The 115,343-nt window shown below is 38.1% G+C and carries 106 protein-coding genes, 4 tRNA genes and 5 pseudogenes (1 of these 115 running past the window's edge); 57 read left to right on the top strand and 58 right to left on the bottom strand.

Annotated features, from left to right (window positions below):
• The coding region (locus tag IQ226_RS00915) for a transposase (protein WP_193890953.1) at window positions 1–281 on the top strand (281 nt) is incomplete at its 5' end.
• A gap of 32 nt (window positions 282–313) precedes the next feature.
• Here IQ226_RS00915 and IQ226_RS00920 read toward each other — a convergent pair.
• Window positions 314–844, bottom strand: coding sequence for a pentapeptide repeat-containing protein (locus IQ226_RS00920; protein ID WP_193890956.1), 531 nt, complete (start codon window positions 842–844; stop codon window positions 314–316).
• A 197-nt stretch (window positions 845–1,041) separates the two neighbouring features.
• Here IQ226_RS00920 and IQ226_RS00925 point away from each other — a divergent pair, with 197 nt between their 5' ends.
• Window positions 1,042–1,185: a hypothetical protein gene (locus IQ226_RS00925; RefSeq protein WP_193890959.1), complete on the top strand. Its 144-nt coding sequence runs from the start codon at window positions 1,042–1,044 to the stop codon at window positions 1,183–1,185.
• A 140-nt stretch (window positions 1,186–1,325) separates the two neighbouring features.
• Here IQ226_RS00925 and IQ226_RS00930 read toward each other — a convergent pair whose 3' ends face one another.
• Window positions 1,326–4,574 (bottom strand): type ISP restriction/modification enzyme, encoded by a 3,249-nt coding sequence (locus tag IQ226_RS00930; protein ID WP_193890962.1) that lies wholly within the window; start codon window positions 4,572–4,574, stop codon window positions 1,326–1,328.
• 688 nt (window positions 4,575–5,262) lie between these two features.
• Between IQ226_RS00930 and ffh the strand changes: the two genes are divergently transcribed.
• Complete coding sequence (gene ffh, locus IQ226_RS00935; RefSeq protein WP_193890965.1) at window positions 5,263–6,711, top strand: signal recognition particle protein; 1,449 nt, start codon at window positions 5,263–5,265, stop codon at window positions 6,709–6,711.
• A gap of 58 nt (window positions 6,712–6,769) precedes the next feature.
• On the opposite strand, the gene IQ226_RS00940 is transcribed toward ffh, so the two are convergent.
• The 4 genes from IQ226_RS00940 to IQ226_RS00955 all read right to left on the bottom strand — a co-directional run bounded on the left by IQ226_RS00940 (window position 6,770) and on the right by IQ226_RS00955 (window position 10,907).
• Window positions 6,770–7,699, bottom strand: coding sequence for a LamG-like jellyroll fold domain-containing protein (locus IQ226_RS00940; RefSeq protein WP_193890967.1), 930 nt, complete (start codon window positions 7,697–7,699; stop codon window positions 6,770–6,772).
• A 40-nt stretch (window positions 7,700–7,739) separates the two neighbouring features.
• Complete coding sequence (locus tag IQ226_RS00945; RefSeq protein ID WP_193890969.1) at window positions 7,740–7,952, bottom strand: cyanobactin biosynthesis system PatB/AcyB/McaB family protein; 213 nt, start codon at window positions 7,950–7,952, stop codon at window positions 7,740–7,742.
• Window positions 7,953–8,183: 231 nt separating this feature from the next.
• Complete coding sequence (locus tag IQ226_RS00950; RefSeq protein WP_193890972.1) at window positions 8,184–10,160, bottom strand: PatA/PatG family cyanobactin maturation protease; 1,977 nt, start codon at window positions 10,158–10,160, stop codon at window positions 8,184–8,186.
• Window positions 10,161–10,637: 477 nt separating this feature from the next.
• Window positions 10,638–10,907, bottom strand: coding sequence for a hypothetical protein (locus IQ226_RS00955; RefSeq protein ID WP_193891350.1), 270 nt, complete (start codon window positions 10,905–10,907; stop codon window positions 10,638–10,640).
• Here IQ226_RS00955 and IQ226_RS25805 point away from each other — a divergent pair.
• Window positions 10,852–10,995 (top strand): anacyclamide/piricyclamide family prenylated cyclic peptide, encoded by a 144-nt coding sequence (locus IQ226_RS25805; protein ID WP_193890975.1) that lies wholly within the window; start codon window positions 10,852–10,854, stop codon window positions 10,993–10,995. The genes IQ226_RS00955 and IQ226_RS25805 overlap by 56 nt on opposite strands.
• Window positions 10,996–11,312: 317 nt before the next feature.
• Here IQ226_RS25805 and IQ226_RS00965 read toward each other — a convergent pair whose 3' ends face one another.
• Window positions 11,313–11,450, bottom strand: a complete 138-nt coding sequence (locus tag IQ226_RS00965) for a hypothetical protein (protein ID WP_193890977.1) — start codon at window positions 11,448–11,450, stop codon at window positions 11,313–11,315.
• Window positions 11,451–11,526: 76 nt separating this feature from the next.
• Between IQ226_RS00965 and IQ226_RS00970 the strand changes: the two genes are divergently transcribed.
• Entirely contained in the window at window positions 11,527–11,682 is a 156-nt protein-coding gene (locus IQ226_RS00970) for an anacyclamide/piricyclamide family prenylated cyclic peptide (RefSeq protein ID WP_193890980.1), read from the top strand.
• Between the two features lie 33 nt (window positions 11,683–11,715).
• Here the strand turns inward: IQ226_RS00970 and IQ226_RS00975 are convergent, their stop codons facing one another.
• Complete coding sequence (locus IQ226_RS00975) at window positions 11,716–12,477, bottom strand: transposase (RefSeq protein WP_193890983.1); 762 nt, start codon at window positions 12,475–12,477, stop codon at window positions 11,716–11,718.
• Between the two features lie 33 nt (window positions 12,478–12,510).
• Between IQ226_RS00975 and IQ226_RS00980 the strand changes: the two genes are divergently transcribed.
• The 3 genes from IQ226_RS00980 to IQ226_RS00990 all read left to right on the top strand — a co-directional run bounded on the left by IQ226_RS00980 (window position 12,511) and on the right by IQ226_RS00990 (window position 13,780).
• A complete protein-coding gene (locus IQ226_RS00980) occupies window positions 12,511–12,777 on the top strand; it encodes a DUF5838 family protein (RefSeq protein ID WP_228039181.1) in 267 nt (88 codons plus the stop codon).
• Window positions 12,778–12,921: 144 nt separating this feature from the next.
• Entirely contained in the window at window positions 12,922–13,131 is a 210-nt protein-coding gene (locus tag IQ226_RS00985) for a type II toxin-antitoxin system HicB family antitoxin (protein ID WP_168465420.1), read from the top strand.
• A 253-nt stretch (window positions 13,132–13,384) separates the two neighbouring features.
• The gene (locus tag IQ226_RS00990) at window positions 13,385–13,780 is read left to right on the top strand and encodes a hypothetical protein (RefSeq protein ID WP_039200150.1); all 396 of its coding nucleotides are present in this window, start codon (window positions 13,385–13,387) and stop codon (window positions 13,778–13,780) included.
• A gap of 248 nt (window positions 13,781–14,028) precedes the next feature.
• Here IQ226_RS00990 and IQ226_RS00995 read toward each other — a convergent pair whose 3' ends face one another.
• Entirely contained in the window at window positions 14,029–14,364 is a 336-nt protein-coding gene (locus tag IQ226_RS00995; RefSeq protein WP_193890986.1) for a XisI protein, read from the bottom strand.
• Window positions 14,352–14,768 carry a XisH family protein gene (locus IQ226_RS01000; protein ID WP_168465422.1) on the bottom strand — a complete coding sequence of 139 codons (417 nt, stop codon included), beginning with the start codon at window positions 14,766–14,768 and terminating at the stop codon, window positions 14,352–14,354. The genes IQ226_RS00995 and IQ226_RS01000 overlap by 13 nt, the downstream gene beginning before the upstream one ends.
• A 68-nt stretch (window positions 14,769–14,836) precedes the next feature.
• Between IQ226_RS01000 and IQ226_RS01005 the strand changes: the two genes are divergently transcribed.
• The 17 genes and pseudogenes from IQ226_RS01005 to IQ226_RS01090 all read left to right on the top strand — a co-directional run bounded on the left by IQ226_RS01005 (window position 14,837) and on the right by IQ226_RS01090 (window position 30,004).
• Window positions 14,837–17,923 carry a PatA/PatG family cyanobactin maturation protease gene (locus IQ226_RS01005; protein ID WP_193890989.1) on the top strand — a complete coding sequence of 1,029 codons (3,087 nt, stop codon included), beginning with the start codon at window positions 14,837–14,839 and terminating at the stop codon, window positions 17,921–17,923.
• An 18-nt stretch (window positions 17,924–17,941) separates the two neighbouring features.
• Window positions 17,942–18,232 (top strand): annotated as a pseudogene (locus IQ226_RS01010) (signal recognition particle protein); the annotation flags it as partial.
• A gap of 172 nt (window positions 18,233–18,404) precedes the next feature.
• Window positions 18,405–19,145 (top strand): annotated as a pseudogene (locus tag IQ226_RS01015) (Uma2 family endonuclease).
• Between the two features lie 467 nt (window positions 19,146–19,612).
• Window positions 19,613–19,873, top strand: coding sequence for a 30S ribosomal protein S16 (gene rpsP / locus IQ226_RS01020; protein ID WP_027403099.1), 261 nt, complete (start codon window positions 19,613–19,615; stop codon window positions 19,871–19,873).
• Between the two features lie 7 nt (window positions 19,874–19,880).
• On the top strand, window positions 19,881–20,267 hold the full coding sequence (locus IQ226_RS01025; RefSeq protein ID WP_053541388.1) for a KH domain-containing protein: 387 nt from the start codon (window positions 19,881–19,883) through the stop codon (window positions 20,265–20,267).
• 367 nt (window positions 20,268–20,634) lie between these two features.
• Window positions 20,635–21,588, top strand: coding sequence for a PhoH family protein (locus tag IQ226_RS01030; protein WP_053540860.1), 954 nt, complete (start codon window positions 20,635–20,637; stop codon window positions 21,586–21,588).
• 100 nt (window positions 21,589–21,688) lie between these two features.
• Complete coding sequence (locus IQ226_RS01035; RefSeq protein WP_193890992.1) at window positions 21,689–22,096, top strand: ChuX/HutX family heme-like substrate-binding protein; 408 nt, start codon at window positions 21,689–21,691, stop codon at window positions 22,094–22,096.
• Window positions 22,097–22,172: 76 nt separating this feature from the next.
• The gene (locus IQ226_RS01040) at window positions 22,173–22,973 is read left to right on the top strand and encodes a DUF6816 family protein (protein WP_193890995.1); all 801 of its coding nucleotides are present in this window, start codon (window positions 22,173–22,175) and stop codon (window positions 22,971–22,973) included.
• Window positions 22,974–23,094: 121 nt separating this feature from the next.
• Window positions 23,095–23,177 (top strand) — tRNA-Tyr (locus IQ226_RS01045).
• Between the two features lie 82 nt (window positions 23,178–23,259).
• Window positions 23,260–23,331: transfer RNA gene (locus IQ226_RS01050), tRNA-Thr, on the top strand.
• A 374-nt stretch (window positions 23,332–23,705) separates the two neighbouring features.
• The gene (gene crcB, locus IQ226_RS01055) at window positions 23,706–24,113 is read left to right on the top strand and encodes a fluoride efflux transporter CrcB (RefSeq protein ID WP_193890998.1); all 408 of its coding nucleotides are present in this window, start codon (window positions 23,706–23,708) and stop codon (window positions 24,111–24,113) included.
• 29 nt (window positions 24,114–24,142) lie between these two features.
• The gene (locus IQ226_RS01060) at window positions 24,143–25,552 is read left to right on the top strand and encodes a Rieske 2Fe-2S domain-containing protein (RefSeq protein ID WP_193891002.1); all 1,410 of its coding nucleotides are present in this window, start codon (window positions 24,143–24,145) and stop codon (window positions 25,550–25,552) included.
• A 497-nt stretch (window positions 25,553–26,049) separates the two neighbouring features.
• Window positions 26,050–28,302: a GUN4 domain-containing protein gene (locus IQ226_RS25810; RefSeq protein ID WP_370567061.1), complete on the top strand. Its 2,253-nt coding sequence runs from the start codon at window positions 26,050–26,052 to the stop codon at window positions 28,300–28,302.
• 153 nt (window positions 28,303–28,455) lie between these two features.
• Complete coding sequence (locus IQ226_RS01075) at window positions 28,456–28,626, top strand: hypothetical protein (protein WP_193891005.1); 171 nt, start codon at window positions 28,456–28,458, stop codon at window positions 28,624–28,626.
• 301 nt (window positions 28,627–28,927) lie between these two features.
• Complete coding sequence (locus IQ226_RS01080; RefSeq protein WP_228039183.1) at window positions 28,928–29,266, top strand: nucleotidyltransferase domain-containing protein; 339 nt, start codon at window positions 28,928–28,930, stop codon at window positions 29,264–29,266.
• Complete coding sequence (locus IQ226_RS01085) at window positions 29,223–29,600, top strand: HEPN domain-containing protein (protein ID WP_193891010.1); 378 nt, start codon at window positions 29,223–29,225, stop codon at window positions 29,598–29,600. Before IQ226_RS01080 ends, IQ226_RS01085 begins: the two co-directional genes overlap by 44 nt.
• A 206-nt stretch (window positions 29,601–29,806) precedes the next feature.
• Window positions 29,807–30,004, top strand: a complete 198-nt coding sequence (locus IQ226_RS01090) for a DUF2283 domain-containing protein (protein WP_039202281.1) — start codon at window positions 29,807–29,809, stop codon at window positions 30,002–30,004.
• Window positions 30,005–30,597: 593 nt separating this feature from the next.
• Here the strand turns inward: IQ226_RS01090 and IQ226_RS01095 are convergent.
• The 13 genes and pseudogenes from IQ226_RS01095 to IQ226_RS01155 form a co-directional block, all read right to left on the bottom strand.
• Complete coding sequence (locus IQ226_RS01095; protein WP_193891012.1) at window positions 30,598–31,185, bottom strand: Uma2 family endonuclease; 588 nt, start codon at window positions 31,183–31,185, stop codon at window positions 30,598–30,600.
• A gap of 44 nt (window positions 31,186–31,229) precedes the next feature.
• A complete protein-coding gene (locus tag IQ226_RS01100) occupies window positions 31,230–32,117 on the bottom strand; it encodes a nucleoside triphosphate pyrophosphohydrolase family protein (protein ID WP_193891014.1) in 888 nt (295 codons plus the stop codon).
• A gap of 140 nt (window positions 32,118–32,257) precedes the next feature.
• On the bottom strand, window positions 32,258–32,752 hold the full coding sequence (locus IQ226_RS01105; RefSeq protein ID WP_193891016.1) for a DUF1643 domain-containing protein: 495 nt from the start codon (window positions 32,750–32,752) through the stop codon (window positions 32,258–32,260).
• A 51-nt stretch (window positions 32,753–32,803) separates the two neighbouring features.
• Window positions 32,804–33,979: a nucleotide kinase domain-containing protein gene (locus tag IQ226_RS01110; protein WP_193891018.1), complete on the bottom strand. Its 1,176-nt coding sequence runs from the start codon at window positions 33,977–33,979 to the stop codon at window positions 32,804–32,806.
• A gap of 495 nt (window positions 33,980–34,474) precedes the next feature.
• Window positions 34,475–35,266: an SDR family oxidoreductase gene (locus tag IQ226_RS01115; RefSeq protein ID WP_193891020.1), complete on the bottom strand. Its 792-nt coding sequence runs from the start codon at window positions 35,264–35,266 to the stop codon at window positions 34,475–34,477.
• A 905-nt stretch (window positions 35,267–36,171) separates the two neighbouring features.
• On the bottom strand, window positions 36,172–36,918 hold the full coding sequence (locus IQ226_RS01120; RefSeq protein ID WP_168465504.1) for a metallophosphatase: 747 nt from the start codon (window positions 36,916–36,918) through the stop codon (window positions 36,172–36,174).
• 240 nt (window positions 36,919–37,158) lie between these two features.
• Window positions 37,159–37,968, bottom strand: a complete 810-nt coding sequence (locus IQ226_RS01125) for a metallophosphoesterase (RefSeq protein WP_193891023.1) — start codon at window positions 37,966–37,968, stop codon at window positions 37,159–37,161.
• Window positions 37,965–38,738, bottom strand: coding sequence for a GTP-binding protein (locus tag IQ226_RS01130; protein ID WP_193891026.1), 774 nt, complete (start codon window positions 38,736–38,738; stop codon window positions 37,965–37,967). Before IQ226_RS01130 ends, IQ226_RS01125 begins: the two co-directional genes overlap by 4 nt.
• A 12-nt stretch (window positions 38,739–38,750) precedes the next feature.
• A complete protein-coding gene (hisI, locus tag IQ226_RS01135) occupies window positions 38,751–39,086 on the bottom strand; it encodes a phosphoribosyl-AMP cyclohydrolase (protein ID WP_193891029.1) in 336 nt (111 codons plus the stop codon).
• A 103-nt stretch (window positions 39,087–39,189) separates the two neighbouring features.
• Window positions 39,190–39,837 (bottom strand): GTP cyclohydrolase I FolE, encoded by a 648-nt coding sequence (gene folE / locus IQ226_RS01140; RefSeq protein ID WP_039202293.1) that lies wholly within the window; start codon window positions 39,835–39,837, stop codon window positions 39,190–39,192.
• Between the two features lie 98 nt (window positions 39,838–39,935).
• Window positions 39,936–40,958: a GTP-binding protein gene (locus IQ226_RS01145; protein ID WP_193891032.1), complete on the bottom strand. Its 1,023-nt coding sequence runs from the start codon at window positions 40,956–40,958 to the stop codon at window positions 39,936–39,938.
• Window positions 40,959–41,030: 72 nt separating this feature from the next.
• Window positions 41,031–41,612 (bottom strand): annotated as a pseudogene (locus tag IQ226_RS01150) (His/Gly/Thr/Pro-type tRNA ligase C-terminal domain-containing protein); the annotation flags it as partial.
• Between the two features lie 653 nt (window positions 41,613–42,265).
• Window positions 42,266–42,460 carry a hypothetical protein gene (locus IQ226_RS01155; protein ID WP_193891035.1) on the bottom strand — a complete coding sequence of 65 codons (195 nt, stop codon included), beginning with the start codon at window positions 42,458–42,460 and terminating at the stop codon, window positions 42,266–42,268.
• Window positions 42,461–42,631: 171 nt separating this feature from the next.
• Here IQ226_RS01155 and IQ226_RS01160 point away from each other — a divergent pair, with 171 nt between their 5' ends.
• The 5 genes from IQ226_RS01160 (at window position 42,632) to IQ226_RS01180 (ending at window position 48,814) form a co-directional block, all read left to right on the top strand.
• A complete protein-coding gene (locus tag IQ226_RS01160) occupies window positions 42,632–43,198 on the top strand; it encodes an SRPBCC family protein (RefSeq protein ID WP_193891038.1) in 567 nt (188 codons plus the stop codon).
• A 5-nt stretch (window positions 43,199–43,203) separates the two neighbouring features.
• Window positions 43,204–43,770 (top strand): DUF924 family protein, encoded by a 567-nt coding sequence (locus IQ226_RS01165; protein ID WP_193891040.1) that lies wholly within the window; start codon window positions 43,204–43,206, stop codon window positions 43,768–43,770.
• Window positions 43,771–44,211: 441 nt separating this feature from the next.
• Window positions 44,212–47,079, top strand: coding sequence for a choice-of-anchor L domain-containing protein (locus IQ226_RS01170; RefSeq protein WP_193891043.1), 2,868 nt, complete (start codon window positions 44,212–44,214; stop codon window positions 47,077–47,079).
• A 491-nt stretch (window positions 47,080–47,570) separates the two neighbouring features.
• The gene (locus IQ226_RS01175; protein ID WP_193891352.1) at window positions 47,571–47,867 is read left to right on the top strand and encodes a hypothetical protein; all 297 of its coding nucleotides are present in this window, start codon (window positions 47,571–47,573) and stop codon (window positions 47,865–47,867) included.
• Between the two features lie 62 nt (window positions 47,868–47,929).
• Complete coding sequence (locus tag IQ226_RS01180) at window positions 47,930–48,814, top strand: alpha/beta fold hydrolase (RefSeq protein ID WP_193891046.1); 885 nt, start codon at window positions 47,930–47,932, stop codon at window positions 48,812–48,814.
• A gap of 14 nt (window positions 48,815–48,828) precedes the next feature.
• Here IQ226_RS01180 and IQ226_RS01185 read toward each other — a convergent pair whose 3' ends face one another.
• From IQ226_RS01185 to IQ226_RS01215, 7 genes are all read right to left on the bottom strand, one after another.
• On the bottom strand, window positions 48,829–48,999 hold the full coding sequence (locus tag IQ226_RS01185; RefSeq protein ID WP_193891049.1) for a hypothetical protein: 171 nt from the start codon (window positions 48,997–48,999) through the stop codon (window positions 48,829–48,831).
• A gap of 352 nt (window positions 49,000–49,351) precedes the next feature.
• Window positions 49,352–49,573 carry a hypothetical protein gene (locus IQ226_RS01190; RefSeq protein WP_193891052.1) on the bottom strand — a complete coding sequence of 74 codons (222 nt, stop codon included), beginning with the start codon at window positions 49,571–49,573 and terminating at the stop codon, window positions 49,352–49,354.
• Between the two features lie 462 nt (window positions 49,574–50,035).
• Window positions 50,036–50,359 (bottom strand): hypothetical protein, encoded by a 324-nt coding sequence (locus IQ226_RS01195; protein WP_193891055.1) that lies wholly within the window; start codon window positions 50,357–50,359, stop codon window positions 50,036–50,038.
• Between the two features lie 72 nt (window positions 50,360–50,431).
• Window positions 50,432–52,600 carry a peptidase domain-containing ABC transporter gene (locus IQ226_RS01200; protein ID WP_193891058.1) on the bottom strand — a complete coding sequence of 723 codons (2,169 nt, stop codon included), beginning with the start codon at window positions 52,598–52,600 and terminating at the stop codon, window positions 50,432–50,434.
• A 95-nt stretch (window positions 52,601–52,695) separates the two neighbouring features.
• Window positions 52,696–54,204, bottom strand: a complete 1,509-nt coding sequence (locus IQ226_RS01205; protein WP_193891061.1) for an HlyD family efflux transporter periplasmic adaptor subunit — start codon at window positions 54,202–54,204, stop codon at window positions 52,696–52,698.
• Between the two features lie 633 nt (window positions 54,205–54,837).
• Window positions 54,838–55,197, bottom strand: a complete 360-nt coding sequence (locus IQ226_RS01210; RefSeq protein WP_228039184.1) for a CTB family bacteriocin — start codon at window positions 55,195–55,197, stop codon at window positions 54,838–54,840.
• Between the two features lie 356 nt (window positions 55,198–55,553).
• Window positions 55,554–56,261 carry a diacylglycerol/polyprenol kinase family protein gene (locus IQ226_RS01215; protein ID WP_193891067.1) on the bottom strand — a complete coding sequence of 236 codons (708 nt, stop codon included), beginning with the start codon at window positions 56,259–56,261 and terminating at the stop codon, window positions 55,554–55,556.
• 51 nt (window positions 56,262–56,312) lie between these two features.
• On the opposite strand from IQ226_RS01215, the gene yidD reads away from it, so the two are divergent.
• From yidD to IQ226_RS01230, 3 genes are all read left to right on the top strand, one after another.
• Window positions 56,313–56,558: a membrane protein insertion efficiency factor YidD gene (yidD, locus tag IQ226_RS01220; protein WP_168643630.1), complete on the top strand. Its 246-nt coding sequence runs from the start codon at window positions 56,313–56,315 to the stop codon at window positions 56,556–56,558.
• 394 nt (window positions 56,559–56,952) lie between these two features.
• A complete protein-coding gene (locus IQ226_RS01225; protein ID WP_193891070.1) occupies window positions 56,953–57,672 on the top strand; it encodes a M15 family metallopeptidase in 720 nt (239 codons plus the stop codon).
• Between the two features lie 54 nt (window positions 57,673–57,726).
• A tRNA-Ser gene (locus tag IQ226_RS01230) sits at window positions 57,727–57,811 on the top strand.
• 178 nt (window positions 57,812–57,989) lie between these two features.
• Here the strand turns inward: IQ226_RS01230 and IQ226_RS01235 are convergent.
• Window positions 57,990–59,537, bottom strand: a complete 1,548-nt coding sequence (locus IQ226_RS01235; protein ID WP_193891073.1) for a protein kinase — start codon at window positions 59,535–59,537, stop codon at window positions 57,990–57,992.
• Window positions 59,538–59,900: 363 nt separating this feature from the next.
• Here IQ226_RS01235 and IQ226_RS01240 point away from each other — a divergent pair, with 363 nt between their 5' ends.
• Window positions 59,901–60,644 (top strand): ATP-binding cassette domain-containing protein, encoded by a 744-nt coding sequence (locus IQ226_RS01240; RefSeq protein ID WP_193891077.1) that lies wholly within the window; start codon window positions 59,901–59,903, stop codon window positions 60,642–60,644.
• A gap of 84 nt (window positions 60,645–60,728) precedes the next feature.
• On the opposite strand, the gene IQ226_RS01245 is transcribed toward IQ226_RS01240, so the two are convergent.
• Entirely contained in the window at window positions 60,729–61,499 is a 771-nt protein-coding gene (locus IQ226_RS01245) for a response regulator transcription factor (protein ID WP_193891080.1), read from the bottom strand.
• A gap of 924 nt (window positions 61,500–62,423) precedes the next feature.
• Between IQ226_RS01245 and IQ226_RS01250 the strand changes: the two genes are divergently transcribed.
• Window positions 62,424–62,678, top strand: coding sequence for a DUF6761 family protein (locus IQ226_RS01250; RefSeq protein WP_193891083.1), 255 nt, complete (start codon window positions 62,424–62,426; stop codon window positions 62,676–62,678).
• Window positions 62,679–62,895: 217 nt separating this feature from the next.
• Here IQ226_RS01250 and IQ226_RS01255 read toward each other — a convergent pair.
• The 3 genes and pseudogenes from IQ226_RS01255 to mrdA all read right to left on the bottom strand — a co-directional run.
• Window positions 62,896–63,051: pseudogene (locus IQ226_RS01255) on the bottom strand (3-phosphoshikimate 1-carboxyvinyltransferase); the annotation flags it as partial.
• Window positions 63,052–63,071: 20 nt separating this feature from the next.
• Entirely contained in the window at window positions 63,072–63,323 is a 252-nt protein-coding gene (locus IQ226_RS01260) for a hypothetical protein (RefSeq protein WP_193891086.1), read from the bottom strand.
• A gap of 399 nt (window positions 63,324–63,722) precedes the next feature.
• Entirely contained in the window at window positions 63,723–65,501 is a 1,779-nt protein-coding gene (mrdA, locus tag IQ226_RS01265) for a penicillin-binding protein 2 (protein WP_193891089.1), read from the bottom strand.
• Window positions 65,502–65,624: 123 nt separating this feature from the next.
• Here mrdA and IQ226_RS01270 point away from each other — a divergent pair, with 123 nt between their 5' ends.
• From IQ226_RS01270 to IQ226_RS01280, 3 genes are all read left to right on the top strand, one after another.
• Entirely contained in the window at window positions 65,625–66,761 is a 1,137-nt protein-coding gene (locus tag IQ226_RS01270; RefSeq protein WP_193891092.1) for an ABC transporter ATP-binding protein, read from the top strand.
• Complete coding sequence (locus tag IQ226_RS01275; protein WP_193891095.1) at window positions 66,762–67,844, top strand: spermidine/putrescine ABC transporter substrate-binding protein; 1,083 nt, start codon at window positions 66,762–66,764, stop codon at window positions 67,842–67,844.
• A gap of 127 nt (window positions 67,845–67,971) precedes the next feature.
• A complete protein-coding gene (locus IQ226_RS01280) occupies window positions 67,972–68,853 on the top strand; it encodes an ABC transporter permease (RefSeq protein WP_193891098.1) in 882 nt (293 codons plus the stop codon).
• A gap of 18 nt (window positions 68,854–68,871) precedes the next feature.
• Here IQ226_RS01280 and IQ226_RS01285 read toward each other — a convergent pair whose 3' ends face one another.
• The 4 genes from IQ226_RS01285 to IQ226_RS01300 all read right to left on the bottom strand — a co-directional run bounded on the left by IQ226_RS01285 (window position 68,872) and on the right by IQ226_RS01300 (window position 72,294).
• Window positions 68,872–69,501, bottom strand: coding sequence for an RloB family protein (locus IQ226_RS01285; protein WP_193891100.1), 630 nt, complete (start codon window positions 69,499–69,501; stop codon window positions 68,872–68,874).
• Complete coding sequence (locus IQ226_RS01290) at window positions 69,486–70,802, bottom strand: ATP/GTP-binding protein (RefSeq protein ID WP_193891103.1); 1,317 nt, start codon at window positions 70,800–70,802, stop codon at window positions 69,486–69,488. The genes IQ226_RS01285 and IQ226_RS01290 overlap by 16 nt, the downstream gene beginning before the upstream one ends.
• Window positions 70,803–71,033: 231 nt before the next feature.
• Window positions 71,034–71,513: a molybdenum cofactor biosynthesis protein MoaE gene (locus IQ226_RS01295; RefSeq protein ID WP_193891106.1), complete on the bottom strand. Its 480-nt coding sequence runs from the start codon at window positions 71,511–71,513 to the stop codon at window positions 71,034–71,036.
• A gap of 196 nt (window positions 71,514–71,709) precedes the next feature.
• Window positions 71,710–72,294: a metal-binding protein gene (locus IQ226_RS01300; RefSeq protein WP_193891109.1), complete on the bottom strand. Its 585-nt coding sequence runs from the start codon at window positions 72,292–72,294 to the stop codon at window positions 71,710–71,712.
• Between the two features lie 154 nt (window positions 72,295–72,448).
• On the opposite strand from IQ226_RS01300, the gene IQ226_RS01305 reads away from it, so the two are divergent.
• From IQ226_RS01305 to psb34, 3 genes and pseudogenes are all read left to right on the top strand, one after another.
• A tRNA-Val gene (locus IQ226_RS01305) sits at window positions 72,449–72,521 on the top strand.
• A 113-nt stretch (window positions 72,522–72,634) separates the two neighbouring features.
• A pseudogene (locus IQ226_RS24845) lies at window positions 72,635–72,802 on the top strand (RNA-guided endonuclease TnpB family protein); the annotation flags it as partial.
• 289 nt (window positions 72,803–73,091) lie between these two features.
• On the top strand, window positions 73,092–73,262 hold the full coding sequence (psb34, locus tag IQ226_RS01310) for a photosystem II assembly protein Psb34 (RefSeq protein ID WP_193891112.1): 171 nt from the start codon (window positions 73,092–73,094) through the stop codon (window positions 73,260–73,262).
• Window positions 73,263–73,457: 195 nt separating this feature from the next.
• On the opposite strand, the gene pgsA is transcribed toward psb34, so the two are convergent.
• From pgsA to glcD, 4 genes are all read right to left on the bottom strand, one after another.
• Window positions 73,458–73,970 carry a CDP-diacylglycerol--glycerol-3-phosphate 3-phosphatidyltransferase gene (pgsA, locus tag IQ226_RS01315; RefSeq protein WP_193891115.1) on the bottom strand — a complete coding sequence of 171 codons (513 nt, stop codon included), beginning with the start codon at window positions 73,968–73,970 and terminating at the stop codon, window positions 73,458–73,460.
• Window positions 73,971–74,076: 106 nt separating this feature from the next.
• Window positions 74,077–74,667 carry a hypothetical protein gene (locus tag IQ226_RS01320; protein WP_193891117.1) on the bottom strand — a complete coding sequence of 197 codons (591 nt, stop codon included), beginning with the start codon at window positions 74,665–74,667 and terminating at the stop codon, window positions 74,077–74,079.
• The gene (locus IQ226_RS01325; RefSeq protein ID WP_193891120.1) at window positions 74,667–75,908 is read right to left on the bottom strand and encodes a glycoside hydrolase family 10 protein; all 1,242 of its coding nucleotides are present in this window, start codon (window positions 75,906–75,908) and stop codon (window positions 74,667–74,669) included. The genes IQ226_RS01320 and IQ226_RS01325 overlap by 1 nt, the downstream gene beginning before the upstream one ends.
• Before the next feature lie 354 nt (window positions 75,909–76,262).
• A complete protein-coding gene (glcD, locus tag IQ226_RS01330; protein ID WP_193891123.1) occupies window positions 76,263–77,732 on the bottom strand; it encodes a glycolate oxidase subunit GlcD in 1,470 nt (489 codons plus the stop codon).
• 128 nt (window positions 77,733–77,860) lie between these two features.
• Here glcD and IQ226_RS01335 point away from each other — a divergent pair, with 128 nt between their 5' ends.
• A complete protein-coding gene (locus IQ226_RS01335) occupies window positions 77,861–78,106 on the top strand; it encodes a UPF0175 family protein (RefSeq protein ID WP_193891126.1) in 246 nt (81 codons plus the stop codon).
• Window positions 78,103–78,594 carry a DUF3368 domain-containing protein gene (locus tag IQ226_RS01340; RefSeq protein ID WP_193891129.1) on the top strand — a complete coding sequence of 164 codons (492 nt, stop codon included), beginning with the start codon at window positions 78,103–78,105 and terminating at the stop codon, window positions 78,592–78,594. The genes IQ226_RS01335 and IQ226_RS01340 overlap by 4 nt, the downstream gene beginning before the upstream one ends.
• Window positions 78,595–78,707: 113 nt before the next feature.
• Here the strand turns inward: IQ226_RS01340 and IQ226_RS01345 are convergent, their stop codons facing one another.
• The gene (locus IQ226_RS01345) at window positions 78,708–78,965 is read right to left on the bottom strand and encodes a hypothetical protein (protein WP_168632206.1); all 258 of its coding nucleotides are present in this window, start codon (window positions 78,963–78,965) and stop codon (window positions 78,708–78,710) included.
• 303 nt (window positions 78,966–79,268) lie between these two features.
• Here IQ226_RS01345 and IQ226_RS01350 point away from each other — a divergent pair, with 303 nt between their 5' ends.
• The gene (locus IQ226_RS01350) at window positions 79,269–80,780 is read left to right on the top strand and encodes an AAA family ATPase (protein WP_193891132.1); all 1,512 of its coding nucleotides are present in this window, start codon (window positions 79,269–79,271) and stop codon (window positions 80,778–80,780) included.
• Between the two features lie 106 nt (window positions 80,781–80,886).
• Entirely contained in the window at window positions 80,887–81,366 is a 480-nt protein-coding gene (locus tag IQ226_RS01355; protein WP_193891134.1) for an SH3 domain-containing protein, read from the top strand.
• Between the two features lie 60 nt (window positions 81,367–81,426).
• On the opposite strand, the gene hppD is transcribed toward IQ226_RS01355, so the two are convergent.
• From hppD to IQ226_RS01370, 3 genes are all read right to left on the bottom strand, one after another.
• The gene (gene hppD, locus IQ226_RS01360; protein ID WP_193891328.1) at window positions 81,427–82,518 is read right to left on the bottom strand and encodes a 4-hydroxyphenylpyruvate dioxygenase; all 1,092 of its coding nucleotides are present in this window, start codon (window positions 82,516–82,518) and stop codon (window positions 81,427–81,429) included.
• 179 nt (window positions 82,519–82,697) lie between these two features.
• On the bottom strand, window positions 82,698–83,408 hold the full coding sequence (locus IQ226_RS01365) for an SDR family oxidoreductase (protein ID WP_193891330.1): 711 nt from the start codon (window positions 83,406–83,408) through the stop codon (window positions 82,698–82,700).
• A gap of 133 nt (window positions 83,409–83,541) precedes the next feature.
• Window positions 83,542–85,026 (bottom strand): CIA30 family protein, encoded by a 1,485-nt coding sequence (locus tag IQ226_RS01370; protein WP_193891136.1) that lies wholly within the window; start codon window positions 85,024–85,026, stop codon window positions 83,542–83,544.
• 124 nt (window positions 85,027–85,150) lie between these two features.
• On the opposite strand from IQ226_RS01370, the gene IQ226_RS01375 reads away from it, so the two are divergent.
• From IQ226_RS01375 to IQ226_RS01405, 7 genes are all read left to right on the top strand, one after another.
• Window positions 85,151–85,651, top strand: coding sequence for a HugZ family protein (locus tag IQ226_RS01375; protein ID WP_193891138.1), 501 nt, complete (start codon window positions 85,151–85,153; stop codon window positions 85,649–85,651).
• 2 nt (window positions 85,652–85,653) lie between these two features.
• Window positions 85,654–86,559 (top strand): alpha/beta fold hydrolase, encoded by a 906-nt coding sequence (locus IQ226_RS01380; RefSeq protein WP_193891140.1) that lies wholly within the window; start codon window positions 85,654–85,656, stop codon window positions 86,557–86,559.
• Between the two features lie 121 nt (window positions 86,560–86,680).
• Window positions 86,681–87,958 (top strand): pitrilysin family protein, encoded by a 1,278-nt coding sequence (locus IQ226_RS01385; protein WP_193891142.1) that lies wholly within the window; start codon window positions 86,681–86,683, stop codon window positions 87,956–87,958.
• Window positions 87,959–88,469: 511 nt separating this feature from the next.
• On the top strand, window positions 88,470–90,527 hold the full coding sequence (locus IQ226_RS01390) for a VWA domain-containing protein (protein ID WP_193891144.1): 2,058 nt from the start codon (window positions 88,470–88,472) through the stop codon (window positions 90,525–90,527).
• Window positions 90,528–90,709: 182 nt separating this feature from the next.
• Window positions 90,710–91,960 carry an ABC transporter substrate-binding protein gene (locus IQ226_RS01395; RefSeq protein ID WP_193891147.1) on the top strand — a complete coding sequence of 417 codons (1,251 nt, stop codon included), beginning with the start codon at window positions 90,710–90,712 and terminating at the stop codon, window positions 91,958–91,960.
• A 72-nt stretch (window positions 91,961–92,032) separates the two neighbouring features.
• Window positions 92,033–92,935 (top strand): carbohydrate ABC transporter permease, encoded by a 903-nt coding sequence (locus tag IQ226_RS01400; protein WP_193891149.1) that lies wholly within the window; start codon window positions 92,033–92,035, stop codon window positions 92,933–92,935.
• On the top strand, window positions 92,932–93,768 hold the full coding sequence (locus IQ226_RS01405; RefSeq protein WP_193891151.1) for a carbohydrate ABC transporter permease: 837 nt from the start codon (window positions 92,932–92,934) through the stop codon (window positions 93,766–93,768). Before IQ226_RS01400 ends, IQ226_RS01405 begins: the two co-directional genes overlap by 4 nt.
• A 49-nt stretch (window positions 93,769–93,817) precedes the next feature.
• On the opposite strand, the gene IQ226_RS01410 is transcribed toward IQ226_RS01405, so the two are convergent.
• The 4 genes from IQ226_RS01410 to IQ226_RS01425 all read right to left on the bottom strand — a co-directional run bounded on the left by IQ226_RS01410 (window position 93,818) and on the right by IQ226_RS01425 (window position 97,861).
• Window positions 93,818–94,546 (bottom strand): SagB/ThcOx family dehydrogenase, encoded by a 729-nt coding sequence (locus tag IQ226_RS01410; RefSeq protein WP_193891153.1) that lies wholly within the window; start codon window positions 94,544–94,546, stop codon window positions 93,818–93,820.
• A gap of 18 nt (window positions 94,547–94,564) precedes the next feature.
• On the bottom strand, window positions 94,565–95,953 hold the full coding sequence (locus IQ226_RS01415) for a YcaO-like family protein (RefSeq protein ID WP_370567062.1): 1,389 nt from the start codon (window positions 95,951–95,953) through the stop codon (window positions 94,565–94,567).
• Between the two features lie 215 nt (window positions 95,954–96,168).
• Window positions 96,169–97,299, bottom strand: a complete 1,131-nt coding sequence (locus tag IQ226_RS01420) for a TOMM precursor leader peptide-binding protein (protein WP_193891155.1) — start codon at window positions 97,297–97,299, stop codon at window positions 96,169–96,171.
• A 190-nt stretch (window positions 97,300–97,489) separates the two neighbouring features.
• A complete protein-coding gene (locus IQ226_RS01425) occupies window positions 97,490–97,861 on the bottom strand; it encodes a hypothetical protein (RefSeq protein WP_193891157.1) in 372 nt (123 codons plus the stop codon).
• A 762-nt stretch (window positions 97,862–98,623) separates the two neighbouring features.
• Here IQ226_RS01425 and IQ226_RS01430 point away from each other — a divergent pair.
• From IQ226_RS01430 to IQ226_RS01440, 3 genes are all read left to right on the top strand, one after another.
• Complete coding sequence (locus tag IQ226_RS01430; RefSeq protein WP_193891159.1) at window positions 98,624–100,435, top strand: ABC transporter ATP-binding protein; 1,812 nt, start codon at window positions 98,624–98,626, stop codon at window positions 100,433–100,435.
• A 208-nt stretch (window positions 100,436–100,643) separates the two neighbouring features.
• Window positions 100,644–101,966 carry an efflux RND transporter periplasmic adaptor subunit gene (locus tag IQ226_RS01435; RefSeq protein ID WP_193891162.1) on the top strand — a complete coding sequence of 441 codons (1,323 nt, stop codon included), beginning with the start codon at window positions 100,644–100,646 and terminating at the stop codon, window positions 101,964–101,966.
• Window positions 101,967–102,076: 110 nt separating this feature from the next.
• A complete protein-coding gene (locus IQ226_RS01440) occupies window positions 102,077–103,282 on the top strand; it encodes an ABC transporter permease (protein WP_193891165.1) in 1,206 nt (401 codons plus the stop codon).
• 164 nt (window positions 103,283–103,446) lie between these two features.
• Here IQ226_RS01440 and IQ226_RS01445 read toward each other — a convergent pair whose 3' ends face one another.
• The 3 genes from IQ226_RS01445 to pheA all read right to left on the bottom strand — a co-directional run bounded on the left by IQ226_RS01445 (window position 103,447) and on the right by pheA (window position 105,795).
• Window positions 103,447–103,671 carry a hypothetical protein gene (locus tag IQ226_RS01445; protein WP_193891168.1) on the bottom strand — a complete coding sequence of 75 codons (225 nt, stop codon included), beginning with the start codon at window positions 103,669–103,671 and terminating at the stop codon, window positions 103,447–103,449.
• A 249-nt stretch (window positions 103,672–103,920) separates the two neighbouring features.
• Window positions 103,921–104,658 (bottom strand): GDSL-type esterase/lipase family protein, encoded by a 738-nt coding sequence (locus IQ226_RS01450; RefSeq protein WP_228039186.1) that lies wholly within the window; start codon window positions 104,656–104,658, stop codon window positions 103,921–103,923.
• 273 nt (window positions 104,659–104,931) lie between these two features.
• Window positions 104,932–105,795 (bottom strand): prephenate dehydratase, encoded by an 864-nt coding sequence (gene pheA / locus IQ226_RS01455; RefSeq protein ID WP_193891171.1) that lies wholly within the window; start codon window positions 105,793–105,795, stop codon window positions 104,932–104,934.
• A 342-nt stretch (window positions 105,796–106,137) separates the two neighbouring features.
• Between pheA and IQ226_RS01460 the strand changes: the two genes are divergently transcribed.
• Window positions 106,138–106,749: a DUF1997 domain-containing protein gene (locus IQ226_RS01460; protein WP_193891174.1), complete on the top strand. Its 612-nt coding sequence runs from the start codon at window positions 106,138–106,140 to the stop codon at window positions 106,747–106,749.
• Between the two features lie 161 nt (window positions 106,750–106,910).
• Here IQ226_RS01460 and IQ226_RS01465 read toward each other — a convergent pair whose 3' ends face one another.
• The 3 genes from IQ226_RS01465 to IQ226_RS01475 all read right to left on the bottom strand — a co-directional run bounded on the left by IQ226_RS01465 (window position 106,911) and on the right by IQ226_RS01475 (window position 113,947).
• Window positions 106,911–107,567, bottom strand: a complete 657-nt coding sequence (locus tag IQ226_RS01465; protein ID WP_193891177.1) for a ribonuclease HII — start codon at window positions 107,565–107,567, stop codon at window positions 106,911–106,913.
• Between the two features lie 185 nt (window positions 107,568–107,752).
• A complete protein-coding gene (locus IQ226_RS01470; protein ID WP_193891180.1) occupies window positions 107,753–109,921 on the bottom strand; it encodes an Rne/Rng family ribonuclease in 2,169 nt (722 codons plus the stop codon).
• A 1,422-nt stretch (window positions 109,922–111,343) separates the two neighbouring features.
• The gene (locus tag IQ226_RS01475) at window positions 111,344–113,947 is read right to left on the bottom strand and encodes a TIGR03960 family B12-binding radical SAM protein (protein ID WP_193891183.1); all 2,604 of its coding nucleotides are present in this window, start codon (window positions 113,945–113,947) and stop codon (window positions 111,344–111,346) included.
• A 1,079-nt stretch (window positions 113,948–115,026) separates the two neighbouring features.
• Here IQ226_RS01475 and IQ226_RS01480 point away from each other — a divergent pair.
• A complete protein-coding gene (locus IQ226_RS01480; protein ID WP_015078743.1) occupies window positions 115,027–115,224 on the top strand; it encodes a hypothetical protein in 198 nt (65 codons plus the stop codon).
• A 58-nt stretch (window positions 115,225–115,282) separates the two neighbouring features.
• Here IQ226_RS01480 and IQ226_RS01485 read toward each other — a convergent pair whose 3' ends face one another.
• A protein-coding gene (locus tag IQ226_RS01485) for a hypothetical protein (protein ID WP_193891186.1) crosses the window boundary here: on the bottom strand, window positions 115,283–115,343 show its final stretch. It continues 314 nt past the right edge of the window; only the last 61 of its 375 coding nucleotides appear in the window; its start codon lies off the right edge, out of view — the gene reads right to left on this strand; its stop codon occupies window positions 115,283–115,285.

Here is a 115,343-nt window from a genome sequence, read left to right on the forward strand (position 1 = left end):
AGGTTTCTCGATTGACGACTATTTGGGCTGACGGTGGGTTTGATGGTCCATCGTTTATGATGTGGGTGATGGACGTTTGCCGTTGGATTGTTCAGGTAGTGCTACGACCCCAGCAAACTAAAAGTTTCGTGGTCCTCAAAAAGCGATGGGTTGTGGAACGTACTTTTGGCTGGCTGATGGGTTGTCGTCGATTAGTCAGAGACTACGAGTTACTACCTGAAACATCAGAGACTTTTATCTATCTAGCTATGATCCGTATCATGATCAGGCGATTGGCATAAATTTTGACTCCTCAAAACTTTTCAAACATCCTCTAACTGATAAGCTTAATATTTGACCAATTTGTATTTTTCTCAATATTTCCGTTCAAGGAAGCATTTTCAAGAATTGCCCCTTCAAAAACTACATTTGTTAGATTACATTCATCAAAAGATGAACCACCCAAATTTGCATTTTTAAAGCTTGTGCCATTGAGTTGACAATCATAAAATTCAGCACTACCAAGATTGGCGTTATCAAATCTGACATCCTCATTTTTAATTCTATAAAACTCAGTTTTTCCCAGATTGGCTTGTTCAAAATCTATGTTCATAAACACAGAATCTTTGAACACAGAACCATACAAGTCGCACTGGTAAAAGCGGCATTTTATAAACACACTATTATGTGCATGAATTCCAGACAATTTACAATTACTAAAATCAAAATTTTCTATTTTTAGGTTAGACAAATCGGCAAATTCTCCTTCATCTCCGTAGGATTCTAGATAACGAACATGGTTATTAATTTTATTCTGTAGAGACTGATGATCAGGTGTTTCAGTTAATTCTATAAGTTCTAACATTATCTTATGTACCTTTATGCTAAGGACGATTTACAATCTCAACAATACGATTAAGCTCATCCGGTGTCAATTCTTGATTAAGTCGTTGCCATAATGCTTGATGGTCAGCCGGATTCATGTATGAGCTATCAAGAATAACTTTTCTGGGTACAGGCTGACCAGTATTTCCGTTTAGGAAAGTACCCGGGGGTGTTTTAGTGCCATCAGAAAGTAACTGGGTCTTATCTCGCAATTCCTTTTTAATTGCGGTAACAGCATCTTTTGAATCAAACTTCCATGACTCACCAGGAGAAGGAGAAGTTGGTGTTTTTACATCCCAAGGATTACCATCTGCATCATAAAATTCTATCCCTTTTGGTCCGCGCTTAATTGGCTTTGAAACTTGATACTAACATTTTAGTGAGTGACGTTTTATCTCCTAATTCTATCTCAGCACATTGATGACATTCCTAGTCTCTGACTGGGAACGAGATAAACCTCATCACTCTATGGGAAACCCAGGAATAATTATGTCAATTTCCTGCATTAGTTGTAAAGTTTCTGTTAAAGCAATGACAATTTTTTGATAATGGTTAATTTCCTCTGTAGATAATTCTCGCTTGGCGTTTTTTCTGTCTTTTAGCCATTTATCTAATACCTGATATCCACCAATCTTAAATTCCCAGATATGTGGGGGAATATCTGGAAAATAACTCTGTTTATTAATATAAACCCTTTGCAATTCTGAATTATAAGTAACTTCGGTAACTTGATTATCTCCTATTTGTTGATAGGTTGTAATTAAATTATTGAATATATCCGATTTCATTAAATGTAAATTAACTAATTCTTCTCCTTTAATAGCTAATTCGTTAAATAGTTTTTCGTTACTGGTTAAGGGAAGACGTGGGAAATCTATTTTCAGAAATTCAGCGTATCTAGTGCGATAAATGGGACTGTGAAATATTGCATAAGCATAGTAAAATATTTGTTCTGGAGTTGGTATTTTACCCAGTTTTTCTTCGATAGCTTCTAAGAATTTTGGGGATAAATTAGGAGTTTTTTCTATAAAAAGGTTAGTTTGTTGATTTTCTGTATTTGGATAAGTGTAGAGAGGGAAAACATAAGTTGCTTCCCTACTTTTCAATGAAATAGTACAATGTTCTGTTAAAATTTCCGAACAAAATATATGATGAAAACCTGGTTCAACTTGTTGACGACAAGAAAGTAAAGCAATATTATTACCTTTTAATAAATGTGTCATTAATTCTTTACGACTATCTCCTCTTTCAATAATCTTAGGATTATAATAAACCCAGCGATTGTCAAATGGCCGATAAGCATACAACAATATATTTGATTTAATTTCATTTTCTTTGATATTTAATTTAGCTTTTTCTAAAGTCCAATATTCTGTATCTTTGATATTGTACTTTTGTTTCAATTCTTCTAAGTTAGTATCTATTGCAATATCCTGAAAACGATTTATTAATTCTTGTCTATCATATTCAACACATACATTATCTCTTCTAGTTTTCACTCCCGCAGCATAAATTGGGAAGATATCAGTAATACTTAACTCTCTTTTATATTCATCTTCATAATCAAGATTTTTCGGTGCAAAAAAGTAATTAGGTTCAGTAGGTTTTACCTCTATCCAATCAACATTATCTAAACTTGCAGACTCTAAAAAATTATATTTATCCTCACGATTTCCCCATAAATCATAATATAACACCTTAGCCATTTCCTTAATACCATCTCTGGATTTATAAGCAGTAGAACCATAATCAGGGTTACTTTTCTCTCGCACAGCAATTAAAATAGATACACCTTGTTGAATATCAAAAACATTTTGATCGATATTTCCATCTGGAGTAGTTTCCTTTAATAAAGAATTACCATGTAAATCCATAATATATAAAGTGTCAAAATACTTTAATAATTCTTCTCTCATTCCCCGATGAACTAACCCATTAAGATAGGAATGATTAGTAATAAAACCAATAATACCCGCATTGTGACTATTATTTTCTATTTGATATTGAGCAAATCTAATAAATTTAATATAATCATCATCCAAAGGTTGAATATTTTTCTCACCTTCTAATCTTACCCTACCTTTATATAATTCTAATAGTTCCCCAATATGAGTTAATTCTGTAATAGTTTTACCTACTTTACCAGTTTTATAAATTCTATTCCACACTGAACCAGTATATTCCACATCTGCTAAATATTTTTCATCTTGATTTAAGATTCTTTTCCGTTTACTAGCATTTTGAGAACTGACAGAATAGGGAGGATTTCCTAATACCACAGTGATGGGAATTTCTGTTTTTACTTTTGCTGCTTGACTTGATTCTTCGGCAATAATTTGGGTAATACCAGAGATTAAATCACCTTGTTTTATGCCTTCTTCCAACGCATTAGTTAAATATATTTTTAATCTTTCATTTGGTGCAAATTTATATTTTAAATATCCCAGTAATACACCTATTTTTAAATGTGCTATGGTATAAGGAGTCATTAATAACTCAAAACCAAAAAGACGATTTAAAAGTTCCGTATCTCTTAATAAATTTTCCCAACTACGAACATCATATTTAGCAAAATTATCACGAATTTGTTGAATAACTGCATATAAAAATGTTCCTGTTCCTGTTGCGGGATCAAGAATTGTTACTCTTCTATTTCCTAAACCATATTCTAAATCAAAAATTGTTCTATCTACTAAAATATCATTCACAGCACGCACAATAAATTTAACCACAGGTTCAGGAGTATAATAAACTCCGCGACTTTTTCTTAATGATGCTTGATAAGCCGCTAAAAATGTTTCATAAAAGTGAATTACTGGATCTTCTGTGCGCGTTTCTCGACCAAAATTTTCTAAAATATTGGTCATATCTATTCTGTTGAATAACTCAATTAAATTCTCAATAGATTTGTGAATTTTACTAACGCTACCAGTTCCTAAAACTAAATCAAATAAACCTTTTAAAAAAGGGATTCTATCACTAATATAAATACTAGCTGTAGTGCGATTAAATGCAAATTCTTCAGGGTTTTCTGTATGACCAATTTTTGCAGTAAATAACCCATAAGCAATAGTTTGGGCGTACATATCGGCAAATTTATCATTATCTATATCTAACAATAGTAATTTCTTAAAGCTTTCTTTTAGGCAATTTAATTCTTCGGTAGAATCTTCTATGACTAAAGATAATTCAATGGCATTTCTAATAGTTTTAGTATAAGCAGCCATTTCTCTAGCCAAATCATAATAATTATTAATATCTTTGGCTTTTTGGTTCAGAAATGATTGTAATAATTCTGTAATAGGTTTTAAATCATCAACTAGAGTAATTTCTCCTTGTTCTAAAGTAGCTAATTCAGCAGTTTTTTCACATTCTCCATCTACATACCAACGGAATTGTAAGTAATTAGTTAAGATGAAGTTATAACCTATATTTGATTCTAAATAACGTTTAATTTGCTGTTCATTTTGTTTGTCTAATTTAGTAATGTTGATATTAATATCTTTAGCTTCTATATATCCCACAACGCGCTCATTTTTTCTAATAGTTAAATCGGGTATTCCTGCTTGATTGCCCTTTTCTTCTACTATGGTACTAATGCCAATTTCTAAACTTTCTATTAAACTTTGTAAACTGGAATAGTGACTGCGTTCTCCACCATGTTTAATATTTATTTGTAGGTTTTGGATGTAGTTATTAAAGTTAAACATAGTTGTTATTTTTTAGATTATTGAGCGTTCAGAATAGCATATATTTGTTCATTTCGCATTGATAAAAATAAAATTTTATTAATCTTAGTAAAAAATTACAATTATAGATTTTAGGTAAGAATGCAGCCATAGCGATCATTCATGGACAGATCCCCGACTTCTTAAAGAAGTCGGGGATCTATAATTTGGGATTTACCACTTTTATATAAACCAGAACTTAGGAAACACCAAAAAATAAATTACCCAATTTTGTGGGATGGGCATCCTGCCTGTCCTTGATGATTAGCAGGCAAGATGCCTGCACCACAAGAAATTTTTGGGTATTTTTTTAATTGGAAGTCCCTTAGGCAAAATACCTCTAAAACTCTCTTTATCTTCGTGTCCTTCGTGCCTATGCCTTCGGCACGCTTCACGAACGTGGTTCATTCTTTCGTAACTTGTGGGTAACTCCTATTTGTCAAACTTACCCAAAAATCCCTGTTAAATCTCCTTTCTCCGTTTTCTCTGTGTCCTCTGTGGTTCGTTTTTCCTTTCCTACTACGTAAGAAAAGACCTATTACCAACTAAAACACCTTCAAAATTACGGTTTACCAGATCCATCAGTTGCTAGACTCAGATAAGCTAGTAAAGAAGATCCTTAAAAACTGAGTAAATATTCCCAACAGACTAACTACGTTGTAACTGAATTATGTTTGATGCACTATCTGACCGTTTAGAGTCCGCCTGGAAAAAACTGCGAGGACAGGATAAAATCTCCCAATCCAATATACAAGACGCTTTGCGGGAAGTGCGTCGGGCTTTGTTGGAAGCAGATGTCAATCTCCAGGTGGTCAAAGATTTTATTAGCGAAGTCGAAGCCAAAGCCCAGGGGGCTGAAGTTATCGCCGGCGTGCGTCCTGACCAACAATTCATCAAAATTGTTTATGATGAATTAGTGCAGGTGATGGGGGAAGAAAATGTTCCCCTGGCGGAAGTTACAGGTAAAACCACCGTTGTGTTAATGGCTGGTTTACAAGGTACAGGGAAAACCACAGCCACCGCTAAATTAGCTTTGCATTTACGAAAACAAGACCGTAGTTGTCTGCTAGTGGCTACAGATATATATCGTCCCGCAGCTATTGACCAGTTAATTACCCTTGGTAAGCAAATTGATGTCCCAGTATTTGAACTGGGAATTGAAGCAAACCCCGTAGAAATTGCCCGTCAAGGTGTGGAACGTGCCAGAGCGGAAGGCATAAATACAGTAATTATTGATACTGCCGGACGCTTGCAAATTGACGAAGATATGATGGCGGAATTAGCCCGCATCAAAGAAACAGTCCAGCCCGATGAAACCCTGTTGGTTGTGGACGCAATGACCGGGCAAGAGGCAGCAAACCTCACTCGCACCTTCCATGATCAAATCGGTATTACTGGGGCAATCCTGACCAAAATGGATGGGGATAGCCGGGGAGGTGCGGCGTTGTCAGTGCGGCAAATTTCCGGTGCGCCGATTAAATTTGTCGGTGTGGGTGAAAAAGTCGAGGCGCTACAACCATTCTACCCAGAACGCATGGCTTCGCGGATTTTGGGCATGGGGGATGTTCTCACCCTAGTAGAAAAAGCCCAAGAAGAGATAGATTTGGCAGATGCGGAGCAAATGCAGGAGAAAATCCTGTCAGCGAAATTTGATTTTACTGACTTTCTCAAGCAAATGCGGTTGTTGAAGAATATGGGGTCATTAGGTGGTATCATCAAAATGATTCCAGGGATGAACAAACTTTCTGAGGATCAATTGAAGCATGGAGAAACCCAGTTAAAACGCTGTGAAGCCATGATCAATTCCATGACGGGTAAAGAACGCCGTGACCCAGATTTATTATCGAGTTCTCCCAGTCGCCGCCGTCGAATTGCTTCTGGTTCTGGTTACAGAGAAGCGGATGTAAGCAAACTGGTAGCAGACTTCCAAAAAATGCGATCGCTCATGCAGCAAATGGGACAAGGTGGCATTCCCGGTATGCCAGGAATGTTTGGCGGTGGTAATCCCTTAGCAGCAGGAGGAAACCGCCCTGCACAAGGCTGGCGTGGCTATCCCGGCGGCACACCACCAGCGAAGAAAAAGAAAGAGAAAAAGAAAAAAGGCTTTGGGACTCTTTAGTTTAAAAAATTAGATCCCCGACTTCTCAAAGAAGTCGGGGATCTGAGAACTGCACAAACTAACACCAAATCCGACCACGCCGGAAAGGTTCATCAGGTTCAGTTTGTTGGGCTTTTTGTCTAGCCATTTCCTGTGACCAAAAACCATAATCTTCCAAGCCAGTAGATAACAATTTACGTTCAATTTCTGCTGCTTTTTCTGGAGTTGGAGAAGTTCTTGGTTCTGTGGGACTTGAGTTAGCGGTAGGTGGATTTTTTTTAGCCATAGTATTGATAACTCCTAATTCAAAATTAGATTTTACCTGAACAATAGGAACTGGAGATTGTTCCCAATTAGCACCATTAATTATTCCATGATTGGCATTGCTGGTTTTATCATAAGCTATATTGCTATGACCTTCATTCAAAGGCCAATAACCAACCAGTCCTAACTCATTACCTACCAAAGATTGGTGCATATTCTGTTGAATTTCCGACGGGATACGGGCTACTTTCCAAAGACGAACTTCCGCAAGTTTGCCAAAAAATGGATAAGTTTCATTATTATCTTTGTAAGTCCCAATTAATAAATCATTTTCCGGTTCATAATCAATACCAGAATCAGAACATGATTTGACGGCTATTGCTACCCCATCTAAATACAATTTCATCTGTTGACCATCATAAGTAGCAGCAACATGATGCCATTGGTTTAACTTTAAAGATTCAGGTTTATTACCAAAATATTGAATGTTCTTAGATAAAGTTTTCAAAGCAAAAAACACGCCGCTTTTGCCATCTAGAAGAAGACCATATCCACTTTCACTTACTCCAGTATCAAAAACATTAGAAATAATTCCAGTCCGTCGTCGTTGTTTTTGACAATAAACCCAAGCTTCTAAAGTAATTTCTTTCTCAATCTTAAACTCCAGCTTCTTGCCTAAACTAACATAATTATCTTTGCCATTGAATGCCAGAACAGATTGCAATGAATTTAGTTGCTCTATCATACTAAGAACCAACAATAGCGTTACACAAATTTTGAGCTAACTAAAAATTATGACAACCATAGCTACAAGAAGATTTAATTTGCTGATAACTACGATTTTGAAATGCAGCGGGGTCATTATAATTAGCACCATGTAATAAGTCCATGCGAATGCTAACTAAGTCCTCGACTCTACCATGAATGACATCAACAGACCGATGAGGATAAATAATATCTGGTCTTTTTACCGGAGGGGAAAGTTTGGGTAATCTCATAATCAATTTTAGATTGTAGGTTGGGTTGACGTATGTTACCCAACATTAAAAAACTCAACATGATTTTCTCGTTCCCATACTCCGTATGGGAATGAATTCTAGAAGGCTCTGCCTTCTATTAAAGCAGAGTCAGAGCCTCTGTAGTCGCATTCCCAGTCAGAGACTGGGAACGAGATAACGAGATAAAAGACTTTATTGGGTTGCGCTGTTGCTTAACCCAACCTACCACTATTAATAAGGAGTAGACCAAGAACGGACTTCGCCCAAAGTAACAGGAATAATATCACTCACATCAATTGTAAACCGGAATAGCTTCTTCGCCCGACGACTATTTTCAGGGTCAAAGAACTTCAATTTTACATCCCAACAATCGCTATCTAAACGACAGAAAGGACTTTTCTCTACAGTAATACTATCCAACTCCATACCTGTAGCCACAGCTTCCGCAAAGGTAGAAGCCGCTTGAAAAGCATTCGTAGAGGCAAAATTCAACGCCCTATCTTGGGAAGTTGTGCCTAAATTCCGTAAATCATAATAAATACGGCTGAGGAAACTACCCAAAGTCCGACGAATAGACTCTTCTTGGGCTTCTGAAGCCTGTGCTTGCACTGTCTCAATAGCAGCCTGAACTAAAGTATTCACTTTCCAGCCATACAGTCCGCGAGTGTTGGGAACTTCAATTACTGGCACAACCTGACCAGAAAATAGTTTCACACTGCGTCCCGATAAAATACCGGGAATACTGACTCTCTCTACATAATTCTCGCTGTCTTCTGCTTGAATTTGTCCCGATAATAATTGTTGTAAAATAGCATAGACATCTCTGGCAAAAGCACCACCTGGTTCTATTGCATAGATAGGAGTTAATTCTAAATTTAAAGTCCAAATTAAAGATTTAGCTTCCGAAAGATTATCTCCTAAATAATCTACCATCTGCCGCGCATCATAGGGATTAGCGGGAATTGCTGTTCCGTCTATGGCTACCCCTGGCATTAATTGTTTAAAAGAGTCTCTTCTGGCTTCTGAACCAAAATCATAACCCAGTGTACCTAAAGCATACACTAAGTTAACTTCAGCGAGGTCGCTGGGTGCTTGACTAGCAGTAATGTAATTAGATGTACGATTTGACATGATAGTAGATTGAGAATTGGATGAATTTGTTAAAGGTGCGGAAGTTGTCACAGCAGGAACTACTGGGAAAAATTCAGGGGGTATAAATTCTTCCGGGTTGGGTTCTGGTTCAGCACTATTTGTAATCTCTGCACAACCGCAACCAGCAGCTTCAATACTGTCAACAGTTTCTACTGTATCTAATTCTTCGGACATTGTTCCTCCTGTAAAATATGCCAATGCACCAGAAATATTTAATTTACCTAATAAACAGCGACTAATATCGTCTGTATCCTTATCTGTGCAAGGTATAGCAGTTTCTAATAAAACCGCTCTCACCTTAGCGGGGTCGGGTGTTTCACCACGCTGAACTTGCAGACTTAGGAGTAAAGCAGCGACACCGGAAACAATGGGAGTAGCAAAGCTAGTACCACTGAGTTTTTGTGTCCCTCCCCCCGGTTTTGCCCCTAAAATGTGTTCTCCCGGTGCAAGAATGCCTTGGTTTTGATATTTTTCCCCCCAGTTACTAAAGTCTATGGGTTTACCTTGGTCATTCATTGCCCCTACTGCTAATACGGTGGGTAAAGAGGCGGGAACGTGCAAACATTCGCAACCATCGTTACCAGCAGCAGCCACAATTAAAACATTGTGATCTTTACATAGTTGCACAGCCCTATCTAACCAGCCTTCTGCTTCACCATTATCGGTGAGTTGTCCAGCACTGACATTGATAATATGCGCTCCAGCATTAACGGCTTGTTCTATGGCGCGAGCTAAATCTAGTTGAGAAAGTTTCCTATTATTATCACCAAAAATAGGGACGATTAACCCTCGACATTGGGGAGCAATTCCCCGTAATTCTGAGGAATTATGTTGACCAAATATGATGCTTGCTACATGAGTTCCATGTCCAGACATAGATCCATTAGCTGTCGCTTCTCCCTGAATAAGTGTTGGCAATCTTGTTAAATTTGCTGCATTAAAGCAATTATGAGATTGATCAACCAATCCGTCGAGTATAGCTACACATATTTGTGAATCACCCTGTGTCAAGTTCCATAATTCCTGTATTTCCGTTTTAATTGAGGATTTTGGCATTTAATTTGTTAATTATTTGCTTAAATAACTTTTTTCGCCATAAACATCTATTTTATGGCATTTTTATTACGATTGTGCTTCTAGAACACAAAAGTAATTGTTATATTATTCGGCTGAAATGTCAACTCAATTTACATATTTTAACGGATATAATTTTTTCTTATGTCAAAAAATTATTAATAAGGTCTTGCGTTGAATCATAATTGGCTGTACTATCAGAATCAGGGTAGCTTCACTTAGCCTACTGATTAGTAATTGCACTTTTCATCATCTCATGGTAAGTAGTTGCATTGATTATTCTGAAAAATTCACATTAGTTAATACTAAAACTCTACCTCTCCCTAACCCTCTCCTAAGAGGAGAGGGAACAGGAAGTAAAGAGTTTAAAGCCTCTCTCCTTGTAGGAGAAAGGTTTGGAGAGAGGTTTTATATAAAGCTTTCTCATCAAGATATGTGGTAATTTTAGAGCGATCGCTTTTATGAGGATATGCGGTAATTGTAGGTCGCTCTTATCAAGATATGTGGTAATTTTAGAGCGATCGCTTTGACACTTTCCACACTATCACCTAAAAAAGCTTCTGGTGAATCACAACTCGTTAAATTACCCTTCAACACCAATTTAACGCCTTCACCAAACCAGTCTTCTTCATAAGGAAGAAGTAAAACGAACAAACAAAAAGGAAAACACACCATGACTAAGAAGAACATCCGCCCCCAACAAGTTGCCCCCGTAGAACGCGAAACCATCTCTACTGCCAAGGATCAAAGCGGTCAGGTTACAGCCCAGAATCGCCCGGGTCATAGGATTCCTTTTGCGGGCGACGACGCGGAGTAAGTCACCCCATTTTACCACTCACCTCAAAAAATATCAAAAGTCTGTTTCTGTATCCCTTGGCGCACGGTTCGCCTCGATGAATTGACGTACAACCTCTGTCAGTTCAGGGGTTTCCGATACCTGGCACGGGGGAGGTGAGAAACGGCAGCGATCGCTCTTATGAGTGGTAGTTTTAGAGCGATCGCTTTTATGAGGATATGCGGTAATTGTAGGTCGCTCTTATGAGTGGTAGTTTTAGAGCGATCGCTTTTATGAGGATATGCGGTAATTGTAGGTCGCTCTTATCAAGATATGTGGTAGTTTTAGAGCGATCGCTTTTATGAGGATACGCGGTAATTATAGGTCGCTCTCATCAAGATATGTGGTAATTTTAGAGCGATCGCTTTGACACTTTCCACACTATCACCTAAAAAAGCTTCTGGTGAATCACAACTCGTTAAATTACCCTTCAACACCAATTTAACGCCTTCACCAAACCAGTCTTCTTCATCAGGAAGAAGTTAAACGAACAAACAAAAAGGAAAACACACCATGACTAAGAAAAACATCCGCCCCCAACAAGTTGCTCCCGTAGAACGCGAAATCATCTCCACTGCCAAGGATCAAAGCGGTCAAGTGGAAGCCCAGAGCTTACAGGTAGTGATATATGGTGGTTACATTCCTTTTGCGGGCGACGACGCAGAGTAAGTCACCTCATTCTACCACTCACCTCAAAAAAGGTCAAAAGTCTATTTCTACATCCCTTGGCGCACGGTTCGCAGCGATGAATTGACGGACAACCTCTGTCACTTCGGGGGTTTCGGATACCTGGCACGGGGGAGGTGGAACGGACTGAGATTTTTTAGGGTTAGTGGTTGAACCCTGATTTGTGAGATGAACCCCAGCCAACAGCTTACTACCCCAGTAGCATCTGGTCGGGGTCTTCTCCTTGGGTTTATACTTTTGGCAGAAGCCTTTATACTTTCTGGCACATTCTTCTAAGCTGTTTCCTAGCCGCAGAAAAGCCGGATGCCATTGAGTTAAACAATCATCGGTTAAGCGTTCATAACTGCCATAATTGCTGAAGTCATAGAAAAAACTCTGGCGCATTTTGGCAGCTTTAGGATTAGCGTGAATGTAGCGTAAAGTATTTAATGCTCTTTCTTTGTCTGAAGAAGGAAACCCATCACAGTAATATCGTTTCTCCCAAAAGTGTCCCGTTCTTCTTAACATCCGATTGAAACACATCGCCGTGTACCAATTCAGGAAGTGCATAATTTTGGGTAACTCTTCTGGCTGTTTAGGTGCAATCAAATAATGAACATGATTTGACATAATGCACAAAGCATAAAGCTGGAAATTGTATTTATCCAAAGCCTTTTTTATCGCATAAAGAAACACTTCCCGACATTCACGCCGTGATAGCTTAAATTCACGGTTATTGCAACGGATGGTAATGTGGTAAGAATATCCAGACTTTAAATTTCGAGATTTTCTAGGCATATCTTTTAACAACAATATAAAAACCAGCCGTTTATGATAGCTAATGTAACCCAAAAAGACAGATTTCAAGAACAAAAACTACAGTTTATTCGCAATCCTAATCCAGTTCTCTATTATAATCTTAAAAATAAGCAAGATTTAGCTAATTATTTCAAACTCAACGATGCAGCCCAACGAGTTCACAGTTTTTATCAAAATCAGGATATTTTACCTAATATGTGGGTAGGTACTGTCCAAAAAGAGTTAGAAAAAACAAGAATCGAAAATGTTAGACTTTACTATTATAAATCCTTCAACTAATCTCTCAGCAATTGGCAACCCAACAAAATCAAATCACAAAATCACCAAAATGTTGGGTAACATCCGTCAACCCAACCTACAGAATTTAAAAGATATAATAGAAAGTATCAAAGAACTTGAACAATTAGAAAAAGGAGATGAACTATGAAATATAGTATTTTAATTCAATGGTCCCAAGAAGATCAAGCTTATATTGCTTTTTTACCTGAGTGGGGAAAATATGCTAAAACCCACGGAGAAAGCTATGAAGAAGCTCTAGAAAATGCTAAGGAAGTGTTAGAAGATTTGCTGTATGGCTATAATCAAATCGGTAAGCCTATACCCCAACCCCAAATATTACAAAATATAGCTTAAAAAAGACATAATCTGACAATAATGATATCTATAGGTTAGATGTAGGTTGGGTTAAGCGACAGCGCAACCCAACAACATTAAATCACAAAATCACCAAAATGTTGGGTAACATCCGTCAACCCAACCTACAGAATTTAAATGACATCCTGTAAATCCTGAAATCCTGAACATCCTGATTCAGACAAAAAAATAACAAAGAAATTCATCCCAAACATCATCTAAACTAGAATTGTAATCAACCATCGTATTTTCTATGACAATTCCCATAACTATTAACTTACCCGAAAGTTTAGCTGCTTCTATCCAGCGTCTTGGAGAAGCAACAGCGCGAGAGATATCAGACGTTTTACTTGACACCCTAGAAATAGTATTACCTACCTTAGATAATCTCTCAGAAATGAGCATTAATTCAAGCATTCCTGATATTTCCGATGAGGAAGTTCTAGAATTAGCTAATTTAAAAATGGATGTAGTGCAAAATCAACGCTTGGGAGAACTACAAGCTAAAGGAAAAAATACCGGTTTAACAGCAGGAGAACGTTATGAATTATTAATTTTAATGTCCCTTTATCAAATGGGACAATTAAGAAAATCTGAAGGTTTAGCCGAAGCTGTCAAACGGGGAATAAAAACTCCTTTATCGCCATGAGTTCTCTATCTGAAACCATACGCCAAAAAGTGTCTGAATCAGGATATCCAGGATTAAAGGATGAACAGGATGAATACAGTAGATGTAGTTAAGCGACAGCGCAACCCAACAAAATTAAATCACAAAATCACCGAAATGTTGGGTAACATCCTGTAAATCCTGAAATCCTGGATATTATCTCGACTTCGCTCGATAACCACCTGATTCTGACAAAGAAAATTATTAATATAACATCAAAAGCGTGAAAATCAACCAACAGCAAAATCTGTATATTGTCTCACTAAAGGTTCATGAAATGCTAAAATAATATCTGATTTTGGCACTCCTAATTTAACTAACTCATCTGCTATACCAATTTCAGTTCCATCATGTTGTATCCAAATTTTCTGATCTTTAATATCCAAATGCAAAACACAACCGTAAGTACGCCTTCTGTTTTTCCACCCAACATACACCAATTGATAATGGTCATGAACCAAATCAGAAATAAATTGTTTTTCAATTTCAGAATTTGCCGAACTTGGTTGAGCATATTCCGTTAACAATTGTTGGATATAACCGCGATATTGTTCTAATTTATCCATGTTACAATCACCTCATTTACTGGATCATAAACGATAATTTTCAGTTGAGAACGTTGCAGCACCATTTGAATGAATGGTAAAGTAAAAAAACTTCGATAAGTACCTAAAGGAACAGCCAAATACAAAATTCTTTCTGGTTCTTTTGCTTCAAGAGCAATCTGATAATTGAAACATTGGCCAACTGCTGTATGAAATTGAGAAATATTGGATGATCCTACAAAACTCTTAATCTCAACTGCTATCTTATTTTCCTCTCTCTCGGCTGCCAAAATCTGATCTGCACCCAAATCAATGTACATTTCAACACCACCGATTTCAATTTCAAGAGGATCATCTGTAATCACCCAACCTTCTTTTTCTAACCCTATCCTAACAGCATCATGAAAAATATCTTTAGCTGGCATTAACTTTATAAAAAATTAGACTTTTCACCCACAATTATAACATCAATTACAACAACACAATCAAAACCATGCCTAACCTTACCGACATCCCCGGAATCTCCCAAATTTGGACACGCACAAAAGGCGACCCTCGCATTAAAATTGCTATCCTTGATGGTGCTGCTGATTTAGAACGCAGTTGTTTTCAAGGGGCAAAATTTAGTCAATTTAAACCCTACTGGTCAGAAGATATTGAACTCAACGAAGAATACTATTATTATCTCAATTTATCTTTAGATTTTAACAAAGAACAAAAAGACAAAAAAGACGACCCCGACCACGATAAAGAAGAATCAAAAAAAGAACAAGAGGCATTTTTTGCACCTTTCCCTCCAGCTATTAGACAACGCATTGAATTATCCAGTCATGCTACTCACATTTCTAGCACTATCTTAGGGCAACACGGCACACCCGCCCCTGGTATTGCCCCTTTATGTACAGCATTAAATATTCCCATTTCCTTCGCAGGTGATGATTTTATTTCCCCCGTCAACCTTACTCATGCTATTAATACGGCTTTGAAATGGGGAGCAAATCTGATTCATATTGCTGCTTGTCACCCCACCCAAACCGGAGTAGCACCAGATTTATTTGCCCGTGCGGTCAAACAATGCCAAGATAATAATATGTTAATTGTTGCCCCAGGTGGTAATGATAAAGGTGAATGTTGGTGTATTCCCTCTATTCTTCCTGGTGTGATTACAGTGGGTGCAATGCGAGATGATGGCCAACCGTTTAAATTTAGTAATTATGGCGGAGAATATCAACATAAAGGCGTAATGGCTAACGGTGAAAACATTTTAGGCGCGCAACCGGGAACAGAAGAACCTATCAAAGAAAAAGGGACTAGTTGCGCTGCACCTATTGTCACAGGTATTTCTGCCTTATTAATGAGTCTGCAATTGCAACGAGGAGAACAACCTAACGCCGAAGCAGTGCGGGAAGCGATTTTAAATAGTGCTATTCCCTGTAACCCCGAAGAAGTGGAAGAACCTGAACGCTGTTTATTAGGTAAGTTGAATATTCCTGGAGCGTTTGAGTTATTGACGGGAGAAACGTTAGAACCTCACCCCCAACCCCTCTCCTACGAGGAGAGGGGAGTAAGAATCTCTCGTATCTCTCGTTCCCAGGTTCTACCTGGGAATGCGACATTAGAGGCTCTGCCTCTCACTATATCTTCAGGCAGAGCCTTAGAGACAGCATTCCCAGCCGGAGACTGGGAACGAGAAACATATCCAGAAATAACTCCTCCAAAAAATATCAGCCCTGTCACAACAGAATTGATATTCCAAAACCGTATTCTTAATGAAAGATATGCTTTAGCATCAGAAGCATTTCATGGCTCTTTCTCTAGTGTTTATCCTGCTATTGATTTGTATAATTCTTACGATCAAGTTGCTGTAAAGCTCTTTGAGCTTCAACAAAATTGCCAAGAAATTAATCGGAATGATTTTATTTGGATAAATTTACAAAATTTGCAAGATTTTAAGAAGGTACAGACTGAATCAATCCGTCATGAAAAACAAGCTCTGAGTGAATTACAGCATCCGAGAATTATTACCTTGCTAGATAGTGGTATTGATCGGGATACAGATTATGAATTTCACGTTTTTGAATGGATGGAGAAAACTTTAGAAAAACATTTAGAAGAACTCCCTTTCATAGATTGGAATTATTTCTACAATCATATAGGATTACCTATACTTGAAGGTTTAGCTTTTTGTCATTACCATCATTATATTCACTACGATATTCACCCAAGTAATATTTTGATAAATAGTGAGGGTCAGGTTAAGATTGCTGATTTTGGCGTGGCAAAAAAGCTAAATGAAGAATTTTCCATTTCTAATCCTTTCAATCAAATTAGAAGAGTTAATTACACTCCTCCTGAAATATCTGAAGGTATATTTAGCTATAGCATAGATAACTTTAGCTTTGGTGTCCTTATTCTTGACTGTTTAACAGATATAGCAATATTAAATTATGAGGATATTATTGAAGCATTACAAAAACTAAATGCCCCTGCTACAGTTAAAAAACTGATTGCAACTACAGTTTCCCTTGACCTAGAAAAAAGACCAGCTACAGCAGGAATTTTATTATCAAAATTCCAAGCAATTCAGCAAGTAAATACAAGTACATTCCCGGTTAAGGAATCTGAAAAAATCCTTAATTCAGCAGTAAGTGCTTCTACTCCTTTAACTTTGATTTCTTCAGATTTAGTCATAGAAAATCTATCTCACACCACAAAAGGCATTACCCCTAGTGCCGCTTCTAAATTGGTATATGCTTTAGGAACAATTGGTTATGATTTTGGTAATGAAGCCAGAAGGGACACCTTTAAACAATTAATGCCAGCAGTGAATATGGACGGGGCAATTATTCCTGCTAATCCCTATGATAGCCGGCAAATGGTGAATTATCTATCAGAAAATCCCGCCGAAGCTAAACCTTTAATTTGGACTCTCAACCAAGAACTAACTCCTATTTATGCTTTAGAACCTGTGAGCGGTTTTGCCGCAGATATCTATGAAACTCTCATTTTAATGTTAGAGGGACAAATTCAACCAGAAAACAGTGATGATTTTGTGGAACGGGTAAGTATACCTGCAAGGTTAACAGATAGAACTGTGGAGTTATTTTCTGGTCAAGTTGTGCCTGTAATTAGTCTAACTAATACTAGGGGAATGTATGGCTGGAAAGTCAACAGTTTAGTAGATGCAGCTTTGCAAACTGTAATTACGGGAGAAACTGCACCAGCCCAAGAAATAGCTATGAGAAAGGCTTTGAGTAGTTTCTTAAGTCGAGTATACTATGATTTGCAAAATTTAGGACAATTGGCAAAAGATCGAGCGTTAAATTTTTCTGTAACTAATGCTTTTCAAGCCGCTTCTAGTTTTTCTCAAGCTATTTCTACAGGGATGCAGCTTGATAGTATTGAAGTAGAAAAAAGTCCTTTTTGCAGAATTAATAGTGATTGTTGGGATGTGAAATTAAAGTTTTTTGACCCAGAAAATGGAAGCAGGGCTAAAAAGGTGTTTTTGTTTACCATTGATGTTAGTGACAGAATTCCTGTGACTTTAGGTCATGTCCGCTCTTGGTCTGTGCGGAAATAAGCACGTAGTCTATACTCTGATCCAGATTTATTATCGAGTTCTCCCAGTCGCCGTCGCCGCATAGCTTCTGGTTCTGGGTACAGAGAAGCGGATGTGAGTAAACTGGTGGCAGATTTCCAGAAAATGCGATCGCTCATGCAGCAAATGGGACAAGGTGGCATCCCCGGTATGCCAGGAATGTTTGGTGGTGGTAATCCCTTAGCCGCAGGTGGTAATCGCCCCTCAGCCGGCTGGCGTGGCTACCCCGGTGGCGCACCACCAGCGAAGAAAAAGAAAGAGAAAAAGAAAAAAGGTTTTGGGACTCTTTAGAATTTAAGCACAAAATCCCGGATTTCTTCCATAAATTCGGGATTTGCCAAATGCAATAATTATGGTGTTTGTTCAGGGTCTATCGCAAATCACTATAATTGTTAATATATTCATCAGTGCCACTGCTTGTGTTCAAAACTTTATTTACCTTTGGTAAAATGGAGATTCAGATATGGTACAGCAACTTATACCACCAGAAATCAAACCAGAAATCATCTACCCTGATAGTGATGGCAACCCTATGTCTGATAATACTAAACAATATGAATGGATTGTTAAAATTAAGGAAAATTTAGAAATATTATTCGCCCCAAACAATGATGTATTTATAGCTGGTGATTTACTTTGGTATCCTGTAGAAGGAAGTGTAAAAACCCGACAAGCACCTGATGTCATGGTAGTGTTTGGAAGACCCAAAGGTGATAGAGGTTCTTATAAACAATGGCAAGAAAATAATATTCCTCCCCAAGTGGTATTTGAAATCCTATCTCCGGGAAATAGCACCAAAGAAATGACCAAAAAAATCCTCTTTTATCAGCGTTATGGGGTAGAAGAGTATTATATATACAATCCAGACACAATTGAATTAACAGGATTTATTCTTGAACAAGAATGTTTAGAGGCAATTGAGGATATTAATAATTGGGTCAGCCCGCGTTTAGACATACGTTTTAAACTCACAGCAGATAACTTAGAAATTTATTATCCTCATGGCGCTAAGTTTCTCACATCTGTGGAATTAAATCAACGTGTCGAACAAGAACAACAACGTGCCGACCAGGAACAACAACGTGCCGACTAGGAACAAAAACGTGCTGAACAAGAAAAACAACGTGCTGAACAAGAATACAAAAATTATCAAGACCTATTAGCAAAATTAGCAGCTAAAGGTATTGATATCAATAATCTGTGACATACTCCACACACTCCCTTTCAGGTGAGTGTGGGCAACGAGCGCGACTCTTCTATGAAGACATTAACTGAGCTTTAGGACCGTCTAAAAAGGTGTTTTTGTTTACTATTGATGTTAGTGACAGAATTCCTGTGATTTTAGGTCAAGTTCGCTCTTGGTCTGTGCGGAAATAAGCACGTAGTCTATGCTCTGATCAATAATTTATCAAAATTGTTTATAATGAGTTAGTGCAGGTAATGGAGGAAAGATTGAGGTACTACAACTGTTTTATCCCGAAACGACGGGAACAGGGAATGAAGAGAATATCTTTCCAACTGACAACTAAACTAATAGCCATTCACGGCTAGAAAGTGCTAAAATTAGCATTTCAGTGTTGGAAGTTGTGAAGGCGGGTATAATATCCCCATCACTTCCCTATCAATCAGTTACAAACTCACTCACTAGGAACAGGAGAAACAGTTGTCAACATGATCAAATTGCGTTTAAAAAGATTTGGCAAAAAGCGCGAAGCAAGTTACCGGATTGTTGCTATTAACAATCTTGCCCGTCGTGACGGTCGCCCCCTAGAAGAACTAGGATTTTATAACCCCAGAACTGATGAAGTAAAATTAGATATTCCTGGTATTGTTAAGCGACTGCAACAAGGCGCTCAACCTACCGATACAGTTCGTCGTATCCTCGTAAAAGCTAACGTTTTTGAACAGGTCAGTGCAACAGCCGCATCATAGTCTTGAGATTAAATCCCTAACAACCAATCCCAATTATGTGGGGCTGGTGAAGTTTCTTGTGCAACCGTTTTTAGAATCTCCAGAATCTTTAAGCGTTGATTGTGAAATGTCTCAAACCCTCAAGCGGGCTTGGGTTCGCATTGCTTTTAACAGCATAGATAAAGAAAAAGTGTTTGGTCGGGGGGGACGAAATATCCAGGCAATTCGCACTGTAATTTCCGCAGCAGCAGAACTAGCTGGGCAATCAGTATACCTGGATATTTACGGCGGCAGTTCCCACAGTCGAGATAGTATGTCTTTTGATGAAGACCAGGAAGAGCGGATACTACCACCCAAGTCGAAAGAAAGAGAGAGCAATATTCCCAAACCTGTTGTTAAACCACGTTTACGCTAGATCATAACTGGTCAGTTTAAATGGTTGATTACAGATTATTTTCTGGGAAAGATGGAGAAAGGGGACAACAAAATTGTCAAGTCTTGGCGAATATTTCCGTGTTCACTGCGGATTTACCAGCCAAGAATTAACAAATGTTGTCAGCCTATTTTCCAATATTTTAAGAGGAGTCAGGAGTCAGGAGTCAGGAGTCAGGAGGAAGAAAGAAAATAAGAAAGAAGAATGTAGAACCTGCTGATAAATTGTTCGAGTTTTAGTTTTATTTAATAAGCCTTAATTGACAGAAAATTATAGAATTTTCAATTTACATTTAATAGGAAAATATTAATTTTGTTAAAAACCACCTTTTACCCAATTCAGCAATAATATGGCAGATGATTCCATAATTCAACTGCCTAGTATGTCCAGTGCGATCGCTCTAGCTGGTTATGGTGAGGCAAATATCAAGTTTTTATCACAACAAACAGGGGCTAACTTAGTTCTACGGGGACAAGAATTATTAATTTCGGGAACACCTAAACAAGTAGAATTAGCAAAGCGATTAGTGCGATCGCTCGAAAATTTGTGGAGTAAAGGTAATAATATCTCTAGCGCCGATATTCTCACAGCCCGTCAAGCCCTCGATACAAATACAGAAGACCAACTCCAAGACCTACAACGGGATATCCTCGCCAAAACTCGCCGGGGTTTTGAAATTCGCGCCAAAACCTTTCACCAACGCCAATATATAGACGCACTTCGTAGACGTGATTTAACCTTTTGTATTGGTCCTGCGGGAACAGGGAAAACCTATCTCGCTGTAGTTATGGCAGTCCAAGCCCTACTCAGCAATCAATTTGAACGACTGATTTTAACCCGTCCCGCAGTCGAAGCAGGAGAAAAACTCGGCTTTTTACCAGGAGACCTACAGCAAAAAGTCAACCCCTATTTACGTCCCCTGTATGATGCCATAAATGAATTCATAGACCCCGAAAAAGTCCCCAACCTAATCGAACGGGAAATCATCGAAGTCGCACCACTAGCTTATATGCGAGGACGGACATTAAATAACGCCTTTATCATCGTTGACGAAGCCCAAAATACCACACCAGCGCAAATGAAAATGGTTTTAACCCGATTGGGTTTTAACTCCCGCATGGTAATCACAGGTGACATCACCCAAACCGATTTACCACCCCATCAAAAATCAGGTTTAGATGTAGCCTTACAGATTCTCAGAAATGTAGAAGGAATCGCCATTTGCGAATTTTCTCAAAAAGACGTTGTTCGTCATCCTTTAGTACAGCGGATTGTTGCTGCCTATGAAAAATACGAAACGTAGGGGCGCAGGGTCTGCGCCCTCTTGCCTTCTGGATTGTATTACATCCAAAAAAACGCTATAAATCTGAAATTGAACACTAACAACTAAAAAATCAACACATATGAGTACAACATTGAAAGAATTTTTGGAAGCTTGTGAAACCTTGGGAACTTTGCGCTTAATTGTCACCAGTAGCGCCGCTGTTTTAGAAGCTAGAGGAAAAATAGAAAAACTATTTTACGCCGAATTACCAAAAGGTAAATATGCGAATATGCACACCGAAGGCTTTGAATTTCATTTGAATATGGATATGATTCAAAAAGTGAAATTTGAAACAGGTGAAGCCAAAAGAGGAAATTTTACAACCTATGCAATTCGGTTTTTAGATGCAGAAGAAAAACCTGCATTAAGCCTCTTTTTACAATGGGGTAAACCCGGAGAATACGAACCAGGACAAGTAGAAGCTTGGCAACTTTTAAAGGGAAAATATGGCGAAATTTGGCAACCTTTAGCCCTAGAAGCCTTGTAATTTCGTAAGCTTCAGATCCCCGACTTTTCAAAGAAGTCGGGGATCTTTAAATAAATTTAAATTTTAATTATTGAATATGTTGATGAAAATAATTGTTAGTTTTTGCTTAATGCTTTTATTATTCTTAGGAAATAACGAGGCACAAGCTGGAGAATTAGCAGAACATTTAGCCAAATTCCCCCAATGGGAAAAATTAACATCGGTCAAACCAGCCAAAGGAGATTTAGTTTACCCTGACTGGATAGCTGGGACTTGGAAAGTTACCAGCACATTAGTAGATTTAGCCGTACCTTTAGCACCGGATATAGTCACACCAGGCTTTGAAGGTAATCGCAGTCAATTAAATCAACCAATTAGTTTTTTAGTGAAATTCATTAAAGTTAAACCAACTAATTCTGGGTTTAAAATTTTTGGTAACTTTTCAAAGCAACCATCAATATTAGTCGCTGACAGAGAATTTAATAGTTTAAATTTATCCAGAGCCTATTTAGGCGATGAGGCTGTATTATCATCCAAAGTAGATCCTCAATCTCCCAATCGGCAAATTACATTTTTGCGGGGTGAACGCCAATTAATATCCATTATCAGCGATCGCGCCACCGAAACAACAGCCGATAATCAATTCATCACCACAGAAGTTTTCCAACAATTATTTAAAGGCAGTTCTCGTCCATATTTGAATACTGTAGAATCAACCACAGCCTATCAAAAACTCTCCACACCCTCTCCAGCCATTACCGCAGATCAAGTAACCGCCGTCTACCTTTCACCCCAAGATCCCGATTATTTTACCGCAGGTTCTCGACCAGTGGCATTATATCGGTATCGCCTAGAATTTGTCCCCCCCAAGCTGAACCTGGTAAATGGCACGAACTAATGGCGTAAACCTCGGAAACTGGCTGGGAGTAAAGGATTTAGACGTTATCAAAAAATATTTTCTCTAACCCCTTGCTAAATCTAGAGAGTGCTGCTATTATGGTTAAGCGTGGGAAACAAACGGGTCGATGTCCGAGTGGTTAATGGAGACGGACTGTAAATCCGTTGGTTTACGCCTACGCTGGTTCAAATCCAGCTCGGCCCATATCCTACAAAGATTAAGAATTTAAATGCTGTCCGCTTGTCTGTGGTACAGCATTATAAATCTTAACTATGTTTTAGATTCCGCCCGTGTGGCTCAGTGGTAGAGCACACCCTTGGTAAGGGTGAGGTCACGAGTTCAATCCTCGTCACGGGCTTTTTGTAATGACGAAAAATCAATAATTTCTGGTAACTTGCATAGGTTGGCTCTACTCTACCAGTATTTCATTACAGATGGGAACTTGCATAATAGAAATACCTTATTTTGTTTATCATAAGCTAATAGGACTTACGCATTGACAGAATTAACCAAATATGAGGCATGGGTTTCAGGCATTTAAATGTAATTTTTCGCTGATTTTTAGGCGAACTGCTTACAGCAGCGGTTCGCTATCTCTATTTATATAAACTTCAGCCCCAAAAGCCTGAAACAACCAAATATCGTTCATACATGATGATGGTTAATTTGTACAGTGCGTAAGTCCTAAATAAGATAATTTACATCAAAACACCTGTTACAATTAATAGCATTATGATTAATCCTGTCCCTAGTCCTAATTTGCGTACTCCCATTGCTATTAGTTTGGGTGCAATAGTTGGTGCTTTAAGTCGCTATTATTTAACATTGTGGTTGACAAACCGCTTTGGTTTTGGTTTTCCCTATGGAACTTTTTTTATTAATATTAGCGGTTGTTTAGCAATGGGGTTTTTCGCAACTTTAGCTATGGAAAAAACAGTGCTGATTTCCCCAGAAATTAAGTTAATTGTCGCTACAGGATTTTTAGGTGCATATACTACTTTTTCTACTTTTGGTTTAGATACAGTTGGCTTATTACAACGTGGTAATTGGTTAGCTGCTGCTGGTTATTTTTCAGGTAGTACAATCTTGGGAATTATCAGTGTGCAATTAGGGATGATTATTGCTAGAATGTTAAATTAAAAGTTATTGAAAATAAATTAGTATAGAAAATGGTGCAAACACAATCTCTTATCAACGAAAATTCTTTAACAGAAATATTACCTGGAGGGAGTAACCCAGATGCTTTTGAATTAGCCCAAGCATGGTATCCAGTTCACTATCTTCAAGATTTAGACAAATCCAAACCCACACCTTTCACTCTTTTGGGTAAAGATATTGTGATTTGGTGGGATCAAAAAATCGCATCTTGGCAAGTATTTATAGATCAATGTCCTCACCGTCTTGCACCTCTTTCGGAAGGCAGAATTAATGAAGATGGATTGTTAGAATGTCCTTATCATGGTTGGTCATTTGCTGGAGATGGAAGTTGTCAAAAAATTCCCCAACAGGTTGCAGGTGCAAAAGCAGAAACCTCTCCCAGGGCTTGCGTACCATCTTTACCAACAACAGAAAAACAAGGATTATTATTTGTCTATGCTGGTAATCCAGAAAATGCTGCAAATACAAAAGTTCCTGTAGTTGAACCCATAGAAGTAGCACCGGAAGGATGGGTAATTATGAACACTTTTCGAGATGTTCCTTATGATGCTTTAACATTATTAGAAAATATCCTTGATCCTAGTCATATTGCCTTTACCCATCATCGTACAGTGGGAAATCGTGCCAATGCTGCACCTTTAGAATTAGAAATAGTTGAATCTGGGAAATATGGTTTTGCAGGGATTTGGAAACAAGGTTTAAAAGCGGGACAATCGGGAAAACTTTCCACAACATTTATTGCCCCTGGTTTGATGTGGCATGACATTAATGCTGAGAAAGGCAGAATTTTAACCGTTGTTTATGCTGTCCCCATTCGCAAAGGTGAATGTCGGATAATTGCCCGGTTTCCTTTTAAGTTCAAGTCTCAAATTCCAGGATTTTTTATTAAAATTCGCCCTCGTTGGTATGTCCATATTGGACAAAATGGCGTTTTGGAAGATGATCAAATTTTTCTCCATTATCAAGAACGTTATTTAGCAGATAAAGGTGGTAGTGCTAATTTTAATAAAGCTTTTTATCTGGCGACAAAAGCAGATACTTTTGTTTCCGAGTTACGTAAGTGGGTAAATCAATATCATGGGGAAACATTTCCGGGGGAATCTTTACCACCACTTTTATTAAATAAGGAAGCACTACTAGAAAGATATCATTCCCATACAGAAAAATGTGCTAGTTGTCGTCAGGCTTTAAAAAGAGTTCAACAGTTAAAATTCTGGTTTGGTGTTTTTACTATTCTGGCTTTAGCTAGTAGTCCTTTATTCGCTTTTTTGGTAGAAACAAAATCAATTCTATTTGTGATGACAGAAACATTTATTCCTCTTTTATTGGGTGCAGCATGGTGTAAATTAAGTCAGTTGGAAAGGGAGTTTTATGAGGGGAGAATGATCCCTCCTCGTAATTTACCAGAGACAAAAAGATAGATTGGCGGTTTCAAATTTCACTTAATACTATTGTCAGCGTCCAAATATGAAAGTTTGAATTCATACTCTCGGTATCAATCGGGCTTTGATATTTTAGATGCTGAGTCTATACCTGTTTATCCGTCTGAGGTATGTTTTTAGGGTTAACTGTCTGAATCAGGATATCCAGGATTTAAGGATTTACAGGATGTTTGTTTAATTTGCATTTTTAGGGTTTGAGGATTCTATACTTCTCGGTTAGACTCAAAAAACTGCAATGTAATCTAGATTAGTGCTTTTTGTTGCTTAATAGGGAATAATAGAATAAATACTCCTTGTCAGATAAAGGTGAGTTTTGACAAATGGACTGGACAACAATACTCAAAGCACAGCAAACTGATTTTATTCAAAGACTGAAATCTGGTGACTTACTCCATTGTGAGAAGGAAGGCCAGCATAGTGAGTTGACGGTTATCTCTGGAGAGAGGTTAAAGCAATTACGGGATTTTTGCTGGGATATGGCTAATAAATTCAAGCAACAATCCGATGTTAAAAACATCTTCTTCAATAATATGAAGGGAAAGCTGGGTGAGGAAGTTGTTAAAATCCGTTTAGGTGATTTTGTAACTGAAATTGATTATGAAAAACGCATTGGTGGAGATGGAAAAATTGATTTTACTTTAACTTCTGATTCATCTATTGGTATTCAGGTTAAAACCCGTTATGGATATTTTGATAAAGTTCAATGGACAATTGATAGAGAAGAAATTGAAAAAAATGCTGTTTTGGTTTGCATTTTATGTCAAGAAGAATTTAGTGAAATGGAAAAAGACTATCGTTTGATTATGGTTGGTTTTTTACCAACTAATATGATTAAATCAACTGGTGATAAAACTTTAGTGGGAATAGATGAATTACTTTATCCTGGTGGGTTACGTGGCTATTTAGAGAATTTATCATTTTATGATGCTGACAAATATATCAACTTAGGTGATGAGTATATTGTAAAAGAAGATTATCAAGGTGCGATTAATAATTATAGTCAAGCATTGCAGATAAATCCTAAAAATGCTCAAATATATTTTAAACGAGCAGAAATTCATCATCACCTGGGAAACTTCCAGAATGCTATAAATGATTATAGTCAAGCAATATACATTAATCCTAAAGACGCTTACTCTTATAATAATAGAGGAATTATTTACGAAAAATTTGGTTATATAGACTATGCTATTAATGATTATAAGAAAGCACTAAAAATTAATCCTAAAGAATCTGTAGTCTATTTGAATTTAGCAATTACTTACTATAACCTAGATGTAGATTGCAATTATTACAATTATATTATAAATAGAGATGAACTAATCATCAATTATTTGAATCAAGCGTTAAATATTAATCCTAACTTATATAAAGCATACCATGTTAGAGGAAAATTTCGTTTTCAAATAGGAGATGTAGCAGGTGCATTTGAGGATTTTAATATTGTATTAAAATTTGATCCTGACTATGCCTTAAATATTTATACATATCTTGCAGAAGTATACTACTATCGGGGAAATTACTATAGCGAAATAGGAAATAACAAAAATGCACTTGAAAATTTGAATTTGGCGGCTAATTTATATAAAAGACTAAATCATGAATTTAGTTATAGACGCACTATTAACTATATCCAATATGTTCAATCAAAATATTTTGAATATAATTTTGACGATGATGATAAATATCATCAATTTATTCTTAATTCAAACAATAAATCATTAGAAGTAAATAATGTTGATCTAAAATCAGCAGTAGGTATGAATTATACCCGTCTTCGTGACTTACTCACAGCAAGAAAATGGAAGGAAGCTGATGAAGAAACAACGCGAGTTATGTTAACGGTTGCGAAAAGGGAAAATCAAGGTTGGCTAGATTTTAACAGCATTGATAATTTCCCCTGTGAAGACCTCGCTACTATTGACCAGTTATGGGTAAATTACAGTAATGGGCGTTTTGGTTTCTCTGTTCAGAAGCGTATTTATCAAAATCTTGGTGGAACTAGACAGTACGACGACAAAATTTGGGATGTTTTTGGTGAAACTGTAGGCTGGAGAAAAGGAGGATACTGGTTATCTTACAAAGATATTACGTTTGATAAAAAAGTACCAGAATTTCATTTACCTTTGAGTCGCTTTTGGGTGGTAGGTGTGGGCGGTGGTTGGGGTATTTTAATTGGTATCTTCTCGCGTATCGAGACTTGTAATATTCCCCATAATAAAAAGGCTAAAAATCAAAATTCAACATTACCAGAATTAGATAATACTGATTTAATATCAGCAGTAGGACAAGATTACAGAAAACTGCGTAACTTACTTGCTGCGGAGAATTGGAAAGAAGCTGATATGGAAACAGCGCGGGTAATGTCAAATGTTGCGAAACTTGTAGAAATAGGTGGGTTAAAAAGAAAATACATTACTAATTTTCCCTCTAAAGACCTCCAAACCATTGATAAATTGTGGGTAAAATACAGTAATGGTAAATTTGGTTTTTCAGTTCAGAAAAAGATTTATCAAGAATTGGGTGGAGTAAGACACTACGACGATGATGTTTGGGAATCCTTTATTGACGAAGTAGGATGGATAACTTGGGGAAGGTCGAATTGGTATAGTAATGTTACTTTTAAAAAAACAGCACCACAAGGACATCTTCCTTGGCAAGTAACATCAGTTGGTAGTGGTCGATTGTGGGGCTGGGAGGGGTTTCTTCTCTCGCATCGAGACTTGTAATCTATAAAATATAAGTCTTTTTATAAGTAAACTCCTACTAGAAATGATATCCAAGTATCAAAATATAAATAAAATCTTGATATTTTGGAAAATTATCATTTTTAAAAACTAATTTGCTATAATTGTTATCGTAATTTATAAAAAAGTAAGAAAATGAAGAATTTTCATCGTGACCCTAATTATATTCACTATCTAGCTAAACAATTAGCTGGATCAGTTTTATCTCAGTCAGCATCTGGTTGTAGAAAAACGAGTCCGTCTATGGCTAGACTAGCAAGCCATGTTTTGTTAAATGAACATTTAGCTAGAGGTGGTGATAAATAACTAAGACAAATTCCTATCGGGTTAATTATTGATGCAAAATAAATTATCACGATAGGAAATTGATTTTATACTTTGATAAGCTTCGCTTTTTATATCACAAAATAATTGAGATTGATGACTTTATTAAATCCTGTAAATCCTATAATCCTGGACATCCTGATTCTGACAAATTAAAATATTAGTACACCACAAACAAAATCAACATCCCGTAAATCCTAAAATCCTGATTCTGACAAAAAATGCTATATCTCCAAGTAGAAAATATTCCTAAACGATGAGACACCCAAAACTAGAAGAAATTATGCAGGAATTGTGTAATAACTTGCTTGAAACATACCAAGATCAACTAATTGCAGTGATTCTTTTTGGTTCTCAAGCGCGTGGTGATGCTACTCCTGATTCAGATTTTGATGTAATAGTTATACTTAAGGATTTAGTGCAAGCAACCAAAGAAATTGAAAAAATTGGCTTTTTTCTTAGTCCCCTTTGTTTAAAATATAGTGTAGTAGTTTCTAACCTGTTTTACTCCCTCAGTCGTTTTGAAAAAGAACAAACAATGCTAATCCAAAATATCAAAAAAGAAGGTATTTATTTTTATGAACAAAGAACAAGAGTTTCTAGTGCAAAAAGCTCAAGATAGTCTGCGTGCAGCTAAAATTTTAGCTGGTGAAAATCTAGCTGATTTTGCGGCTTCTCGTGCTTATTATGCCATGTTTTATATAGCTGAAGCATTCCTAGTAGGTGAAAATCTCAGTTTTAGCAAACACTCTGCTGTAATTAGTAAGTTTGGCGAACTTTTTGCCAGAACTAGTAAAATTGATCCTAAATTTCACCGTTATCTAATTGATGCAGAACAGATACGTTTAAAGGGAGATTATGATCGTTCTGAACGTTTAACTGCTGAAGATGCAAAACTACTGATTGAAAGAACCGAAGAGTTCCTAGAATTAGTAAACTATCTATCATCTTGCTAATTCAAATAAATCAATGGTTAAATAAATAATGGTAATCTAACAGTAATATCAAGAATAATTGAACGCAGATAAACGCAGATAAACACAGATAAAAATGGACAATCAAAATTCAAAACATGAAACTTTCAAACAACATCCTGTTAATCCTAAAATCCTGGACATCCTGATTCAGACAAATGCAAAATTGAGAAATACTGGAGAGAATCATGAAAATCACCTACGACGCAGAAGTTGATGTTTTAAGAATTATATTCAGCAATATACCAATTGAAGAAAGTGATGAAGAAAAACCAGGAATCATTTTAGATTATGACGACGCTGGAAATATTGTAGGAATTGAAATAATAGACGCTTCTAAACGTATAGATAACCCATGTTTGTTTGAGTATTCTGTTAATAATTAGTAAGTTGAGTTGACATAAAAGCACCATTTGTATTAAATGAGAAGATTAACAACAGAAGTCGGGGATCTGAATTTTGTCAGAATCAGGATATCCAGGATTAAAGGATTTACAGGATTTTATTTTCTGATGAAAGCTTCCCCAATTCTGACATAATTAATTAGATGAACGAGAAAAATACTCCCTTCCCACACAAAGATAACTGATATTTTTTCTCTGTGTCCTCTGTGGTTCGTTTAAAAAAAATTAGTAATCTAACAGTAATATCAAGAATAATTGTAGCTTGCTTCCCGAAGGGTACGCAGATAAACGCAGATGAACACAGATAAAGATGGACAATCAAAAATCGGCGTTGCTGAATCGAGGTATGAAATTTCCAAATTGAACCTTTAAAAATCTTACCTTTGCGTCTTTGCGCCTTTGCGTGAGACTAAAATTCATACCCTTAATCAGCAACGCCCAAAAATCAAAACATGATATTTTCAAACAACATCCTGTAAATCCTTAAATCCTGGATATCCTGATTCAGACAAATTAAAATATTAGTACACCACAAATCAAATCAAAATCCTGGACATCCTGATTCAGACAAATAGTTAAGATTCTGTACTGGTAAAGTCTATTTTTTCATAAATATCAGCCAGAGAAATTTGACAAGAAACAGAAGTTAAATTTAAAGTATCATTAATATCTTCATATTCTAAAAACATCCATTTTCTATTATCAGTTTTGACATATTGTTCAACGTGAATTGTGTATTGGTCAATTAAAATATATTCTTGAAAACTAGCAATAGCCCGATAAGCTGCAAACTTTTCATCTCTATCATAACCTTTGGTAGATTTTGATAACACTTCAGCAATCATAACTGGATTAATAATAGTGTCATTTCTTCCTTCTGCAAACGCTAGGGGAGTTTGGACAACCATTACATCAGGATAAGTATGAATCCGTTGTTTAGGAATCCAAAGCCGTTGGTCAGTATAATAGACTTCGTAAGGCTGACGCTTGAGGGCAAAATGTATGGCAACATATAAATTACCAGCTATTTTATTATGATTTGGTGTTCCGCCTGTCATGGGGATAATTAATCCATCAATATATTCATGACGTAGTTCTGAATTTACCTCAAATTCTAGATATTCTTCAGGTGAGTAGTAGCGTATTTCTTGTGCAATAGTCATGATATCTAGATCCTTTTATTGCTTTACCATTTATGTTAGCTTACTTATATTTCATAGGTTATTAAACCTGCATCAAGATCAACGCCTACAGTTCCTCCCCGATTTTTCTCTACTTGTCGCCAGACATCATACCCCATTAAAATAGCCTTCTCCCAATCTCCTAAAGAACATTGAGAAACTTCTAAATGAGATGTCATATTTTTAATGGTTTTTAATAGTTGGTAATCTAATGTTGAAACACCTTCTAAAAAACCGTGATCTTTAGCATAGCTAAATACAAGTGCTGAGATACCTTCTTCAATAGCTACTGCACGACCTCCATCTTCAACTTCGTCAATAAGAGGATTACTTTTGCGCTTACGTTTAAGGATACTACGAGTAACTACAGACCAACCCAAAACTGCGGCATAGGAAAAATGAAAAATATCATGAAAGCGGTATCCATCACTTTTATAAGAATTATCTGTGAGGTCATTTCCTATTTGTTCTTTATTTATAAATGCTTTCATTTTGACTGAATTATCTTTGCTTATCTCTGTAATTTCTACTTCAAATTGTCGTGGTAAACTTTCATGCTCTGGAAATTTATTATCAAAGATATAACTTGTATTCTTATTATCTGTTTCTGTTGAATCTCTCCATCCCCAACGGTCATTGCACTTTCTTAAATTATCTTCTGCAATTTCTTGTAAATCAAGGTTAAATTTACTGGCTATATTGGAAATATACCAAAGCATATCTCCTAATTCTTCCGCAATTCCTTCTTTAAATAATTTGTGTGCATCACCATCGCGTAAATGTTTTTTATATTCTGTCATCAAAGAACCAACTTCACCCACTAAACCTAATAGCGGTATGATTAATTCACTACCTCCAACAGCAGGGATTTGATCTGTATTCAGTGCTTGTTTTTGATATTCAGAAAAATTCATAATCTAATTCCTTAAATTTCAAAGCCTGTAGGGTGTGTTAGCGAAAGCGTAATGCACCATTTTGAGTTAAGCTATAATGGTGCATTCATAACGTACCCTCCAAAATTAATTGGATAATTTATTTTTTGTAAGCCACATTTTTAGATAAAAAGCTTTCTTCCTTTAATAGGTCGAGCGCGTTGTAGTGGGTGAAATGGATGCCCATCTTTTGTTCGATCATCACCACGATTATTAACAAGACAGTAAAGCTTATAGCCAGAAATTAGACTTAGCACTTCTTCGTTCCGGTCCATAATTTTAGGAAACTTACCCCCACCCCAAGCTACAATAATTGATTCAGCACGTTTTGTTGCTGATTGAATATAAATATTATTTTCTGATCCTACAATATGATCAGTTGTTAGAAGAAGATCAGGACGTTTTGTAGCACGATACGCGAATAGATTAACTACTTCAAGAGAACCATAATCCCAAGATTTAGCCAAATTAATACATTTCGTGAGTGTTCTATCATCTTGTTGATGGTCAGCGGTACTTGGGTTAAGCATCACAAAAGTAACTTGTGGCAAATTTGCATCCCATTTACGCCCTAGTAAGTAGCGATAATTTCCGTCAATCTTGGCATACTTTTCCATTCCACCATACTTTCCTTTGAATTACTGTTGATTTATAAATACTAGAAGACATCAAAACAAACACAACTGTTGAGATTTTTCTAACTCTGTATTTTGCAAAGCTTTTGATTTTTTCTTCTGCGTTTCTTGCTTATATTGTTTATGCAATTTTAATAAAGTATCTGATATTTCAGATGTAGTTTTTACCAAAGAATCTAACTCTAAAGATAACTGCTGACCATTATCCTGCAAATTAGGAATTTCTAATGGTGGTAATCTCTGGGCTAAAGTTTCTTGAACTTTATCATTAATACACCATTTAGGTGGATAAAAATAATCAATTAGTTGGGGTGTTGCAGTGAATTTTGCTTTGATCTTTTTGCGATTACTTTTTAAATCAGGAAAAGCCGCTCGACAGTATTTGTCAGTTTCACAAAAAAGATTTTGACAGTCTATAGCTTGTAATGGACGACCCCAGAGAGATTGAAAATTTAAACCCAAACGTTGAAATTCATTTTCTTGATTTTCTGTCATCCAATAAATGACATCAGCATAACTTTTTCCCTCAGTATCAATAAAACATTTATTAATACCCCGTTCTGCTCCTGGTCCTGCTATGGTAAAACTATTTTCATCAAAATTAATAACTTCACTATAGTTAATATCTGTTGCTAATTGGTAAGCCATAAACTTACCTAACAATGGATATGATTCAATAATATGAAAAATCTCTTCTAAACTTTTAGCTTTGACTATGGGATTAATTACCTTATCTTTGACAACCATTTTATCAATTAATGCCAAGTGATTTTGGTGTTTTTTATCATAACCAAACTCTTTACTAGCACAGGACATATATGCACTAGTATAAATCACATATCCAAGATCCATAGCTTCTTGTAATATGGTTGAATATGCTTCTAAATCGAAGTTAGATACTGTAATATAATCTCCTATCTTGTTTTCTAAGTATTCCCATGTTTCTATTTTATTGAAAATTTTAAATAGCAAAATCCTAAATAAGACTTCTTCTTCATTTTGACTCCTATTCTCACTATAAATTACATTCTTGATCAAATATTGAGAAACCCGATCACTTACTCGATAAGCATTACAAAATTTATAAGTATTAAGAATAGGATCGCTTGTCCAGGGTGGTGGTACATTTTTAAGTTTGTTGAAAAATACTTCTTGACGCATAGCAGCAAATCGCCAATAAGTATCAAAAATTTCTTGTCTTACTTGCATATATTGTTCTCCTTGCTTCTCGTCATCAATATCAATCTTTCATCAAGTATGGAATAATACGGTGAGGTTAAACCCAAAATTAATATTATCAAAATTTTCCTTGGGTTGCGCTTTCCCTTAACCCAACCTGCCATTTTTTAACTTTACTTTACGCAAATGCGCTAAAAAATACTTTGTGTATTTGCGCCTAACCTGCGGGATGTCTAAATTTATGGGGTAATAAAGTTTAGTTAAGTCTAAAAATCAACATTATAGCGGTTATTGTGAGGATGCAATACAATTGAGGGCGCAAGCCCTGCGCCCCTACAGGTTTTGCGATTTGCTAACTGTATCCCACTTCACTGCATACCGCTATATCAAATTTTTGGTTGGGTTGCGCGATCGCTTAACCCAACCTACCATTTTTAAGTTTACTTGACGCAAAGACACAAAAAACACTTTGCGCCTTTGCTCCTTTGCGCCTCTGCGCGAAATAAAAGTTAACTAGATTGAACCTTATCCCGCAGCGTCAGGTAATGGTTTTTTCGGTGTTGCTAGTTGCAGGATGATATCTAGTAACCAAGGGGCGAGACGTTGGCATAATACGGCTAAGTGAGATTGCCAGCCGACTAGGATTTCTGCGGTATCGTTTTCTATGCCGATGACGAGCGCTTGGGCAACTTGTTCGGGTGTCATGGGGATCACTCCCCGAAATGATTGCAAGTCACGCACCATGTCTGTTTCGGTGAGGGAAGGGAGTAGGGCGATAACGCGGATATTGTGTTGGGCGAGTTCTTGACGTAAGGCTTGGGTAAATCCGACAATGGCAAATTTAGTGGCGGAATATGTGGCCATTGTCGGGGCGGCAACTTTCCCCATTAAGCTGGAGACATTGACAATGATTCCCTTTTTTTGACTAACCATGCGTTTGGCTATCAAGCTGGTGAGGGTGTACATTCCCAACAAATTGACGGAGAGTTCTTCTTGCAGTTGGGGAAGTTTTGATTGCAGAAACGAGTTTTGATGTGCGACTCCGGCACAATTTACGAGGAGATGAATGGGTCCATAACTGCGCCACAGTTGAGCTACGGCTATGTTAACGTTGATGGAGTGGGTTAAGTCTAACGCCATGATTGTAGTTTCTACACCTAAAGCTTCAATTTCGGCGGCTACTTCGGCTAACTTTTGGCGATCGCGTGCTACCAATATTAACCTTTTCATGCCTTGTTTGGCTAATTCTAGGGCGATCGCTTTACCAATGCCACGAGAAGCTCCGGTAATGAGTGCAACTTTTCCTTGAATCTTCATCGGGTTTCACCTCTAAATTCTTCATTCTTCGTCTTCCTGTTGCGTTCTTGGCAATCAATAGGTAAGACAATTAATGAACAGTACACAAAAATCAGATCTCCATGCAGTGACAAGATGGAAGCTACTTTTTCTGCTCATTTGCAATACCCCTTTATTGCTTCTCGAAAGTAGAAATTCCTGGTTGTCAGCATGGGAATAATCAACATAAAAGACTTTTGGCAGGATGGATAAAGCTCATTGATTTCACCTCTTTTAAATAATCCGAGCATTCACCAGTGCTGTCGTACCCACACACACTAGCAACTAAATCAAGTTATTGCAATATTTTTTAATCAGAATTCCTGATCAGTCATTTTCGTAAGATATATATATGGCAGTCGTGATTGATATAAGTTTTTATGAATAGTCAGGAATTTGTATCATGATCCCCTCACAATTCTGGGAATTTTGTGACCATGAATACATTTTTTTAACTTATTCAAGACAATTAATCTGTTGCATTTCTAGGGGATTAATTATAATTTTTGGTGAAACAACACTAATTTATCTGTGGTCAAATATTATTATTTTGTGTAAGTAGGTGAACACAATAAAACCAAACTGTGTAAAGAAACGTAAAATCGCCCAAACCCTCTTCACTCTTGCCTCTTGCCTCTTGCCTTTTGCCTTGCCATAACGACAATTTTCAACACCAACCTACTTAACTGCTGATAATATAGACAAATTTGCTAACGAATCCCCCAAAACAGCAGTTAAGTAAGTGGATGTAAAATAACCAAAATGTGTAACGATATGTAAATTCACCTCAATGCGTTATTGTGGTTGAGTTTTAGCCATTTCACAAAACGAAATATATTTTGATTCTCCCCCGCCCACCTACTTAAAATTACCTTGGTAACAGCTTATCAGGTTTTACTCTGCGGGTGTATTTGAAAACCCTTACTCTGTCCATAAAATACAGTTTTAAACTGTACCTGATTTGTACCAGGATTGTAGAGAGTATAGGTTGCTTGTCCTGGTATCCGTCCCACATTTCCGACCCCAATCACTTGACGAGGGGTAACTGTGACTGTTTGTGGGGAAAATTGATGATCAAGAGTAATGATTTCACTGGTAATAGATCCTGCTTGTAACTGATACTGAAAAGTTAACCCAGAACGACCGCAAAATAGATTATTTGCTTGCATTCTTGATAATCTATCTAACATTTGAATAGGAGGAGTATCCGGGGTCAGTTCATCATTTACCCCCATTGTCGAACCATGTATTAATAAACAATCTAATTCAAAAAAACCAAAATCGAGCGATCGCAACCATTGTACAGTCTGACGGGAAACACAATCCCACAACATCTGCACCGTATCACCCCCATATTTTGCCAGCAATTCCGGTGCGTCTCCAGTCGGACCCAAACCATGTAAAATCAAACACTGTTCTTCCCACCATCCCTTGCAAATCATTGGTTCTAATTCACCCCGACGAGGTGATTTCACCCTTGCCACTAGCTGTTCACATTCTCGCCTTGGTCCAACTAAATCACCGATGATATACAATGCCTCTACATAACGATTTTTCAGCTTAATATCAGCTATCACAGCCTCATAAGCTGCTAAATTTCCTTCAATTCCACTTAAAATTGCCCACATAATCAATTTTAGATTTTAGATTTTAGATTTTGGATTAGTTATTAGGACTTACGCATTGAGGAAGTTCACCAAATATGAAATGTGGATTTTATCTGTTGTAGGGTGCGTCAGACCCGATAATTTCACAAAAAACAGATTTTCTCTATCTGACGCACCTACTCAATCAGTTATTCCCAAAACTGAAAACGACGCAATTTCGTTTATTCATATCATGGCAGGTTTTACATTGCCTAAATCCTAGTTATTTTATCTAGTACAAACATGAGTTGGATCATCTGCGCGTTCAGCATACTCCAAACCATGCGCTAAACGCCAAGCAAAGATTTCTGGTAATCCCTTCTCTATAATTGCTGCACAGGTTTTTTGATAATCATAGGTCACTTCCCGCAAAGTCACCCCTTGAGTATCAGTTTCATAAATTACATAAGTTGCATTTGGTCGTCCATGTCGAGGTTCTCCAACAGAACCAACATTAACAATCTTCTTCAGCGCAGATGAAAAGCTAATTTTCCGTGATGCTGCTTGATTAGCAACTTGAACTTGTAACTCACCAGCATCAAGATTACGACTATAGGGAACATGAGTATGTCCACAAAACAGCACATCTGCACCTGTGGAAAGTACCCGTTCTAAGGCCACAAAAGCATCAAGTTCAGGTAACAAATATTCATGATTACTATGGGGACTACCATGAACAAAAGCTAAATTTTGCCACTGGAGACTATAGGGTAAACTGGCTAAAAATTCGCGGTTTTCTGGATGAATTTCCTTATTTGTCCATTCATGAGCTTGAAAACCTCTTTTTTCTGCTAATAATGAAGGATAACTACAATCGCAAGCATTCAATCCTTCCACAATATCTTCATCCCAACAACCAGCACAGGTAGGAATATCTAAAGAGCGAATTTGGTTAATTACCGCATTAGGATGTGGTCCATATCCTACCAAATCACCAACACAAAATATCTTCTCGGCTTTTTGTGAGTCAATATCTAATAATACAGCGTCTAAGGCTTCATAATTACCATGAATACATGACATGACAGCTATTTTCATACTTGTTGACCTTCTAATAAAATTTGTTGTACTTGCTGTTGATATTGAAAAATTAAGGATTCCGATAAACAACAATCCGATAATGTTGCTTTTAAAGCTGTTTCATCTAAATTTTTGCCTACTATTTCTATGCCACTAAACCGCTGAGGTCTACCTTGTAAATGTCGTGGTAAGTCTAATTCTAAAAAATCTATTTGGGGAACACCATTGACAAAATCACAGTAAAGAGAACGCCCATCATTAACATCGAAAATTGCCTTAGCACGAGTAACAATCCCATAAGCACCATGAGTTATTTCATGCCAAAATTCATCCAAACTATTTTCATCAATAACTTGACCTGTAGTTGCTACCCTCCATAAATTTTCTCCAATTATCATGGGTGCAGGTGCGCCATATATAATTTCATTTGCCCAACTATCATACTCCGAATTTTTTAACTCCGGAGGAATAACTGCTATAGCGTGGTAAGTGCGATGATCTAATATTTTTGATACACTGTCTAATTCCAAATAAGCACCCAATTCCACATAAACACTATCTGCTGTGGGTATTTGATAAAGAAATTCAATTTCTTGACCATCACTAAAAATTCTCAACTCAGGAAATTCAGTAGCTATTTTAGTTTGATCAATAGGAACATTCCCAGTTCCTGGACAAAAATAAATGACTTTTTTAACAGATCGAACATCTCGAATTTGTTGACAAATCCAGGTAGTTTTGCCCGCACCGGATAATCCAGCAACAACAGTAATCATGGGTAAAGACATAATCAATATAAATTATAATTTACGAGGGAAAATTTCCACAGAATTAAAAAAGCAACTTCTAACCCCAGTATGACAGGCAATACCACCAACTTGCTCAATTTTAATGAGAATTGTATCACCATCACAATCATAAAAAAGCTCTTTTACCTTTTGAATATGTGCAGATGTTGCCCCCTTATGCCATAACTGAGAACGAGAACGACTCCAATAATGAACTTCACCTGTAGCCAGAGTTTTTTGAATTGATTCTGCATTCATCCAAGCCATCATTAAAACAGTACCATCATAGTAATCTTGAGCTATAGCTGGAATTAAACCTTGCTCATTAAATTTCAAATTTCCAATCATGATAACTTATCCCTTTTCATCTGCGTTTATCGGCGTTTATCTGCGTTCAAATATCAATATAATGTAGAGATAAAAAATCTCTTATCCCTACATCACACAAAGCCTATTTAAAATTAGCACTGTGGCGAATCAAATTCATAAATTCTTCACGAGTCCGTGCGTCTTCAGAAAACACCCCACGCATGGCGCTGGTAACAGTCCAAGAACCTGGTTTTTGGACTCCTCTCATCACCATACACATATGAGTTGCTTCAATTACCACTGCAACTCCTTGAGGTTTGAGTAAACCTTGCAGTGCATTAGCAATTTGTAAAGTCAGCCTTTCTTGCACTTGTAAACGGCGAGCATACATTTCACAAATGCGGGCAATTTTTGATAAACCTATCACCTTACCATTAGGAATATAAGCAACATGAGCGCGACCAATGATTGGTAATATGTGGTGTTCGCAGGAACTAAAAATATCAATATCCCGGACTAACACCATTTCATTTGCATCTTCTGTAAATACTGCTCCATTTAGCAATTCATCTACAGATTGATCATATCCATTGGTCAGAAATTTTAAGGCTTTAACAACTCTTTTAGGAGTATCCTTTAATCCCTCGCGGTCTGGATTTTCTCCTAATCCAATCAGTAAAGTGCGTACAGCTTGCATCATCTCTGCTTCTGTTACGGTTGGTTGTTGCTGATGAGATAAAGATGAAATTACATCAGCGGCAGTTAGTTCTGGACGAATGGATAAAGTCATTATTTGAATTTAATAGAATGAGTTATGACGGAAGTTAATAGTTAAATATCTATGAATAACTACTAACTAAAGAAAGAGAATTTATCAACACTTTTAAATTATAACAAACATTTGTTAAGTTTTGTGTAAATCTCATTATTATCTAGTTTTCTGCCAACAAAAACTACCTGGTTTTTAGGTTGATTAGGCCATTCGTCAGCGTTCAATGTGTAACGAGGTCCACTCAGTTGAAAAATATGACGTAAATCACTATCACTAAACCATAAAATACCCTTAGCTCGAAATACATTCTCTGGCATTTCTTCGGTTAAGAAATTCTCAAATTTATGGACATCAAATGGTCTATCGGTTTGGAAAGAAATGGAAACAAACCCATCATTTTCTAAATGATCGGAGTGATGATGGTGATGTTCATGTGCATGATGATGTTCATGTTTATGGTGATCTTCATTATCAATGGCAATATACTGATCTTTTGGTGTTAAACCCACATCTAAAATTAGAGGTAAAGCAACTTCACCGTATTGAGTATGTAAAATTCTCGCTCCATGTTTAATATCATGGATGAAATTTTCTACTTCTTGTAGTTTGTCTGTGGTAACAAGGTCTGTTTTATTGAGGAGAATAATATCCCCATAGGTAATCTGTTTTAAAGCTGCTTCACTCTGAAAATGTTCTTCGTTAAAAGCTTCAGCATCTACTACTGTGAGAATTGAATCTATATTGGTTAAGTCTCTCAGTTCCGTGCCAAAAAAAGTTAAGATAATCGGTAAGGGATCAGCTACACCAGTGGTTTCAATGACTAGATAATCAATCCGTTCTTCTCGTTCTAAAACTCGATAAACAGCATCAACTAAACCATCATTAATTGTGCAACATATACAGCCATTACTAAGTTCTACCATATCTTTGTCTACAGAAATTAGTAATTGACTATCAATGTTAATATCACCAAACTCATTAACGAGGACAGCGACTTTTAAATCTTGCTTATTCTGAAGAATTTGATTTAAAAGTGTGGTTTTTCCACTTCCTAAAAATCCGGTAATAATAGTTACGGGCATTCCTTGTTTGGGAATTTCAGGAATGATGTTTGTTGTGTCGAGAGTGATGGTATTCATATCAAAATCTAGTGGTTTTATTTGTTGACTGTTTAAATCAGTGTTCTTAAAAGATCACTGACTTCTTTGATCTTAATGTTTTATCACTTGTAAATGATCTACAAGTTCACTTAAAGTCAAAACTCCTAAATCTCCAGCTTGTCTACTTCTGACACTCAAAGTTTTGCTTTCTACTTCTTTCTTACCAACAACGGCAACAACGGGAATTTTTTCCAATTGTGCTGTCCGAATTTGTTTCCCTAAACGTTCACCACTGCTATCTACTTCTACCCTAAATCCAACTTTTTTAAAATCTGCTGCTACTGATTTTGCATATTCTCGAAAGTCATCACTTACAGGTAACAACCGCAATTGTACAGGTGCTAACCACAAGGGGAAGTCTCCTGCATAATTCTCAATTAAAATCCCAAAAAAGCGTTCCAAAGATCCGAAAATAGCCCGGTGGATCATAATCGGTCTTTGCCGACTACCTTCAGCAGCAATATATTCCATATCAAACCTTTCTGGCAAATTAAAATCTACCTGAATAGTGGAACATTGCCACAAACGACCAATAGCATCTTTAATTTTAATGTCTATCTTTGGTCCATAAAAAGCCCCACCACCTTGATCAACAACATAATTCCAGCCCTTAGTATTTAAAGCTTGTTCTAGTGATGCTGACTGGACAATCAAAATCGTAGTAAAATCCAATTTCTGTGACGGGTCCAATTGCTACCTTAGTCCCTGGAAATAGTCTTTGTACCGCCATAGCCATGATATGGGCGCTGGTGTGCCGAATTCGTGTAAGTTTGTCGTCTTCGTGCAGGTTCAAGGTGTCTTGAGACTGGGTTATTGAACTGACCATATCAAACAAAAATGAGAATCGTTATCATAATAACGCAAAAAGGTGTGAATGTTACTAATTTTGGGGAAAATATTTTGAAGTCTAATTTATTACTTGCCTTGGCGACTAGAAGTCGCGGCTATACAGACAAAACCTACCTGTGTGGGTTTCAAACCTTTGATTTTTCATTAGTCCACGCAGGGGGTCACTGAGCTTGCCGATAGGGTAGCGTGGCGTTAGCTATAGTGTGAACTTTGTTTGTGTAGAAGCGTATCCCTGACGAGAGCCGGAAGCATCCTTGTAATCGCATAATCGCCGGAAACTGTTCAAACATCCTCTTAGTTGGCTCTGACTTCAGTGATACTATGGGAAAAATTGGGTAGTCCGAATTGCATCGTCTATGGCGTTGTATTGATGTTGTTTTCCGTTTAAAACCCTTAACTTTAGATTGGTTTTATTGTGTTCACCTACTTAATTAAATCTAAAAACGCCACCATCGCCTTGCGCAATAACTAAAGATTGCCATAACTATAGCCCCAGAAAATAGTAGAGTAATTACACCACCGGGAAGGAAAGTGATAATACCCAATCCTCTCAGTATAAACAAGGAAACACTAATCCCCATGAGCATCCCAAAACCCTGGATTAATTTGCCATTTAAAGAAGATTGACTCACAGTATTTTTCTCTTAACTCGAATTTACACTCTGGAAAATGAACTTGAGACTAATTATCTGCAAAAACTTGATGAATGGACCTGTAATTAGAATTTAGTGAGTTAAACTCAATGAAATCATTAGGGTTAATCACTGAAAAAGTTACCAAAATCACTAGATATGCATTATACTATGTCCAACTCAAATCTTAAAAATGTCGCTTACCCCACTCTACCGCTATTAGATACCCTCTGGAACCAAGATCAGCAAAGACGACTAATTCAGGGAGAAGTATTCACAGAAATTCGATCTCATACCCACTGGGGTGGTGCTGTTACTGCTTGGATGTATGTACCACTAGTTAGATCCCATGTCTGGCAACAAATTACAGATTACCCCCGTTGGATCCAATATTTTCCCGATATTACCAAAAGCGAGGTTATATCCAGGGGAGATGTTAAACGTCTGTATCAGGCAGCACAAAAAGCCTTTTTATTTTTGACAGCCCAAGTAGAAATTTATCTGAGTGTGGTGGAAGTATTAGGACAGCAAATCCACTTTCAGATGGAAAAAGGTTCATTTACAGATTTTCACGCCAAGTTAGAACTTCAAGATATGGGTAATGGTACTCTGTTAGCTTATACGGTACAAGCCACCCCCAACATCCCTATTCCCGGGATTTTTATTGAACAAGCAATGAATTTGGAGTTGCCAGCAAATCTGTGTAAAATGCGGCAGGTGCTTTGTAATCATCAATAATAGCAATGTCACAGGCAACAACTATTTTGGATTTTTGGTTTGGTCATCTAAATGACCCAAATTACGGGAAAATTCAACCGTTTTGGTTTGAAAAACAACCAGATTTCGATGCTAAAGTCCGCGACTTTTTTTTGGAAGATTACCAAAAAGCAGTAGCAGGATATTTACATGATTGGATGAATTCACCAGAAACCTGTCTAGCTTTAATTCTGTTGCTAGATCAATTTCCCCGAAATATGTTTCGCGATACCCCACAAGCCTTTGCAACGGACTGGGAAGCACTATCATTAGCGCAACACGCCACAAACAAAGGCTATGATAGACAACTATTAGCTGTGCAACGCTGGTTTATATATTTACCCTTTGAGCATAGTGAAAATATAGGAGATCAGCGTAAGTGCATCAAACTATTTCAAAGTCTTAGCCATGATCCCTACAGTGCAAAAGCGATCGCATCAGCTTTTCAACACAAGGAAATAATTGCCCGATTTGGTCGTTTTCCCCATCGTAATGCCATTTTAGGACGTATCTCTACTCCAGAAGAAGAGGAATTTTTAGCTTCTACTGTTTAAGCTAAAAAAAAATTGGCGTTGCTGATAGCCTGCGTGGCGTATCCCTGCGGGAGCCGGAGGCATTAGCCATATTGAGGTGAGGTACGAAATTCCCAAGTTGAACCTTTAAAACTCAAACCTCAGTGCGTCTTTGCGTGAGACTAAAATTCATACCCTTAATCAGCAACGCCAAAAAATTTAATCTAAGCAATCATAAGTTAACTCTTATAGTATGTATTGATAAAACCAATGGTTTATTTCAATATATTTTTGATACTTTGCAGCAAGGCTTTACTCAAGTGTGGTAGTATAACCACCAATGGTGTGTAACCTTGGTGACTTGACAAGAATATCAATATTTTACGGCAATATACTTTTCCTACTCAATAGCAAACCGTTAGTTTAACTGTGGTAATTTAACCTGTTGTTTTAGTTCAAACCTCGAAAAACATCATTTATTTTATGGACTTTTTAATTAATTCCGCGCTAACCTTAGCTTCTAATCAACTTAAATATTTTTCTCGTTTAAATAACTTCTGGCAGGTTTTTGATACTGCTTTTGGTACACAATACAACCGCAGCCTTGCGGAAATTCTGCGGTTACAGTGGGAAACTGGGGATTTTAGTCAACTTCCCCAAATAGAAGTTCTCGATAGTAGTATTCTTGGCGGTGCTAATGGCGCTTATGCTAGTAGCACAAATAAGATTTATTTATCAAATACCTTTGTTGCTGCTGCTTCTTTAGCAGCTATTAGTAGGGTATTGTTAGAGGAAATTGGGCATTTTGTAGATGCTAAAATTAACCAGACGGATAGCGCTGGAGATGAAGGGGCAATTTTTGCGGCTTTGGTACAGGGTCAAAATCTGGATGTGGAGACCTTACGAGTATTAAAGACAGAGAATGATCATAGTATAATTACTTTGAATGGGCAAAGTACCCCAGTAGAGCAGTCAGTTAACCTAAGCATTTCCCCTAGTAATGTAACTCAAACAGAGGGAAATTCAGGTACAAAAGCCTTTACCTTCACTGTCACCCGCAGTGAAGATACCAGTGGTAGCAGCAGTGCTAATTGGGCAGTAACCGGGTCTGGTACTAACCAAGCAGATGTTACGGATTTTGGTGGAACTTTTCCAACTAGCACGGTGGTTTTTGCAGCAGGTGAAACCACTAAAACTATCATAGTAGATGTGTTAGGAGACACCACTGTTGAGCCGGATGAAGGGTTTACAGTTACCCTTTCCAACCCCACCAATGCTACCATTACCACTGCAACTGCTGTAGGAACTATCGAAAACGATGATGATGTTGCTCTGGTCTTAGTTTCTCAGATTCTTGGTTCTGGTGTGACGACGGTAAAAGATGCTAAATTTACTGGGAGTAGCCAAGCTGTTGATACTTTTACTAATTCATCTGTTGGCATTGGTATTACTTCAGGAATTGTTCTGAGTTCTGGGAAAGTAGCCGATATCTACGGGAATAACGTCGATAATATTAGCACAGATTTTTCTGGAGCGGGCGATGCTGACTTGAATAAGCTGGTGAATGGATCTACCGAAGATGCTGCCGTTTTGGAGTTTGATTTCATACCAACAGATAGTTTTGTCAGTTTCGACTATGTTTTTGCATCTGAGGAGTATAAGGAATATGTTAATAGCCAGTATAACGATGTTTTTGGTTTTTTTGTAACCGATACCTCTGGAATAACAACCAATATTGCCGTTATTCCAGGAACACAAACTCCCATCACCGTCAATAACATTAACGATCAAAAAAATGCAAATCTCTATCGTGACAACCCACAATCAGGGAGTGGAAGCACCTATAATACAAAGTTTGATGGGTTTACGTCAGTTTTGACTGCTACAACTCCAGTTAAGCCGGGTGAAACTTATAAGTTTAAATTAGCTCTTGCTGATACTGCTGACTCTGCGCTTGATTCGGCAATTTTTATTGGTAAGGGTTTTAGTTCCTCATCCCTGGTTGCTAGCAACGACTCTTTCCTGGTCACATCAGCTTCACAAGCAAGTTTTGATGTTCTTAAGAATGATTTTGTCTCTTCTGGCAAACCTGTTATCTTAGACTTTAATTCTGTGAGTGATAAGGGAGGGAAGGTTTCTAGGGACAACAATCAAACGCCAACAGACCTATCCGATGACAAATTACTTTACACTCCACCCTTAGACTTTAATGGTATAGATACCTTCCAGTATACATTGGGAGATGGCCAAAATGGGACTGCTACTGGGAAAGTTTCCATTGAAGTTAAGAATATCTCGCTGGCGATCGCATCTACCAATGCCACCCAAACAGAAGGGAATTCAGGTACAAAAGCCTTTACCTTCACTGTCACCCGCAGTGAAGATACCAGTGGTAGCAGCAGTGCTAATTGGGCAGTAACAGGGTCTGGTACTGACCAAGCAGATGTTACGGATTTTGGTGGAACCCTACCAACTGGTACGGTGGGTTTTGCAGCAGGTGAAACCACTAAAACTATCATAGTAGATGTGTTAGGAGACACCACTGTTGAGCCGGATGAAGGGTTTACAGTTACCCTTTCCAACCCCACCAATGCTACCATTACCACTGCAACTGCTGTAGGAACTATTACCAATGACGATCGCACCCTCACCCCCATTACTGATTATGCACCCAACGTGAATATATCCACGGGTTTGATTTTCAGCACCAATGGCGGAGGAAATCTGTCTTTAGACACAAATAGACTATCCGCGTCTAATGAAGTTACTGGTGTCCAAAATGGAACAAAGTCCAATTTCAACCACTTATTTGGACTATATGAGGTTGTGGATGCTGAAGGAGGAATTAATACTGAGAAAGGGGTATTAAAACCGGGAGATAGCGATTATGCGTTTTACGCTCTCACCACTGCTAGAGTCAAGGACTTTATAGTGCAAGCAGGTAGTAGCGATACTCCCAGCACCGCTACACAATTAGGGTCTGGTGTGTCACTTCAAGGTAATAAGTTTTATGCTCCTTTTGTTATTGCTAACTGTGGAACTTACTTCCCCAATTTACAACAGGGAGTAGAAGATTTCGTCGCTGCTGAAAACGGAGACGTAAACCGGTTTGCCAATGCACCTCAATATGTCCGAGACCTTGTTGCTACGGAAGCAGGTAATGAGTTCAATAATGCACCTAGATTCCTACAGGAACCTGTAGCCTATTTTAGCTTTGGGTCAGCTAATCCCGATAAATCTCCCCACCTCCGTTCCTATGGTAATGGGGTCTATGGATTTGAGGATTTACCCGCTACCGCTACCCAATATTCCAACAATGATTTCAATGATGCGGTTTTTGCTCTTTCTTAAACTTGAGGTTGTTGGTTTCTCAACTTCTCCATCCGGTAATAGGGAACTCCTAACTGGGAACAGGGCCAGAGCAAAGAGAAAAAATTTTGCCATAATATTCAAAAATATCGCTTATTTCTTTTAGACAGCAAGTCTTATGAGATTTCTGGCGTTGCTGATTAAGGGTATGAATTTTAGTCTCACGCAAAGGCGCAAAGCTTAGTGATGCAGAAAAGTCCTGAACGATTGAAATATGGGTAATTTTAGAGAGACGAAGATGACAAAGAGGGGGAAGCTTAGTGGTGCAGAAAACTTTTTTGAGTTTCACAATGAAAAGCCTGAAGGGTTAAAATAGAAGCTGAAACCCAATGACCTCGTTCGATGTCTTGAGAAATCCCAAATCCATTGTTTCGGGTATAATCATTTATTTATAGGTGTTTCAGGGGTTTTCTGCACCACCAAGGAAGCTTGGAGTCAGTGTTTAGCTGAAATGATCGCAGTTCAGAGAATTAATGATGATTTTGTTAGTGATGTTTTTGGAGTTGTTTCTAAGAGACTTCCAAATAAAAAAATGTCCCAAAACTGATGCAAAAATTCTCTCTCTGTGTACTCTGTGCCTCTGTGGTTCGTTTCTTGGGATAATTTATTTCTGGGAAGTCTCTAACGGAAAAATATGGCAATTTGGAAAATTGGGTGGTGATGTGTTTACTCGAAATAAAAATCTATATATGATTCAAGATTTAGATAAATTATTTGCTGCGGTGAATTATATTTTCCAACAATGTGAATTAAAAATCCAAAAACAATAAATAATCTCATCTATTTTGAACTGCGGAAAGTTGGATTAAATTAACACAAAACTGCATTTATCATGACAGATTCTCCGAAAACTTGGACTTGGCAAAATTTCCCCATCTGTTACCAAACTCAGGGGACTACTGGCCCTGCGGTGATTTTCATTCATGGTTTTGGCGCATCATGGTTGCATTGGCGCAAAAATATCCCAGCTTTAGCTGCAAATTGCCGAGTTTATGCAATTGATTTAATTGGTTTTGGAGGTTCAGCTAAACCCAAACCAGGGGAAATTATCTATACCTTAGAAACTTGGGGACAACAAGTAGCAGATTTTTGTCGGGAAGTGGTGGGTGAACCTGCATTTTTGGTAGGTAATTCTATTGGTTGTATTGTCGCTATGCAAGCGGCGGTAATTAACCCGGATATGGCATTGGGAACTGCTTTGCTTAACTGTTCTTTGCGGTTATTACATGATCGTAAACGTTCGAGCCTACCTTGGATTAAGCGATTTGGTACACCAATTTTACAAAACTTATTGGCGATTAAATCTGTAGGTAATTTCTTTTTTAATCGTCTAGCTCAACCACCAACAGTAAAAAAGATTCTTTTACAAGCCTATGCTAACGGAGAAACGGTAACAGATGAGTTAGTAGATATTTTGATGACACCGGCAAAAGATCCCGGTGCAGCGGCTGTATTCTTGGCTTTTACTGCTTATTCTAGTGGACCTTTACCGGAAGACTTATTACCCATATTATCTTGTCCAGTAATTATTTTATGGGGAACGGCTGACCCTTGGGAACCTATTAATTTAGGTAGGGAGTTAGCCAATTTTCCCCAAGTTCAAAAGTTTATTTCTTTAGCAGGTGTGGGACATTGTCCTCAAGATGAAGCACCTGAATTAGTAAATCCAATTTTACTTGATTGGATTACTAATCAGCAGCAATCTATCTCTAAATAAATTCGGCTAACTTGTCACCAATGGCGACGGCGGGGTCTCCAACCCCAGCCTATTGGTCGGCGACCAAACCAGCCACCACGACTACCGCCCCAGTGACCACCAGATAGAAGTTGCTGTTCTTCTATAGATAGTTCTACAAATAAATCAGACAAAATATTTTGAGATGGAATAATTTGCTTCGACATAATAATTGTTAACCTCAATTAATTTTTGACTAGGTTTCTTACAACCATGCTTATTTTATAAAGATATTTCTGATTAATTTAATGCTGCTGTAGTTAGAAATATTAGTTGCTAATTTATATCGTTTGATGCAAATAAATTAACTTATTTTCTAACTAAAGATAGATGCATACAATCCTATTAGAAATGCCCTAATAAAAAAGGAAAGAGGAGAAGATTAAGCCTGAATTTCGGCATTAGCTACTGCTGATAATTGATATCAAACAATCTATCTGAAAATTTCTCCTCACCCTATAATTTGAAAATTGAAACCCCAAAACTATCAAAAATAGTCCAGTTAGATATTTTGCCTATTTAGGAAGGGTATGAATTACCACGCTGATTATTACGCTCACGATAGCTATCTTCTCTGGAATAGGGTGTAGGTTGATCATATTCTGGATAGTCTTTACGACATTTTTTAGGTTGACAACAACAGGGAGGGGGTGACTGGTAACATCCCCCAGCTAAGAGTTGTTGTTCTTCTGCTGATAATTCTACAAGCAATGTAGATTTATTAGTTTGATTTAACATCATACGCCTCACTTAGTCGAATTATTTCTGGTTTTAATTTGCTGACAACTTGACGATAAAATCTGATTTCATGTTTTTGTTTGACATGATTATTAGCCTCAATTTTAGAATAGGTAAATGTTGCCTGTATCTCTTTTATAACTATTAATAATTAGAAAAAAATGCCCCCTTAGTTATAGGTTTATATAACTTAAGTTACTCTTGAGTTATAGTTCTATTTAGACAAAATATAGCCATCTAGTTTAATTATCAAAAAAATACACAGGGTGTTTTGACGACAGGGTAACGCACCTGACAATAATTGATTTTGATTTGCAAACAAAATTATAAGTAGGTTAGCATTGAGAATCGTCGTTATGGCAAGGCAAGAGGCAATCATGCAAGAGTGAAGAAGGTTTGGGGGATTTTACTTTTCTTTACATAGATTGGTTTTATTGTGTTCACCTACTTATTTAATCTATTTCATCAAAGGAAGTTATGGAGAAAATCTGGTAATAAATTACTCAATTTATCACTGCTAGAACTAACTGTTAGCAATCCAAACGTCAAAGAAAGTGCTATGGTTATTTGGGATAATTTATATTTAGTAGTTTGTGAAGTAGAATCACCTGAAGCGAGAGTTAAATCATTTTTGCCCTCAGTTTCCAGATCGGTTTTTTGGAAGAATAATTTACCATCAGCGAATAAACCTAACATGGGTAAAATTTGCCCACCGACAAGAGATTCTTGTTCTGTATCATCAAGATATTTAAATAATTGATGGTGATTTAATTGAGTATTCTTCAGCATATTATTACTCCTTAGATAAGCAACTAGTTTAAGTTGAGTGATAGAGAGATAAAAACTTTAAAAAACATTTATTTATATAGTTAAAAACTGTAAATGCTCTCCGGGTTTTGATAAGAAAGTATCAGGAGTTCCTTGAATTTGTACTTGACCTTTTTCTATGAGAACAATCCAATCAGCCCGGTGGATAACGCTGGGACGATGGGTAATTAAAATTGTGGTTTTACCTCTGCGATATTCTAAAAGCCGATCTAAAACATGAGCTTCACTCATAGGGTCTAATCCGGCGGTAGCTTCATCTAAAATCAGTATAGGTGGATTTGTGAGAATGCCGCGAGCGATCGCTAATCTTTGTCTTTGTCCCCCAGAAAGATTTGCTCCAAACTCCCCTAATACGGTTTGATATTTACTAGGTAATTGACTAATAAAACCATCCGCATCAGCAATATCACAAGCTTGAACTATATCTTCAAAAGCAATATTAGGTGTACCTAAACGGAAATTTTCTAAAATAGAACGACTCCAAAAATGAGGTTCTTGGGGAACATAAACTACTTGTTGTCGGTAACAATCTAAAGCAATATCTTGGATATTAAAAAAGCCGATGCGGATATTACCAGAATCTGGGACATATAACCCAGCCAATAATTTAGCTAAAGTGCTTTTACCACAGCCTGATTTACCAATTAAAGCAATGACTTTTCCACCAGGAAGCTGAAGAGAAAAATCATCTAATAAGTCAACTCTACCTGCATGATGAAATTGGAGATGGGAACAATTAATATCTGCCAAACTAGAAATTTGTGCAGTTGGTTTTTGACTTCCTCCTACTACTTCTGGTGTGGCATCAATAACTTCCAATAATCGAGAAACTGCTGTTTGGGAACGAAAATATTCATCAACAAAGCCAACTAATGAGTTAATTAAAGCTAAAACATTAACTTGTAAGGCATTAAAAGCTAACATTTGTCCAATACTTAAATTGCCTTTAATTACTAACATACTCCCCATTCCTAACAAGATAACACCACCAATTGTAGATATGATTTTAGCAACAGTTCCATTGATAATTGCTATTTGCACTGTGCTAAAAGCAAGATTGGCTAAACGACCAAACCGACTTTGAAATTCATCCCAAAATTGAGGAGCAGCATTTGTAGTTTTCATTACCTGTGCCCCTTTAAATGTTTCTACTAAAACACCTTGATTTTCTGCTCCTAAGACTAAAAGACTGCGGGTTTTTTGTTGCAGAATAGGTAAAAAAGGTAAAGTAGATACAGTCATTACAGCAGCAACTAATAAAACTGCTATTGTCAATTGCCAACTATAAAATAACATTAAAGAAAAAGATATTACAGCAATAAAAAATTGACTAGGTAAAACAATCACAATCTGTGATACTAGTTGGTTAATTTCTCCAATATCTCGCAGTCGGCTAGTAATTTCCCCACTGCGACGGGATTCATAATAATTTAAGGGTAATTGGAGAAGTTTACGCCCAAATTCTAGAACTAAACCTAGTTGTAATTTTTGTCCAAAATGAGAAATCATTAAGGCTTGAAATACTTGCAATCCTCCACCAAATAAACTCATAACAACAACAGCGGAAACTACAACAGTGAGTAATTGTACATCTCCACGTACGAGAACATCATCTGTTAATAATTGAATTAAAACAGGAGTTCCTAGTGCTAGTAAACCCAGGACAATATTGATCATTAAAACCTGAGTTAGCAACCCACGATAGGGTAAAAGGCGGCGAAAAAAGCGCGTGATCCCACCTTTTGATTGTTCTTGGGGTTGTTCAAAAAAGCGGTCTGGATCTGGCTCTAATAAGAGCATGACTCCATTCCAAGCATTGGTTAATTCTTCTTTTGTCAGATAACGAAGTCCAACAGCCGGATCAGCAATAACGTATTTTTTTCCTTTTTTACCATATAAAACAACCCAATGATAGCCTTGCCAATGGATAATTGCAGGTAATGTAATTTCTGTAATTCTGTCTACAATTTCTGGAGAAGCTTTGACGGCTCTAGCATTAAAACCGAGATTTTCTGAACCTCTTTTTAACCCTAATAATGTTGTTCCTAATTGTCCAGTACCAACAGCTTCTCGACTTTTAATCATACTTAAAAACCGTCCATAGTGTTTAGTAATAGAAACTAAGCAAGCTGCTCCACAGTCTTCTTCACTTAATTGTAAAACACACTGATAACTTTGATGAGGTTTGAAGATATTAAACATAATTATTCAGAAAAATTGAGGTTGCTGCAAAAAAATCTAGCTTTATTAACGTTGTATTTGGTTGAGTTATCGCTTAATTCTGTCTCCAATTTAATTTATGAGTTGGTGATTAATTTGCTTTTTCTGAGGATGAATTGTAGTACAGTTTCTTGACGAGAAATAATATCAGCACGTCCTTCCATGCCAGATTTGAGATAACATAAATGATTACCTTTTCCTAAAAATAGACTTTGTGGTTCAATATTGATTTCATAATTAGCTACCTGGGGTGTGCTAATCATAGAGTTATTTTGTGTAGTAGCCAGAATATCAGGAGCAACTGTTTTCACAATTCCTTTGAGAGTTCCATAGTCTGGATAGGGACAAGCTGAAACTTGCATTTGAACTGCTTGACCTGTTTTTACTTTGTCAATATCTTTAGCCGAAACGTGAGCTTTAATGATTAAAGGAGCATCCACAGGAGCAATTTGAGCAAGAGACTCACTGAGTTGTACAACCTGTCCGGGGTTGCGGAGCTTGAGTTGCATGAGTGTGCCATTTGTTGGGGAGCGAATCACACTTTTATTCAACTCATTTTCTAGTTGTTGTAATTCTTGACGAGTGCGAATTTGTTGTTTTTGTAATTCTAACCGTTGTTGAAGTAATAGCTCTCTTTCTTTTTTTAAAGCAGCTAAATTACCTTCACCTTTAGACTTTTCCTGGTTAATTCTTTCCCAAGCTACTGTTACATTTGCATTACTGGGATTAACGGCAATTTTGGCTTTTTGTAAGTTGAGTTGGGCTAATTTAACGGCTTGTTCTTTTTCTTCTTGGAGATTCTTAGTAGTAGATTTGGCTTGTTCTAATTTGGCTTGAGCCGATTTAACAGCCTGTTCTTTTTCCTCAATTAAATTGCGAGATATTGCTCCTGATGTAACTATATTTTGCAAGCGATCGCGCTGTAATATAGCCAGCTTTAAACCTGCTTCTGCTTCTTGTACAGTGGCTATTAATACCTTTTCTTTTTGTAATCTCGCCAGTTGCTCTTTTGCTAAAGTTATCGCTATTTGAGCTTGCATCATTTCTGTACTAGCTTTAATTTGTTGATCTTTATAGTTGCGTTCAGTTCCAGTTAATTCAGCCTGTGCAGCAATAATGGTGCGGTTATTTAAGTTAACTTGAGAAATTATCTGAGTATTGATTTGATTAATTTGAGCATCAATCTGAATAAGTTGTAATTGATTCTGCTCGATAGTATTTTGCAGTTGTCTCTTTTGAGATTGCAATTGGGAGTCATCAATATAAGCAATGATTTCTCCTTTTTTTACTAGCTGATCTTCTTTAACGACAATTCTTTTAACAGTTCCCGTTATTGCCGATTCAACTAATCGTAATTCTCCCAAGGGTCGGATAGTTGCAGGGACTTTAACTGTGATGTTGTAATAGAGGACAGAAGTAAGACTCACAGCCACTACAAACATACTAATCATTACCCCTCCACCGATATAAATCCATTTACCGATATGGGGGAGAAACTCATTAGCTTCTAGTATATGCAAATCTTCTGTAGTTGGATTATTGAAGTTATACCAAGAATTATTATCTTGACCCTGTAAGGAGTTCACGGTATTACACCTTTTATTAGGACTAAAATAGTCTCACCTACGATAGCAACTATCATCCAGCCCAAAAGTAACTATCTTAGGTAAGAAGTTGACGGAAATAAAAACAATTAAATTTCTCTATTCACATTGTGAAAAGTAATTTGATGATCGGTTATAATTTAGTGAAGGGGGTAGAGATAGTTATGCCCTAGTTATGGAAATTGCCTTTCTCAAATCTTCGGCGCGGATTAAGCGTGGAGAAAATGGGGGGAAAAGAATCAAACTTTCTCAAAGTCCTCACTTACGTTGAGCAAGTTATTCTCATCTCCTGTAACCCCCTTTCTTGTCTAAAAAAGTTGTTTACTAGCATTGCAGAGCGGCGAAAATAACTAACTATTAAAAATCTCTAAAAAGCTGGTGTAATTTGCTTTTTTGATGTCCAGTTATTTATTTTCAATTCCACTCTGCGGTACTAGTTGAGTCCTGCTTTAAAGTTAGGAAATTTATAGCAATATCTTTGCCAAATGGAAAAAACCTTGATTTGTAGGTTGGGTCATGGAACATTGAAACCCAACAAGTGCGTTGGGTTTTGCTCGGCTCAACCCAACCTACATAGAAATGGCTAAGGTATTGTTATCGGCTTACTATCCCTACTTACGCAAGAATCCCTAGACTTCCAGTTGCATTTGCAATTGGAGGTAGAGGCAATGGGGTGGCAACTTGAGGTGTAGGTGCAGCACCACCGCCGTCGCCTGGTAGTGTTGCTGGACCTAAAGCTCCAACACCCACAGGAAGCTCTGCTCCTAAACCTAAGAAATCTTGTCCCGCAGTCAGAATGGTATTAGACTTACCTGCGGAAGTAGCACTGCTACCTTGAGGACCGGAGACGCTTGATCCCATTAAGAGCGATCCCTTGTTAGCATAGTTACTAGCAGCTAGTTCAAAGTCAGCCCCACCAGTTACTATTTCTTGCTGCTGATCAGATAAAGCAACAATCAAATCGGATGCGTCCATTTGATTTAACACAATTATTAGCCTCACTTACGAAATTAGGTGTTTCATCACCTAACAACTCAACTATAAGCATTGCTGCCTAATAATTCATAAACCTACGGGTAGAAAGTAAAGTTTGCAAATTTACCTCTAAAAGTAGAGACAAAATAGGTGGCAATTATTAAAATAGTATTATTAATAAAGATAAATTCTAGTTCAATAAACCTGGAAAATTCTGCATAATATTTATTTTTTGTTTTTCCAGAAAACTCTGAATATATAGCTTTGTCAAGGGCTACAACCAACAGAAAATTAAATATCTATATTTTTAGATATCTCTAATTTCATAAACATCATTTGGCTAGATCAGGAATTAATTAGTAACCCGAGAGTAACTGATTCAATAAATAGGCACAGGTAGCACTACCGATAGGAACTGTTAAATTATCTATTCCCAAAAAAGAAAAAGCTTCTAAAATTGTAGCGATCGCGGCAACAATTAAGGAAACTATCCAGGTTTGCCAAATGTTACCTTGGGTAACCAGTAAAAGGGTTGCACAAATAAAATAACTGATTAAAGTCACGGTTAAAGAACCTTCCCAGCTTTTTTGAGAACCGAAAACTATATATTTATGTTTACCAAACCGTTTCCCAATTAAAGCAGCTAATCCATCTCCCCAAGCCATAGTCATAATTCCTAAAACAGCATATTCGGGTTGGTGTAAATGCCAGAAAACACCCACTAAAACACCTATACTCACAGCATAGAAAAATGTTCCCAAACTATGACGCTCAATGTTATTAATACTAGGAATAATGGAGAATTTATAAGATAATAAGGTGATGATACTTGCAAAAACTGCCGCTATAATTCCCACATAAGCAGAAATATCTAACCACCAAGCAATTAAAATCACATTACCTGTGCCAATATGCACGATTTTACGAATGATTTCTGGTTCGCTATCAGTAAAATGACTAACTACCCAAGCAATGCAGATAATTAATCCTACCCAAGCCGCAGCGGTGGCAATTGGCAGCGACAATGGGGAAAGAGTTTCCAAGCTGATGAATGTATTAAACAATGATAGAATAGACCCATTTTTAACTTTAATTCTACTTTATGAGATTTGGATATGAAAATATTATTGATTTGGCTAATTAAGGGCTATCGTTTATTTATTTCTCCCCTGTTTCCCCCGACTTGTCGCTTTCAACCGACTTGTTCCATGTATGCGATTCAAGCTATTGAACGGTTTGGGGTATTTCGGGGTAGTTGGATGGCTATTATGCGGATTTTACGCTGTCATCCTTTTCATCCAGGCGGTTATGATCCTGTTCCAGAGATGGATAAAAAGTCTTGTTGTGAACATGAAGAGTGAACACGGATTTAAGGGATTATTGGATTACACGGATACTTTATTGAAACTACGCAAGTATTCAGCTATAGCAAGATCCCCGACTTCTGACATTAATTTACAATTTGCGGACACAATAAATAAAAGAAGTCGGGGATCTTAGAAAATATTCCGGTAGTTGTATAATACTTTAGGACTTACGCACTATACAAATTAACCATGATGTGAATGAGCGAAAATCCGTCGTTTCAGGCTTTAGGCGATTAACTTCTGTTCAATAGCGAACTGCTTGCAGCAGCGCTTCGCTATCGCTCAAAAATAATCAAAAAATCACGTTAAAATGCCCAAAACCCATACCTCATATTTGGTTGATCCTGTCAATGCGTAAGTCCTAAAGAGTTAAAAATTAGCAATTAAAATGCGACCTTATTACCAAATCCCCATTATTGAATGTGGTGAACCTTTAGTAAAGATTCCTCTAGAATTGTTTGCGGTGGAGTCTCCTCACCCTTACCAAAAGTTAGGTGCTAATTATGGCGGGCATTCACCTTATTATTTGCGCCAAAGTGTTGTTGAAAATTTGATTCAGGCGCAAAATAATTTACAATTATTACGTCCTAATTGGTATATTCAAATATTTGATGCTTATCGTCCTCTGGCTGTACAGCAATTTATGGTAGATTACAGCTTTGGGGAAGCGTTACGAGAACGGGGTTTGACAGAAAAGGAATTATCACCCCAGCAACGGGAAGATGTATGGAAGGCGGTTTATGAAATTTGGGCTGTACCCAGTTTGGATATGAAAACCCCTCCTCCCCACAGTACGGGGGCTGCGGTGGATATTACCCTGGTCAATGATCTTGGGGAAGTTGTGGATATGGGTTCACCTATTGATGAAATGTCCGATCGCTCCCATCCAGAATATTATACTCATAGTCATCAAGAATATGATGCTAACCGTCAACTCTTACGGGATATCATGTTAAAAGCTGGATTTCAACGCAATCCTAGAGAATGGTGGCATTTTTCCTTTGGTGATCAAATGTGGGCTTGGTTATATAATCAATCTCATCCCGAACCTCTGATGACAGCACGTTATGGAAGATTAAATTCAGACACATCCAGGAATTTTCCATAGATTGTGTTATAATGGTAGGCGCTACTAGTGAAGCAAAACTTCATAGTTGATTTTGGAGAGGTGTCCGAGTGGTTGATGGTGACGCACTCGAAATGCGTTTTGGGGAAACTCAACGGGGGTTCAAATCCCCCCCTCTCCGTTGAATTTATCGAACAGAATTCAGGAGTCAGAACTGCTGAATTCTGTTCGAGTGGAGAATAAATAACCGGGTTTAAGACCACCACTAAATCGTAGATTTTGTGGTGCAACAATTCATTTGCGAGTCCCAATCCCCGACTGATTGATTCTGACTCCTGGCTACTGACTCCTTCTTCAAGTTATAACTGCGGCTTTTCTTCCTTTTGTTGCTGAATTTCCGCCGCTGGGTTTTGGTTGGTTTCCACAGTGGGAACTACCACACCAGAAGGGTTTTCTGGTTGAGATTCCTGGGGTGGAGTCACTACGGGACGAGGTTCTGGTGCGGTATTTTCTGGAGGTGGAGAAGCTTTTTGGGATTCTTTAGAATCGCGCAGGGTATCCATTAAGGATGGTGAGGAAGTCACAACAGGTGTTGATTTCTTGGTGGTATTGTCGGGATTTGGTGTGGGTTGAGAGTTGTGGTTCTCAGATATTTTTTCTTGAGAATCGCTAGTAGGAATTGGTTCTGGAGAAACGCGAATATTTTGACGTTTTCTCCGCACACGAGGTAAGGGTACAGATTGATTGAATGAGGAATTTTGAATTTTTTGAGTTGTAGATGATGGTGATATTTCCACAACAGGTTTAGGGGGAATAGAGTCGGAAGTAGTTTGTTCCAAAGATGGTTTCGGTGCTGATTGTAAATTGGGTTTTGATAATATCCGCATCGTGCTAAAACCTGCGGTAGCTGCAACCAAAGCAATACTAATGCTAATAACTCCCTTGGGTATACCTGTTCTTTTGCCAATGTTAGCGATTTTTGATGGTGTGGACAGGGGAGGAAAAGTAGGTTTTTTAGGTGAAGATTCTGATTTTAAATCCGATAAATTAATAGTGGGGATTGCTTGAGTCGGTAAACTTGGTGATGTGACAGCCAGCCTATTTTCTGGTAAAAGTTGCAGCCATTCTGCTACTGTGGTGGGGCGAAATTGTGGTTCTACCGCCATTCCTCGGCTAACTGCTTGATTAACAGCCGCACTCAGATGAGGTTGTAATTCACGGGGAGAAGGCATTTGTTCTCGATCGCGCAATAATGCAGGTATGGGAACTTGCGCCGTCAAAAGTGCATACAAAGTTGCGGCTAAACCATAAACATCTGTAGCTGCTGTGCGTGGTGCTTGGGTTAAATACTGTTCAATGGGTGCATATCCCTCGCTGACTAAACCCGTATGTGTCTGTTTTGCCCCATTATTAAATTCTCTTGCAATGCCAAAGTCAATTAGCACTACTTCCTGAGTTCCTTGACGCAAGATAATATTATCTGGTTTAATGTCTCTGTGCAGTAACCCGTTATTATGCACCACCTGCAAGGCTGCGCCTATTTGGCGGATATAATGAATGGCTGTGGCTTCTGCTAAGGGTATTCCTGGTAAAACAAATGCTGCACCTAAAGTGTCTCCGCGAATGTATTCCATTACCATGTAAGGTAAACTGTCTTCTTCAAAAAAGTCGCTGACTCGGACAATATGAGGATGAACACAAGCGGCTAATCTCCTGGCTTCATCTTGAAACTGGCGCTGAAATTTGGGAAAATCGGGATGTTGCCGCAACCTTTCGTTGATAGTTTTCATCACCACTTCTTGATTTAAATAGTGGTGCATAGCTTTGAAGGTAACACCAAATCCGCCCCGCCCTATTTCCTGGAGGATGGTATATTTTCCATTCTGTAAAATTGTTCCTGCTAACATAGGGTTTTTTCGGTCTTAAATAAGCAGATAATTAATTGGGTTATATCATTCCCATCTATTATGACAAGGGTTTTTGATTCTGCTCAAATCTTGTGATATGGCAGGAGTCAGGAGTCAGGAGAAAACCCCTTCGGTAGCAAGAACTTGACCATTTATTGATATCCTAACCGCCTTGGTACTTGCTATATCAGTATTGGTAATTAGTTATTTTCAATAAGATGAGGATAGGTTTTAAAGTATGCAAAATTTGTATCTTTTTAATCACAAGTCGCCATGATATCAGGATAATTATTAATTTTTCCCTGCTCCCTGCCCCCTGCCTTGTCCCAACGACTATTTTTAACACCAACCTACTTATTCCCTATGCTGAGGCTAGAATCTGTTAATTTTTATCGGCGGTTACAGCATCAACACCAATACCCAATTTTACAGGATATTTCCTTGAGGATATCACCGGGCGATCGCCTAGCCATTGTCGGTACATCCGGTGCTGGGAAAACTTCTTTATTACGCCTCATTAATCGCCTAAATGAACCCACTAGCGGCAAAATTTACCTTCAAAATCAGGAATATCGGCAAATTCCCGTTATCCAACTCCGTCAACAGGTAATGCTTGTCCAACAAGAATCTCAGTTATTGGGGATGACAGTTGGGGAAGCCTTGGCTTATCCTTTAGTTCTGCGCGGTCTACCAAAGCAAAAGATTCAGGAAAAAGTCAGTTATTGGCAAGAACAACTGCAAATTCCTGAACAATGGTTAGGACGAACCGAGGTGCAACTTGCTGCTGGACAAAGACAGTTAATTGCGATCGCTCGCGCCCTAGTTACCGAACCCCGGATTTTACTCCTAGATGAGCCTACATCAGCCTTAGACACTCCCACATCCACTCACTTAATGGACATACTCACACACCTAAATCAACCACCTTCCTCGGCAATTTTGATGGTAAATCGCCAAATAGATTTAGCTCAAGCATTTTGTACCCACCTCTTACATCTTCAACAAGGTCAATTAGTAGTCAATCAACCTGCTGCTGACATAGATTGGAGTAACTTAGCCACCAGCTTAATCCAAGCCGAAACTCAAGCACTGGCAGAATGGACTTAATCAACTGCTAATTAACCCCAGTTCCTCTTGCCTCTTGCCTCTTGCCTCTGTCCGTTCCCTGTTCCCTGTTCCCCTTTCCCTGTTTCATAAACTTTGAGTAGTTAGTACAGGAATTTGATTAGTAAATCTTTCTCTTGGTAATTTTGTTTGTGTTTGCGGAACATTAACATTCAAAATTTCCATGTTAAATCTGTATCCCACATTGCGGATAGTTTGAATTAAACTGGGTTGACGTGGATCAAGTTCCACCTTCTTCCGCAACGATAAAACATGAGTATCAATGGTGCGGGGATTATCAATAGCATCAGGCCAAGCACGACGTAATAATTCCGATCTACTTAAAGGCACTCCTCCAGCTTGTGCTAAAACGTATAATAAACTGAACTCCTGGGGCGTTAAGTCAATAAACTCCCCTTGAAACCGCACCCGACGCTGAACTAAATCAATTTGCAAACTGCCATAATCTAAATAAGCTGGTGCAGTAGGTGTCCGGTTACGGCGAATAATTGCCTCAACCCTAGCCAAAAATTCTTGCATTCCAAAAGGTTTGCTTAAATAATCATCCGCCCCCGCTTTTAATCCCGTCACAATATCGGCTTCATTCGTACGGGCAGATAACATGAGAATCAAAGGCTGCTGTTGACGATGTAACCAGCGGCAAAACTCGACCCCATCACCATCTGATAAATCCGCATCTAGAATGACTAGAGTGGGTTGATGGCTGATAAACACTTCTTTTGCTTGATAAATACTGGCAGCTTGATGAACTCGGTATTCTAGTTGTTGCAAGTGCCAACCCAACAACGACCTCAGATGGGGATTCCCCTCAACAATTTCTATACAAACCGAACCCACAGTGGCAAGACCCCTTAGCGTTGATGAATCTCAAATTAACAATCCCATGATTAAGGTTTTGTAGTTTTTGTTACTTCAATAGACATATTCTTCACATTTTCCCCAAAAACCTTGCAGAAAATTTATTTTTTACTTTATTTACAGCCAAACTAGTAGCTTTATTAAATTTTTATTACGTTTACATTATATCCATTTAACAACGGCAATAGGTAAATAAAATTACTTTCCCATCGCTTATAGCGGTATGAACTAGAATCAGCTACAAAATTTACTTCAAAAAGCCATACAACCCTATTACTTTCACTCTTCTTTCTTCCGTCTTTCTGTCTTTACTTTCTTCTTCTCTTCTTCTCTTCTTCTTTTTATTCCTCCTGACTCGGTGACTCGGTGACTCGGTGACTCCCGACTTCTACCCCATATCATTAAAGTTTATTTTTAGCAATCTGTCCTACTCCTTGAGAGATATGGTAAACTCAATACAACAATCATTCACCAAAGGGAGTAGCACAAAAATCACACCCGATGACAACCGAAGGTAGAGACAGTTGGTCATTGATCCCGGAAACAGCCAACAAATTCTAAAACTTGATTTTACAGATTTATGCAATCATAGCTAGATTTGTATTCCCAGTAAACAACGTCTAAAAAATTGGACAAGAATCCATTACCCTCTGTGGTTACAAATAGATAGCTAAAGTCCAGCTATCATATTTAACTTTTGACAAAAAATCGTAAAAATACCTTACAAAATCAGCATATTTCCAACTTTTTGGCGTAGGATCTAATTAAGTTTTTAGCTGCTGGGGGGTCTCACCCAAGGTGAAAATATTAACTTGTGAGTTAATACAGGAGAGGGAAGTGATATTTCATTAAGCGTGAATCATCATCTACAATTCTCATCGCAAAGAGATTAATACAGCAGTTATGCTCCAAGACACACAAACCATCCGCTACTACCAAAGACTTACCGACGCCTTCGTCGAATTATGGAATCGCGGTTATCGTATGGATGATATGCGGATGTATTTGGATGGATACCTAGCCGCACTTCGACATAGTAACATCATCGAACCATATTGGATTCATCGCTTAGAAGAGGAAGCCAGTCGTTACTTGCATGATGTATCTAATTTTACAATAGTTCAACCAGAACCTGAAAAACAGCATGGCTACTACTAAAGGTACTATCCGATTTTGATAACTAGTACAAAACGGCGTAAATAAACCAACCATTCTAAATCCTCCAAAAGCCTATACTGTCTTCATTTTGACCTTTGACTTTTGACTTCCGCCTTGCGGTAATGGGCTAGTACCGCCGATGATCATAGCACGATTTTTGCCTTGGTCAATGGGGTATAGGGGACTAAATTTGGGAAATACTGCAATTTATACCCCTTAGTTTCATACAAATAAGGGGAATTTTTTTGTTATCTACTTCCGTACCAACTAAGGGAGTAGCGTCGGTGATTTCCATCCCGTCGGGTAATTCGCTGATTTTTGCCCCCGTTTTATTGAGTTGTTGTGCCATTACAGTTACGCGATCGCTCTCCCTATGATGCTAACATTTTCGTATTAACAACAAGTTCTCACATATTCTTGAAAAACTGGAGATAATTTAAACAGAATTTTATCTTCTTTGATTTTCGTGATTAAATACCGTTGTTGTAAGGATTGTAACCCATTATTAAAATCAACTGAGGATAAATTTAAACTTTGTCTTAATTCTTCTCTGGAAATAGGGTTGTCAAATTTACTTAGTTCTAATACTATTTGTTGTTCTTGGGGTGATAGGTGGTGAAATGTCTCTTGAAAATAAGACTGCATTTGATTGGTTATATGTAAAGTATTTTCAGCTAAACAATTAACAACTTGACCATCATAGTTTTTATAGATTAATATACTAATACTTTTAAAAAAAAGTAAATTACCTTCATATAATTTGATTAATTTTAACCAACTATATTTATTAATCCGGTAGGCATACAGCCTTAACTAACTTGTCACCAATGATGCCTTCTGATTCACCCTCAAGCCAAAATATTTCCATTAACTCTACTTTAGGTAGTAGCAATATTTCTTGAGGCTGAGTAATCTTAAACTTATTAATGCCTGAAAAACGTGTAAGTACCCTGGAGATCATTTCAGGGTCTTTTTTTTATGGCCAGCAGGAAGCAGGGGGTAGGGAGTGGGGGGAAAGAATTATTCTTACCCATTACCCATTACCTATTTTCGAGCAAAATGTTTTTCCATAATTTCTAAAATCATGGGTGCAGCAACACTACCACCACCACCACCGGAATGTTCAGCAAAGGCTACCACTAAAATTTCTGGCTTATCCGCTGGTGCATAAGCGCCAAACCAAGCGTGATTTTCTTTAACTCCTTCTCTCCAAGCTTCAGCAGTACCACTTTTGCCAGCCACTGGCGGAAGATTGGGGACATTTAATACCTTACCCGTACCTTCACTAATTACCTTCCGCAGTCCTTCACGGAGAACTTTGAGGGTGGTGGGTTTAAGATTTAATGATTCTCTCCAGCTTTTAGCTTCTTCATTATCCTTCAATAAATGGGGCTGAACTCGATAACCACCATTAGCAGGTACAGCAAACATCACAGCGGTTTGTAAAGGTGTAGCTTGTAAAGCACCTTGGCCAATGGACATATTCACAGTGTCACCGACACTCCAAGGTATCTTCCAGGCTTTCTGTTTCCAATTGTCATCAGGAACTAAACCTTTAGATTCTTCTGTTGTAAATTCAAACCCGGTTCTTTGACCGAAACCATATTTACGAGTCCATTCAATCAATGTTGGTCCACCAACTTTCTTGGCAATTTGATAAAAGAAAGTATCGCTACTCCACTGCATAGCCCCTACAAAACCCAAAGGACCAAAACCAGCGTGATTCCATTCGCCAAATCTAGTTCCACCAATAGTTAAAGAACCATAGGTTTGTAATACTGTATCAGGAGAAAATTTACCTGATTCTAGTGCAGCGGTTGTGGTGACAATTTTAAATGTACTGGCGGGAGGAAAGGCACTTATGGCCCGATTAACTAAAGGATGACCAGAACCTTGAACGGTTTCCCAGTCTTTTTGAGAAAGTTTTTGTTTAGAAAATATATTGGGGTCAAAAGTAGGATGAGACACCATTGCTAAGATAGACCCATTCTTCGGGTTAATTGCGACTATTGCGCCATTGCGTTTACCTAAAGCTTTTTCTGCGGCTATTTGCATATCTAAATCTATGGTTAAGTGCAAATCATTACCAGCTTTTGCCTGCTTGCTTCCTAATACTCGTAATGGTCTACCACTACCATCTACTTCTACCTGCTGACCACCCCATTCACCTCTTAACAATTTTTCATAAGCTTTTTCTACTCCCATTTGACCCATAACATCTCCCAATCGGTAGCCATCTGCTTTCTTTTTCTCTAACTGTTCAGCAGTAATTTCACGGGTATATCCCAGTATGTGAGCCAACTCTTGACCATGGGGGTAATAACGCACAGCTTCCGTATTTATTTTCACTCCTGGTAGTTCATTTTCATACTCTTTTAATCCTGTTACCTGTGCCTCGTTTAAATTTCGAGCAATGCGAATTAGTGATGAGGGATTGACAGCAGATTGTTCAAGTATTGTCTCAATATCTGTTTGGGGAGTATCGAGAATTTTTGCTAAACGTGGACCAACTACCGACCAGGATGGTTTGGTATGTGCCATTGGCCACAAATATACAGAGCGGGGATAACGGGTGCTGGCTAATAATTTACCATTCCTATCAAAAATATTACCTCTTTCTGGTTGTTTGGGAATAATCCGAATGCGGTTAGATTCTGCTCGGATGCGGTGTTTTTTTCCTTCGATAATTTGTAAATATATTAATCTAGCGCCGATTCCAGATAACATTAATAATGTGAATAAAATTACAAATGTGGACTGGACACCACGTCCAACTGTGCGTGTATTTTTTGTTATACTAAGTAATGATGGTAAAATAGTCATAGACCAAAATAATTTTTTGGGATAAATAGGTGACAGGTTACAGGGAACAGGTTACAGGTTACAGGTAACAACGGACAACGGACAACTGACAAGATTAAATATCAGGGTATTCTACTGAAGATTATGGCTCAAACTGCGATGCAGAATCAAAGAAGTTTAAAACCATTACAGCCACTTGATGTTGAATTGCGTAATGTATTCAAGTTTTTCAACCAAGAACCCGCAGTACACGGAGTGGATTTGGATATTAGACGGGGAGAGTTCTTTAGCATTTTAGGTCCTTCTGGTTGTGGAAAGACAACTACGCTCCGCTTGATTGCTGGATTTGAAAGGGTGGATGCTGGTAAGTTACTGATTCAAGGTCAGTTAATGACTGATGTTCCTCCTTATCGGCGACCGGTGAATACTGTATTTCAAAGTTATGCTTTATTTAATCACTTAAATGTGTGGGAAAATATTGCTTTTGGATTGCGATTAAAAAAAATATCCAAATCGGAAATTGCTAGTCGCGTCACGGATGCTTTAAAACTAGTAAAAATGGAAAGTTTGCGATCGCGTGTTCCTAGTCAACTCTCCGGTGGTCAACAACAGCGGGTAGCCTTAGCAAGAGCTTTGGTAAATCGTCCCGCAGTGATTCTCCTCGATGAACCTTTGGGAGCATTAGACTTAAAACTTCGCCAGGAGATGCAGGTTGAGTTATCCAATCTTCACAAGGATTTAGGGTTAACTTTTGTGATGGTGACACATGATCAGGAAGAAGCATTGTGTTTATCCGATCGCATTGCGGTGATGAATCAAGGCAAAATAGAACAAATTGGTACTCCTAGTCAAATTTACGAACGTCCGCAAACGCCTTTTGTGGCTGACTTTATTGGTGATACTAATCTATTTAGCGGTGAAATTGTGGAAGTGGATGTAGAATCTGTGAAAATTTCTACTAAAACCGGATTAACCATGATTGTTGGTCGTCACGAACAAACTCCTCTAGAAATAGCTCAAAGTGTTGTTGTTAGTGTCCGTCCTGAAAAAATTCAACTTTCCCTTTATCCCACTAATATACCCACAAACTGTTTTGAGGGACGGCTAATTAATGTCATGTATTTAGGGACTCATGTTAATTATGTTGTGGAATTAATCAATGGTGTGAACCTCAATGTTTTACAACCTAATACTTATGGTAGTTTACCAGATAGGAATATACCCATTTATGCTTGGTGGGAAAAATCTGACTGTTTAGCTATTAGTCAAGATGTAAATTAAATGACTAACAGACGTAATTTTCTCAAAAAAATGGCGGCATTTTCTACCTTATCTTTAGGTAGTTGTGGTTGGCGACTAGCTAATGTGGGGTCAAACTATGTTAGCTCTAATCAAAGTGACAAACTATATATTTATACCTGGACTCAATATACGGATAAAGAATTACTAACTACCTTCACGACCCAAACAGGGATGAAAGTAATAGCAGATGTATATGAATCCAACGATGTCATGTTAGCTAAGTTGCAAGCTGGAGGTGGTGGGACTTATAGCATCATTTACCCATCTGACTATATGGTACAGAAGATGGCGGAAAAGGGGTTATTAATAGAAATAGATCATAACCGTTTAATTGGCTTAGATAATTTATTTCCCCAATTTACTAATCCTATTTATGACCCAAATAATCGTTATAGTCTTCCTTTTAATTGGGGAACAACAGGTTTATTATACAACTCAGAACAATTGGTAAATGTCCCGGAAGATTGGGAGTATCTTTGGCAAAATCAAGATCAACTCAATAAACGGTTTACCTTACTCAATGATGTGCGAGAGGTAATGGGTGCAACCTTGCGGATGTTGGGTTATTCCTATAATTCCCAAAATGAAGATGAGGTTAAACAAGCATATCAGAAATTGCAGATATTAAAACCTGCGATCGCCGCTTTTGATACAGACGCTTGGCAAAATAAGATTCTGGCGGGAGATTTAGCGATCGCTATGTGTTATTCTTCAGATGCCGTCAAAATTTGCAAGGAAAATCCCAAACTCAAATTTGTAATTCCTCGCAGTGGTTCTTCATTATGGACAGATACCATCGTCATTCCCAAATCTAATCCGAATATAGCTGGTGCTTACGCCTGGATTAACTTAATTTTGCGACCAGAAGTAGCAGCAAAAATTTCCGAACGTTTATATATTTCTACTCCTAATCAGGCAGCATTTGAACAATTACCAAAAGCAATTCAAAAAAACACTAATTTATTTCCCCCTGAATCACTTTTAGCTAAGTGCGAACGGCTGAAACCTTTAGGAACATTTGAAGAAACTTATGAACGCTATTGGACTCAATTACTAACTTGAAAATTAGGAGTCAGGAGTCAGAAAAAAGAATAAGAAAGAAGGAGTAAACTATTTTGCCGTATCGCTTCTACCGTAAATATTAATATCTCATTCAAGTGCATACCGCTATATAATCACTAATTTGCAAATGGAATCTTCTAGCAACCTGAACAAAATAAATAAATCACAACCTGATTGGAAAAATTGGCTACCAACCTGGGGATTACTAGCACCATCTGGCATTTGGTTATTAATGTTGCTAGTTTTGCCAACATTAATAATTTTTGAATTAAGTTTAGTCCCAGATATTCGACCAGGTGATTTAGTAAATCCTAGTGGATTAGGTAACTATATTCGCATTTTTGAACCGCTTTATTTAAAAGTCATCATTAATTCACTTTTTCTAGCATTTAGCACTACTATTATCACCTTAATTTTAGGCTTTCCAGTTGCTTATTGGATTGCTTTGATGGCACCAAAGCGGTGGCAAAATTTGTTGTTATTAGCCTTTGTTTTGCCTTTGTGGACTTCTTCCTTATTGCGTTCTTACGCATGGATTACAATTTTACGTCCCACCGGATTATTAAATAGTATATTAGCCAGTTTTGGTTTACCCGCTATCCATATTTTGAACAGTAACTCAGCGGTATTAATTGGTATGAGTTATAGCCTGTTACCCTACATGGTATTAATTTTATATGCTTCCTTAGAAAAGTTAGATAAACAATTGTTAGAAGCTGCTGCTGATTTGGGTGCAAATCCCATGCAAACCTTTTGGAAAGTAACTGTACCTCAAGTTTTACCAGGAATCACTGCTGGTTCGCTGCTAGTTTTTATTACTGGGTTAGGGGATTTTATAGACCCAGAATTACTGGGTGGTGCGTCAAGTATGACTGCTGCGCGGTTAGTTTATAATCAGTTTCTTGGTGCTAGTCAAAATTGGGGTTTTGGTTCAGCATTGAGTATGGCATTAATTTTGATGGTGAGTATTGCCATTTCTTTAGTGATTAAATTTGATCAAACTAAATAATTGTTGACTTTACAAATTTTATGAAATTAAACCTAATAAACTAATAATTAGTTTCGATAAACCACTACAACAAGGATTTGAATATTCATATAATTGATTACGTTCTATCTGCTTGGCTATTTTTTCAGCCCGTTGAATAGCTTGATTAGTAAGTTCTTTTAATGGTTTTGGATATAAACACATTGATTTATCATAGTCAGGTATATGTTTATCTAATAATTTAACTAATTTATCTCGATTAATTTGAGATAAATGATCTTGAAAATGAATTAAATACCAAAGTTCAAAACAGGGATTTGTAATAGCTAAATTAATCTTTTGACTATTAGCTTTATTAATCGCATTTTCCCAACTTGTACGACTTTTTTCAATATGTTCATCTCCATCAAAAACAGCCCAAGCAGCATCATTTGTAGTCCATCTTTTCTCATCTTTCATTTGCTGTCGTTTTTCAATGAGTATTTCAATAATGTTACCTGGGTCAGTTTTCCCTTGATTACGCAATACAATAATTTCTAAAGTTGGTGAACGTAATTCATTGCGAATGCTATTGAAATAAATTGGTTCTGTTTTACTTCCTTCACAAGCAATTAATATTTTTTGAGTAATTGTCCTGCTAGGTTGACGACGTTCTAACTTTCTTGACATTCCTCATCACCCTGTAATATCATTTCTTCCTCAGATGGTAAAAATGGAACAGCACCAAAGCGTCCATCTAAATAAGCTTTATCAATTGCTAAATCATTGCGGACATGGAAATCAGTTAAGGGATATAATTCTGTACTATGGTCAGGGCGTTTTTGTGTGAACCATATTTGATCACGTCGTAATAAGTTATTTCTTTGTAATGTATTATCATGGCTTGTGAAAATAAGTTGAGCATTTTTAGGATTTGTTTTGGGGTTTTGGAACATTTTGATAATATATTTTACAATATTAGGGTGAATATTAGTACCTAATTCATCTATAACTGCTAATTGCCCTGTGTTCAGAACTAATACTAACCGAAATGCCAAGTTAAATATGCGTTGAGTTCCAAGAGATTCTTCATCAAAAGACCAGTGGACTTCATTCCCATTATGATTATTATGTACAGCATATATACTATAGCCAAAAATATCTTCTGGATTCTTTTTTATCTCAATTCTAGAAATACCAGTGTCAAATTTCTGTACAAATTTAACGACATCTTTGAGAATGTAATTAAATAAGTAATCATCAATATCTAAAGATGACGTAAGCCGGAATAAATCTAAGTCTTCATCACCTAAATGAATACCTATTAAATGAGTCATTATCCAATTTACAAAAAATGTTATTTTGTCAATTTGTAATTTTATTAATGTACTAATAAATAACTCATTTTCTCTAATACTCTGCTGAAGTTGATTATGTGGACCAGCAAAATCATCACCAGTTTTCCAAATAAATTTCTTCGTATATTCATCCCATTGCCGATGAAATAACCGCCGAGTTCTTTTCGTCGTATTTAAAGCATAATTCAAGCTTTCTGAAATCACATGATGTTGATTAATTTCTAATGAATAAGTATAAATATTATTATTAAATATAGTTCTTAATTCAAATTTTGTCGGTTGTTTATCAGAGATATTATCTAATTTAAAAGGATCTAATTTTGCAGATTTAAAAAGTCTCTGAAGGCTTGCAGATTCCTGTGTACTATGAGCCATGATTAGGAATAAATAATCTAAAGCTTGAATTACATTACTTTTACCTGACGCATTAGCTCCAAAAATCGCTAAAACAGGTAAAATTTCCATATCCCAACCTTCAACATGATACCCAGGTGCAATTTCATGATCTGATTTTATCCCTTTGCGTTTGCTGGTTGCGCTTGTTTTGCGAGCGCTTTGTTTTTGAGCAACAGCACTGAGGGTTACAGGTTCTTTAATGGAACGGTAGTTTTCAACAGTGAAGTCTACAAGCATAATTGTAAGGTACTTAAAGCAGTTTTCTGTGATTTCTTCACATAAATCTTATCGTAAAAGCTAATAAAATCTTCACTTGAACCACAACTCGTTATATTAACCTACTTCAATCATGAAAAATTAGAGTTTTACAAAGACAATTTTCCGCAGTCAATTTTTTCTAAAATACTTCCTTGTATCAAATATCTCTCCTCCAGGATTGTATATCGGCAAAAATGCAGCTGACCTTCCTTAATGATTACAGTTTTTAATAGATATCCAACTGGACTTTGCGATTAGAGAACCATCTTCACCTAGTACCCTGTAGTGTTCCTTTTTCCAAATTGGTGCATTATGTTTGAGTGTATCAATAGCATACTCACAAGCGGCAAAAGCCTCACCACGATGGGGACAACCGATAGCCACAACCACACTAATTTCCCCAACTAATAATCTGCCAATGCGATGATATATTACCACCCGACTCACATCAGGCCATTGATGGCGAATATCATCAGCAATTTGATAAAATACCTGTAAAGCCATCGGTTCGTAAACCTGATATTCCAAAGCTAACACAGACTTACCATCGGTTTGATTACGAACCATACCACTCATCAGCACCACAGCACCATTAGCAGGATTATCTGCTTGACTGTAGATTTCTTCCACAGACAATGGCGCTAATGTAATCCCAAAACTATCTTCAACTCTGGGTTTAGTTGTCATCATACATTCTTCTCACAAAAATCCTCAAATTTATTTACCCGCGTTTATCTGAGTTTAATAATTATTCTATAAGTTTATGTAGATTTGAAAGAGCCGATTAAATGTTCTAAATATTAATTTGTCTCACGCAAATACATGAGGATGAGGACGTATTAACTTTTGAGGAATACCCTCTAAAGTCTGATTAGTTTTCATCTTTTTACCGCTTCTTCGCACTGCGGCGACTGGGGCTAACTTTACGTTTCTTAATTTTGCCACGAGGGAGTAAACCTTGAATACCCTGTTTTTGAAAGCGCTTATAACCAGAAACAGTCCAATCACTGCAAGAATGGCTCATTGCACCGAGTTCACAGCCGACAAAGAGGGCAAAAAATTCTCCATAATACATATAGATAGTCTTCCCCACAGTCCCCCACAGTTCCCCCCAGTTCCAAGCCACATTTCCCAACTTGGTGAAAATCATCACAACCACAATCGCCACCAACGCCAAAAAAGTCGTCAGATACACCACCCGTAAAGTTGTGCCAATAATCGGACCGTGAGATAAAAAAGAGCGATGTCGCAGACTTTTTTGATAAGGTAGCCAAATCCACCGCAGCCACCCCCACCGCTGGAATTGACGGGAGTAAATATCTAAATCGGGACCAAACATCAGTCCCCCAAACATAAACCCACCCGCCACCAACAAAGTCATATTACTGCTGTGAGTGCAACCCAGCGTTAGACCCGCCACCACAGGCATAGACCAAATAGTAATGCGATCGTGCGTTTGACCAGAGGGCATCTTAGGAAAATTAAAAATATAAAATTAACAGTGAAATCTTGGTTAGTATAGCTCAATCCAGTTCCCATCAGCCTTTTCCATCCAGCAGAAAAATTTTCTCAAAAGACTTGCAAAATTTTCAAAGGCTATGCTATACTGATTAGGTGAAACAAACGGGCGGTTAGCTCAGTTGGTAGAGCGCCTGCCTTACAAGCAGGATGTCATCAGTTCGAGTCTGGTACTGCCCATTTAAAAAAACATAATCCTATTTTGATAGCAGTTTACAATTTGTTTGTGAACTGCTTAATCGCTTTTTAGTTAGGGGTTACTGAATAAGTCTTCTAGTGAAGGGAGGTAACAGGTGGCTAGACAAGCCAGCGCAGAACGAGCATGGTCTTCTATCACCAGATTTTATGAGAACTGTAAGAAAGGGATTTCCGGTAAGAAGAGCTTTCCTCAGTTTCCAAAAGATTGTCGTTCTGTTGAATACAAAACATCGGCATGGAACAACACTTTAGGAGATAAGACCTCCATTCAGTTTGGAGAAATCTTGTCTAAGCGAGTCATGTCTTAGATTAAAGAATTTCAGCGGCTTTAGCCCTGAGAGAGTCAAATTAAGCTCCACCCACCTCCGCTAATTTTCCACTGGAAACCCGCGCAGGTGGTTTTTTTATGGCTGCTGTCACCGAGATTTTTTCTTCGATGATCAGCAGCACCCATTTTTAGCATCAATTATTTTTTTGTCAAGTTCTATTGACACTTCGTAACAAAATTGTTATATTAATTTACATAAAGTAACAAACCCAAGAAAAAACATTATGTATACCACAACTGATGAAAAAGGCATTCTTAACAACTACGCCAAAGAACCCAAACTTTACTATGCAGAATTTCCTACAAAAGCGCAACAAAGCAACTATGCTTTTCAAGGTGTAGCAGCAATATTATTTTTAACTTCTATAGTTCTAATTACTTTGGGGGTTAGCTAAAATTTCCAGCTTCGGTATTTGTATCTAATCGTCATTCAAATTTTCTCCTAATTAACCCTGGTCAGTTTCGCCAGGGTTTTTTATTGCCATTTCTTGTTTTAGAATCCGGTAAGTGTAAAGCTCAAATTATCTCCATGAATATTCAAATGCCTTTGTAGTCCGGCAACATCCGGGTAAAATAGCTCTATTTTGATTTTACTCACTAATTTTTCGAGGAATTAGATAAATAACTCCTGAAATAATTGTCAATATTACAGATATCCAAAAAGAAATTAAAACTGGAATTTGCCAAGTTGGTGATAAGGGAGCAATTAGTAAAGATATGGCAATAATTTGACTCACTGTTTTCAGTTTACCCCAAATATTTGCACCAGTGATGGTGGTTTGATTAACTCGCCAACCAGCGATCGCTAATTCCCGTGCTAAAATTATGAACACTGCCCAAGCTGGAATTTTTCCTAATTCTACCAATACTAATAATGGTGCAAGTACCAATAATTTATCTACCAAAGGATCAAGAAATTTACCTAACTCGCTAATTTGGTTCAGTTTTCTGGCTAAATATCCATCTAACCAATCAGTTAGGGCTGCAACTAAAAATATAGTTAAACATATCCATTTGGCTTCATTGGTGGGATTATATAAGCCGTAAAGTAAAAAAGGTATTCCCAGTAGTCGAGAAAAAGTAATCCAGTTAGGTAGAGTCATGACAATTTAAAATTACAAACCAAAACTAATTATATAGGTTAGCCTCCGAACATCAACTTAGAAGTTACCCTGGAGATACCCGCATTGATGAATTTTTCAGCAAGCCCTATGATAAATCTTTAATAATTCTCACCGCAGAGGCTCCCGTTAATGTTGCCACCAATAACCAAGTAACAGCCAATCCCACCACTTCCCCTAAAAATAAATTAGTAATTCTATGCAAAAATAAGCCAACAGTTGAACCAATGGGTATAGATATCATCCAACTTATAATATTGACAAATACCCATTTCCATGCTAGAGGAAGTGATGGGGGAATAGCTAACAACCATTGGCATACACCAATTAATAAACCACCAATACCACCAATAATAATGCCTAGAAAAATTCGCGTGGCTAGAAACGCAGAAGTAGTTACAGTCCAACCCAAAACACCAACACCAATTGCAGCAATAATTACCCAAGGAAAAAGAGTAGATAGTACCCATTTTCCAGGAGAAATAGATTGTCTGAGCAGATAACTTTGGGGGATAGAAATTGTTAAACTCCCGATAGCAGCTTCTAAAACACTCATATCTGGTTCTTCACTAATTTCAATCATTAATAAACTCAATAAAAATCCCAGAAAAGTAGCAACAACCCATTTCAATGTAAAAATTAAAATTCTAGAATTAGATTTAACAGGTGATAATTGCATTATACTTTCTTAAATTTTAATGGTCTTACAGCTTGAGTATCAAACATCTGGAGAAAAGCTCGACGACGTTGATAAGGTGATTCGGGAGCAATATAACCCCATAAACTTTCCCAATAGAAAAAAGAGAAACCAGCAAGTTTTTGATTGCGGACTATTTTTATTTGTTCCTTCACTTGATCAATCTCTACAGGCTTTAATAAATTTCCGGTTGAGATACCAATAGCTACAGGAATTTTCTTCATAGCCGATTTTATTGATGGTTTGGACATTTCTGTGATGAAAGAGGTTTTTTCACTTCTGTATACCTGTAAAATCAACTCATCTATTAGATCTTGTTTTACCCAATTTTCCCAATCTTGTAAATAGTATTTATAAGCAAAATATTGTGAGTTTGGAGAAAGAGATATTTTAGCATAGGGTTTAATTGCTTTTACAGATTTAGAAATACTGTCCATAAATGCAGTAATTTTATTAGCCCTCCAGCGCATCCATTCTGAATCAAAAGGATTACTTGGTGGTTTTTTCCCTCGATGTTCTTTTTGATAAAGTTTTACCGTAAAAGCATCATAACCAAACTGCACAGGCATTCCAAAATGATCATCAATTTGAATACCATCTACATTATAATTTTTGACAACTTCTAAAATTAAGCCGCGAATAAAGTTCTGAACTTGAGGATGTAGAGGATTTAGCCAAGCTTGTTTATAAACCCCATTAATCATATCTTCTAGTAAGTTTTCAGATATGGATTCTACACCCTTTTTTCCAATAGTTAACCAGTCTGGATGTAGTTTAGCTAACGCAGAATCTGGAGGAGTCATTAACCCATATTCAAACCAAGGAATTATTGTCAAATCTTTACTTCTAGCCAATTTGACTACCTTGGCTAAAAAATCATTTTTATTATGAATAAAATTCAGCAAAGGTTGACTATCTGCACCTGTGATTTTTTTGGCTAAAGGACTTTTATAAAAGGTGTAACCTCGATTCCAAACTACGGGATAAATAGTATTAAAATTGAGTGCTGCTAATTGATGTATTGCCCTTTCAATTCCCCACGGGATATAAAAGACACCACTGGCAACATTAGTCAGCCAAACACCACGAATTTCTGTAGTTACAGGTAAAGAATTTGAATTTTGAGTATAACCAGGATTTGCAAAAATGGGAAATATTGTTAAACTGATGACAAATCCCAAACATAAAAAATATCCAAAAACTCGCTGAAATACAGAATTCATTTGTTAACTAAATCGAGATTGCTAATATCCATATAACTACAAAATCTAATTTTATTGTGGGGATTAGATAAAGATATGAATGTTTTTTGATAAAGCAGTAAAAAAGACACAATATTTATGTGCCTTTAAGAATTATAAGTGATATGTGAAGAATTCTAAAGATTTTTTGAAGATGGCAAAACTGCTTCTCCTCCCCCGTTGAGGATATTTTCAGCAAGCCCTAACTAAGGTACTTCTAAGCAATAAATGAAAAAAACGAACCACAGAGGCACAGAGGACACAGAGGGAGGAGAAATAGAGAGATTTCTTTCTCATTCCCTTTCCTGACTTCTGGGCGGTGAACCCTCACCCTACTTAGAATCTTTCTACACCGGAGAATTGTTGAATGGAGGCTTTCGCTGCTTCTCCACAAGTACGCGGTGTGGGGAAAATCTTGCCGGGATTTGCTAAACCTTGGGGATTAAATACCTGTCTTACCCATTGCATACTCTCTAAATCAGCTTCGCTAAACATATCTGGCATATAGCATTTCTTATCAGCACCAATACCATGTTCACCGGAAATACTCCCACCTACTCTTACGCATAGTCGGAGAATTTCTCCTCCCAATTCTTCGACTTTTTCTAATTCTCCATGAATGGAGTTATCAAATAAAATTAATGGGTGTAAATTCCCATCTCCAGCATGAAAAACATTAGCAATAGGATAACCATATTCATGGCTTAATCTCTCAATTTCTTGGAGGACATAAGGTAATTGAGTCCGAGGAATTACCCCATCTTGTACATAATAATCAGGGCTAATATGTCCCGCTGCGGCGAAAGCTGCTTTTCTGCCTTTCCATAATTTTAATCTAGTTTCTGGGTCACTAGCGCTGGTGACATTTCGCGCCCCATTTTGGCGACAAATTTCTGTAACTCGCTGTTTATTTGCAGAAACTTCTACTTCTAAACCATCAATTTCTACTAATAAAATCGCTGTGGCATCACGGGGATAACAATTAGTGGCAACAACATCTTCTACAGCATTAATACTAATATTATCCATCATTTCCATGCCACCGGGAATAATCCCCGCGCTGATAATATCAGAAACGGTGGCAGCGGCGGCATCTACGCTGGTAAAGTCTGCGAGTAATACACAAATTGATTCGGCACTTTTGAGAATTTTTAAAGTGATTTCTGTGGCAATTCCTAATGTTCCTTCTGAACCGACAAATACACCTGTTAAATCATAACCTGGTGTTTCGGGAATTTGTCCACCAACATCAACTATTTCCCCATCTGGAAGCACAAGTTTTAAACCTAAAACATGATTTGTTGTCACACCATATTTTAAACAATGGACTCCTCCAGAATTTTCAGCAATATTGCCACCAATGGAACAAATAATTTGACTAGAAGGGTCAGGTGCAAAATAAAAACCAGCACCGCTAACTGCTTGTGTCACCCAACTATTAATTACTCCCGGTTGGACTATCGCCCGTTGATTTCCCAAGTCAATTTTGAGGATTTGTCGCATTAAAGAAGTGACAATTAAAACGGAATTTTCTGTTGGTAAAGCACCACCAGATAAACCTGTTCCTGAACCTCTCGCAATAAAAGGAACGGCGAATTGATTGCAAATTTTGACAATTTCTGATACTTGTTCTGTGGTTCTGGGTAATACTGCGACTGGGGGACATTGTTTATAGCTGGTTAAACCGTCACATTCATAGGTGAGAAGTTCTTCTTTGCGTTGAACTACGCCTTTTTCACCAACTACAGCGACAAATTTTTTGATAATAGGTTTCCAGTTGATTTGTTTTTTATCTTGGGTAAGCATAGATTTTTTTATTGTTGGGATAGTACAATATTGATTTAAGTTTTTGTTATTATATCACATAACAGGCAACTTTTTAAAAGTTTGTGTATAATAAATATAGCATATTCATTAACAACAATTCAGAAAAAATGAGTATTGTAATTACAGAAGACACATTAAAAACAATTTCCATGTCTGAAGATGAATTACTCCTGGAAATAGCAATTATGTTATTTCAACAAGAAAAATTGACTCTTGGACAAGCGAGTAATTTTGCGAAAATGAATCAATTACAACTTCAAAAAATCTTAGGTAGTCGTCAAATCTCTCCCCACTACGATCTAGTAGAGTTGAAAGAAGATGTTGATAGTTTAGAGGCTAATAACTGGCTATGATTATTGTTAGTAATACTTCGCCTATTAGTAATTTAGCCGCTATTGGACAGCTTAATTTATTGCGAAAACTTTATGGCAATATTATGATACCTATTACGGTCTATCAAGAAATTATTGCTTCTAGACAAACTGATCCAGCGACCCTGGCAATTCAAAATTTAGACTGGATTAAGATTTATCCTATCACCAATGAAACCTTACTAAAACAATTGCAAATAATTCTTGATCCTGGTGAAGCTTCTGCAATTACTCTGGCTGTTGAATTCAATGCAGATCGTTTAATTATTGATGAAAGAAAAGGCAGAAATGAAGCAAAAAAACAAGGTTTAAAAATAACTGGTATTTTAGGTATTATTTTAGCTGCTAAAGAAAAAGGATTTATTGACTTAGTTCAACCACTTTTAGATGATTTAATGGTTAATGGCTTTTGGCTTAATAAATCTTTATATCATGAAGTGTTAGTATTAGCTAATGAGAAAAATACTTAATTTTTACTATTGTATCACATAAGATATCGGTACACTTTTAACGAAAAAGCAATTAAGTCTGAGGTATCAACAATTATTTCTTGATTCATGATTTTATATTAAAATAGTTGAGTTTAATATAAAATATCATCAATATGTTCTGCATAGTTAGTAGATAATTCTGCTTGTTGATCTTTAATTATAAATTCAGGGTCAGGATTAGGAATTTCTAAACTTCCACAGAGTTCCCAAGTTTTAGTTTTGATTAAATTTGATGGTTCTACCGCTAAATATGCTTCCAAGGCTTTAAGCAAAATATTTTGTAAAGAATCAGATTGATTTTGCAATTGATTCATTAATTGATCAGGAATCTCTAATGTAACTTTATTCATGGTGGATTTAGAAATAAAAATCTGTTTTATCAAAATTATACCGTAATTTATATTTTAGATCAACAGAGTTTAAATTTGACACGGAGATAGAGAATAAGTTAATTTTTAAAGTAAAAAATTATGTAAAATTACTTATCTTTGCCATACCTAACCTGAGTTCGACATAAGAGAATTTTTGGAAAACTTGCCTATTGTCTATTGCCTTGACATAACGACAATTTTCAACGTCAACCTACTTCATGTATTATAAGTTAGAGATTTTTTTAAAATCCTAAATTTAAAAATTTAAGCATAATTACTCTTATGAATTTTCGTGATGAGTTTAAATTGTTACTCCGCGCCCGTTATTCGTTGATTTATATTCCTACTTATGAGGAGGAACGGGTAGAGGCGGCGATTCGGGAAGAGGCGGCAAATCAAGGTAATCGTCCGGTGTATACTTGGGATTTTGTGGACGGTTATCAGGGTAGTCCCAATGATGTGGGGTTTGGGAAACGTAACCCCTTACAGGCTTTGGAGTTTGTGGAAAAGTTGACTGCTACTGCCCCAGCGGTGCTGATTTTACGGGATTATCATCGGTTTTTGGATGATGTGGCTATTTCTCGTAAACTCCGTAATTTAGCCCGACTCCTGAAATCCCAACCGAAAAATATTGTCTTATTATCCCCTCGCGTTGCTATTCCTGACGATTTAACGGAAGTGCTGACGGTGGTTGAGTTTCCTTTACCTAACGCCCCCGAAATCAAAATGGAGGTGGAACGGTTGTTACAAGCCACTGGTAATCACCCTGGCGGCAAGTTTTTAGATGATTTGGTGCGTTCTTGTCAGGGGTTGTCTATGGAAAGAATCCGCCGAGTATTAGCGCGAGGAATCGCCACTCATGGACAATTAGAACCGGAAGATGTAGATTTAGTTTTGGCAGAAAAGCGGCAAACTATCCGCCAAACTCAAATTCTTGATTTTTACCCCGCCACTGAGGAAATTACTGATATTGGTGGTTTAGATAATTTGAAGGATTGGTTAATTCGGCGTGGGGGTTCCTTTAGCGAAAAAGCCCGACAATATGGTTTACCTCATCCTCGTGGGTTAATGTTGGTGGGAATTCAGGGAACTGGTAAGTCTTTAACTGCCAAAGCGATCGCTCACCATTGGCACTTACCTCTGTTACGATTAGACGTAGGGCGGTTATTTGGCGGTTTGGTGGGTGAGTCAGAATCCCGCACCCGGCAAATGATTCAAGTTGCAGAAGCGCTCGCTCCCTGTATACTCTGGATTGATGAAATTGATAAGGCTTTTTCGGGTTTGGGTAGCAAAGGTGATGCGGGAACTACCAGCCGAGTATTTGGGACTTTTATCAATTGGTTAGCAGAAAAAACTTCCCCTGTCTTTGTCGTGGCTACTGCTAACGATATTCAGGCTTTACCACCAGAAATGTTGAGAAAAGGGCGATTTGATGAAATTTTCTTTGTCGGTTTACCCAGCCAAGAGGAAAGAAAAGCCATTTTCAATGTGCATTTATCCCGATTGCGTCCCCATAATTTGAACAGCTATGAAATCGAAAGATTAGCCTACGAAACCCCCGATTTTTCCGGTGCAGAAATTGAACAAACGTTAATTGAAGCCATGCACATTGGCTTTAGTCAAAACCGTGATTTCACCACTGATGATATTTTAGAGGCTGCCAGTCAAATTATCCCCTTAGCACGAACCGCTGTAGAACAGATCCAAAAACTCCAAGCATGGGCAGCCGCCGGTAGGGCGCGTCTAGCATCTAAATATAGTCCTTTAAGCGATCGCATTCAACGTCAATTATAGGAGTCAGGAGGTAGGGGCGCGGGGCCCGCGCCCTTTATCAGAAGTAAGAAAAGAAAGAAGAAAAAACTAACCAATTACCAATTACCCATTACCAATTCCCCACTATATGCTTACAAACTTACTTAAAGTTATACTCGGTTTTGTTTTAGCGATCGCAGTTTTATTAGGTACTGGCTTAACAGTTGCCCTCTATTTTGTTAACCGTACCGCCGTAACTCCTCCCAAACCAATGTATCCTAACGATAATCCTTCTTTCTCAGCCAAAAAGCCCAAAGCCATTGCCAAATCTCCACCTAAAAAACCAACTACTCCCAAACCCACATCTAGTCCTACGGCTACTCCCACACCCACAGAATCACCCAAACCACTACCTCCAGATGCCTACGAAGGAACTGTCACTTGGGCAGATGGGTTAAGTATGCGGTCTGAACCAGACGCAAATTCTTCCACTATTGGTGGAGTTGGTGGTAATAAAAAAGTAATTATTTTAGAAGAAAGCGCCGATAAAAAATGGCAAAAAATTCGCATTCCTGATACCGATAAAGAAGGTTGGGTAAAATCAGGTAACATTCAACGTTCTCAGTAAGTGGGTGAGCTACATTGTGAAGTGCGGAATATGGGATAAAATAGTCGGTTTTAACCGACTTTAGCTTTTAGACAGGGAATTTATTCCCTGGTTTGAAGGGAAATCAAAACCGCGTTTAATTTGCTCGCGTTCAATCGCTTGAAACAAAGCCAAAAAATTACCTTCCCCAAAACCTTGGGCAAGAGAACGACGTTCAATAAACTCAAAGAAAAAAGTTGGTTTAGAAAAAATTGGTTGACTAAAAATTTGTAATAATAACTGCCCTGGATGAGAATCTTCATGCCAGTCTACCAGAATTTCTTGGTCAGATATGGCTTGCAACTCTTCAGTTGACAGAGAAAATTTATATCGTTGTTGGAGTTGGGAATAGTAACTTTGGGGAACAGAAAGAAAAGATAAACCAGCAGTCCGAAATTGAGAAATTGCATCAACAAGATCAGGTATTAATAAAGCAATATGTTGAATACCTGCACCTCGATTCACGTCTATAAATTCTTGAATTTGTGACCTCGGCGAAGCTGGTTCATTAATTGGTAATTGAATATTGCCATGAGGTGAAATCATTACCTGACTATGCAAACCAGAACGATCAGTTTTAATATTAAAAGTCTGTTGAGGTTGAAAATCAAATATTTTTTCATACCAATTAACAGCAGTTACCAACTCACCCACACCCACATTTAAAACTAGATGATCAATCGCCGTAATAGAATTATGTAAAATATTGTCGTTATCTTCTATTTTTGGTTTATTTTTAGTAATTAACGTATGATTTAAACTACCCCAAGCAGCAATTTTAGCATACTGACAAAATCCAGTATCTTGAACAGGTTGGAGAATCCTTGCCCCATTGTTTATAGCCTTTACTATCACAGCTTCCACATCATCAACTACAAAAGCTATATCAGCCACACCAGGAGGATGTTTACGCAGAAACTCAGCCACCGGACTAGTCGCTAAAATCGCAGAAGAAAGTAAAAAGTAGACAGATCCACTTTTCACCACTTCTGTACAAGTATGCAACGATTTGGGATGATGAAAAGACCTGGAAAAAATACCATCATTCACTGCTTGAAAACCAAGACAATATACAAACCAATCTCGCCACCTTTGGGCATCTTCGACATAAAAGTGAACGTGATCAATTTGCAGCATAATTTCTTTTAAATCCAGTATTTACTATCATCTTTTTACCAATTTTATGTAAGGCTGCACAGAATCCTGAAATCCATTAATTTATCCGTGTTTATCTGCGTCTATCTGCGTTCAATTATTCTGGAAATATTATTTTATCCAGCCTCATCTTAATTTGGTATTACATCTGTTACACACTAGAAAAACAAATGACTCTCAGGTTGAATATTAATTTCCATAGGAATAGCCTGTGGTTCAGCCGACAAAGCATAAAAAATAGCATTTGCCGCAGTCTCACAACTCAGCATTTTACTCCGATCTACTTTTAAATTTACCTTATCCCAAAAAGGAGAATCTATGCCTCCAAAGTAAAAAAGTGTCATTTTCACCCCAAAACGTTTCAGTTCTTCCGCTATACATTTACTAAAACCCACCACACCGAATTTAGACGCAGAATAAGCCGCAGCCATAGGCATTGAATGTTTACCAAGAATACCGACAACATTACAAATATGACCAGATTTGCGTTTTTGCATCTCCTTCGCTGCTGCTTGAGTCGTGTAAAAACAGCCTTTTAAATTGAGATCCAGCATTGCCTCTAAATCTGCCGATTCAATGTTATTGTAGGCTTTGAGAATGCCCGCTCCGGCTGCATTTACCAAAACATCAATTTGTCCAAATTGGGCTATTGTGGCTTGGATTAATGCTTCCACCTGTTGAGGTTGAGTAATATCGGTGGGAACTGTCAGCACATCGGCTGATAGTCCATTTGCTAATGCAGCTAAGTTTTCCCCGTCTCTAGCTGCAAGCACCAAACGCGCACCAGTGGAGGATAATTGACGAGTTAAGGTAGCACCAATACCACCAGTAGCACCGACAATGACAATAACTTTATCTTGTAGCATCATCATATTTACATTTCCTTACAGACTATATTTATAGTACAGTCTATCTCGGTATTCTGGCTGTGATATATTATTTGAGCGATCGCTTTTATGCTGTTATTATCTTGCTGGAGTCACCCATTAATTATTCAGAGTTTTATTTATCAGCCTGTAAACCAGAAAATAGCCTTGTCCAATTTAAACTATCAGCAATTAGTTCACCTTCTTTCACCTCAAAAGTGCGATTAATAGCTTGTGGTTCTTTAATTGCTTGAACACAAATTTCCGCCACATCATCACGGCTAACTTTTCCTTTAATATTATCACCTTGCTCAAAAATTAACTCCTTTCCTCCTAGTGCTTCCGTCAAAGCACAAGGTCTAATAATTGTATAGGGAATACCACTAGCTTTCAGACTTTCTTCTCCTCGCAATTTCCAGGTTAAAATCCCTCCCAATTGGTCATTTAATCTCACTGCTGGTGGTTCTTCATCTAAATTAATTCCTGGTCTTCCGGGACGAGTGACCCCAGCGGAACTGATTAATACGAATTGAGGTAAAGTTTCTCCCCCATAAGCTTGAATGGAAGCAATTTCCAGCGCGAACCCCCCCGGATTAAAAGCAGGATTTAAAGCACCATCATATTCAAACTTACTCAACATTAATTGCACAGAACAAACTTTGCTAATATCCATTGGTGGACAGTCCTTAACAATTTTGGCACGAAACACGGGAACTAAATCTGTAAAAGAAATCTGAATATCTAGCCAATTATTAGCAACAGTATCAAAAGAATAGCTATAACCAACACCATCCCAAGTTGACTCTGTGCGGATAAATATTTTATAACGTTGTCCATCACCCTTAACCCGCAATTTCACACCTTGATAGCCAGATAAATCCAGCAAAGGTGAAAAATTCTTAGTTCTCACCGAAGCAAACCCCCCAGAATTAGCAGTAGAAACATTACCTGTAAATACTGCTGTATTTTCCCTAATTTGCAAACTACTAGCACTAACACCCCCCATAACCACATCATCTAAAGCACCCCAGATATCTTTGATTTCATCTGATGGTTTCGTGAAATCAAATATCGGTTTTTCACCCGCAGCAACCAGATATTTTGCGGCTGCTGTTACTAAATTTTTCACACCTTGATATTCAACATTTTCTGGTGTATCTCCAACAATTTCCGGCAGATAAAATTTTACACCTTGATTATATTTGGCTCTATCGGGTGTATCTCCCTCCACAGGTTGAACACGCACTGACGTACAACAAATTACAGCTTGAATATTAGCCATAACTAAATTTGTTAAAGTCTCTGGTTTGGTAATATCTCCAACGACCAAATTAATATCATCACCCAAAACTTGTCGCGCTTTTTCAATATCTCGAACTAAACAGCGGACATTATAACCCTGTGTTATTAATTTCTTAACAACTCGTTTACCCACACCACCGGTTGCACCAGCTACCAGAACTACAGCCATATTTTCTCCTGCTTTTGATATATCTTTATTATCCGTTGGACTACCTGGAAATAATTTTTGTATCCAATTCAGAATCGGAAATACTTCAAAGTAAGTTAGGGTTTTAATAAACCTGCATAAATCCCATCGAGAGCGGTTGTTATTATTCATAGTTACGATTTAATCATGTTATCTTAGTCTTATTATATCAGATTTAGATCCCCGACTTCTTAAAGAAGTCGGGGATCTGGATGGATCTGGATTATAATATTCATACAATACGATAATTGCCATAATGAGTCAACTTGCTAACGCCCAAGCGGAATATGAGAAATTTCCTGAAGAATTTACCAGCATTATTATTAGTACGGTAAATAAACAAGGCATCCCTAATGCTAGTTATGCTCCCTTTGTTATGGACGATGATAAAAACATCTATATTTATGTAAGTGGACTAGCTACTCATACCCAAAATATTCAAAATCATCCTTTTGTGAGTGTTTTATTTATTGATGACGAAATTAAAACTAAACAGATTTTTGCTCGGCGGCGGTTAAACTTTGATTGTACCGCAAATTTGCTAGAAAGGGAAACTGAACAATGGCAGGAAATTGTTGATAAATTTCAGGTTCGGTTTGGAGAATTGATTTCTACATTACGCAGTTTACCAGATTTTCGGATTTTGCAACTGACACCGAATAGCGGACGTTTTGTAATTGGGTTTGGGGCTGCGTATAATATTAGTCATGACAATATAAATCAACTTGTACAAATTACCAAGGATTCACTTTCATAATTATGCTGAAATTTCAACCTCCGGGTTTTGGTAGCAAATTCATTCATACATCTTTGGGGACAATGGTTTATTATACCCAAATTAGCAGTCCTTGGGAAAATACCAAAAATCAAGATTTACCACCATTATTATTTCTACATAACTTTGGTGGTGGTGCGTCTGCTTATGAATGGTCAAAAATTTATCCAGCTTATGGGTCAACATATCGAATTTTAGCCCCGGATTTAATTGGTTGGGGAAAATCTGCTCACCCTGAGAGAGATTATCAAATTGAAGATTATTTAACAACGATTCTTGAGTTTATTTCGCAAACCTGTAATCAACCTGTAACCGTCATCGCATCTTCTTTAACGGCGGCTTTGACTATTCGTCTGGCTGTGACTTATCCCGATTTATTCAATGCTTTATTTTTAGTTTGTCCTGCGGGTTTTAATGATTTTGGCGAAGGTGCAGGCAGAAGATTACCACTTTCTTTAATTAATACACCATTAGTAGACAATTTAATTTATGCTTTAGGTGCAGAAAATGAGATTGCAGTGAGAAACTTTTTGCAGAGTTTTCTATTTTCTAACCCTGAAAGAGTGACACAGGAAATGGTGTCAGCTTATTTAAGTTCTGCACAAAAATATCAAGCCAAATTTGCAGCCTTGTCTTTTTTACGGGGAAACTTGTATTTTGATTTAAGTTTATATATTCAACAACTTCAAGTTCCCACTGTGATGTTGTGGGGTGAAAATGCCCAATTTACAAATATGCAATTGGGACGACGGTTAGCAAATTTAAATACTGAGGCAATTCAGGGTTTTCATGAAATACCCGATACAGGAATTTTGCCTCATTTAGAAATACCAGCAGTTGTCATAGGAATTTTCCAAAAATACAACAAAACTGGAAAATTAGAAATCTAAAGGACTAAAATTATCTGTGTTCATCTGCGTTTAATTCTGACTTCTTGTCCGCGAAAGGGTTACACCATCAAGAAAGTTGTAATATAGAAAAAGTAACATAGCTCTTCACTCACCACAACCAATGACATCAACTCTGCTGAAACTTCCACGCCTTAATGCACCTAAGCTGCACCATCTACCCAACGGTTTGACGATTATCGCCGAACAAATGCCAATAGACGCAGTTAATCTCAACCTCTGGGTAAAAACTGGTTCTGCAATGGAATCTGATGCTATTAATGGTATGGCTCACTTTTTAGAACACATGATTTTTAAGGGTACACAAAAACTCATTAGTGGTGAATTTGAACGCCGGATTGAAGAACGTGGTGCGGTGACTAATGCTGCTACTAGCCAAGATTATACTCACTATTATACCACAACTGCGCCTAAAGATTTTGCTGAATTAGCACCTTTGCAAATAGATGTTGTTTGTAATCCGAGTATTCCTAATGATGCTTTTGAACGGGAAAGATTAGTAGTTTTAGAAGAAATTAGACGTTCTGAAGATAACCCCAGACGACGAATTTATCGTCATGTCATGGAAACTGCTTTTGATTCCTTACCCTATCGTCGTCCCGTACTTGGACCCGAATCTGTTATTTCTGAAGTTAAACCGCAACAAATGCGAGATTTTCATAGTCATTGGTATCAACCTCAGTCAATTACAGCAGTGGCTGTGGGGAATTTACCAGTAGAAGAATTAGTAGAAATTATTGCGGAAGAATTTAATAAAAATTATCAACAAACAACTAATAAACTAACACAAACAGCAGCCATTCCTGAACCTGCATTTACAGAAATAGTTCGTCGGGAAGTTATTGATGAAACTCTCCAACAAGCCAGATTAGTGATGATGTGGCGAGTTCCCGGATTGATGGAATTAGATGAAACTTATGGACTTGATGTGGTAGCGGGTATTTTAGGACATGGGAGAACATCTAGATTAGTGCAAGATTTACGGGAAGAACGGGGACTGGTATCTTCAATTTCTGTGAGTAATATGAATAATTTATTGCAAGGTGTGTTTTCGATTTCTGCTAAATGTGATGTAGAAAATTTGGCGGCTGTGGAAGCAGGAATTATTCAACATCTTCGCAGATTACAAACAGAATTTGTCAAAGAATCAGAAATTGCCCGTGTTCAACAACGAGTAGCTAATCGGTTTATATTTGGAAATGAAACACCAAGCGATCGCGCTGGGTTGTATGGTTATTATCAGTCATTGATTGGTGACTTAGAACCAGCCTTTAATTATCCCCAATATATTCAAGCACAAGCAGCCACTGATTTAATCCAAACAGCCAAAGATTATCTATCCCCAGATGCTTATGGTGTCGTTGTCATCAAACCTGTTTAAGTAGGTTGGCGTTGAAAAAAATTGTCGTTATGGCAAGGCAAAAGGCAAGATTGAAGAGGGTTTGGGCGATTTTACATTTCTTTACAAAGTTTGGTTTTATTGTGTTCACCTACTTAGTTAAACCTCATCAAACAAAGATAAAAATCGTAGATTAGTTGTTAAACCCTTAAAGTAATGGGACAGAATTAATTACACAACTGATTTTTCTGTTCCCTGTTCCCTGTTCACCTGAGTTCGACATAAGATAATTTTTGGAAAACTGCCCCAAATATGAGTCTCAAACCCTGATGATCTCGTTGAAAAAATCATAACTCTGTTCGCGTAGCGTCTCCGAAGGAGAAACTCCTAACACCGAACTCAGGTCTGTTCCCTCTCTCAACGAGTGAATTTAATTTTGTCCGACTACTTACAGTTACCAAAACTGTAACGGTAATCAAATTTTAGGCTGCTCAGGACTATTCTAGGTAAGTGCAACAGCGCAAACATCTTTCTTGAGTGTGAGGATTTAGCAATGTCTTACCAGATTCAGTCCCAAATGTGGCAGCGCGTCAGTATTTTAACACTGCTGTTATTAATACCAACAGTAGGAATTGCCGTTTTCCGTCAGTCCATGACAGTTGCAATTCCCGCCAATTCAACCACCTCAGCCAACTCCATTTTACCCAATCATCCCAACTACCAAGCACTTCAGGCATTAGCTAATAATTATAGTTGCGTCGTTTCCATTCCTAACTTTGGTAATCTTCCCGTCACTCGCACAGAATTTGCTACAGTCTTGAATACTTGTTCACAGCGCCTTAATGAACTCATAGCAAATAACCCCACCACAGTTGCTCAAACAGACCTACAAACCCTACAACGCTTACAAAAAGAATTTGCTCCAGAGTTAGCAATTCTCAACAATTCCCAAGATACAGATAAATTAGAAGTTCGTACCAATATCGCCCCTATTCAACCTACCAGAGAACCCCTTCAAGAGCAATCTATTCCTAAGACTAAACCATCAGGCGTAGTCTTGCCATTACCCCCTAGTTCACCAGTAATGTCTACTGTTAACCGTCCCCAGATTTCTAAAATTCAAGCTGGTAGCAGTATTAATGCCTTAGTTGCCCCCGAAACCCAAACAGGTGGTAAATTCAATACAGAGAACTATAATCGCATTGACGATAATCCCTTTCATCGTGTTGGTAATGAACCTCTTTCTACCTTTTCCATAGATGTAGATACAGCAGCCTACAGTAATATGCGACGGTTTATTACTCAAGGACAATTACCGCCTAAAGATGCAGTACGAATAGAAGAATTGATTAACTACTTCCCCTATAATTATCCTCAACCCACAGGAAATCGCCCTTTTTCCGTCACCACCGAAGTAACTTCTGCTCCCTGGAATCCTCAACATAAATTAGTACAGGTAGGTTTGCAAGGGAAACGCTTAGAGAGTGAAACCTTACCACCCAGCAACCTCGTATTTTTAATTGATGTCTCCGGTTCTATGGGTGAACCCGATAAATTACCCTTGGTGCAACAGTCGTTAAAATTGCTAGTTAATAAGTTACGTCCTCAAGACAGGGTAAGTTTAGTAGTTTATGCCGGAAATGCGGGTGTAGTCCTGGCTGCTACCCCTGGAAATCAAAAAACGAAAATTCTAGCAGCCATTGACCGCTTACAGGCTGGAGGCTCTACTGCTGGTGGTCAGGGGATTGAATTAGCTTACAAAATCGCTCAACAAAACTTCCTCAAATCTGGGAATAATAGGGTTATTTTAGCTACCGATGGAGATTTTAACGTCGGGGTTTCCAGTGATGCCGAATTGACCAGATTAATTGAACAGAAACGAGACCAGGGAATTTTCCTCACAGTCTTGGGATTTGGCACCGGCAACTATAAAGATGGCAAAATGGAACAACTAGCTGATCAAGGTAATGGTAACTACGCCTATATTGATACCTTATTGGAAGCCAAAAAAGTCCTAGTTAATGACATTCGGGGAACATTGTTTACCATTGCCAAGGATGTAAAAATTCAGGTGGAATTTAATCCGGCTAAAGTCCAAGCATACCGCTTAATTGGCTATGAAAACCGCCTGTTGCAAAACCAAGATTTCAATGATGATAAAAAAGATGCGGGGGAAATTGGCGCTGGTCATTCTGTAACAGCACTGTATGAAATTATTCCCACTGGTACAAACAGTGATGTGAAATTACCACAGGTAGACCCTTTACGGTATCAGCGTTCTGGTGTTAATGCGATCGCTACTGCCGATAATGAGATGATGTTGGTGAAACTCCGTTATAAATTACCTCAAGATAGTACCAGTCAATTAATTACTCAGACTATCAAAGATAGCGACTTTCAAATTAACCAAACACCATCAACTAATTTGAGATTTGCGGCTGCTGTAGCAACCTTTGGGATGATATTACGTGATTCTGAATACAAAGGGAATGCTAACTATGATTTGGTAATGAAATTAGCAACTCAAGGTCAGGGGGAAGATACGGAAGGTTATCGGGGTGAGTTTATGCGTTTAGTAGAAAAATCTAGAGATTTGATGATCAGAAAGTGATGCTATACTGAACGGTTAAGAGGATGTTTGAAAAGTTGTGAGAGTCAGATCCCCGACTTCTTAAAGAAGTCGGGGATCTGATGATCTTATTGCTGTAAAACCATCCTCTAGAAAGATGATTTATGGCAGCAGGAGAAATAAATTAGTAACCATATCAACTCAGAATTAATCTCAATTAAATTGTGAGAAAAAAGAGATTATTTAGCTTCTTAGGATTGGTAATCACAATAGCGATCGCTCTGATTAGTTGTCATAATTTGCTATTACCAAAATCACCTCCACCCATTACCGTCAAACTCAGTGGTTGGACAGGTAATCCCCTAGAACAAACCCTGTTAAAACAGGTAATCCAAGACTTTGAAAAGCAGCAGTCCCAGATCAAAGTCAAATATGAAGCGATCGCCGATCAATATATGGATGTGATTAAAACCCGCCTAGTAGGAGAAGCCGCACCAGATGTATTTTATCTCGATGCTTTAGAAGCCCCTTTTTTAATGGGTCAGAATGTTCTAGAACCCCTTGATAAATACATTAACCCCAAATTTGATCTTACAGACATAGAACCCAACCTCCTCAACAATTTTACCTACCAAAATCATATTTATGGTTTACCTAAAGACTATTCCACCCTGGCTCTATTTTATAACAAACAAGCATTTACTCAAATTGGTTTAACCAATCCACCAACCACATGGGAACAACTCCGTACCTATGCCAAACAATTAACAGGCAAACTGAATAAATATGGCTTTGGTGAAATTCCCGAATTAGCCCGTCAGGCATATAAAATTACCGCTTTTGGCGGAGAAATTATTGATAAAAATGGTTATGCTACCTTTGCCAATGATCCAGGTTTGCAAGGTTTAGAATTAGTAATTAATCAATATCAAAAAGACCGTTCTTCCGCTCAAAAATCTGATGTCGGTACAAATTCAGGGAGTGAAATGTTTGGGCAAAATAAAGTAGCAATGGTAATTGAGGGTAATTGGGCAATTCCCTACTTGCAAGAAACCTTTCCTAAACTAGAATTTGCCACAGCAGAGATTCCTAAAATTAATAATCAGCAAGCAACAATGGTTTTTACAGTTGCTTATGTCATGAATAAACAAACACAGCATAAACTTGCAGCTTGGAAACTTATTTCCTATCTAACAGGAAAAGAAGGCATGAAAAAATGGACAAGTAAAGGATTTGCATTACCAGCCCGTAAATCAGTAGCACAACAATTAGGCTATGATCAAGACCCTCTTAGAGCATCATTAGTAGCAGGAGTTAATTATGGCACACCCTGGCAATTAGGCAAGTATCCCGCCGCAATTATCAACAACTTTGATAATCAATTTATTAGTGTTTTGCTAGGACAACAACCATTAAAACAAGCAATGTTAAAAGCGCAAAATGCAGCCAATCAACAAATTCAGGCAGATATGTAGAGTTTGTAATTAAAACTTGTACCCGACTCCAATTTTTCTCTTCCTTTGCGCCTTTGCGTGAGATATAAAAATGTGTTTCATTTACCCGAACATCACTGTAATAGACAAATCAAAGAAAATCTAATAGCTTATTTATTCATAACTCCCAGTATTTTAGTTTTAGGCACATTTGTAATTTTACCTATTCTCTATGCCGTATTTCTTTCCTTACACAAAGTGCAAATGTTGGGAGGGATTCATTACCATTTTTTCAGCTTAGGTAATTTCCAGAGATTACTAAGAGATGAAAGAATAGGAATTGCTTTAAAAAATACCGCCGAATATGTAGCCGTTGTTGTTCCCACACAAACTATTTTAGCTTTAGGTTTAGCAGTAACACTTAATTCTGGCATTCGCGGGAAAAATTGGTGGCGGATTCTTTACTTTTTACCAACAGTCACATCTTCCGCAGTTTTGACACTAATTTTTATGTGGATTTATAACACAAATGGACTTCTAAATAATTTTTTAGCTTTCCTAAAATTACCTATTTATAATTGGTTGGGAGATCCATCTGTTGCCCTCAAAGGGATTATGATCATGAATATTTGGTCAACAGCGCCGTTTTTTATGGTGATTTATTTAGCAGCTTTACAGGATATTCCCCAAACCCTTTACGAAGCCGCAAAACTTGATGGTGCGAATAGTTGGGAACAGTTTCTTTATATTACCTTACCTTTATTGCAACCGGTGACTTTCTTCGTTATGGCAATGGGAATAATTGGGACTTTTCAATTATTTGATCAATCTTATATATTTTCTGGAGGAACTGGCGGACCAAATAACGCCACTCTCACCTTAGTTTTACTAATTTATCAAACCGTATTTCGGAATTTACAGATGGGATATGGTGCAGCGATCGCTTTTTTACTAGCATCTGTAATTATTACCATCACATTAATTCAAAAGCAATTTTTCGGAGGCTATAAAATTTGAATAAAATCTTTAATATTTTCTTTTTCAAAGTTGTATTATATATCTTCCTCACAGTTTATGGAATTATCACCATAATTCCCTTTCTTTGGGCATTTTCCGCATCATTCAAGCCCCTCTCTGAAATCATTAGTGGTGAATTTAATTTCATTCCCAAACATTTTACCCTTGATAATTACAAACAAATATTTCTACAAGAACCCCTATTTTGGCGGTGGTTATTTAATAGTGTAATTATTGGCGTTACCGTCACGATTTTAAACTTGCTATTTAACTCAATGGCAGGTTATGCCCTCGCTAGATTGAACTTTCATGGTAAACAGTTCTGGTTTTTCCTAATTTTGGCAGTCTTAGTAGTACCAGCGCAAATTACCCTAATTCCCACATTTTTAATTCTCAAAACCATTGGTTGGTTAAACTCATACCCAGGGATGATAGTTCCGAGTATGGTTAATGCTACCTTTATTTTCATGATGCGGCAATTCTTTGTAAATTTCCCTAGAGAATTAGAAGAAGCCAGTCAACTAGATAGTTTAAATGCCTGGGGAATTTTTTGGCACATAGTTTTACCTCTAGCCAAACCAGCATTAGCCGCACAAGCGATTTTTGTATTTATGGGCAGTTGGAATAATTTTTTGCTCCCCGTAGTCATTCTTTTTGACCCAGAAATGTTCACCTTACCCTTGGGACTAAACACCTTTAAAGGTCAATATATCAGCTATTGGAATTACATTATGGCAGCCTCAATGGTATTTACCCTACCCGGTTTAGCCATTTATGCCTTCTTTAACCGCTACTTAATTCAAGGTATTACCTTCACCGGTGGTAAAGAATAATTCCTCAAACTCTTCCTCTCTGCGCCTCCGCACCTCTGCGTGCAAAAATTCATCCTTTCCTGCCCACAGCAACACAGTAAATAGCCGCATGACGTTGCCCATCAATCCCCAACATACCGTTTAAACTCAGATCATGAAATCCACCGAGACAAAGACTATCCAGCCCCAATTGCACAGCCATTAAACTTATATTTTCAGCTTGATGACCAGCTTCCAAAAGTGCAAAACGATAGCCTCGCGCTCCATATTTGCCCATTGAGCGCGTAAAAACCGATGTGAACACAAACAGAGCATTAGCATTGACAATATAATCTTGCTGCAAAAATGCTTCTATAAAATCCGTTGGTACGGCATCATTCACCCAATGTAGCCCATGTCCGCGAGGTTCATAGTGATATAGTCCGCTAACCAAACCTGCTACCGCTTGTGTAGATACGAACACCTCCAGGGGATAAAGTCCCCCCGCAGAAGGAGAATTACGAGCCTCATAGCACTGATTATCCACCTCACGCAGTCCATTAACTCCACAGGCTGCATCCAGCAATTGCGCCAAGGAGACAAGTGGCATCACCTGATTATCAAATGATCGCACAGAAGTACGCCGTGCTAAAAGCTCAGACAGCGGGTTATCCCGTGGTGCTGGTGGCAATTCCAGAAAAGGAGCTTCTGGCAGATATCGCAGTTCAGTAGCCGGAACACGCTTGACATAACTTTTCGGGACTGGAGAGTTCAAATGATACAGAAGAGCTAACTCCAGAGGTTCATTGACTGTGTGCATTGTTCTAATTTCCTCATTTTAAGCCATCGGATGTGGACAGGGATTGAGGTCATTTTCAGTTCGTCGTCCACCATAACCTAACCTTTCTGGAACTGTAAACAACCGCCGAGTTCCCAATGGTTCTTGTCCATAACCAAAATAAATAGGGACTAATTCACTGGCTAAAGTCCGCACGACTCGGAAACCAAGAGAGGCGATATCAGGGGCGGTAATTTCCACTACATAAGGTTCAACACCCACTGAATTCAACTTGGCAACTACTGATTGTAAATTCTCCGCTTCTGATGCAGATTCGTAAGTTGGTATATCTTCAACTTGGCAGGATTGATCATGATGAAATAAGAAATCCAACTCACTCAACCGAGAAGTTGTGTAAAAAAAAGCGTTGTGATCATCCAAATTCTGAACATCACTATATTGATGGAGATTAGTCCCAGCCCCAGTTTTCATCCGTTCTATGTCGCCAAAGCGAGCTTGACAAACTTCAAAAACTGCCTTGTGAAAAGCCGTTGGTCCATCAAGATGACATCCCATCCCAGTGGAAACAGCGGGACCTTTGCCCGAATGGTCAATTAACATAGCCATGAAAACTGGGACTTGAATATCAGTAGTCAACTCGAAGACAACTAACTCAATGCCAAAGCGGCCATAGTGGCGGGCTATTTCCGTCTCAATTCCTGGCAAGTGGTCAAAATAGATGCGCGGAGCAGGTAAGCGATTTAACCAGGTAATGATGAAAGCATCACGTTCAATTAATTCGCACAAACCCCTGTAGGCTGCAAACTCCCAAGATGGTCCACTAGCCATACCGTTAGAACTAACAGGTAAAATATAATCTCCTGGTTGGTTGCCGTCCCAGTCCAAATAAACCAAAAAGGCTGGAACTAAAACCTGTTGGTTACTGGATAAAGAAAGGGCATTCATCCACGAAGTCTGCGTTGTCGGATTAAAAGCTGGAAAAGGAAAATTGGGGTGAGAGTATTGTTGGTCAGAAAAAGGAGAAAAAACCGCAGGAGAAACGGCACGATTACCTAATTCTTCATAGCTACCAACCATTAGTTGGCGATGATCAACAATACCACCACAGTATCTTTCTATAGCTTCGCCCACAGCCCCAAAAATGGCTTGTTCATCCGTCATCCCCCTACCAACACCGTAGCGTAAATCGTCCTGCTGTTTACGAAGTTGGAAATTGGCTAATTCGGCTTGCCACAACACCGGAAAATCGAACTCTGTATAAGGCTTGGTAAATCTATCTAAGGCTCGGATAATGCCAGTATGGGGGCTAACTAAATCCTGCCAGCGGGGACTAGCGATCGCTGTATTCACTGTATTCTCTCCTATCATCAACAGTGCTGAGTTTTGACTTTTTACACTGTCACCTGTGTCACCTGTGTCACCTGTCACCTGTCACCTGTCACCTGTCACCTGTCACCTGTTCCCTGTCACCTGTCACCTGTCACCTGTTCCCTGTCACCTGTCACCTGTCACCTGTCACCTGTCACCTGTCACCTGTCACCTGTCACCTGTTCCCTGTCACCTGTCACCTGTCACCTATCACCTGTCACCTGTCACCTGTCACCTGTCACCTGTCACCTGTGTCACCTGTTCCCTATCACCTGTCACCTGTTCCCTGTCACCTGTTTTCCTGAACAATGGGGACAACCTGGTTTTTTGAGAACAACATTGTGAGTCAGCTTTGTACTAAGTAAGTCTATATGTAGTAGTTTTCCGTCAGTAGCCATAGGTAGACCAAGCATCATCTTTACCGCATCAAGAGCCATATAACTTCCCACCAACATCTGACCTATCGGTAAATTTTCCCGCAGTCGTGGTTGAGAACGCCGTTCTCGGTTGAGTAACTGTTCAACCGCCAATTCCGCCTCTGGAAACTTAGAACAAGCCATAGACCGCATTCGATAGCATAGATAACACGGTCCATCCTTGGCAAAAACCAGTGGACCGACATTTCCCTCAATCCCAGCCGCCCCACCCGGTAACAATGGGCGCTGCATCTTCAGGCATAGTCTATTCAAGCGATAGGCGAGATTTACAGATACGGCATCAGTAGCAACAATTACGAGGTCAACATCCTCAAGCAAAGGATTGATGGTTGCATCGTCATTCAAAGCATCTGTAATAATCTCAGTTCGGGTGATTCCACCAATGGCTTCAATCTGTCGCGCTGCTTCCACACCCCGAAAAGCACCGATTTTATTCAATCCCGAACCTGACAACAGGGAATCCGCCGGCAGGATACAGGCATCATCACACAAACGCACAAAACCAATACCAGCAGTAGCCAGATTAATTGCTGCTATCAGTCCCGAACCTCCCAGTCCAAAAACAGCAATCCTGGCATTAGCTAAGTGTTTTTGAGCATCTTTTTGGTTAAAGCCTAATTCATGATAAAGACTAATTTGCGGCAGTAAACAAGCATGACTATCTAAATCATCTCTATCTTCCCAAGACTCTTCCACTAGGCGATTGTCCATCAAAAATTCTAAACATTGATTTAGGGAAGAATCGGTCAATTGTTCGCCAATAGCATCGCGGATTTCTCCTATTGTGCGATCGCCATCTAGTAAAGGTAAAACAATTTTTTCTACATTATGCAGAGCTTGACCCTGTACTCTCAGGGTTCGCCGTGTTGTATTAAATATCATACTTTCTTCGCCACTGCAATCTGCCGGCATCACGTTAATGACAACGTGTTCTAGTAACCGAAGTCGCTGACTATCATTTAATTTCATAGACTTTATTGCCAAAAATGAATCCTGCTATCAATAGCAATCAGAAAAAATAAAAACCCTGTTTTGGATACCAAAAAATATTGAATAAAAACAGGGCTTTTGTTGAATTTTCTAGCCAAGTTCAATGATTTTGAAATCAAAAAACTCGGTTTCTAGAATAGCTAAATAACCGTTCTATCGCCGAGTTTAATTAGTATCCAAATCCCAGATCATCAAGATCTTCCATCAAATTTGATGCTGTCCCATCATCGGCAAATTTACAGCCACCACAGCCACCACAGCCAACGCAAGGTCTACAACCACCACAGCCACGACAGCCGCAGCCTCGACAACCACCACAGCCACCACAGCCACCGCAAGGTCTACAAGCAGCACAGCCACCACAGCCACCGCAATTAGCAAACCATCTTTGAGTCGTTTCAGAGTCGAATACTCCCGACATTGCCAATTTTTCTAAAGTTGCTATTTCCTCTTCAGACAACAGAAGTTTTTCTAATTTGTCGGCTTGATCTACCAAACGCATTTCTATTGTTGATTGGCTCAGTGTTTTTTCTGCCAGCATTGTCATTTACTCCTTTTAACTTGAATTCAATAAACATGAAGACTCATTTTTTGAATTTCACTAGTCCACAAAAGAGCAAAACCAATTTATGATCAGTTTGGACAACTATCAAATGGGATTTATATTCCGTAAAACCTTGTCTTTTATAAAAATTGCTCTTGTCAGAATTGCCAATTATGTCTTTATTTGCTTATCCAACTTCTACAAGAATATCTTTTTTTGGAAGATTTTCTTCTTTCTTGAGTAGTATTATTTTATCTCTTGATAGATTCAGGCTCAATTTATGAACTTGTGCTAATGGTACATTAAACTCTTGTAATTCAAAGTAATTTTATAGTTAAGGCGAAGTTAAAATAATGCTCATGACTGCTTTAAAAGAGCAGTTCTATTTCTTTATATTTACTCCTTTAGTAAGGTCGTGAGACAACATACAGTTAATTTTTTCTGAAATATTCATCCTTAAGAAGTGGAGGACAAAAATTTTCAAAAGTAAGATATTAAAGTATATGGACAGCAGAATCAAAAAAAATACCAAAGGATTGAAGTAATAAATTTAGTTATTACTAGGACTTACGCAAGTGTCACACTAAAAATTTGTTGTAGGGTGCGTCAGATCGCATAAATCCTGTAAATAAACAGATTGTTGATATCTGACGCACCCTGCCAATGTACCAGTTGCGTAAGTCCTGATTACTTGAAAAATATCAAATTTTTGGAAATCAGGGAATTATCTAACAGATTATAAAAAATTAGGGTTAATTAATGAGTGATTTAAGAGTTTGGGCGGAAGATTATAGTAGAGTTTTATGGCGTTCCTTACCCTTGTTATGGACAGCAGCACCTCAAGAAATGGTGTTTTTGATTGCTGTGACTTTATTGCAAGGTTTTCTTCCTGGGGTTAGTGTTTGGATTACTAAACTGGTAGTAGATACTGTGGCTACGGCTTTAACAACTGGTAAAGTCTTAGATGATTCCATTCTATGGTATTTGGTAGCAGCATGGGTGGGAGCTTTGCTATTAGAAACCCTGCTTTATCCTTGGATATTTGCACTGCAAGGAAATCTCAATGATAAGTTAACGGCTCACATTAGTTTATTATTAATGCGAAAAGCTGATAGTTTTGCAGACTTGAGCCGTTTTGAAGATGCTGAATTTTATGATGAGTTACAACTTCTCCAACAACAAGTTAGCTATAAACCCTTAAATTTAGTCGAGAATTTAGTTGAGTTAAGTCGTTCTTTGATTACTTTAATCGTGGTAATTGGGCTATTAATTCCTCTGGCTTTTTGGATACCCATTGTAATTGCGATCGCCACTATACCCCAGATCGTAGTTTCTTCCCAATATGGTAGAGAGATTTGGATCACTTTATTTGAAAACAGTCCCCAAGCTCGAAAAATGCAGTATTACACGACAGTAATGCTCACTGATACCTATGCCAAAGAAATTAGGTTGTTTCAGCTAGGTGCATTTTTTATGCAGCTTTACGGACAAGCATTTCAATCCTTACATCAATCCATGCGGCATTTGCGAGGTAAACAAGCATTTTGGTCATCTAGTTTAGCCATTCTCAGTACATTAGGAAACGGATTTTCTTTCTATTGGGTCGTGAAACAAGCTTTTAGAGGACTGTTAAGCCCAGGAAGTGTCCTTTTATTCGTACAATCATTAACTTACTTCCAGAATAATTTAGAAAGATTTGTCAGTCATTGGTTAGATTTATTCGAGAATATTATCTATATGCAGCAGTTTTTCAACTTTCTCGACAGTCCTACCCCGATGACATTGAACATACCTGGAGTAAAAATCCCCACTCCAATTCGTACAGGTATTACTTTTGATCAAGTTGATTTTCACTACCCAGATGGTAGATTAGCACTCAAGGATATTTCCTTTACCCTTTACCCAGGACAAACAGTAGCCATAGTTGGAGAAAATGGCGCAGGTAAAACCACTTTAGTTAAGCTATTAACCAGGCTCTACGACCCCACCACGGGACGGATTATCGTTGATGGTATAGACCTGAGAGATTTGAATTTAGAACAGTGGCGACAGCAAATTGCGGGGGTTTTCCAAGACTTTGGACATTACTCCCTCACCGTTGGGGAAAATATCGCATTGGGAAACCTAGCCGCCTTAGAAAATCGAGAAATTCTCAGATATGCGGTAGAAAAAGCCGATATTGTCAAACTAGTGGATGATTTTCCCAGTGGAGAAGATACACAATTGGGTAAGCAGTTTGGTGGGACAGAACTTTCTGGAGGACAGTGGCAAAAATTAGCTCTAGCTCGTGCCTTTGTCCGCAAACAAGCCCAGCTACTCCTTTTAGATGAACCTACCGCAGCACTAGACCCCCGCAGCGAGTGTGATTTTTACCTGCGCTTTGTGGAACTGGCGGAAGAAAAAACTACCATCCTCATTACCCACAGATTAGCCTCAGTGCGAATGGCTGACCGGATATTAGTCCTCAAAGATGGTCATTTAATTGAAGATGGTACTCACCAAGAACTTTTACAACTGGGAGGAGAATATACCGCGCTTTGGAATATGCAGGTAGAACAGTATGGGGTGTAATATCAATCACATCTGGGGCTGCACAGAATTATAAAATTCGGCGTTGGTGAATGAAGGTATGATTTTTTCAGGCTTCGCCCCGCTTCGCTAACACGCAGAGGCGCTCCAGGCGCGGAGAGTAGGAGTTTGAGAAATAGAAAAATTATCTGCGTTTATCTGCGTTTATCTGCGTTCAATTATTTTTGAAATATTATTCTATGCAGCAGCCATGAACATCAAAAATCCGATTCCTTGGCTCATTGGGCTGACCGCACTGAGTTTATCTGGAATTGCTATTGCTTATTTCAGCCATTGGTATCAACCCAGCAAAAAAGATATTACAGATTTAACAGTTCCTGTCACTATCAGCAACTTAAACATTAAAATCAAAACTAATGGAGTTGTCCAACCAGTTCGCAAAATTAATATTGGCCCAAGAGAAGCCGGTCGAATTGCCAAACTCTATGTAGATGAAGGTAGTTCTGTCCAAAAGGGACAATTAGTTGCAGAAATGGAGCGTCAAGCCTTTCAAGCCCAGGTGAATCAGTATCGAGCGCTGTTATGGAAGGCAAAAGCCGATTTACAAGAAAAGCGTAGAGGTTATAGACCAGAAGAAATTGCGATCGCTCAAGCTGATGTACGTAAGTATACAGCCCAAGTGCGGGAAGCTCAATCTCGCTTGGTATTAGCCTCTCAACGAGTTAAGCGTAGGCAATATCCTGTATCTCAAGGGGCAATATCTCGTGATGATTTAGATGCAGCTTTGAATGAAGAGAGAAGCTCTAAGGATAACTTAGAACAAGCTAAATTTAGTCTGATATCTGCTCAACAACAACTGAAAAAACTACTTTCCGGTTATCAAACTGAGGAAATTACCAAAGCCGGTGCTGAAGTAGCTCAAGCAACTGCCCAATTACAATTTTATGAAAATCAGTTAGAAAATACTTTCATTCGCGCCCCTTTTGCTGGCTTAATTACCCGGCGTTTTGCCCAGGCGGGGGACTTTGTAACTCCAAATACTTCTGTTTCTACTAATGAAGGGGGAACAAGTGCCTCCATTGCTGAATTATCCAGTGGTTTGGAAATAGAAGCTAAAGTTCCCGAAGTAAATATGGCGCAAATTCAGAAAAATCAGCCTGTAGAAATTCGCCTTGATGCTTTTCCTGATCAAGTTTTTCAAGGGAAAGTTCGATTGATTGCCCCCAGAGGAGTTAAGGAAGAAAATGTCACCTTTATGCGAGTCAAGATTGCTTTGGCAACGGGTCAAGATCAACTCAAGGTAGGGCTAAATGTGAAGTTAACTTTTCGGGTGAATGACATTCGCAATGCTTTGGTAATTCCCTCTGCTGCTGTGGTTTCTGGTAAAGAGGGGCAAGTGGGTGTATTGTTACCAGACAAAGATAATCAAGCCAAATTTCATCCCATACAGGTAGGAATTACTTCTGGTGATAAAACGCAAATTTTGGGCGGACTTTCTGAGGGTGAACGGGTTTTTATCCAACCACCAGCTAATCAATTAATTGATGGTGTTGATCGTGTTACTGGATCTTAGCCTACTCTCTTTTTACTGGAAGAATATTGATTAAATGAACCACGAAGGAGCGAAGAACACGAAGAAAGAAGAAAGAAGGAAGTAAATTAAAGAAGTAAATTTCTATTTTTATGAATTTTCTAGAAAGTGTGAATATGGCTTTTGCAACTATTTCTGCTAATAAACTCCGTAGCGGACTAACAATGCTGGGAATAATTATTGGCAATGCTTCAGTTATTAGTATGATTGGGATTGGACAGGGCGCACAAAATCTTGTATTGGGAAAACTTGAGGCGTTTGGAGCAAATCAACTGACGGTATATAGTAATTTTGAAGATGAAGAAGGCATGAAATTTCCTGATGCTCAATTGGTGTTATCAGACGCAGAAGCAATTAAAGCTCAAGTTCCTAGTGTTAGTCAAGTTGCGCCTGTAGATGAGCAAAAAATGCCAATTAGTTTTAATAATAAATTAACATCCACAACTGTTAAAGGAACTACGTCTGATTTGCTTGCTGTGCAGAATCTTGTGCTTGTCACTGGCAGAATGTTTAACCAAACACAACAGCAAGAACAGGCTCAAGTCACTGTTTTGGGTGCGGAAACTAGCCGCAAGTTGTTCGGTGATGAAAATCCTGTGGGACAAGAAGTTCTCATTAATAATATCTCGTTTCAAGTGATTGGTTTGTTACAATCAAAGGGTGCTTATGCTGGGGAGAATTTGGATCAAACTGCAATTGTTCCACTGACAACATTTGCGAATAGATTAGTTGGACGCAGATCAATATCTGATATTCCTATTAGTTATATTTTAGTGACTGCAAAGGATAAAGATAGTGTTCGCGCCGCAGGTTTTCAAATTACTAATATTCTGGCTCGACTTCATGGTAAAAAAGATGTGGCTGTTTTTGCTAATAAAAAGTTTCAAGAATTAGTAATACAGGTAACTGGTATTTTATCTTTATTATTAGCTTTAATTGCTGCCATTTCTTTGTTAGTAGGGGGAATTGGCATTATGAATATTATGTTAGTTTCTGTGACTGAACGTACTCAAGAAATTGGTTTACGCAAGGCAGTTGGGGCAACTCGGAATGATATTTTAGCGCAGTTTTTAATTGAGGCAATTATTCTCTCTCTTTCTGGCTGTTTGTTGGGGATAATTTTGGGAGTTGGGGGAACTATCCCCTTGGCATTTTTCACCCCTTTAACTCCTCAATTTCCTCTATATGCGATCGCTGTGGCTGTGACAATATCTGGTAGCATAGGCTTAGTTTTCGGTGTCTTCCCCGCCCGACAAGCTGCTATGTTAGACCCCATTGTCGCCCTCAGAAGTGGCTGATTCTAAATCAATCTCTCCAATTATCTAATTGCAAAGGATAGCCTAATGATTGAATTTTTTGATAGTGTTTAGTATTTCCTGTTACTAGAATTAAATTATTTTCTATAGCAATTGCAGCAATTAATACATCTGCTAATCCTATGGTTTGTCCAGTTTTTTCTAAATCAGCGTAAATTGGTTCTATGTTTTAACATATCTTCAATCATTTGATCAACTAATTCTGCATCATCTGACCATTTGCCAATAAATGAATCGTTGAGAATTTCTGGTTGAGTCAATTGCTCAATCATTGCTTTAATTAAATCGGAGATTTGACAATGATTAGTCTGGGTTAGTTGTTGTATTTTGTCATAAGTTTCTTGATCTAGTTCTATTTCTATTTTTTTCATAATTACTTATTCATTGAAGTATAGATTTTTTTATTATAGCGTCGTTGAGAAATATTTTTCTACTATCAAAATATCTTTTTACGGTAGCGGTACGGGAGGGTTAATGAGGTGGAATCTTGGAGGGTAGGGGTTTACAATGACCATAAACCCAAACTCTGCCATTTGTACCTCATAACATCGGGAAGTGCTGTAAAATCACTGTTTTCATCCTGTTCATCCTTGAATCCGGGACATCCTGAGACAGCCAACTTATCTCAACTCTTGCTGTAATTCTGCCCGATAATCAGCTTGACAATGATATTGGGATAATTCTTTCCAGTTGAGTACGGCTTCTAATAAGTCCTGATAACCCAGGGTGTTGGGGTGCAGTCCGTCGCTGGTGATGCGATCGCTTCTCCATTCTTGACTCCGCTGCATCCATTGATCAAAAATATCTAAATAGGGAATTTGTCTTTGTTCACAAGCTTGTCGTGTTGCTTCTTTGTAGCGGTATTGGTCGGCATGATTATAGAATAAACAATCAAGGAAGGGCATTTTGCTTTCCTCTACGGGAACCATCCCCACAAACAGCACAGGACAGAGTTTTTGAGCTTGATCCAGCAATGTGGCGATTTCTGATTCAAACTGACCAAAATCTGTGTAATTTCTGCCGTTAGGACTTCTTAACCGAGGTGTATCGTTAACACCCACAGACAAAATAATCAAGTCAGGAACACGATTGCGGATTTCTCCCCGGTGACGAAATTCTGCTTCTAATCTTTGGTAAACTTGCCGTGTGCGATCGCCCCTTACCCCCAAATTATAAAGCACATGACCCACACTATCCGGTAACATCCACCACCGTCGCAGTTGTTCCACCCAACCACCTTTCTCTGGATCACCGTATCCATATACTAAGCTATCTCCCAAGGCGACAATCTTTAAAGGTTGACAAAGTTTTGGCGCTACAGATATTTGCATTAAGGTAGAAGTCGGAAAACTTGGCATTTCAAAAAGTAATGTAATGGATATTTGCAGAAGATTCTATATATTTTTACACTATTACAGGAGTCAGGAGTCAGGATGAAGAAGAAGGAGTCAGGAGTTCAGGAGTCAGGATGAAGAAGAAGGAGTCAGGAGTCAGGATGAAGAAAAAAGGAAGAAGGAAGAAGAAGAATAGTTTTCACCAATGACCAATCACAACGGACAACGGACAACGGACAACTGACAACTGACAACTGACAACTGACAACTGACAACTGACAACTGACAACTGACCAATTATAAACTAATTGGTAACACACTATAACTACCAAAAATTTTCAAAATTTCTGTATAATTTTGCAACTCTTCCAAAGCAGATTTCATGATTTGTGCATTTACATCTGCTTCAATATCCAAATAGAATAAGTATTCCCCTAAAGAACGTTTTGTTGGACGCGATTCAATCCGACTAAGATTAATACCTAAACTAGCAAATACTGACAATACTTTCATTAATGCGCCTGGTACATTAGCTGGTACGCTGAATGCTAAAGATGTATGAGTACAATCAAGGGGATGATTCTCCTCCGTGCTTACTACCCAAAACCGAGTACAGTTTTCTGGATAATCATTAATTCCTCTGGCCAGAATAGGTAAATTATACAATTGTGCCGCCCGACTGGAAGATATAGCTGCTGTCGTGACCTCCGCTTCTAATCCTTGTAGTGCTTCAGTGGTTGAATTTCTAGGAATTAAATTAACATTTGGCAAAAACTGTGATAGCCATTCTTGACATTGTGCTAACGCTTGAGGATGAGAATAGACAGTTTTAATATTATCTAAACTTGTGGCATAGGAAATTAATGTATGTTGAATTGGTAAAACTAAAGCTAATTGAATTTTTAAATTTCCTAATTGCCATAAGCTATCCATTGTCATGTTGACACTACCCTCAATAGAATTTTCCACCGGAACAACAGCTATGGCTGCTTGATTATCAGCGATCGCTTGTAGGGACTGAGCAATGGTAGAATATGGACATAATTCAAAGTTTTTCTGAGAATTAATGTCCGAATGGGCTTTTAACCAGTTGAGATAAAAAAAAGCCGCTTGTTCGGCATAAGTCCCCGGTGGACCTAAATGGGCGATTTTCTGATTCATGCTATTAAATTTGGCGAATTTGATGAATAATGAATTAAGGTTTGGATTTTTGGCAGTTCAAGCTGTTGAATGGGGGTTGCTGATAGGGTGGCGATCGCCATATAAACCAAAAACCTAGATATATGAAGAGTTTCCGGGTTAAAAAACGGGAATTAGCCGCCAGGAATGAAGGTTCAAACCGTCCATTTACCTATCACTTTCTTAGATTTGAGACTATTCCTACTTTAAACTTCTTCTTCCTCCTGACTCCTGACTCCTAGCCTTCACGAAAAGACTTTTTTAGCAAACCCTAAATATTGTTAAAAAATATTACAATAAAAAAACAAATGGTTTAATTTGCTCATGGTTACTAAGTTTATTGCCTCTCAATCGGTGGAAATTTCCGTTCCTAAGCAATCTATTCCTATTCAACACTACCTGCGGCAGCCTCAACGTTTAGTTAATGCCTTAGCTGATAATACTAGAATTCAACAACTTTCTGAAGAAGTTTTTCGGTTGAAAATGCGTCCTTTGTCTTTTATGTCACTGAGTATTCAGCCGACTGTAGACATGAGAGTTTGGGCGGATGCAAGCGGAACAATTTATTTGCGATCGCTCGGTTGTGAGATATTGGGTTTTGAGTATATTAACGAAAGGTTTGCACTGAACTTAAAAGGTTATTTGTCACCAGTACAACTCAATGGTGAAACCCACTTGCAAGGAAAAGCTGATTTGGAAGTTTTAGTAGACATACCGCAACCATTTTCCTTTACACCCAAATCAATTTTAGAAACTACAGGGAATGGATTGCTCAAAAGTGTACTACTAACAATTAAGCAAAGATTGTTACATCATCTCCTAGCAGATTATCGTCGTTGGGTAATCTCCCAAACTCAAAATAACGAGATTGATCATACAACAGCAGTCAGAAGTCAGGAGTCAGGAGTCATATTACCAACTTTAAATTTTGAGTAGTTTAGGGAAAAACAAGGCAAATTTGGCAATTTTTCTCAAAACCTGGGAATCCAAAATCTAAAATTGTTTGTTCTCAACAACTGGAAATCCAAAATCCAAAATCTAAAATCCAAAATTGTTTGTCCTCAACAACTGGGAATCCAAAATCCAAAATCTAAAATCTAAAATCTAAAATCTAAAATTGTTTGGCAAGGACGAAAAGAGCGACGATGTAAAGATGAAGGTCCGTATTTTTGAAGCGCCAGTAAATGACGCGGACTTCCATAGCCTTTGTTCTTTTCTAGATCATACAACGAATATTTTAACGCTAACCGTTGCAGCAAATCATCACGCCAAACCTTGGCCATGATACTAGCTGCCGCAATATTAAGCGATCGCTCATCACCTTTGACAACTGTTTCTTGAGGTATTGGCAAATTCTTCACCAACTGATTACCATCAATCAAACACAGTTCAGGCTTTATCCGCAACTTCAGAACCGCCCGCTTCATTGCCAAAAGAGTTGCCTGTAAAATATTCAACTCATCTATTTCCGCCGTTGTAGCATAACCAATTCTCCAATCTACAGCCAACGTGGCAATTTTTTGAGCCAGTTTAGTTCTCCGAGAACTAGACAGCTTTTTACTATCCTTAATGTTATCTAACATCAGGATTGATAAAGCGTCCACTGGTAATATAACTGCTGCTGCTACCACAGGACCAAATAAAGCGCCCCTGCCTACCTCATCTACACCCCCAACTGCACCCTGCATATTTGAGTAAGTAGAAAACTCTAACCAACTCGAATTATCCCAGGATGCAGGTTTAATTTCTCCCATTGTCTGAACTGTGATTTGTTTGATTTATTTGATTTACTTGATTTACTTGATTTACTTGATTGATTTGATTTATCTGATTGATTCATTAATTAATTAATCATTAATTAATCACAAAAATCACAAAAATCAGAAAAATCATAGTTCAGACCATTCACAAAAATCATAGTTCAGACCATTCACAAAAATCATAGTCCGAAACCATCTGTATCTAAGGCTGATGAACGACGGCGACGACGACGGTTAGGAATAGAACTACTATTACTATCAGATTCTATTTCTTTTTCAGATTCCGTTTTTTCTTCAGCTTTAGTTTCTTGCTCAGGCTCTATTTGTCCTTCAGGTTTACTTGCTTTTTCTTCGGAAATTCTAGTCAGTTCTGGAAATATTACTAATGGTGGAAAAGATGAATCTTCTTCTATCTCAAACTTTGGTGCCTGTAGTTTAAGAGTGACAACTTCAGGAATTGTTTTTTCAGTAACAATTGGTTCAGGCTTAACTTCAGGTGTTTCACTAGGTGATTCTCCTGGTTGTACAACATTAATAATCACCGATCTGGGATTTTTTCCCTCCCGATCTAACTTGAGTAAAGGAGAAATTCCCATTTCAGCATAAGTATCCTGTTCCTTTGCTGACATTTCTACAGTAATTACCTCTGGTGGTTCTACCTTAATCGGATCTAATTTTACCTTTGTCCGTTCCGGTCTTTCCGTCCAACCTGATTTATTAATAGTTGGGGGAGAAATTTCTGGCATTGGTAATTCAGGTTCTTCTAAGTCCAAATCTGAATCATTAACAAAAGCTAGAGGATTAGTAGGTAAGCGGGATTCATCCTTACCATTACCACCATTTACACCAATGCGGCTACGGCGGGTACGGGTACGACGCTTATCATTTAATTCTTGGTAACTAGGATGATTGATCAGATGCAGAGAACTAAATTCCGGTTCACTTTCAAATCCATCACCAAAGCCATCATAGACATCTTTCGGTGTCACTGGTGGCAGACTACCGATATCAGGGATGCGAGTAGTGGGTGCAGGTGGACGAGATTCCCTTTGTGGCATGGGTACAAACCGCTCTGGGATGTCCGCAGCTGGGATAGGCAGACGGTTTTCTAGTTCTCCAGGTAATCTGACGGTATGTCCTAAACCGCCGCAAGTCGGACAAGTTTCGCCAAACAATTCATAAATGTTTTGGCCTTGACGCTTCCGGGTCAGTTCCACCAAACCTAATTCAGTCAGTTGGGCAATTTGGGGACGGGCTTTATCAGCTTTAAGAGCTTTGTTAAAGTGTTCTAAAACTTGCATTTGATCACGACGGGATTCCATATCAATGAAATCAACCACAATCACACCAGCAATGTTTCGCAACCGTAACTGACGGGCAATTTCCGCCGCCGCTTCGCAGTTTGTCCACAGGACTGTTTCTCTAGCAGTTGCCGAACGGGTGAATGAACCGGAGTTCACGTCTATGACTGTTAAAGCTTCCGTTGGTTGGATGATGACATAACCGCCTGATGGTAAATCTACCCTGGGTCTGAGGGCTTCACGGACGGCGGCATTGATGCGGAAATATTCTAAAATAGGTGAGCGATCGCGGTGATGATCAATTAACAATCCTTGGGGTGTTTGTCCACCACTCCAGTTTTGTAAATACTGCTTCACTCGTTTTAAACCAGTGCTGGAATCAACAACTATGCGATTCACATCACTACCATACATATCTCTAAGCACGCGCTGAATAAAGTCATCATCACGATTCAGTAGAGCCGGCGCACGGGAAGTCACTGCTTCTTGCTGGACAATTTCCCACTGCTTTTGCAGCACTTCCAAATCTTCAATAATTGCTTCTTCTGGCTTACCTTCTGCTTCTGTGCGTACCAGCAAACCCATCCCTGCTGGTTTCACTAAAATAGCCAAAGCTCTGAGGCGATTCCGTTCACTTTCGCTTTTAATCCGTCTCGATAAATTTACCCCTCGTCCATAGGGCATTAATACCACATAACGTCCAGGTAAGGTGATATTACCCGTGAGCCGGGGACCCTTTGATCCGGTTGGCTCTTTCATCACCTGCACTAAGGTTTTTTGTTGTGGTGTTAGCAATTCTGTAATCGCTGCTGCACTACGTTTCAGCCTTAATGGACCTAAATCAGTGACGTGAATAAATCCGTTGCGTTCTGGATCGCCGATATTGACAAAAGCCGCATCTATCCCAGGTAATACATTTTCGACTACACCTAAATAGATATCACCAATTTGATGATGACCCGTAGCTACAACGAGTTCTTGTATTTGATCTTCCGAAAATACGGCAGCAATTTGATGCTGCTCCGCGATGATAATTTGTTTTGGCATTCAATTTCCTCAAAAATTGGCAGCACCGCTGGGAATTACCAGGAATTTCTTTGTTATCCCCCTTGTCCTGACGGTCGCTGCTACAAGACGCTACTAGTAATAAAAACTTCCAATTTGAGTAGCTCTGCAAAGTTATGAAGAGCTAATGATACTGTGATTGCGTTTACACGCCGAATTATTCCTGGATAACTGCATATAGTTTAAGAACTTCCATCAACCGCCCTTGGCTGATTTCCCCTACTATACGCTGCTATTTAAACTTTGGATATCCGTAGATATCTGTTTCAAAGTTAAGATTCATTAAGTAAAGCTGACCATATCTAAATATAGCAACACACAAGGTAGTTAGGACATCAATTAATCATGAAACTCATCCCCAACCAGGGTTTTACTCCTGACTCACTGATTCCTGACTTCTGCTATAAGTACACACTTTGTGGAAAACTCCGCGTCTAAACACGGTATCTCTCGGGGTTTACCATCTGCTGGTGCAGGTAAATCTGCTTTTAGCACTGAATTCACTATCCGTGTTTTTACTAGAAAGTCTAGCTAGGTGCAGATAACTTATACGGTCATCCTTGTAAGAATTATGGCAGGGTTGTCATCACTGTCAATACTTAGGGCTTGCTGAAAAAGTTGTCTGTGAGGGCAGGGAACAGTTTTAACTGTCTGGATATCCTCAATTTTCCCAATCCGACAAAGAAAAATGTACCTATTTTGAGACACCATTAGCCAAAACCTGGCACTTTTTTGTGGTAAAAATCCGCGAAACCCTCTGTTAATAAATGGTTTTAGGTTTATTCAGCCATCCCTACTTATGTGGTATTTTTACAATTGGACACACTTACATTTGTAGCAGTTGCTTAAAAGCCCGCAATAAAAGCAAGTCTGATTTAAGAGATGGACTGAATCAGTCAGTGGAGAAGTTAAGGAAAGCTATTGTTAGCGATTGATTCACAGGGTAGCTAGAGAGAGTGATTTGTCATCAGCAGTAGAGTTTGTCTGGGATACAATCTTAGAAGTTACACTCTTACAGCAGAATTCACCGAGTCAGGAGTAAAACTGGCTTGCTGTCCGGCTTTGAATTTAGATCCTGTACTTCATTAATTTGCAATCTGCTGTATATCTTTGCCTTCGTTCCTGTGATGATCTCACCTGAGTTCGACATAAGATAATTTGTGGAAAACTGCCCCAAGTATGAGTCTCAAACCCTTATGATCTCGTTGAAAAAATCATAACTCCGTTCGCGTAGCGTCTCCGAAGGAGAAACTGCGAACTCCTAACACCGAACTCAGGTGATCTCAGGTAGTGAATCAAGTCATTCAATGCAGTGCCAGAAAATTTCTCTTGATTATCATTCTAACGCAACCTTGCCAAAAATCAATTTCTACAATGTGCTAATTTTTGACAACTACTAGCAAGTTAGCCAATAACTAGACGCTGGCGGTGGATATGCAAGAGATGAAATTCTACATTCGCCACCGTTTCCAGCATAGACAAGATTTGCTCAGGACGCAAGATCACTCCATCAGGGCGACAACTACCCAAGTAACGCACAACGGCTATTGAGTCTAATTCTTGGTGAGAGACGGAAATTAATTCTATCTCCCACAGGCGATCGCGCAGATTTATTAATTGCTGTTTACCGGATTTGGTTGTATGTGCCGATAAAATCTCCTTTTGATGTTTAATAGTGTCAATCCAGTTTTGCCATTGTGCCGATTTTCCCTCGCTTTGGGCTGTAGATATTGTTAATAAATACTCGGCTGCTTCCAGAGTTTGGGTAGCGGAGGGAGACTTGATGTCTATTTCTACTACATTATACACAGGAATGTCACTAGGTAGTTGTTTAACCAATTGGGCATGAAAAGTTGCCACATCCATTGGTTCAGTCAACTCAAAATCAACTATTTCTCCACTACTGGTAGCACCTAAACTTAAAGCACTGGCTAAAGCAATCCTTGGTCCAGGATGAAAACCACCTGTAAAGGTGATGGGTAAACCGGCACGGCGCATGACTCGATCAAATAGACGCATTAAATCTAAGTGACTGACTAAAGCCATATCTCCTTGTTTACCAAAGCATACTCGCAATCGTTGAGCTTTGGTGGTGTTGGGGACAAAATCGCCGGCAAAGCTGGGAATGGGTGGTGCAGCCATCACCACATTGTGACCGAAATCTGTGCCACAGACTCCACAATGAGAACAACCTTCAAAAGAGCAGTCAGGGACAATTGCGGCTGCTAGAGCGCGTTGTAGGTCTTGTTGCAGCCACTTTTTATCAATGCCAGTATCAATATGATCCCAAGGTAAGGGAGTATCCAGTGGTGAGAGAGTTTCTTGGTCGTTGTTGCTGACAGCAAACAGATTCCATTCGCCATTTTCCACTTGACGGTATTTCCAGTCTAAACCGGCTTCGGTAATGGCTGTTCCCCAAGCTGTAAAGGCTTTATCTACATTATCAAACCAAGCATCCATGCCTGCACCCAATTGCCAAGCCCGATGTAACACTTTCCCCAAAGTGCGATCGCCTCTACCAATAAAGTCTTCCATCGCCGAGATGCGAAAATCCGTGAAATTTACTTTCACATTCCGCGTTCCCCGAAATTCTTCCCGCAGGAGGTTTTGCTTTCTCGCAAACTCAGTTGTGGAAACTGAATGCCATTGAAAGGGAGTATGGGGTTTGGGGGTAAAGTTGGAAATGGTCAAAGTGAAGTTTAACGATCTGCGTCCTTTTTCCCAACATTCTTGCTTTAACCATCTTACCGTTTCCACAATGCCAATCACATCAGCATCGCTTTCACCGGGTAAACCAATCATAAAATACAGCTTAATTTTATCCCAACCCTGTTCCCAAGCCGTTTTTACCCCCCGCAATAACTCTTCATTTGTCAAACCCTTATTGACAATATCCCGCATTCTTTGTGTACCCGCTTCTGGGGCAAAGGTTAACCCACCTTGGCGCGTACCTCCCAGGATATTGGCAATATTTTCATCAAACCTATCTACTCTCTGACTCGGTAAGGTGAGAGAAATATTGTCATTTTTTAAGCGATTTTTAATTTCCATCCCCACCGCTGGTAGGGCTAAATAATCAGAACAACTCAAAGACAGGAGGGAGAACTCATTGTAACCAGTTTCCCCCATTCCCTTTTCTATAGCTTCTACCACTTTTTCCGGTTCGACATCCCTCGCTGGTCTAGTTAGCATTCCTGGTTGACAGAAGCGACAACCGCGAGTACAACCGCGACGAATTTCAATGGTGAGGCGATCATGGACTGTTTCTACATAAGGAACTAAGCCAATAGAATAGGCAGGAATGGGTGTGGCGACTCTTCTGAGGACTCTTTTGGGTACATCTGGACTCAGGGGATATACAGCCCCACCTTTACCCATTTCATAAAACTGCGGCACATAGACACCAGGAACTTGCGCCAAGTCTAATAATAGTTCTTGACGACTCAAGCCTGATTTTTTCCCTTCTTCTAAAACCAAGCCAATTTCGGGAAGCAGTTCTTCACCATCTCCCAAAACCATGAAATCGAAGAAATCTGTATAGGGTTCGGGGTTAGATGTTGCTGTTTGTCCACCGGCAAAAATTAGCGGGTAATTTCCCTGTAACCGTTCTTCTCTGGTGACAGGGATTCCCGCTAAATCCAACATTTCTAAAATATTGGTGCATCCTAATTCGTAACTGAGACTAAAGCCTAAAATATCGAAGTCCGTCAACCACCGTTTAGATTCCACAGCAAACAAGGGTGTCTGCGTGGTGCGAAGTTTGGCGGCTAAATCCGCTCCCGGTAGATAAGCGCGATCGCATAACTGGCGAGGCTGGGCATTCAAAATATTGTATAAGATGATATGCCCTAAATTTGATGCCCCCACCTCATACACTTCTGGATAGGTCAAAACCCAGCGGATTGTTGCCCTATCCCAAGGTTTATGGACTGCTAAACGCTCATTACCCAGGTAACGGGCAGGTTTTAAAATATCTGACGTTATTAATTGTTCAACTAAAACAGCCACGTTTTCTAATCTCGAAAATAATGTAGTGTTTTGGAGTCAAAGGTAGAAATAAGCATCTTTGCTGTGGAGTTTTTTAAAATCAGTTAGTTTCCCGCCGATTCTTTTCCCATCTACCCTGATCTCTAGTCGGGTCGCAGATTGCACTACAACCCGACCGGAGATACCTTTACAATAAGTGATATCACTTATGTTCCACTAATCCGTGTTACTACAATTTAGGTTGATCCCACTTTGTTTGCTATCTTCTAGCTACCTTGACACTCTCCTGCCTAAAGGCAAGGGATTCTTAAGACTTCACAGCCTTAATATCCTGTTTGCACAGGTTCCCAGGCTCACCACGTTTGCCCAGTAGGGCGTAGTGATATCTCCTCAAGGTTGTTTCGGGCGTAGACTTTCCCCCAGTCCAGGGGTAGGTTTCTCAATCTTGTACTGATTAAACTATCCTAACATAACTGAGGCGTAAATAGCTGAAGTAGCTTTCATCCCTTGCCTGAACGACGATTAAGTTTTTGAGGCACACTTCGTGTTCACGCAGTGTCCTGTAGGGATATGTTTCTCAACCCAACCTTGTATCTTAGAGGTATGTTAGAATAAGTTGCATTTGTTAGCATAGAAATATTTTAGTATTATTCGTAATAAATATAAATTTAGGCTTCATCTGAGCATAAACTTTTTTTCCTGACTTGGCTACAAGTTGGAAGACTCTTTACTCAATCTTTATAGGTTGACTGGGTTTATTTAAAGATTGTCATAAGTCAATGGTAAAGTGTACTGATATATACATTTTTTTTTAGCAAGTTAAAAAACAATCTACTTATGCCTTCTGAATGCAGATTAATCATCTGTCCCTATAGCAGTTACTCTTGCTGAAGCTAGGAATGAAGGTGGTTTCAGTAAAACTCCTCTGTATTTGTCCACCTTGACTTTTACCCTTGTCATTGATAAAAACAGAATTAGCGAATAACTGGTCTTGATTATTGAGTAGTGATCTAAATCACAGCGTCGAGAGGTATAAATCACCTTTTATACCGAGCATTGTCTTAGATAATGACTAGTAACTGCAATTTGGTTTATTTGTTATGAAAACTCGATACGTGATTCGTCAGTTGGTAGAAAAAGCCCTGCATATCCGCAAGCTAACGCCAGAAATCGAAAATGAGATTAACTCAGAATTAACAAAGCTAGGTCATATCTCTGATGTTGACTATGAAGCTTTAGAATTACTAATGGCAGAGATGGATGCTGGCAGAGTACAGTTAGTTCCTACCTGGGGATAATACTCGTGCTGGAAGGTATTAACGCTGCGTCTTAACATCCTATTGTTGCTAGTATTACCTATGCAATTAAGTCTCTTGATGTTTCTTGTCCTTGTTGATATGCTTGCCACAGTTGATGA

This window comes from Dolichospermum sp. LEGE 00240 (assembly GCF_015207875.1).
In the GTDB taxonomy this organism is placed as follows: Bacteria; Cyanobacteriota; Cyanobacteriia; order Cyanobacteriales; family Nostocaceae; genus Dolichospermum; species Dolichospermum gracile.

Excerpts from the sequence above, each read along its gene's own strand:
- IQ226_RS00920 (WP_193890956.1), bottom strand. The coding sequence starts at position 844 with ATGTTAGAACTTATAGAATTAACTGAAACACCTGATCATCAGTCTCTA.
- IQ226_RS00930 (WP_193890962.1), bottom strand. The coding sequence starts at position 4,574 with ATGTTTAACTTTAATAACTACATCCAAAACCTACAAATAAATATTAAA.
- ffh (WP_193890965.1), top strand. The coding sequence starts at position 5,263 with ATGTTTGATGCACTATCTGACCGTTTAGAGTCCGCCTGGAAAAAACTG.
- IQ226_RS00940 (WP_193890967.1), bottom strand. The coding sequence starts at position 7,699 with ATGATAGAGCAACTAAATTCATTGCAATCTGTTCTGGCATTCAATGGC.
- IQ226_RS00945 (WP_193890969.1), bottom strand. The coding sequence starts at position 7,952 with ATGAGATTACCCAAACTTTCCCCTCCGGTAAAAAGACCAGATATTATT.
- IQ226_RS00950 (WP_193890972.1), bottom strand. The coding sequence starts at position 10,160 with ATGCCAAAATCCTCAATTAAAACGGAAATACAGGAATTATGGAACTTG.
- IQ226_RS25805 (WP_193890975.1), top strand. The coding sequence starts at position 10,852 with ATGACTAAGAAGAACATCCGCCCCCAACAAGTTGCCCCCGTAGAACGC.
- IQ226_RS00955 (WP_193891350.1), bottom strand. The coding sequence starts at position 10,907 with ATGGTTTCGCGTTCTACGGGGGCAACTTGTTGGGGGCGGATGTTCTTC.
- IQ226_RS00970 (WP_193890980.1), top strand. The coding sequence starts at position 11,527 with ATGACTAAGAAAAACATCCGCCCCCAACAAGTTGCTCCCGTAGAACGC.
- IQ226_RS00975 (WP_193890983.1), bottom strand. The coding sequence starts at position 12,477 with ATGCCTAGAAAATCTCGAAATTTAAAGTCTGGATATTCTTACCACATT.
- IQ226_RS00980 (WP_228039181.1), top strand. The coding sequence starts at position 12,511 with ATGATAGCTAATGTAACCCAAAAAGACAGATTTCAAGAACAAAAACTA.
- IQ226_RS00985 (WP_168465420.1), top strand. The coding sequence starts at position 12,922 with ATGAAATATAGTATTTTAATTCAATGGTCCCAAGAAGATCAAGCTTAT.
- IQ226_RS00990 (WP_039200150.1), top strand. The coding sequence starts at position 13,385 with ATGACAATTCCCATAACTATTAACTTACCCGAAAGTTTAGCTGCTTCT.
- IQ226_RS00995 (WP_193890986.1), bottom strand. The coding sequence starts at position 14,364 with ATGGATAAATTAGAACAATATCGCGGTTATATCCAACAATTGTTAACG.
- IQ226_RS01000 (WP_168465422.1), bottom strand. The coding sequence starts at position 14,768 with ATGCCAGCTAAAGATATTTTTCATGATGCTGTTAGGATAGGGTTAGAA.
- IQ226_RS01005 (WP_193890989.1), top strand. The coding sequence starts at position 14,837 with ATGCCTAACCTTACCGACATCCCCGGAATCTCCCAAATTTGGACACGC.
- rpsP (WP_027403099.1), top strand. The coding sequence starts at position 19,613 with ATGATCAAATTGCGTTTAAAAAGATTTGGCAAAAAGCGCGAAGCAAGT.
- IQ226_RS01030 (WP_053540860.1), top strand. The coding sequence starts at position 20,635 with ATGGCAGATGATTCCATAATTCAACTGCCTAGTATGTCCAGTGCGATC.
- IQ226_RS01035 (WP_193890992.1), top strand. The coding sequence starts at position 21,689 with ATGAGTACAACATTGAAAGAATTTTTGGAAGCTTGTGAAACCTTGGGA.
- IQ226_RS01040 (WP_193890995.1), top strand. The coding sequence starts at position 22,173 with ATGTTGATGAAAATAATTGTTAGTTTTTGCTTAATGCTTTTATTATTC.
- crcB (WP_193890998.1), top strand. The coding sequence starts at position 23,706 with ATGATTAATCCTGTCCCTAGTCCTAATTTGCGTACTCCCATTGCTATT.
- IQ226_RS01060 (WP_193891002.1), top strand. The coding sequence starts at position 24,143 with ATGGTGCAAACACAATCTCTTATCAACGAAAATTCTTTAACAGAAATA.
- IQ226_RS25810 (WP_370567061.1), top strand. The coding sequence starts at position 26,050 with ATGGCTAATAAATTCAAGCAACAATCCGATGTTAAAAACATCTTCTTC.
- IQ226_RS01075 (WP_193891005.1), top strand. The coding sequence starts at position 28,456 with ATGAAGAATTTTCATCGTGACCCTAATTATATTCACTATCTAGCTAAA.
- IQ226_RS01080 (WP_228039183.1), top strand. The coding sequence starts at position 28,928 with ATGCAGGAATTGTGTAATAACTTGCTTGAAACATACCAAGATCAACTA.
- IQ226_RS01085 (WP_193891010.1), top strand. The coding sequence starts at position 29,223 with ATGAACAAAGAACAAGAGTTTCTAGTGCAAAAAGCTCAAGATAGTCTG.
- IQ226_RS01090 (WP_039202281.1), top strand. The coding sequence starts at position 29,807 with ATGAAAATCACCTACGACGCAGAAGTTGATGTTTTAAGAATTATATTC.
- IQ226_RS01095 (WP_193891012.1), bottom strand. The coding sequence starts at position 31,185 with ATGACTATTGCACAAGAAATACGCTACTACTCACCTGAAGAATATCTA.
- IQ226_RS01100 (WP_193891014.1), bottom strand. The coding sequence starts at position 32,117 with ATGAATTTTTCTGAATATCAAAAACAAGCACTGAATACAGATCAAATC.
- IQ226_RS01105 (WP_193891016.1), bottom strand. The coding sequence starts at position 32,752 with ATGGAAAAGTATGCCAAGATTGACGGAAATTATCGCTACTTACTAGGG.
- IQ226_RS01110 (WP_193891018.1), bottom strand. The coding sequence starts at position 33,979 with ATGCAAGTAAGACAAGAAATTTTTGATACTTATTGGCGATTTGCTGCT.
- IQ226_RS01115 (WP_193891020.1), bottom strand. The coding sequence starts at position 35,266 with ATGAAGATTCAAGGAAAAGTTGCACTCATTACCGGAGCTTCTCGTGGC.
- IQ226_RS01125 (WP_193891023.1), bottom strand. The coding sequence starts at position 37,968 with ATGAAAATAGCTGTCATGTCATGTATTCATGGTAATTATGAAGCCTTA.
- IQ226_RS01130 (WP_193891026.1), bottom strand. The coding sequence starts at position 38,738 with ATGTCTTTACCCATGATTACTGTTGTTGCTGGATTATCCGGTGCGGGC.
- hisI (WP_193891029.1), bottom strand. The coding sequence starts at position 39,086 with ATGATTGGAAATTTGAAATTTAATGAGCAAGGTTTAATTCCAGCTATA.
- folE (WP_039202293.1), bottom strand. The coding sequence starts at position 39,837 with ATGACTTTATCCATTCGTCCAGAACTAACTGCCGCTGATGTAATTTCA.
- IQ226_RS01145 (WP_193891032.1), bottom strand. The coding sequence starts at position 40,958 with ATGAATACCATCACTCTCGACACAACAAACATCATTCCTGAAATTCCC.
- IQ226_RS01160 (WP_193891038.1), top strand. The coding sequence starts at position 42,632 with ATGTCCAACTCAAATCTTAAAAATGTCGCTTACCCCACTCTACCGCTA.
- IQ226_RS01165 (WP_193891040.1), top strand. The coding sequence starts at position 43,204 with ATGTCACAGGCAACAACTATTTTGGATTTTTGGTTTGGTCATCTAAAT.
- IQ226_RS01170 (WP_193891043.1), top strand. The coding sequence starts at position 44,212 with ATGGACTTTTTAATTAATTCCGCGCTAACCTTAGCTTCTAATCAACTT.
- IQ226_RS01175 (WP_193891352.1), top strand. The coding sequence starts at position 47,571 with ATGATGATTTTGTTAGTGATGTTTTTGGAGTTGTTTCTAAGAGACTTC.
- IQ226_RS01180 (WP_193891046.1), top strand. The coding sequence starts at position 47,930 with ATGACAGATTCTCCGAAAACTTGGACTTGGCAAAATTTCCCCATCTGT.
- IQ226_RS01185 (WP_193891049.1), bottom strand. The coding sequence starts at position 48,999 with ATGTCGAAGCAAATTATTCCATCTCAAAATATTTTGTCTGATTTATTT.
- IQ226_RS01190 (WP_193891052.1), bottom strand. The coding sequence starts at position 49,573 with ATGATGTTAAATCAAACTAATAAATCTACATTGCTTGTAGAATTATCA.
- IQ226_RS01195 (WP_193891055.1), bottom strand. The coding sequence starts at position 50,359 with ATGCTGAAGAATACTCAATTAAATCACCATCAATTATTTAAATATCTT.
- IQ226_RS01200 (WP_193891058.1), bottom strand. The coding sequence starts at position 52,600 with ATGTTTAATATCTTCAAACCTCATCAAAGTTATCAGTGTGTTTTACAA.
- IQ226_RS01210 (WP_228039184.1), bottom strand. The coding sequence starts at position 55,197 with ATGGACGCATCCGATTTGATTGTTGCTTTATCTGATCAGCAGCAAGAA.
- yidD (WP_168643630.1), top strand. The coding sequence starts at position 56,313 with ATGAAAATATTATTGATTTGGCTAATTAAGGGCTATCGTTTATTTATT.
- IQ226_RS01225 (WP_193891070.1), top strand. The coding sequence starts at position 56,953 with ATGCGACCTTATTACCAAATCCCCATTATTGAATGTGGTGAACCTTTA.
- IQ226_RS01235 (WP_193891073.1), bottom strand. The coding sequence starts at position 59,537 with ATGTTAGCAGGAACAATTTTACAGAATGGAAAATATACCATCCTCCAG.
- IQ226_RS01240 (WP_193891077.1), top strand. The coding sequence starts at position 59,901 with ATGCTGAGGCTAGAATCTGTTAATTTTTATCGGCGGTTACAGCATCAA.
- IQ226_RS01250 (WP_193891083.1), top strand. The coding sequence starts at position 62,424 with ATGCTCCAAGACACACAAACCATCCGCTACTACCAAAGACTTACCGAC.
- IQ226_RS01260 (WP_193891086.1), bottom strand. The coding sequence starts at position 63,323 with ATGCAGTCTTATTTTCAAGAGACATTTCACCACCTATCACCCCAAGAA.
- mrdA (WP_193891089.1), bottom strand. The coding sequence starts at position 65,501 with ATGACTATTTTACCATCATTACTTAGTATAACAAAAAATACACGCACA.
- IQ226_RS01270 (WP_193891092.1), top strand. The coding sequence starts at position 65,625 with ATGGCTCAAACTGCGATGCAGAATCAAAGAAGTTTAAAACCATTACAG.
- IQ226_RS01275 (WP_193891095.1), top strand. The coding sequence starts at position 66,762 with ATGACTAACAGACGTAATTTTCTCAAAAAAATGGCGGCATTTTCTACC.
- IQ226_RS01280 (WP_193891098.1), top strand. The coding sequence starts at position 67,972 with ATGGAATCTTCTAGCAACCTGAACAAAATAAATAAATCACAACCTGAT.
- IQ226_RS01285 (WP_193891100.1), bottom strand. The coding sequence starts at position 69,501 with ATGTCAAGAAAGTTAGAACGTCGTCAACCTAGCAGGACAATTACTCAA.
- IQ226_RS01290 (WP_193891103.1), bottom strand. The coding sequence starts at position 70,802 with ATGCTTGTAGACTTCACTGTTGAAAACTACCGTTCCATTAAAGAACCT.
- IQ226_RS01295 (WP_193891106.1), bottom strand. The coding sequence starts at position 71,513 with ATGATGACAACTAAACCCAGAGTTGAAGATAGTTTTGGGATTACATTA.
- IQ226_RS01300 (WP_193891109.1), bottom strand. The coding sequence starts at position 72,294 with ATGCCCTCTGGTCAAACGCACGATCGCATTACTATTTGGTCTATGCCT.
- psb34 (WP_193891112.1), top strand. The coding sequence starts at position 73,092 with ATGTATACCACAACTGATGAAAAAGGCATTCTTAACAACTACGCCAAA.
- pgsA (WP_193891115.1), bottom strand. The coding sequence starts at position 73,970 with ATGACTCTACCTAACTGGATTACTTTTTCTCGACTACTGGGAATACCT.
- IQ226_RS01320 (WP_193891117.1), bottom strand. The coding sequence starts at position 74,667 with ATGCAATTATCACCTGTTAAATCTAATTCTAGAATTTTAATTTTTACA.
- IQ226_RS01325 (WP_193891120.1), bottom strand. The coding sequence starts at position 75,908 with ATGAATTCTGTATTTCAGCGAGTTTTTGGATATTTTTTATGTTTGGGA.
- glcD (WP_193891123.1), bottom strand. The coding sequence starts at position 77,732 with ATGCTTACCCAAGATAAAAAACAAATCAACTGGAAACCTATTATCAAA.
- IQ226_RS01335 (WP_193891126.1), top strand. The coding sequence starts at position 77,861 with ATGAGTATTGTAATTACAGAAGACACATTAAAAACAATTTCCATGTCT.
- IQ226_RS01340 (WP_193891129.1), top strand. The coding sequence starts at position 78,103 with ATGATTATTGTTAGTAATACTTCGCCTATTAGTAATTTAGCCGCTATT.
- IQ226_RS01345 (WP_168632206.1), bottom strand. The coding sequence starts at position 78,965 with ATGAATAAAGTTACATTAGAGATTCCTGATCAATTAATGAATCAATTG.
- IQ226_RS01350 (WP_193891132.1), top strand. The coding sequence starts at position 79,269 with ATGAATTTTCGTGATGAGTTTAAATTGTTACTCCGCGCCCGTTATTCG.
- IQ226_RS01355 (WP_193891134.1), top strand. The coding sequence starts at position 80,887 with ATGCTTACAAACTTACTTAAAGTTATACTCGGTTTTGTTTTAGCGATC.
- IQ226_RS01365 (WP_193891330.1), bottom strand. The coding sequence starts at position 83,408 with ATGATGCTACAAGATAAAGTTATTGTCATTGTCGGTGCTACTGGTGGT.
- IQ226_RS01370 (WP_193891136.1), bottom strand. The coding sequence starts at position 85,026 with ATGAATAATAACAACCGCTCTCGATGGGATTTATGCAGGTTTATTAAA.
- IQ226_RS01375 (WP_193891138.1), top strand. The coding sequence starts at position 85,151 with ATGAGTCAACTTGCTAACGCCCAAGCGGAATATGAGAAATTTCCTGAA.
- IQ226_RS01380 (WP_193891140.1), top strand. The coding sequence starts at position 85,654 with ATGCTGAAATTTCAACCTCCGGGTTTTGGTAGCAAATTCATTCATACA.
- IQ226_RS01385 (WP_193891142.1), top strand. The coding sequence starts at position 86,681 with ATGACATCAACTCTGCTGAAACTTCCACGCCTTAATGCACCTAAGCTG.
- IQ226_RS01390 (WP_193891144.1), top strand. The coding sequence starts at position 88,470 with ATGTCTTACCAGATTCAGTCCCAAATGTGGCAGCGCGTCAGTATTTTA.
- IQ226_RS01410 (WP_193891153.1), bottom strand. The coding sequence starts at position 94,546 with ATGCACACAGTCAATGAACCTCTGGAGTTAGCTCTTCTGTATCATTTG.
- IQ226_RS01420 (WP_193891155.1), bottom strand. The coding sequence starts at position 97,299 with ATGAAATTAAATGATAGTCAGCGACTTCGGTTACTAGAACACGTTGTC.
- IQ226_RS01425 (WP_193891157.1), bottom strand. The coding sequence starts at position 97,861 with ATGCTGGCAGAAAAAACACTGAGCCAATCAACAATAGAAATGCGTTTG.
- IQ226_RS01430 (WP_193891159.1), top strand. The coding sequence starts at position 98,624 with ATGAGTGATTTAAGAGTTTGGGCGGAAGATTATAGTAGAGTTTTATGG.
- IQ226_RS01435 (WP_193891162.1), top strand. The coding sequence starts at position 100,644 with ATGAACATCAAAAATCCGATTCCTTGGCTCATTGGGCTGACCGCACTG.
- IQ226_RS01440 (WP_193891165.1), top strand. The coding sequence starts at position 102,077 with ATGAATTTTCTAGAAAGTGTGAATATGGCTTTTGCAACTATTTCTGCT.
- IQ226_RS01445 (WP_193891168.1), bottom strand. The coding sequence starts at position 103,671 with ATGAAAAAAATAGAAATAGAACTAGATCAAGAAACTTATGACAAAATA.
- IQ226_RS01450 (WP_228039186.1), bottom strand. The coding sequence starts at position 104,658 with ATGCCAAGTTTTCCGACTTCTACCTTAATGCAAATATCTGTAGCGCCA.
- pheA (WP_193891171.1), bottom strand. The coding sequence starts at position 105,795 with ATGAATCAGAAAATCGCCCATTTAGGTCCACCGGGGACTTATGCCGAA.
- IQ226_RS01460 (WP_193891174.1), top strand. The coding sequence starts at position 106,138 with ATGGTTACTAAGTTTATTGCCTCTCAATCGGTGGAAATTTCCGTTCCT.
- IQ226_RS01465 (WP_193891177.1), bottom strand. The coding sequence starts at position 107,567 with ATGGGAGAAATTAAACCTGCATCCTGGGATAATTCGAGTTGGTTAGAG.
- IQ226_RS01470 (WP_193891180.1), bottom strand. The coding sequence starts at position 109,921 with ATGCCAAAACAAATTATCATCGCGGAGCAGCATCAAATTGCTGCCGTA.
- IQ226_RS01480 (WP_015078743.1), top strand. The coding sequence starts at position 115,027 with ATGAAAACTCGATACGTGATTCGTCAGTTGGTAGAAAAAGCCCTGCAT.